Annotated in this window: 102 protein-coding genes, 1 tRNA gene and 2 pseudogenes (1 of these 105 only partly in view); 54 read left to right on the plus strand and 51 right to left on the minus strand. The window is 72.6% G+C overall.

The genetic code is table 11. From position 1 onward, the window contains the following. Positions 1-39 precede the first annotated feature (39 nt). On the minus strand, positions 40-771 hold the full coding sequence (locus Q7L65_RS03500; RefSeq protein ID WP_304718847.1) for a glycosyltransferase family 2 protein: 732 nt from the start codon (positions 769-771) through the stop codon (positions 40-42). A 79-nt stretch (positions 772-850) separates the two neighbouring features. Between Q7L65_RS03500 and Q7L65_RS03505 the strand changes: the two genes are divergently transcribed. Both Q7L65_RS03505 and Q7L65_RS03510 read left to right on the plus strand, forming a co-directional pair. After that, positions 851-1,063 (plus strand): biotin/lipoyl-binding carrier protein, encoded by a 213-nt coding sequence (locus tag Q7L65_RS03505; RefSeq protein WP_304718848.1) that lies wholly within the window; start codon positions 851-853, stop codon positions 1,061-1,063. A gap of 41 nt (positions 1,064-1,104) precedes the next feature. Next, positions 1,105-1,905 (plus strand): enoyl-CoA hydratase/isomerase family protein, encoded by an 801-nt coding sequence (locus Q7L65_RS03510; protein WP_304718849.1) that lies wholly within the window; start codon positions 1,105-1,107, stop codon positions 1,903-1,905. A 13-nt stretch (positions 1,906-1,918) separates the two neighbouring features. Here the strand turns inward: Q7L65_RS03510 and Q7L65_RS03515 are convergent, their stop codons facing one another. Further along, complete coding sequence (locus tag Q7L65_RS03515) at positions 1,919-2,524, minus strand: hypothetical protein (RefSeq protein ID WP_304718850.1); 606 nt, start codon at positions 2,522-2,524, stop codon at positions 1,919-1,921. 339 nt (positions 2,525-2,863) lie between these two features. On the opposite strand from Q7L65_RS03515, the gene Q7L65_RS03520 reads away from it, so the two are divergent. The 3 genes from Q7L65_RS03520 (at position 2,864) to Q7L65_RS03530 (ending at position 5,969) form a co-directional block, all read left to right on the plus strand. Beyond that, positions 2,864-4,351 carry an aminotransferase class I/II-fold pyridoxal phosphate-dependent enzyme gene (locus Q7L65_RS03520; protein WP_304718851.1) on the plus strand — a complete coding sequence of 496 codons (1,488 nt, stop codon included), beginning with the start codon at positions 2,864-2,866 and terminating at the stop codon, positions 4,349-4,351. 236 nt (positions 4,352-4,587) lie between these two features. Then, complete coding sequence (locus tag Q7L65_RS03525) at positions 4,588-5,397, plus strand: ABC transporter ATP-binding protein (RefSeq protein ID WP_304718852.1); 810 nt, start codon at positions 4,588-4,590, stop codon at positions 5,395-5,397. Then, positions 5,394-5,969: a TetR/AcrR family transcriptional regulator gene (locus tag Q7L65_RS03530; protein WP_304718853.1), complete on the plus strand. Its 576-nt coding sequence runs from the start codon at positions 5,394-5,396 to the stop codon at positions 5,967-5,969. Before Q7L65_RS03525 ends, Q7L65_RS03530 begins: the two co-directional genes overlap by 4 nt. Here Q7L65_RS03530 and Q7L65_RS03535 read toward each other — a convergent pair. Continuing rightward, on the minus strand, positions 5,860-7,569 hold the full coding sequence (locus Q7L65_RS03535) for a HAMP domain-containing sensor histidine kinase (protein WP_304718854.1): 1,710 nt from the start codon (positions 7,567-7,569) through the stop codon (positions 5,860-5,862). The two genes, Q7L65_RS03530 and Q7L65_RS03535, sit on opposite strands and share 110 nt — an antisense overlap. Next, positions 7,566-8,237, minus strand: coding sequence for a response regulator transcription factor (locus tag Q7L65_RS03540; protein ID WP_304718855.1), 672 nt, complete (start codon positions 8,235-8,237; stop codon positions 7,566-7,568). Before Q7L65_RS03540 ends, Q7L65_RS03535 begins: the two co-directional genes overlap by 4 nt. Positions 8,238-8,382: 145 nt before the next feature. Between Q7L65_RS03540 and Q7L65_RS03545 the strand changes: the two genes are divergently transcribed. Together Q7L65_RS03545 and Q7L65_RS03550 are read left to right on the plus strand one after the other, a co-directional pair. Beyond that, positions 8,383-9,147: a hypothetical protein gene (locus tag Q7L65_RS03545; RefSeq protein ID WP_304718856.1), complete on the plus strand. Its 765-nt coding sequence runs from the start codon at positions 8,383-8,385 to the stop codon at positions 9,145-9,147. A gap of 129 nt (positions 9,148-9,276) precedes the next feature. Then, positions 9,277-9,675 carry a PadR family transcriptional regulator gene (locus Q7L65_RS03550; RefSeq protein ID WP_304718857.1) on the plus strand — a complete coding sequence of 133 codons (399 nt, stop codon included), beginning with the start codon at positions 9,277-9,279 and terminating at the stop codon, positions 9,673-9,675. Here Q7L65_RS03550 and Q7L65_RS03555 read toward each other — a convergent pair. After that, positions 9,672-11,198, minus strand: coding sequence for a spermidine synthase (locus Q7L65_RS03555; protein WP_304718858.1), 1,527 nt, complete (start codon positions 11,196-11,198; stop codon positions 9,672-9,674). The genes Q7L65_RS03550 and Q7L65_RS03555 overlap by 4 nt on opposite strands. 57 nt (positions 11,199-11,255) lie before the next feature. Next, positions 11,256-11,438 (minus strand): rubredoxin, encoded by a 183-nt coding sequence (locus tag Q7L65_RS03560; protein WP_304718859.1) that lies wholly within the window; start codon positions 11,436-11,438, stop codon positions 11,256-11,258. A 38-nt stretch (positions 11,439-11,476) separates the two neighbouring features. Here Q7L65_RS03560 and Q7L65_RS03565 point away from each other — a divergent pair, with 38 nt between their 5' ends. From Q7L65_RS03565 to Q7L65_RS03575, 3 genes are all read left to right on the plus strand, one after another. Then, positions 11,477-12,136 (plus strand): NUDIX hydrolase, encoded by a 660-nt coding sequence (locus Q7L65_RS03565; RefSeq protein ID WP_304718860.1) that lies wholly within the window; start codon positions 11,477-11,479, stop codon positions 12,134-12,136. Further along, complete coding sequence (locus Q7L65_RS03570; RefSeq protein ID WP_304718861.1) at positions 12,137-13,171, plus strand: NAD-dependent epimerase/dehydratase family protein; 1,035 nt, start codon at positions 12,137-12,139, stop codon at positions 13,169-13,171. It begins immediately after the preceding gene. A gap of 78 nt (positions 13,172-13,249) precedes the next feature. Continuing rightward, positions 13,250-14,398: an aldo/keto reductase gene (locus Q7L65_RS03575; RefSeq protein ID WP_304718862.1), complete on the plus strand. Its 1,149-nt coding sequence runs from the start codon at positions 13,250-13,252 to the stop codon at positions 14,396-14,398. Between the two features lie 58 nt (positions 14,399-14,456). Here the strand turns inward: Q7L65_RS03575 and Q7L65_RS03580 are convergent, their stop codons facing one another. Genes Q7L65_RS03580 through Q7L65_RS03590 form a run of 3 tightly spaced genes read right to left on the minus strand, consistent with a single transcriptional unit; the run spans position 14,457 to position 18,063 of the window. Next, complete coding sequence (locus Q7L65_RS03580) at positions 14,457-15,305, minus strand: bifunctional 2-polyprenyl-6-hydroxyphenol methylase/3-demethylubiquinol 3-O-methyltransferase UbiG (protein ID WP_304718863.1); 849 nt, start codon at positions 15,303-15,305, stop codon at positions 14,457-14,459. 51 nt (positions 15,306-15,356) lie between these two features. Then, complete coding sequence (locus Q7L65_RS03585) at positions 15,357-17,300, minus strand: glycoside hydrolase family 15 protein (protein WP_304718864.1); 1,944 nt, start codon at positions 17,298-17,300, stop codon at positions 15,357-15,359. Positions 17,301-17,313: 13 nt separating this feature from the next. Beyond that, positions 17,314-18,063: a cytochrome c biogenesis CcdA family protein gene (locus Q7L65_RS03590; protein ID WP_304718865.1), complete on the minus strand. Its 750-nt coding sequence runs from the start codon at positions 18,061-18,063 to the stop codon at positions 17,314-17,316. Between the two features lie 144 nt (positions 18,064-18,207). Between Q7L65_RS03590 and Q7L65_RS03595 the strand changes: the two genes are divergently transcribed. The 4 genes from Q7L65_RS03595 to Q7L65_RS03610 all read left to right on the plus strand — a co-directional run bounded on the left by Q7L65_RS03595 (position 18,208) and on the right by Q7L65_RS03610 (position 23,796). Continuing rightward, positions 18,208-19,650 carry a gamma-aminobutyraldehyde dehydrogenase gene (locus Q7L65_RS03595; RefSeq protein ID WP_304718866.1) on the plus strand — a complete coding sequence of 481 codons (1,443 nt, stop codon included), beginning with the start codon at positions 18,208-18,210 and terminating at the stop codon, positions 19,648-19,650. A gap of 296 nt (positions 19,651-19,946) precedes the next feature. Then, positions 19,947-21,494, plus strand: a complete 1,548-nt coding sequence (locus Q7L65_RS03600; protein WP_304718867.1) for an RNA polymerase sigma factor — start codon at positions 19,947-19,949, stop codon at positions 21,492-21,494. A gap of 156 nt (positions 21,495-21,650) precedes the next feature. Then, on the plus strand, positions 21,651-22,646 hold the full coding sequence (locus Q7L65_RS03605; protein ID WP_304719135.1) for a Glu/Leu/Phe/Val dehydrogenase: 996 nt from the start codon (positions 21,651-21,653) through the stop codon (positions 22,644-22,646). A 169-nt stretch (positions 22,647-22,815) separates the two neighbouring features. Further along, positions 22,816-23,796, plus strand: a complete 981-nt coding sequence (locus Q7L65_RS03610) for a CdaR family transcriptional regulator (protein WP_304718868.1) — start codon at positions 22,816-22,818, stop codon at positions 23,794-23,796. 38 nt (positions 23,797-23,834) lie between these two features. Here Q7L65_RS03610 and Q7L65_RS03615 read toward each other — a convergent pair whose 3' ends face one another. The 3 genes from Q7L65_RS03615 to Q7L65_RS03625 all read right to left on the minus strand — a co-directional run bounded on the left by Q7L65_RS03615 (position 23,835) and on the right by Q7L65_RS03625 (position 26,834). Beyond that, positions 23,835-24,614 carry an SGNH/GDSL hydrolase family protein gene (locus tag Q7L65_RS03615; protein WP_304718869.1) on the minus strand — a complete coding sequence of 260 codons (780 nt, stop codon included), beginning with the start codon at positions 24,612-24,614 and terminating at the stop codon, positions 23,835-23,837. Between the two features lie 127 nt (positions 24,615-24,741). Next, positions 24,742-25,632 carry an MBL fold metallo-hydrolase gene (locus Q7L65_RS03620; RefSeq protein ID WP_304718870.1) on the minus strand — a complete coding sequence of 297 codons (891 nt, stop codon included), beginning with the start codon at positions 25,630-25,632 and terminating at the stop codon, positions 24,742-24,744. Next, positions 25,632-26,834, minus strand: a complete 1,203-nt coding sequence (locus tag Q7L65_RS03625; protein WP_304718871.1) for a sorbosone dehydrogenase family protein — start codon at positions 26,832-26,834, stop codon at positions 25,632-25,634. The genes Q7L65_RS03620 and Q7L65_RS03625 overlap by 1 nt, the downstream gene beginning before the upstream one ends. 219 nt (positions 26,835-27,053) lie before the next feature. On the opposite strand from Q7L65_RS03625, the gene Q7L65_RS03630 reads away from it, so the two are divergent. Further along, positions 27,054-28,400 (plus strand): globin-coupled sensor protein, encoded by a 1,347-nt coding sequence (locus Q7L65_RS03630; RefSeq protein WP_304718872.1) that lies wholly within the window; start codon positions 27,054-27,056, stop codon positions 28,398-28,400. 263 nt (positions 28,401-28,663) lie between these two features. Here the strand turns inward: Q7L65_RS03630 and Q7L65_RS03635 are convergent, their stop codons facing one another. Beyond that, positions 28,664-30,856: a class I tRNA ligase family protein gene (locus Q7L65_RS03635; protein ID WP_304718873.1), complete on the minus strand. Its 2,193-nt coding sequence runs from the start codon at positions 30,854-30,856 to the stop codon at positions 28,664-28,666. A 135-nt stretch (positions 30,857-30,991) separates the two neighbouring features. Next, positions 30,992-31,208 (minus strand) — tRNA-Leu (locus tag Q7L65_RS03640). Between the two features lie 258 nt (positions 31,209-31,466). Between Q7L65_RS03640 and Q7L65_RS03645 the strand changes: the two genes are divergently transcribed. From Q7L65_RS03645 to Q7L65_RS03660, 4 genes are all read left to right on the plus strand, one after another. Further along, the gene (locus Q7L65_RS03645; protein WP_304718874.1) at positions 31,467-32,564 is read left to right on the plus strand and encodes a zinc-binding dehydrogenase; all 1,098 of its coding nucleotides are present in this window, start codon (positions 31,467-31,469) and stop codon (positions 32,562-32,564) included. Beyond that, positions 32,561-33,502, plus strand: coding sequence for a dihydrodipicolinate synthase family protein (locus tag Q7L65_RS03650; RefSeq protein WP_304718875.1), 942 nt, complete (start codon positions 32,561-32,563; stop codon positions 33,500-33,502). The genes Q7L65_RS03645 and Q7L65_RS03650 overlap by 4 nt, the downstream gene beginning before the upstream one ends. Further along, positions 33,502-34,137 carry an HAD family hydrolase gene (locus Q7L65_RS03655; RefSeq protein WP_304718876.1) on the plus strand — a complete coding sequence of 212 codons (636 nt, stop codon included), beginning with the start codon at positions 33,502-33,504 and terminating at the stop codon, positions 34,135-34,137. The genes Q7L65_RS03650 and Q7L65_RS03655 overlap by 1 nt, the downstream gene beginning before the upstream one ends. A gap of 67 nt (positions 34,138-34,204) precedes the next feature. Beyond that, positions 34,205-34,447, plus strand: coding sequence for a DUF6411 family protein (locus tag Q7L65_RS03660; protein ID WP_304718877.1), 243 nt, complete (start codon positions 34,205-34,207; stop codon positions 34,445-34,447). Between the two features lie 54 nt (positions 34,448-34,501). On the opposite strand, the gene Q7L65_RS03665 is transcribed toward Q7L65_RS03660, so the two are convergent. Then, entirely contained in the window at positions 34,502-35,377 is an 876-nt protein-coding gene (locus tag Q7L65_RS03665; RefSeq protein ID WP_304718878.1) for an NAD(P)H-binding protein, read from the minus strand. Positions 35,378-35,438: 61 nt separating this feature from the next. On the opposite strand from Q7L65_RS03665, the gene Q7L65_RS03670 reads away from it, so the two are divergent. Both Q7L65_RS03670 and Q7L65_RS03675 read left to right on the plus strand, forming a co-directional pair. After that, complete coding sequence (locus Q7L65_RS03670) at positions 35,439-35,915, plus strand: helix-turn-helix domain-containing protein (RefSeq protein WP_304718879.1); 477 nt, start codon at positions 35,439-35,441, stop codon at positions 35,913-35,915. A 79-nt stretch (positions 35,916-35,994) separates the two neighbouring features. Continuing rightward, positions 35,995-36,987 carry a metal ABC transporter substrate-binding protein gene (locus tag Q7L65_RS03675; protein ID WP_304718880.1) on the plus strand — a complete coding sequence of 331 codons (993 nt, stop codon included), beginning with the start codon at positions 35,995-35,997 and terminating at the stop codon, positions 36,985-36,987. Between the two features lie 115 nt (positions 36,988-37,102). Here Q7L65_RS03675 and Q7L65_RS03680 read toward each other — a convergent pair whose 3' ends face one another. The 3 genes and pseudogenes from Q7L65_RS03680 to Q7L65_RS03690 all read right to left on the minus strand — a co-directional run. After that, complete coding sequence (locus tag Q7L65_RS03680; RefSeq protein WP_304718881.1) at positions 37,103-37,924, minus strand: tyrosine-protein phosphatase; 822 nt, start codon at positions 37,922-37,924, stop codon at positions 37,103-37,105. A gap of 67 nt (positions 37,925-37,991) precedes the next feature. Continuing rightward, complete coding sequence (locus Q7L65_RS03685) at positions 37,992-38,483, minus strand: DUF1269 domain-containing protein (protein ID WP_304718882.1); 492 nt, start codon at positions 38,481-38,483, stop codon at positions 37,992-37,994. Between the two features lie 102 nt (positions 38,484-38,585). Continuing rightward, a pseudogene (locus tag Q7L65_RS03690) lies at positions 38,586-38,833 on the minus strand (helix-turn-helix transcriptional regulator); the annotation flags it as partial. 148 nt (positions 38,834-38,981) lie between these two features. On the opposite strand from Q7L65_RS03690, the gene Q7L65_RS27665 reads away from it, so the two are divergent. Further along, positions 38,982-39,221: a LuxR C-terminal-related transcriptional regulator gene (locus Q7L65_RS27665; RefSeq protein ID WP_370552514.1), complete on the plus strand. Its 240-nt coding sequence runs from the start codon at positions 38,982-38,984 to the stop codon at positions 39,219-39,221. Between the two features lie 15 nt (positions 39,222-39,236). Further along, positions 39,237-40,073, plus strand: coding sequence for a hypothetical protein (locus Q7L65_RS03695; RefSeq protein WP_304718884.1), 837 nt, complete (start codon positions 39,237-39,239; stop codon positions 40,071-40,073). A gap of 86 nt (positions 40,074-40,159) precedes the next feature. On the opposite strand, the gene Q7L65_RS03700 is transcribed toward Q7L65_RS03695, so the two are convergent. Then, complete coding sequence (locus Q7L65_RS03700) at positions 40,160-40,849, minus strand: ferritin-like domain-containing protein (RefSeq protein ID WP_304718885.1); 690 nt, start codon at positions 40,847-40,849, stop codon at positions 40,160-40,162. A gap of 165 nt (positions 40,850-41,014) precedes the next feature. Between Q7L65_RS03700 and Q7L65_RS03705 the strand changes: the two genes are divergently transcribed. The 4 genes from Q7L65_RS03705 (at position 41,015) to Q7L65_RS03720 (ending at position 44,728) form a co-directional block, all read left to right on the plus strand. Further along, a complete protein-coding gene (locus Q7L65_RS03705) occupies positions 41,015-41,587 on the plus strand; it encodes a sigma-70 family RNA polymerase sigma factor (RefSeq protein ID WP_304718886.1) in 573 nt (190 codons plus the stop codon). After that, positions 41,587-42,345, plus strand: a complete 759-nt coding sequence (locus Q7L65_RS03710; protein ID WP_304718888.1) for an anti-sigma factor domain-containing protein — start codon at positions 41,587-41,589, stop codon at positions 42,343-42,345. The genes Q7L65_RS03705 and Q7L65_RS03710 overlap by 1 nt, the downstream gene beginning before the upstream one ends. 394 nt (positions 42,346-42,739) lie before the next feature. Further along, the gene (locus tag Q7L65_RS03715) at positions 42,740-43,189 is read left to right on the plus strand and encodes a tautomerase family protein (protein WP_304718889.1); all 450 of its coding nucleotides are present in this window, start codon (positions 42,740-42,742) and stop codon (positions 43,187-43,189) included. Between the two features lie 72 nt (positions 43,190-43,261). After that, entirely contained in the window at positions 43,262-44,728 is a 1,467-nt protein-coding gene (locus Q7L65_RS03720; protein ID WP_304718890.1) for an SDR family oxidoreductase, read from the plus strand. Here Q7L65_RS03720 and Q7L65_RS03725 read toward each other — a convergent pair. Continuing rightward, on the minus strand, positions 44,707-46,335 hold the full coding sequence (locus Q7L65_RS03725) for a histidine kinase (RefSeq protein WP_304718891.1): 1,629 nt from the start codon (positions 46,333-46,335) through the stop codon (positions 44,707-44,709). The two genes, Q7L65_RS03720 and Q7L65_RS03725, sit on opposite strands and share 22 nt — an antisense overlap. Positions 46,336-46,468: 133 nt before the next feature. On the opposite strand from Q7L65_RS03725, the gene Q7L65_RS03730 reads away from it, so the two are divergent. Next, the gene (locus Q7L65_RS03730; protein WP_304718892.1) at positions 46,469-47,206 is read left to right on the plus strand and encodes a response regulator transcription factor; all 738 of its coding nucleotides are present in this window, start codon (positions 46,469-46,471) and stop codon (positions 47,204-47,206) included. On the opposite strand, the gene Q7L65_RS03735 is transcribed toward Q7L65_RS03730, so the two are convergent. Then, positions 47,142-47,558, minus strand: a complete 417-nt coding sequence (locus tag Q7L65_RS03735) for a response regulator (RefSeq protein ID WP_304718893.1) — start codon at positions 47,556-47,558, stop codon at positions 47,142-47,144. The genes Q7L65_RS03730 and Q7L65_RS03735 overlap by 65 nt on opposite strands. Before the next feature lie 133 nt (positions 47,559-47,691). Here Q7L65_RS03735 and Q7L65_RS03740 point away from each other — a divergent pair, with 133 nt between their 5' ends. Beyond that, entirely contained in the window at positions 47,692-48,132 is a 441-nt protein-coding gene (locus Q7L65_RS03740) for a hypothetical protein (protein WP_304718894.1), read from the plus strand. Between the two features lie 50 nt (positions 48,133-48,182). On the opposite strand, the gene Q7L65_RS03745 is transcribed toward Q7L65_RS03740, so the two are convergent. After that, entirely contained in the window at positions 48,183-49,574 is a 1,392-nt protein-coding gene (locus Q7L65_RS03745; RefSeq protein WP_304718895.1) for an aspartate aminotransferase family protein, read from the minus strand. Positions 49,575-49,585: 11 nt separating this feature from the next. Then, the gene (locus Q7L65_RS03750; RefSeq protein ID WP_304718896.1) at positions 49,586-51,055 is read right to left on the minus strand and encodes an aminobutyraldehyde dehydrogenase; all 1,470 of its coding nucleotides are present in this window, start codon (positions 51,053-51,055) and stop codon (positions 49,586-49,588) included. Between the two features lie 127 nt (positions 51,056-51,182). Here Q7L65_RS03750 and Q7L65_RS03755 point away from each other — a divergent pair, with 127 nt between their 5' ends. The 4 genes from Q7L65_RS03755 (at position 51,183) to nhaA (ending at position 54,303) form a co-directional block, all read left to right on the plus strand. Beyond that, entirely contained in the window at positions 51,183-51,674 is a 492-nt protein-coding gene (locus Q7L65_RS03755; protein WP_304718897.1) for an Lrp/AsnC family transcriptional regulator, read from the plus strand. A gap of 13 nt (positions 51,675-51,687) precedes the next feature. Continuing rightward, on the plus strand, positions 51,688-51,990 hold the full coding sequence (locus Q7L65_RS03760; RefSeq protein ID WP_304718898.1) for a GNAT family N-acetyltransferase: 303 nt from the start codon (positions 51,688-51,690) through the stop codon (positions 51,988-51,990). Between the two features lie 64 nt (positions 51,991-52,054). Beyond that, on the plus strand, positions 52,055-52,330 hold the full coding sequence (locus Q7L65_RS03765) for a UBP-type zinc finger domain-containing protein (RefSeq protein WP_304718899.1): 276 nt from the start codon (positions 52,055-52,057) through the stop codon (positions 52,328-52,330). Between the two features lie 95 nt (positions 52,331-52,425). After that, on the plus strand, positions 52,426-54,303 hold the full coding sequence (gene nhaA, locus Q7L65_RS03770; protein WP_304718900.1) for a Na+/H+ antiporter NhaA: 1,878 nt from the start codon (positions 52,426-52,428) through the stop codon (positions 54,301-54,303). A gap of 112 nt (positions 54,304-54,415) precedes the next feature. On the opposite strand, the gene Q7L65_RS03775 is transcribed toward nhaA, so the two are convergent. Further along, positions 54,416-54,922, minus strand: coding sequence for a hypothetical protein (locus Q7L65_RS03775; RefSeq protein ID WP_304718901.1), 507 nt, complete (start codon positions 54,920-54,922; stop codon positions 54,416-54,418). A gap of 29 nt (positions 54,923-54,951) precedes the next feature. Further along, positions 54,952-56,736, minus strand: coding sequence for an FAD-dependent oxidoreductase (locus Q7L65_RS03780; protein ID WP_304718902.1), 1,785 nt, complete (start codon positions 56,734-56,736; stop codon positions 54,952-54,954). 67 nt (positions 56,737-56,803) lie between these two features. On the opposite strand from Q7L65_RS03780, the gene Q7L65_RS03785 reads away from it, so the two are divergent. Together Q7L65_RS03785 and Q7L65_RS03790 are read left to right on the plus strand one after the other, a co-directional pair. Then, positions 56,804-57,418: a cytochrome c gene (locus Q7L65_RS03785; protein WP_304718903.1), complete on the plus strand. Its 615-nt coding sequence runs from the start codon at positions 56,804-56,806 to the stop codon at positions 57,416-57,418. A 66-nt stretch (positions 57,419-57,484) separates the two neighbouring features. Continuing rightward, positions 57,485-58,066, plus strand: coding sequence for a helix-turn-helix domain-containing protein (locus Q7L65_RS03790; protein ID WP_304718904.1), 582 nt, complete (start codon positions 57,485-57,487; stop codon positions 58,064-58,066). Between the two features lie 48 nt (positions 58,067-58,114). Here Q7L65_RS03790 and Q7L65_RS03795 read toward each other — a convergent pair whose 3' ends face one another. The 4 genes from Q7L65_RS03795 to Q7L65_RS03810 form a co-directional block, all read right to left on the minus strand. Next, positions 58,115-58,393: an endonuclease domain-containing protein gene (locus tag Q7L65_RS03795; RefSeq protein ID WP_370552515.1), complete on the minus strand. Its 279-nt coding sequence runs from the start codon at positions 58,391-58,393 to the stop codon at positions 58,115-58,117. 150 nt (positions 58,394-58,543) lie between these two features. Then, positions 58,544-58,768: a type IV toxin-antitoxin system AbiEi family antitoxin domain-containing protein gene (locus Q7L65_RS03800; protein ID WP_304718905.1), complete on the minus strand. Its 225-nt coding sequence runs from the start codon at positions 58,766-58,768 to the stop codon at positions 58,544-58,546. A 42-nt stretch (positions 58,769-58,810) separates the two neighbouring features. After that, positions 58,811-61,006 (minus strand): 3-hydroxyacyl-CoA dehydrogenase NAD-binding domain-containing protein, encoded by a 2,196-nt coding sequence (locus Q7L65_RS03805; protein WP_304718906.1) that lies wholly within the window; start codon positions 61,004-61,006, stop codon positions 58,811-58,813. Continuing rightward, a complete protein-coding gene (locus Q7L65_RS03810) occupies positions 61,007-62,224 on the minus strand; it encodes an acetyl-CoA C-acetyltransferase (protein WP_304718907.1) in 1,218 nt (405 codons plus the stop codon). It lies immediately after the preceding gene. A gap of 221 nt (positions 62,225-62,445) precedes the next feature. Here Q7L65_RS03810 and Q7L65_RS03815 point away from each other — a divergent pair, with 221 nt between their 5' ends. Both Q7L65_RS03815 and Q7L65_RS03820 read left to right on the plus strand, forming a co-directional pair. Then, positions 62,446-63,456 (plus strand): M48 family metalloprotease, encoded by a 1,011-nt coding sequence (locus Q7L65_RS03815; RefSeq protein WP_304718908.1) that lies wholly within the window; start codon positions 62,446-62,448, stop codon positions 63,454-63,456. A 55-nt stretch (positions 63,457-63,511) separates the two neighbouring features. Continuing rightward, the gene (locus tag Q7L65_RS03820) at positions 63,512-63,916 is read left to right on the plus strand and encodes a BlaI/MecI/CopY family transcriptional regulator (protein WP_304718909.1); all 405 of its coding nucleotides are present in this window, start codon (positions 63,512-63,514) and stop codon (positions 63,914-63,916) included. A gap of 90 nt (positions 63,917-64,006) precedes the next feature. On the opposite strand, the gene Q7L65_RS03825 is transcribed toward Q7L65_RS03820, so the two are convergent. The 5 genes from Q7L65_RS03825 to Q7L65_RS03845 form a co-directional block, all read right to left on the minus strand. Then, the gene (locus Q7L65_RS03825) at positions 64,007-65,425 is read right to left on the minus strand and encodes a sensor histidine kinase (RefSeq protein ID WP_304718910.1); all 1,419 of its coding nucleotides are present in this window, start codon (positions 65,423-65,425) and stop codon (positions 64,007-64,009) included. 6 nt (positions 65,426-65,431) lie between these two features. Further along, the gene (locus Q7L65_RS03830) at positions 65,432-67,102 is read right to left on the minus strand and encodes an FAD-dependent oxidoreductase (protein ID WP_304718911.1); all 1,671 of its coding nucleotides are present in this window, start codon (positions 67,100-67,102) and stop codon (positions 65,432-65,434) included. A gap of 15 nt (positions 67,103-67,117) precedes the next feature. Then, positions 67,118-68,179, minus strand: a complete 1,062-nt coding sequence (locus tag Q7L65_RS03835) for a sigma-70 family RNA polymerase sigma factor (protein ID WP_304718912.1) — start codon at positions 68,177-68,179, stop codon at positions 67,118-67,120. Positions 68,180-68,285: 106 nt separating this feature from the next. Then, positions 68,286-69,431, minus strand: coding sequence for an FAD-dependent monooxygenase (locus tag Q7L65_RS03840; protein WP_304718913.1), 1,146 nt, complete (start codon positions 69,429-69,431; stop codon positions 68,286-68,288). Positions 69,432-69,507: 76 nt separating this feature from the next. After that, the gene (locus Q7L65_RS03845) at positions 69,508-71,889 is read right to left on the minus strand and encodes a hypothetical protein (protein WP_304718914.1); all 2,382 of its coding nucleotides are present in this window, start codon (positions 71,887-71,889) and stop codon (positions 69,508-69,510) included. A gap of 161 nt (positions 71,890-72,050) precedes the next feature. Between Q7L65_RS03845 and Q7L65_RS27670 the strand changes: the two are divergent. Then, a pseudogene (locus Q7L65_RS27670) lies at positions 72,051-72,161 on the plus strand (DUF899 domain-containing protein); the annotation flags it as partial. Between the two features lie 36 nt (positions 72,162-72,197). On the opposite strand, the gene Q7L65_RS03850 reads toward Q7L65_RS27670, so the two are convergent. The 5 genes from Q7L65_RS03850 to Q7L65_RS03870 form a co-directional block, all read right to left on the minus strand. After that, on the minus strand, positions 72,198-73,307 hold the full coding sequence (locus Q7L65_RS03850; RefSeq protein WP_304718915.1) for a hypothetical protein: 1,110 nt from the start codon (positions 73,305-73,307) through the stop codon (positions 72,198-72,200). Between the two features lie 35 nt (positions 73,308-73,342). Beyond that, positions 73,343-74,629 carry a HAMP domain-containing sensor histidine kinase gene (locus Q7L65_RS03855; RefSeq protein WP_304718916.1) on the minus strand — a complete coding sequence of 429 codons (1,287 nt, stop codon included), beginning with the start codon at positions 74,627-74,629 and terminating at the stop codon, positions 73,343-73,345. Then, the gene (locus Q7L65_RS03860) at positions 74,626-75,288 is read right to left on the minus strand and encodes a response regulator transcription factor (protein WP_304718917.1); all 663 of its coding nucleotides are present in this window, start codon (positions 75,286-75,288) and stop codon (positions 74,626-74,628) included. Before Q7L65_RS03860 ends, Q7L65_RS03855 begins: the two co-directional genes overlap by 4 nt. Before the next feature lie 29 nt (positions 75,289-75,317). Further along, entirely contained in the window at positions 75,318-76,976 is a 1,659-nt protein-coding gene (locus Q7L65_RS03865) for a glycoside hydrolase family 9 protein (RefSeq protein ID WP_304718918.1), read from the minus strand. Positions 76,977-77,098: 122 nt separating this feature from the next. Continuing rightward, a complete protein-coding gene (locus Q7L65_RS03870; protein ID WP_304718919.1) occupies positions 77,099-78,652 on the minus strand; it encodes a S8 family serine peptidase in 1,554 nt (517 codons plus the stop codon). Between the two features lie 119 nt (positions 78,653-78,771). On the opposite strand from Q7L65_RS03870, the gene Q7L65_RS03875 reads away from it, so the two are divergent. Together Q7L65_RS03875 and Q7L65_RS03880 are read left to right on the plus strand one after the other, a co-directional pair. Then, a complete protein-coding gene (locus Q7L65_RS03875; RefSeq protein ID WP_304718920.1) occupies positions 78,772-79,458 on the plus strand; it encodes a hypothetical protein in 687 nt (228 codons plus the stop codon). Between the two features lie 10 nt (positions 79,459-79,468). Further along, positions 79,469-80,032 (plus strand): HhH-GPD-type base excision DNA repair protein, encoded by a 564-nt coding sequence (locus Q7L65_RS03880; RefSeq protein ID WP_304718921.1) that lies wholly within the window; start codon positions 79,469-79,471, stop codon positions 80,030-80,032. 26 nt (positions 80,033-80,058) lie between these two features. Here the strand turns inward: Q7L65_RS03880 and Q7L65_RS03885 are convergent, their stop codons facing one another. The 3 genes from Q7L65_RS03885 to Q7L65_RS03895 all read right to left on the minus strand — a co-directional run bounded on the left by Q7L65_RS03885 (position 80,059) and on the right by Q7L65_RS03895 (position 82,892). Next, positions 80,059-80,664 carry a DUF4389 domain-containing protein gene (locus tag Q7L65_RS03885; RefSeq protein ID WP_304718922.1) on the minus strand — a complete coding sequence of 202 codons (606 nt, stop codon included), beginning with the start codon at positions 80,662-80,664 and terminating at the stop codon, positions 80,059-80,061. Between the two features lie 128 nt (positions 80,665-80,792). After that, complete coding sequence (locus Q7L65_RS03890) at positions 80,793-82,292, minus strand: flavin-containing monooxygenase (protein WP_370552516.1); 1,500 nt, start codon at positions 82,290-82,292, stop codon at positions 80,793-80,795. 87 nt (positions 82,293-82,379) lie between these two features. Beyond that, positions 82,380-82,892: a MarR family winged helix-turn-helix transcriptional regulator gene (locus Q7L65_RS03895; RefSeq protein ID WP_304718924.1), complete on the minus strand. Its 513-nt coding sequence runs from the start codon at positions 82,890-82,892 to the stop codon at positions 82,380-82,382. An 80-nt stretch (positions 82,893-82,972) separates the two neighbouring features. Here Q7L65_RS03895 and Q7L65_RS03900 point away from each other — a divergent pair, with 80 nt between their 5' ends. From Q7L65_RS03900 to Q7L65_RS03910, 3 genes are all read left to right on the plus strand, one after another. Beyond that, entirely contained in the window at positions 82,973-84,397 is a 1,425-nt protein-coding gene (locus Q7L65_RS03900) for an MFS transporter (protein WP_304718926.1), read from the plus strand. 112 nt (positions 84,398-84,509) lie between these two features. Next, complete coding sequence (locus Q7L65_RS03905) at positions 84,510-85,994, plus strand: beta-propeller fold lactonase family protein (RefSeq protein WP_304718927.1); 1,485 nt, start codon at positions 84,510-84,512, stop codon at positions 85,992-85,994. After that, positions 85,991-87,631 (plus strand): sulfatase-like hydrolase/transferase, encoded by a 1,641-nt coding sequence (locus Q7L65_RS03910; RefSeq protein ID WP_304718928.1) that lies wholly within the window; start codon positions 85,991-85,993, stop codon positions 87,629-87,631. Before Q7L65_RS03905 ends, Q7L65_RS03910 begins: the two co-directional genes overlap by 4 nt. Here the strand turns inward: Q7L65_RS03910 and Q7L65_RS03915 are convergent. Further along, positions 87,618-87,890 carry a hypothetical protein gene (locus Q7L65_RS03915; protein WP_304718929.1) on the minus strand — a complete coding sequence of 91 codons (273 nt, stop codon included), beginning with the start codon at positions 87,888-87,890 and terminating at the stop codon, positions 87,618-87,620. The genes Q7L65_RS03910 and Q7L65_RS03915 overlap by 14 nt on opposite strands. A gap of 207 nt (positions 87,891-88,097) precedes the next feature. Here Q7L65_RS03915 and Q7L65_RS03920 point away from each other — a divergent pair, with 207 nt between their 5' ends. Then, complete coding sequence (locus Q7L65_RS03920; RefSeq protein WP_304718930.1) at positions 88,098-88,934, plus strand: helix-turn-helix transcriptional regulator; 837 nt, start codon at positions 88,098-88,100, stop codon at positions 88,932-88,934. A 75-nt stretch (positions 88,935-89,009) separates the two neighbouring features. Then, positions 89,010-89,789, plus strand: a complete 780-nt coding sequence (locus Q7L65_RS03925) for an SDR family NAD(P)-dependent oxidoreductase (protein ID WP_304718931.1) — start codon at positions 89,010-89,012, stop codon at positions 89,787-89,789. On the opposite strand, the gene Q7L65_RS03930 is transcribed toward Q7L65_RS03925, so the two are convergent. After that, the gene (locus Q7L65_RS03930; protein ID WP_304718932.1) at positions 89,786-90,739 is read right to left on the minus strand and encodes an inorganic diphosphatase; all 954 of its coding nucleotides are present in this window, start codon (positions 90,737-90,739) and stop codon (positions 89,786-89,788) included. The genes Q7L65_RS03925 and Q7L65_RS03930 overlap by 4 nt on opposite strands. Before the next feature lie 88 nt (positions 90,740-90,827). Between Q7L65_RS03930 and Q7L65_RS03935 the strand changes: the two genes are divergently transcribed. From Q7L65_RS03935 to Q7L65_RS03945, 3 genes are all read left to right on the plus strand, one after another. After that, the gene (locus Q7L65_RS03935) at positions 90,828-92,402 is read left to right on the plus strand and encodes a class I adenylate-forming enzyme family protein (protein WP_304718934.1); all 1,575 of its coding nucleotides are present in this window, start codon (positions 90,828-90,830) and stop codon (positions 92,400-92,402) included. 127 nt (positions 92,403-92,529) lie between these two features. After that, a complete protein-coding gene (locus tag Q7L65_RS03940) occupies positions 92,530-94,452 on the plus strand; it encodes a potassium transporter Kup (protein WP_304718935.1) in 1,923 nt (640 codons plus the stop codon). Positions 94,453-94,591: 139 nt separating this feature from the next. Beyond that, on the plus strand, positions 94,592-96,274 hold the full coding sequence (locus Q7L65_RS03945) for an alpha-keto acid decarboxylase family protein (RefSeq protein WP_304718936.1): 1,683 nt from the start codon (positions 94,592-94,594) through the stop codon (positions 96,272-96,274). Between the two features lie 2 nt (positions 96,275-96,276). Here Q7L65_RS03945 and Q7L65_RS03950 read toward each other — a convergent pair whose 3' ends face one another. After that, entirely contained in the window at positions 96,277-97,302 is a 1,026-nt protein-coding gene (locus Q7L65_RS03950) for an NADPH:quinone reductase (protein WP_304718937.1), read from the minus strand. 108 nt (positions 97,303-97,410) lie between these two features. Here Q7L65_RS03950 and tkt point away from each other — a divergent pair, with 108 nt between their 5' ends. The 4 genes from tkt (at position 97,411) to Q7L65_RS03970 (ending at position 102,056) form a co-directional block, all read left to right on the plus strand. Then, positions 97,411-99,441, plus strand: a complete 2,031-nt coding sequence (gene tkt, locus Q7L65_RS03955) for a transketolase (protein ID WP_304718938.1) — start codon at positions 97,411-97,413, stop codon at positions 99,439-99,441. Between the two features lie 34 nt (positions 99,442-99,475). Beyond that, the gene (tal, locus tag Q7L65_RS03960; RefSeq protein WP_304718939.1) at positions 99,476-100,579 is read left to right on the plus strand and encodes a transaldolase; all 1,104 of its coding nucleotides are present in this window, start codon (positions 99,476-99,478) and stop codon (positions 100,577-100,579) included. 190 nt (positions 100,580-100,769) lie between these two features. Next, positions 100,770-101,057, plus strand: coding sequence for a hypothetical protein (locus tag Q7L65_RS03965; protein ID WP_304718941.1), 288 nt, complete (start codon positions 100,770-100,772; stop codon positions 101,055-101,057). A 117-nt stretch (positions 101,058-101,174) separates the two neighbouring features. Further along, positions 101,175-102,056, plus strand: a complete 882-nt coding sequence (locus Q7L65_RS03970; protein WP_370552517.1) for an aldo/keto reductase — start codon at positions 101,175-101,177, stop codon at positions 102,054-102,056. Positions 102,057-102,112: 56 nt separating this feature from the next. Here the strand turns inward: Q7L65_RS03970 and Q7L65_RS03975 are convergent, their stop codons facing one another. After that, entirely contained in the window at positions 102,113-103,072 is a 960-nt protein-coding gene (locus Q7L65_RS03975) for a cyclase family protein (protein ID WP_304718944.1), read from the minus strand. Continuing rightward, the gene (locus Q7L65_RS03980; protein WP_304718945.1) at positions 103,069-103,905 is read right to left on the minus strand and encodes an LLM class F420-dependent oxidoreductase; all 837 of its coding nucleotides are present in this window, start codon (positions 103,903-103,905) and stop codon (positions 103,069-103,071) included. Before Q7L65_RS03980 ends, Q7L65_RS03975 begins: the two co-directional genes overlap by 4 nt. Positions 103,906-104,026: 121 nt before the next feature. Between Q7L65_RS03980 and Q7L65_RS03985 the strand changes: the two genes are divergently transcribed. Beyond that, positions 104,027-104,857 carry an IclR family transcriptional regulator gene (locus Q7L65_RS03985; RefSeq protein ID WP_304718947.1) on the plus strand — a complete coding sequence of 277 codons (831 nt, stop codon included), beginning with the start codon at positions 104,027-104,029 and terminating at the stop codon, positions 104,855-104,857. A gap of 88 nt (positions 104,858-104,945) precedes the next feature. Then, entirely contained in the window at positions 104,946-105,860 is a 915-nt protein-coding gene (locus tag Q7L65_RS03990) for an alpha/beta hydrolase (protein ID WP_304718948.1), read from the plus strand. 45 nt (positions 105,861-105,905) lie between these two features. On the opposite strand, the gene Q7L65_RS03995 is transcribed toward Q7L65_RS03990, so the two are convergent. The 4 genes in view from Q7L65_RS03995 to Q7L65_RS04010 are tightly spaced (at most 2 nt apart) and all read right to left on the minus strand, a layout consistent with a single transcriptional unit that may run on beyond the window. Continuing rightward, a complete protein-coding gene (locus Q7L65_RS03995) occupies positions 105,906-107,672 on the minus strand; it encodes a hydantoinase B/oxoprolinase family protein (RefSeq protein ID WP_304718949.1) in 1,767 nt (588 codons plus the stop codon). Continuing rightward, complete coding sequence (locus Q7L65_RS04000; protein ID WP_304718950.1) at positions 107,672-109,786, minus strand: hydantoinase/oxoprolinase family protein; 2,115 nt, start codon at positions 109,784-109,786, stop codon at positions 107,672-107,674. The genes Q7L65_RS03995 and Q7L65_RS04000 overlap by 1 nt, the downstream gene beginning before the upstream one ends. Before the next feature lie 2 nt (positions 109,787-109,788). Continuing rightward, positions 109,789-110,766 (minus strand): alpha-ketoacid dehydrogenase subunit beta, encoded by a 978-nt coding sequence (locus Q7L65_RS04005; RefSeq protein WP_304718951.1) that lies wholly within the window; start codon positions 110,764-110,766, stop codon positions 109,789-109,791. Continuing rightward, positions 110,759-111,221: the final stretch of a thiamine pyrophosphate-dependent dehydrogenase E1 component subunit alpha gene (locus Q7L65_RS04010; RefSeq protein WP_304718952.1), read on the minus strand. 560 nt of this gene lie beyond the right edge of the window; the window shows 463 of its 1,023 coding nt (coding positions 561-1,023); its start codon lies off the right edge, out of view; it ends in the stop codon at positions 110,759-110,761. Before Q7L65_RS04010 ends, Q7L65_RS04005 begins: the two co-directional genes overlap by 8 nt.

Raw genomic sequence — 111,221 nt, forward strand, 5'->3', positions numbered from 1 at the left:
CCGGGTCGGACATCGACCCGAGAATGCGCCTGTCCAGGGCTACCGCCGCGCGACGTAGACCGCGAGGAAGTCCTTCAGCTGGCGGCCGCGGTGCAGGAATCCGCGCAGCGTCTTGCCGGTCGCGCGGTGCGTCAGCTGCAGCTCGACCTCGCGCACCCGGTAACCGGCGCGGACGGCGTCGACGGTCATGCCGATCTCCATCCCGAAGCGCGGCGCGAACGGGACGACGGCGGGCAGCATCTCGGCGCGCAGCGCGCGCTGGCCGGAGATCGGCGCGGTCGTCGCGAGGCCGCAGCGACGTCGGATCGCCCAGCGCGCGAAGCCGACCGCGAGCCCGAAGCCACCGCCGACGCGGCGCGCGAAGGCGGCGACGGCGAGGTCGGCGTCGCCGCGCGCGACCGTGTCGACGAGCTGCGCGAGCGCCGCCGCGCTGGTCGCGAGGTCGCCGTCGCACAGCAGCACGACGGGGGGATCCGGCTCGTCGGCGAGCGCCAGCAGGCGCTGGGCGCCGAGCGTCGCGGCGCCGCCCTTGCCGATGTTGCGCGGGGAGCGCACGACCTCGGCGCCGTGCGCGGCGGCGACCTCGGCCGTGCCGTCGGTGGAGCCGTCGTCGGCGACCACGACGCGCGCGCCCGGGAAGACCTCCTGCAGCGCCGCGAGCGTCGCGGGCAGCCGATCGGCCTCGTCGTGCGCGGCGATCAACACGACCGGCGCTCTCCCGCCGGGCGTCGGGGTGGGGTCAGGCGTGTGGGGGGAAGCTTCGTCGGTCATCGGGCGCGGCGGCTATTCTGGCGCTCCACGGAGCCGGCTGCGGCGCCGTTCCCCGTTGCGCATCTTCTAGGAGGTCCCCGTGGCTGACGTCGAGGCCCACATCACCGGCACGATCTGGAGAATCGAAGTCGAGGTCGGCGACACGATCGACGAGGGCGACACGGTCGTGATCCTCGAGTCGATGAAGATGGAGATGCCGGTCGAGGCCGAGGATCCCGGCACGGTCAAGGAGATCCGCTGCACCGAGGGCCAGGCGGTCTCCGAGGGCGACACGCTGGTCGTGCTCGAGTAGATGGACGACGCCACGCCCCGCGTCGCCGCCGCCGCGCACCGATGAGCGACCCGACCCCCGAAGGCGTCGCCGAGGGCGGCCGGCTGCTGCTCGCCGAGCCCGCGCCCGGCGTCGTGCAGCTGACGATCTCCAACCCCGCCAAGCGCGGCGCGCTCGACGAGCCGCTGCTCAACGCGCTCGTCGAGACGCTGACCGCGATCGACGCGCGCTGCGTGCTGCTGACCGGCGAGGGCAGGTCGTTCTGCGCCGGCTACGACATCGGCGCGCTGTCCTCCGACGGTTACGACGACAGCGACGGGCATCCGTTCCAGTCCGCGCTCGCGGCCGTCGCCGACTATCCGTATCCGGTCGTCGCGGCGCTCAACGGCTACGCGATCGGCGGCGGCCTGGAGCTGGCGATCACCTGCGACCTGCGGATCGCCGCCGCCGGCGTGCAGTTCGGAATGCCGCCCGCGAAGCTCGGCGTCGTCTACAACCACGGCGGGATCAACCGCTTCGTGACGGCGATCGGCGCCGCGCGCACGCGCGAGCTGTTCCTGACCGGGCGCCGCGTCGAGGCCGAGACGGCGGAGCGCTGGGGGCTCGTCAACGAGGTCGTGCCGGCGGACGAGCTGCCGACGGCGGCGCTCGCGCTGGCCGTCGAGATCGCCGCCAACGCACCGCTGTCGCTGCGCGGCAACAAGGCCGCGATCGCCGCCGTCTCGGCAGCGGCCGGCGCGCTCGACGACGCGACCGCCGCGGCGCTCGACCGCTCCCGCCGCGAGGCGTTCCTGTCCGACGACCTGCGCGAGGGCCTCGCCGCCTTCGCCGAGAAGCGCCCGCCCGTGTGGCGTGGGCGCTGAGACAGCCGCCGGCCTACGCGGCGGCGGCCGCGCTCGTCTGCTCGCCGTCGGCGACGGGCGCCGCGCTCACGGCGGCCGCACCGCTCGCCGTGGCGGCCAGTTCGCTCGCCGTGGCGGCCAGTTCGCGGGCCGTCGCGTCGTTCGCGGCCGCCGCGGTCGCCGCCTGCGTCTCCCCGCTCCCCGTGAGCGCCTGCACGACGCGCGCCGTCAGTGCGTCCGGAGGGCCGTACAGCTCGACGGCGGGGGCGTTGTGCGGGGCGATCGTCAGGCGCGTGCCGTCGTGGACCGGGCTCGCCGCCACCTCGACGTCGGCGCGCGGCCAGGCCGCGAGCGACCTCGTCGGGTACGGGACGGGCCCGCCGCCCGGCCGCGTGCGGGCGGACAGCAGGTGGACGGAGCCGTCGCTGACCGCGACGAGCACGGCCTCGGGCAGACGGACCTGGCGCGGGCGGCCGAGTGCGCGCTGCATCAGCCCGACCGGGCCGTCGGCGAGCGCGTGCCCGAACGCCTTCCAGCCGCGCGGGCGCATGAACTGCGCCGCTGCGACGACGTCCTGCACCTGCTCACCTGCTGCGCGGTCGTACCGCTGCGCCCATCCGTCGGCCTGCTGCGCGGTCATCCCAACCTCCCTGCCAGATCCCGGTGCGACGATCCTTCCAACAGGAACATGGCAGAACAAGGCCATCCGGCCACTGCTGGCGCGCCCACCGCTGGACATTTGTGCGAGCGGTTCCCGCGACGCAGTCATCGCTAACGCTCAGGTAGACCGTTGGGTCAGCACGCGAGAGGCCGCTCGGGGCGCTCGCTGAAACATCGATGCGAACAGCAGTTCGCTCGCCACGAGTGCTACGAACTTTCTCGCAGAATGCGGAAAAGATGTCGTCCGACGGTCGACATAACCTCCGGATTGCCGCCGTCATTCACTCCTAGGTAGACCAGGCTGCGGAGAGCCTGAGCGATGATCGAGATCGAGGCACGACTGGACGAGCTCGAGCAGCTCGGGCTCACGCGCCGCACCCGCCTGGTGAGCGGCCCGCAGGGGCCTCGCGTCGTGCTCGACGGCAAGCCGGTCCTGCTGCTGTGCTCGAGCAACTACCTCGGTCTCGCCGACCATCCCGCCGTGCGCGAGGCCGCCGCCGACGCGGCGATGCGCTGGGGCGTCGGCGCGGGCGGCTCACGGCTCGTCTCTGGCACGATGACGATCCATCGGCGGCTGGAGGAGCGCATCGCCGCCTTCCAGCGCCGGCAGGCGGCGCTGCTGTTCGGCTCCGGCTACCTCGCCTCCGTCGGCGTCGTCTCCGCGCTCGCCCGCCCCGGCGACGTCGTCTTCAGCGACGAGCACAACCACGCCGCGACCGTCGACGGCTGCCGCCTCTCGCGCGCCGACGTCTTCGTCTACGAGCACGGCGACGTCGAGCACCTCGAATGGGGCCTGCGCGAGGCGGAGGGCCGCGGCGCGCTGATCGTGACCGACGGCGTCTTCTCGCTCGGCGGCGACGTCGCGCCGCTGCCCGAACTGGTCGAACTGGCCGCGCGCTACGACGTGCGCCTCGTCGTCGACGAGGCCCACGGTCTCGGCACGCTCGGCCCCGGCGGCCGCGGCGCCGTCGCGGAGGCCGGCTGCGAGGACGGCGTCGACGTGATCGTCGGCTCGCTCGGCAAGGCGCTCGGCTCCTACGGCGCCTACGTCGCGTGCGACCAGCGGATGGCGCGCTACCTGACGGGCGCCGCCCGCTCGCTGATCCACTCGACCGCCCCCTCCCCGCCCGCCGTCGCGGGTGCGCTGGCGGCGCTCTCGCTACTGGAGGAGCAGCCGCGCCGCGTCGAGAAGCTGCAGTCCAACGCCGCGCTGCTGCGGGCCGAGCTGAGCGCCGCCGGCTTCGACGTCGCACGCGACCAGCGCACGCCGATCGTGCCGCTCGCGCTCGGCGCGCCCGAGACCGCCGTGCGCACCTGCGAGAAGGCGCTGGAGCGCGGTGTCTTCGCGCAGCCCCTGCTGCCGCCGACGGTTGCCGCCGGGACTTCCCAGTTGCGGCTCGCGGTGATGGCGTCGCACTCCAAGAGCGAGCTGAGAGACGCGGCCAGGGCACTGACGCAGGCCGCGACGGCCGCCGGAGCGCGCCCGCAGGAGCGGCGCGAAGCGATCCCTGCGCCGACCTCCGCGCGCGCTGCCGCCGTCGTGCTCGACCAGGACGCCCCCAGGGCGCGCCGCGCCGAGCTGTGGGACGACGGCGAGGGCGAGCTGTGGGTCGAGCGTCGCAAGGCCGCGCCGGCAGAGGTCTCCGCCGCCGGCGGCGGCGGACGGCCGTTCGACGCCGAGCTGGACGGTCCGCCGCGGCCGCGCGCCGCGCGCGACCAGTCGCGGGCCGATCAGGCGCGCGCCGGCCAGGCGCAGGGCATCTTCGACGTCGAGGCGCCCGGCACGCTCGTCGAGCACGCCGCGTAAGGCGCGCTCGCACGAACGCCCGGCGGAGGGACCGGGCGTTCGCGGGGGAGGAATCGCTTGCTTGCAGCTGTGCGGGGGAAGTTGGACGGAGCGGGCTCTGCCAGTGGCTTACGCCCACCCCGTGGCACGTATCCATTCATCCGTCCCTCAGTCGAACCTCATCGCTTCATAAGGAGGACCTAAGGGCGCTGTTACGCGGAGGTCTCCGCGTGTTACGTCGATGTATCATCGTCGCCATGACTCCTGCGCTCGACCTCACCGGCGTCTCGCTGTGGCGCTGGGACGCCGAGCAGCAGCGCGAACGACACCTGCTGCGCGACGTCGACTGGACCGTCCGCCCGGGCGAGCACTGGGCGCTGCTGGGCGCCAACGGCGCCGGCAAGACGACGCTGATGAACGTCGTCGCCGCCGTCCACCACCCGAGCGACGGCACCGCCGACGTGCTCGGCCACCGGCTCGGGCACGTCGACCTGCGCGTGCTGCGCGCGCGGATCGGCCTCGTCGAGGCGAGAACGAGCCGCGCCTTCCGCCAGCGCCTGACCGCGGAGCAGGTCGTGCTGACGGGCGCGACCGGCACGATCGCGCTGCGGCCGGCGAGCATCGACGACGCGACCCGCGCCCGCGCCGCGGGCCTGCTGAGCCGCTTCGGCTGCGATGAGCTGGCCGATCGCCCCTACGACAGCTGCAGCCAGGGCGAGCGCCAGCGCGTGCTGCTCGCGCGTGCGCTGATGCGCAGTCCGTCGCTGCTGCTGCTCGACGAGCCGGCGACCGGACTCGACCTGCCCGGGCGCGAGGCGCTGCTGAGCGCGGTCGCGACGATCGCACGCGAGGAGCCGGAGACGGCGACCGTGACGGTCACCCACCACGTCGAGGAGCTGCCCTCCTCCACCACGCACGCGCTGCTGCTGCGCGACGGCGCCGTCGTCGCGTCCGGCCCGGCGGTCGCGACGATGAACGGCGCGAACCTGTCCACCACGTTCGACACCCCGGTCCGCGTCGACCACGTCGACGGCCGCTGGATGGCGCGGGCGCAAGCGTCGTGGTGACCCTCACCGACGCCGAAGCGCTGCGCCGCGCGCGCGACGCGATCGAGCAGTGCGGCTGGGAGGCGGCGACGATGGAGCGGCTCGCCGCCGCGCTCGGCGTCTCGCGGATGACGCTGCATCGCCGCGGGGTGCGGCGCGAGCACGTGCTGCAGGCGCTCGGCGAGTTGCTGCAGGACGACTACCGCCGCGCCCTCTGGCCCGCGCTGACCGCGACCGGCAGTGGCAGCGAGCGACTGCGGCTGGCGCTGCTCGGCCTCTGCGAGGTGACCGAGGCCAACCTCGCGCTGCTGGCCGCGATCGACAGCGCCGAGCGCGACGAGATCTTCCATGAAGGTGGAGACGCCGTCCTCACCCACCCGGTCTTCACCGAGCCGCTGCAGGCGCTGCTGCGCGACGGGGTCGCCGACGGGTCGCTGACGCTGGCGCCGGACGAGCAGCTCGACGAGGTCGCGACGGTCCTCTTCAACCTGCTCTCGTGGACGTACCGCCATCTGCGCCTCGCGCACCGCTGGCCGCCGCAGCGGGCGACGGAGGCGGTGACGCGGCGGGTGCAGCGGAGCGTGGCGGCGTAGAGGCCGCGGCATCGGCGCCGGCCGCGGCGTTCTCGTGCGCGGCGGCGTCGCCGGATACGACGTCCTGCGCACCCTCGACCCCCTCCCCCGGCAGCGACAGCCGCAGCAGCGCGCCGCCGCCGGGCGCCGCCTCGGCGGTGACGCTGCCGCCGTGCAGCTCGGCGACCTGCCGCACGATCGCGAGGCCGAGGCCTGAGCCGGGCATGCCGCGCGCCCCCGGCGCCCGGTAGAAGCGCTCGAACACGTGCGGAAGGTCCTGTTCCGCGATGCCGGGGCCGCGGTCGCGCACGCTCAGCTCGCCGCCGGCGTCGAGCGTGACCGTCACCTCCGCCCACGGCGGGCTCCACTTCGCCGCGTTGTCGAGCAGGTTCGCGACCGCGCGGTCCAGCCGCGCCGGCACGCCGCGCACGACGCACGGCTGCAGTCTCGTCGCGAACAGCGGCGCGGCCGGGCGCCGGCGCGCACGCACGACCGCCTCGGCGACGAGCAGGTCGAGACGTACGTCCTCGACCGAGACCGAGGGCTCCTCCTCGCGTGCCAGCTCGACGAGATCGCCGACCAGTCCGCTCAGCTCGTCCAGCTGCTCGACGACGTCGCGCAGCAGGCGCTCGCGCTCGTCGGCCGGCAGCCCCGCCGGCAGCGTCAGCACCTCGATGTTCGTGCGCAGGCTCGTGAGCGGCGTGCGCAGCTCGTGCGAGGCGTCGGCGACGAGCTGGCGCTGACGCCCGACCGACACCTCCAGCGCCGCGAGCATCGCGTTGAACGAACGCGCGAGCCGCGCGATCTCGTCCTCGCTCCCGCCGGCGCCAGCGCTCCCACCGACCTCGATCCGCCGCGTCAGGTCGCCGGTCTCCCCGACGTGCTCGACGGCCGCCGTCAGCTGCCCGACGGGGCGCAGCGCGGTGCGGGCGACGAGCCGGCCGAGCGCGGCGGCCAGCGCGATCCCGCCGAGGCTGACGAGCACCAGCACGAGCGCGAGCCGGTCGAGCGTGCGGTCGACGTCGGTCAGCGGGCGTGCGACCTGCACGGCGAAGCCGGGTCGCAGCGGCGAGGTCAGGACGCGCACGCCGGTGTCGTTGATGCGCGCGTCGGAGAAGAACGCGTCGTGCTCGCCGGCCGCGACGGCGCGGGCAGAGCCGCCGACGGGCAGCGCCGGCGCGCCGCCCGGCGGCCAGACGCGGTTGCCGTCGGCGTCGATCAGCGCGACGTAGGTCGTCTGCAGGCCGAGCGCGTCGCGCGGGGTGGCGTAGCGACCCGCCAAGCCGAGTCTGCGCTCGCGGTCCTGCGGAGGCGGCGGGGCGCCGCCGGGCCGCGCCGCGACGACGGGCGGCGGCTGGATCTCGATCGCGGCGCCGCCACCTCCAGCCGCACCGTCGAGCCCCGCGCCGCCGCCGGCGACGGCTGGTCCGCTCAACCGATCGCCGCCGCCGTCGATCATCACCCGCAGTCTCAGCGGCGAGTCGGCGACCTGGCGCAGCTCGCCGTCGAGCTGGCCGCGCAGCTCGCCGCGCACGACGACGTAGACGATCCCGGATGCGAGCACGATCGCGACGGCGACGGCGGCCGCGGCGACGAGCGCGAGCCGGCGCCGCAGCGTCATCGCTCGCGCAGGACGTAGCCGACGCCGCGCACGGTGTGGATCAGGCGCGGTTCGCCGGCTGCCTCGGTCTTGCGCCGCAGGTAGCCGACGTAGACCTCCAGCGAGTTCGACGTCGAGCCGAAGTCGTAGCCCCAGACGTGCTCGAAGATGACGCTGCGCGGCAGCACCTGGCGGGGATGGCGCAGCAGCAGCTCCAGCAGCAGGAACTCGGTCCGCGTCAGCTCGATCTCGCGCCCGCCGCGCTCGACCTCGTGTGCGACCGGGTCCAGCGCGAGGTCGCCGAAGCGCAGCAGGTCGCGCTCGTCGGCGCCGGTGCGGCGCAGCAGCGCGCGCAGGCGCGCCATCAGCTCCTCCAGCGCGAACGGTTTGACGAGGTAGTCGTCGGCGCCCGCGTCGAGGCCGCTGACACGGTCGGCGACGCGGTCGCGCGCGGTCAGCATCAGCACCGGCGTGCGGTCGCCGGCGGCGCGCAGCCGGCGACAGACCTCCAGCCCGCCCAGCTCCGGCATCAGCACGTCGAGCACGACCGCGTCGTGCGCGACGCCGCTGAGCGCGTCGAGCGCCTGTGCCCCGTCGGCGGCGAGCGCGACGTCGTAGCCGTCCAGTCGCAGGGCGCGTTCGAGCGCGCTGCGAACCGCCGGCTCGTCATCGACCACCAGGATGCGCATGAGGGCACGATCCACCGCGAAGCTGAACGTCGAGTAAGAGCGACCTTGGAAAAGCCTGAGGACATGCCTCGAGCCGGCGCACGTGCGTCTAGGACGGTGGTCCAGTCCGCTCAAGGGCACCGGCCACGACGTCGATCCCCAGGGCATGCCCCGCCGCCTGCTGCTCCCCCTCCTCGCCGCGCTCGCGCTGCCGCTCGCTGCCGCCCCCTCCGCCTTCGCCGCCCCGGCCGCGAGCTCGACTCCGATCGCCCGCGCCGCCGTCGACGGTCCCGGCGCGGACTGCGCCGACGACGAGCTTGCCGTCGAGGAGGAGGACGGCACGATCACCTGCACCAGCGGCGACGACGAATCGGGCGGCGACTGGGTCGACGGCGACGACGGCGACGTCAGCGGGCTGTGCGACGACGACTGGTCCGACGACGACGGCGAGGAGTGGTCCGACGACGACCCCGCCGAGGCGTCGGCCGCCGACGACGACGGATGCGCCGACGAGGAGACGGTCGTCGGCGCGCCGCTGCTGAGAGCGCTGCGCGCGACGGTCGCCGGCCAGGGCCGCAGAGCGCACGTCACCGTCAGCTGGACGCTCAACACGCCCGGTGACGTCGCGCTGACGCTCGAGCGCACCGAGGCCGGCATCAGCAGCGGCAAGCGCTGCGTCCCGGTTGCGGCGAAGGCGAAGCAGGCGCGGGCGAAGCAGGCGCGCAGACACGGCAAGAGCTGCACCCGCTCGACCGCCGTGCGCGGCACGATCACGACCGCCGGCGAAGCGGGCGCGAACACGTTGGAGCTGCGCCGCTGGAAGGGCCGCCGCCTCGCCCCGGGGACGTATCGCCTGACGGCCGAGCCGATCGGCGACGACCCGGTCGAGACGACCACGACGTTCAGACTCGCGCCGCCCGCCAGAAGCTGAGCAGATGGCGCGCTTGCGCTCTGACTGGCTCGTCGTCTAGCGTTCCGGAGGCTGCGTGTTTCCAGGTGTGTCGTCGGGGCGCACCATCGGGGGGCAGGGGTCTTCGTGCGGTCGACGGTCGATGTTGCGGTGCTCGGTCTGCTGATCGAGCAGCCGAGCTACGGATATGAGCTGAGCAAGCGCTTCGAGGCGCGCTTCGGCGAGCGGCTGCACGTCAGCCGCTCGCACATCTACGCCGCGCTCAACAGCCTGCTCGGCGACGGCCTCATCGAGCCGCTGCCGTCCGACAGCTCCAGCCGCCAGCCGAAGATCCACTACCGCGTGACGTCAGCGGGCGCGCAGGCCTTCCGCAGCTGCATCGCCGAGCAGCTGCTCGACGGCGTGCAGCGCGCGCAGCTGCTCGGCCAGCTCGCCGCGATCGGCGTGCGCGAGCGCGCGGAGGTGCTGGAACTGGTCGACGGCCACGAGCACGCCCTGCAGGCGGCGCTGGGCGAGCTGGCTGCATCCCAGCGGTCGCGTGAGCGCTAACGCTCGCCGCTGGCCGCGACCTGCACGATCGAGGCGTCGATCAGCCATTCGACCGGCGCGACGTCGTCGGTGTAGACCCTGCCGCCGGGCAGCCGCGGGGCGATCCGGGCGGCGGTCTCGGCGGCGATCGGGCGCAGGTCCTGCGGCAGGCGCGGGATCGCGGCGCCGAGCGCGGCCGGCGAGATCTGCCCGTCGCCGGCCATCGCGATCGTGTTGACGCGCTGGCTGGGGTCGCGCACGACGGTCGAGAAGACGTCGGCCATCGTCGCCGTCAGGACCTCTTCGAGCGCGTGCGATCTCTCCGGGTGGCCGATGTTGACGAGCACGACGCCGCCGGGGTTGAGGTGGTCCTTCACGCTCTGGAAGAACTCGCGCGTGGCGAGGTGGAACGGCACGTACGGCTGGCGGTAGGCGTCGACGAAGATCGCGTCGTATCTGCGCGTCTGCGCGCGCAGCCACGGCCGGCCGTCGGCGGTGTGGAGGTGGACGTTGGGCGCGTCGCGCTTGTTGAGATCGAACAGCGTGCCGGCGATCTTGTTCAGCTGGCCGTCGATCTCGACGCCGTCGACGCGCGTGTCCGGGAAGTAGTGGCCGTACTGGCGCGCGACGGTCCCGGCCGCGTTGCCGAGGATCGCGACCGATCTCGGCGGCGTGCCCTCGTCCCCGCCGGCCCGCGCGGCGAACGGGAGCGTCAGGAACTCGTCCCAGTAGTTGCCCGTCGTCCACTGCCCGGGCGTGTAGATCGAGTGCACCGCCTGGCCCTCGTTCAGCTCCAGCCGCCGCTGCCCGTCGTCGCGCTCGATCACGACGGCGTACTGGTAGAGCGTCTCCTTCTCCCAGATCACTCTGCCGTCGGTGACCGCCTTCACGGTCCCGACCGGCAGCGCCAGCAGCACGGCGATCAGGATCGGCGCGGGCGCGAAGCGGCGGCCCAGCGAGACGGTCGCCACGAGCGCCAGCGCGAGCGCGAAGATCAGGAACGTGCGGCGCGTGCCGAGGAACGGGATCAGCAGCAGCGAGCTGAGGAACGTGCCGGCGAGCGAGCCGAGCGTCGAGACCGCGTAGAGGCGGCCGGTCACCTTTCCGGCCTCGTCGACCGTCCTGATCGCGAGCTTGACGACGAACGGGGAGATCATCCCCAGCAGCAGCATCGGCACCGCCAGCAGCACCAGCACGGCGACGAGCGAGCCGACGAAGGCGCCGGCGGAGACGGAGCTGAGCGCGTCGACCGAGACGCGCAGGAACGGCCGCGCGACGAACGGCAGCAGCGCGAAGACGGCGGCCGCCGCGAGGATGATCAGCGCCAGCCGTCTCAGCTGCGGGTCGCGGTCGGCCATCCGGCCGCCGAGCCAGTAGCCGACCGACAGGGCGACGAGCACGACGCCGATCGTGTTGGCCCAGATCAGCGTCGAGTCGCCGAACCACGGCGCCAGCAGGCGCGCGGCGGCGATCTCACCTCCGAGCGAGGCGGCACCACCGACGAAGGTGAGGGCGTAGAGGCGGCGCGCGGGCACGTCAGCCACAGCGTAGATGAGCCGGGGCGCGGGCCGACCCGCGCCCCTGGGCGCCGCCGCTTCTGCTCAGTCCTCGTACAGCACGAAGTCGCGCTTGCGCGCACCGCAGACGGGGCAGAACCACGTCTCCGGAATGTCCTCGAACGCCGTTCCGGCCGGGATGCCCCCGTCGGGATCGCCGTCCTCCGGATCGTAGATGAACCCGCAGGATTCACAGATCCATTTCTGAGAGGTCTGGGTAGTGCTCATGTGCGACACGGTATCGCGCAGTCGGTAGGGTGCGACGAATGGAGCCGCACCCCGGACTCGGACCAGGCGAAGAGGTCAACGCCGGACGCGCCACGCCGCCGCGCACCGCCGCCAGCGTGATCGTCGTGCGCGGTGGCGCAAACGCGCTCGAGCTGCTGCTCGTGCAGCGCAGCCACGAGGCCCGTTTCATGGCCGGCGTGTGGGTCTTCCCCGGCGGCGCGGTCGACGCCGCCGACGGGCCGATCGACCACCCGGACGACCTCCAGTACGCGCTGCGCAGCGCCGCGCTGCGCGAGGTCGCCGAGGAGGCCGGGATCCGGATCGACGGCGAGCTGACGCCGTTCTCGCGCTGGATCACCCCCGCGCACCTGATGACGCGCTTCGACACGTGGTTCTTCGTCACGCCCGCGCCGTACGGCGCCGAGGCGAGAGTCGACGGCTCGGAGTGCATCGACGCGAAGTGGATGTCGCCGACGGAGGCGCTCGCCGCGCACCAGGCCGGCCAGCTCCCGCTCGTCTTCCCGACGATCAAGCATCTCGAGCAGCTGCGCGCGTTCAGCACCGCGAACCAGCTGCTGGAGTACAGCTACGAGCTGATCATCGAGCCGGTCGAGCCGCGCGTCGTGATGGTCAGAGACGAGGCGCGCGTGCTGCTGCCCGGCGATCCCGGCTACGAGAGCGCCGGGCGCAGGGACTAGATGTCCGCAGCGCCCGCAACGCCGCCGGTGAAGGTCGCCGTCACGGGTCCCACGGGCGACGTCGGACGGGCGTTCGTGCGCGCGCTGGAGCGCAGCAGGGACGTCGCGAGCGTGAAGGCGCTCGGCCGGCGCGAGATCGATCCGGTCAGCGAGGGCTGGAGAAAGACGCGGTACCTGCGCGGCAGCGTGCTCGACAGAGACGCGGTCGCGGAACTGGTCGACGGCGCCGACGTCGTCGTGCACCTCGCCTTCGCGATCATGGGCGCGCCGGGCGAGGACGGCCGCGAGGTCAACCTGACCGGCTCGCGCAACGTCTTCGGCGCGGCCGTGCGCGCCGGCGCCAGACGGCTCGTCTACACCTCCTCCGTCGCCGCCTACGGCTTCCACGACGACAACCCGCCGCTGCTGACGGAGGACCTGCGCCCGCGCGGCACCGACGCGCACGCCTACTCGAAGGCGAAGGCGGAGGTCGAGCAGCTGCTGTCGGAGCTGACGATCGGCACGCACACCGACGTCTACCTGTTGCGCCCCTGCATCGTCGCCGGCCCCGACGCGCTGATGTTCATCGGCTCGATCCCCTACGTCCAGCTCGGCGACAAGATGCCGAGCGCGGTCTGGCGGCTGCTGGACGCGGTGCCGGTGCTGAAGCCGGTGATCCCCGACAACGGGATCTCGTTCCAGCTCGTGCACCACGACGACGTCGCCTCCGCCCTGCGCGCGGCGACGCTCGGCAGAGGCAGGCCGGGGATCTACAACCTCGCCGCGCCCGGCACGCTGACGATGCGCGACCTCGCCGAGGACCTCGGCTGGTACGCGATCCCGGTGCCGGAGCTGGCGGTCGACGTCGCGGCGGAGGTCGCGACGCGGCTGCCGTTCATCCCCGAGGACGCGCAATGGCTCAACGCGCTGCGCGTGCCGATGCTGATGGACACGGCGAAGGCGGAGCGCGAGCTGAGATGGCGCCCCAGATACGGCGTGCGCGAGACGCTGCGCGCGACGATCGCCGAGGCGCGCCTCAGCCAGATGCTGCGCTGAGCGGTCGTGCAGCCGCCTCGCCGCGCGCGGCGGCTGCGGCGCGCTCGCCCACGCGGCCGCTTCGCTAGCGTCTGACCCATGGCCCATCCCACGCAGACCGCCGTCGGCACCTGGAGCGGCGGGCGCTTCATGCACTTCGGCGAACCGGTCGACGACGAGCGGATGCTCGCGCTGCTGCGGCCGGATCCGATCTCGGCCGGCGCCGGGATCCACACCGTCCTGACCGCCGACGCCTACGGCAGCGGCGACGCCGACCGCCTGCTCGGCCGCGCGCTGCAGGGCCTCGCGCGCGAGGACTACGTGCTCGTCGGCGCGGTCGGCCACGACTTCTACGACGGCGAGCGCGAGGGCGCGAAGGGCTTCCCGCGCTTCACCGACGCGCGCCTGCGCGGCCCCGAGGAGTACGCCTCCTACCTGCGGCGCGCGACCGAGGCGTCGCTGGAGCGCTGCGGCGCCGACCGCTTCGACCTGCTGCTGCTGCACAACCCCGATCGCATCGGCTACACCAGCGAAGCGGTCTGGGACGGCATGGCCGCGCTGCGCGAGGCCGGCCTGACCGACCTGATCGGCGTCGCGCCCGGCCCCGCGAACGGCTTCACGCTCGACCTGATCGACTGCTTCGAGCGCTTCGGCGACCGCATCGACTGGGCGATGGTGATCCTCAACCCGCTCGAGCCGTGGCCCGGCGAGCTGGTGCTGCCGGCGGCGCTCAGACACGACGTGCGGCTGCTCACGCGCGTCGTCGACTACGGCGGCCTGTTCGGCGGCGACCTGCGCGACCCCGGCACGCTCGGCGAGCGCGACCATCGCAGGTTCCGCCCCGCCGGCTGGGTCGAGCGCGGGCTGGAGCGGATCGAGCGGATGCAGGCGATCGCCGACCGCCACCAGCTCACCCCGCTGCAGCTCGCCTGCCAGTGGAACCTCGCGCACGCGCCGGTTCAGTGCGTCGTGCCGACGCTCGTGCAGGAGGCGGGCGCGGACGCGAAGCCGGTCGAGCACAAGCGCGCCGAGCTGGCGGCGCTGCCGCCCGAACTGCGCCTCACGCCCGCCGAGGTCGAAGAGCTGCGCGCGATCGGCGACAACACCGGCTCGATGGCGCTGAAGGGCGCCGCCGTCGACCACGACGGCCCCGCCAAGCCCGATCGCTGGGCGATCGACGCGCCGCTCGACGCGCTCGCCGCGCGCTGGGCGATCGACCCCGCGCGCGACCTCGCCCAGTCGGCGTAGGAGCGACAACCGCGCCGTGCCGTCGCCGCGCGGGCGACGGCTGACGACGACGGGTCGCTCAGCTGCCGCTGGTGCCGGGCTTCTCCGCGACGAACACGAACATCGGCCACAGCGCCGACTTCGCGTTCGCGGCGACGCGGCCGAGCAGCTTCGGACGCCCGCTGTCGAGGCTGCGCCAGACGATCCGCGCCCCGTTCGCCTTCAGGCGGCGCTCGATCACCTGGGCGACCGGGAACGTGCCGACGTCGTAGCTGGGGAAGTTGCGCACTCTCGTGACGTAGTGCTCGCCGATTCCGGGCGGCAGCACGCTGATGCCGACCAGCTGGTAGTGCGGGTCGCGCGCGAACCACCACGGCGAGAAGCGGTTGGGGCCGTCGAGGTGGAGCCGGCCGCCCGGTCGCAGCACGCGCAGCAGCTCGCGAATCGTCTGCTCGTGGTCTCTGACGTGCTCGAGCACGTTGACGCAGACGACCGCGTCGAACGACGCGTCGGGGAACGGCAGCGTCTCGGCGAAGCCGTGCACGAACGTCGCCTCGACGCCCTGCTCGCGGGCGCGCACGCGCGCGCCCTCCATCAGCTTCTCCTCGACGTCGAGGCCGGTCACGCTCGTGGCGCCGGCCTGCGCGATCGCGATGCAGGTCGCGCCCCACTGGCAGCCGACGTCGAGCACGTCCTTGCCCTGCAGCGGGACGTGCCGCTCGATCTCGGCGACGCGCCTGCGGCCGATCTCCAGCTGCTCGCTCTCGAGCGCCGCCCAGCGCTCGAACTGCGGATCCTCGGGGGTGACGGCGACCTGCCAGAGCTCGAAGAACTGGGGCTCGGCCTGCTGCAGCGCGAGGCTGCGGCTCGCGCCCCCGCTTGACGTGTCGTCGGCGGCCGCGCGGCGGCGCCAGGTCCTCAGATGCATCGCCGGAACCTATCGCACGCGGTCCCCGCCCCCGGCGGCCGGCGGCGCCGCCTACTCCCGCTCCGCCTGCTCCCCCGCGATCACGTGCATCACCGCGTTGATCAGCGCGAGGTGGGTGAACGCCTGCGGGTAGTTGCCGAGGTGGCGGCCGCTGTGGGGGTCCAACTCCTCCGCGTAGAGGTACAGCTTCGACGCGTTCGCGAGCAGCTTCTCCAGCAGCGATCTGGCGTGGCGGTGGTCGCCGATCTCCTGCAGCGCGGCGACGAGCCAGAACGAGCAGATCAGGAACGTCCCCTCCTCGCCGGAGAGGCCGTCGTCGGTCTCGTCGGTGCGGTAGCGCAGCACGAAGCCGTGGTCGGTCAGGTCTCTGCGGACCGCCCGCACGGTCGCGCAGATGCGCTCGTCGTCGGGGTCGAGGAAGCGCACGAGCGGGATCAGCAGCGTCGAGGCGTCGAGCGCGTCGGTGTCGTAGTGCTGGCGGAAGATTCCGTCGCGCACGCCGCGCTCGAGGATGTCGGCCTTGATCTGGTCCGCTATCGCCTGCCACTCGGCCGCCAGTCTCGGCTCGCCGTGGATCTCCGCCAGCCGCGCCCCGCGATCCAGCGCGACCCAGCACATCAGCTTCGAGGAGACGTAGTGCTGCGGCGCGCCGCGTGCCTCCCAGATCCCCTGGTCGGGCTGGTCCCAGACGCGGATCGCGCACTCGACCTGGTCCTTCAGCACCGGCCACAGCCGCTGCGGCAGATGGCCGCCGATCTGCGTGTGCAGGTAGACGGAGTCGAGCACCGCGCCGTAGACGTCGTTCTGGCGCTGGTCGAAGGCGCCGTTGCCGATCCGCACCGGCGTGGCGCCGTCGTAGCCGGTCAGATGGTCGAGCGTCGACTCGGTCAGCTGCTTCTCGCCGCCGACGCCGTACATGATCTGCAGCGAGCCGTCCTCGTTGCGCGGCACGTCGGCGACGAACTGCATGAAGTCGTCGGCCTCCCAGTCGAGCCCGAGCGCGTGCAGCCCCCACAGCGTGAATGTCGCGTCGCGCATCCACGTGTAGCGGTAGTCCCAGTTGCGCTCGCCGCCCGGCGTCTCCGGCAGCGAGGTCGTCAGCGCCGCGACCATCGCGCCCGTCGGCGCATAGGTGAGTCCCTTCAGCACGAGCGCCGAGCGCTGCAGGTGCACGCGCCACGGGTGGTCGGGGAAGTGGCCGTCGTCGACCCAGTCGCGCCAGAAGTGCGACGTGTGCTCCAGCATCGCGGTCGCCTCCTCGGCCGACGCGGGGCCGTGCAGGTCTCTCGCCCACGACAGCGCGACGAACCGCTTCTCGCCCTCTCTGAGCGTGTGACGGGCGCGGGCGCGGTTGCCCTCGATCCCGATCCGCAGGTCGCTCATCAGCCGGATCGAGCCGGTGTGGTGGTGCGCATCGACGGCCATGTAGGTGCCGTCGACGTCGGTCCACTGCGCCGGCTCGCGCGCGTAGTCGAACATCGGCTCGCAGATCATCTCGATCTGGACCGCGCCCTGGATGCACTCGATCGTGCGCACGAGCACCTGCTCGGCGGCGTCGTCGGTCGGCGGGCGCGTGCGCGTCTCGTCGCCCTCGTTGTGCGCTCCCCAGGGACCGATCGCGAGCGCGTCGCGCACGATCACCCAGCCGGATTGCTGCATCCACGTCGTCTCGACGATGTTCGTGCCCGGCTCGTAGCGGCGCGCGCCCGGCACCGCGGTGCCGTACGGGCCGAGGCGGAAGGCGCCGGCGCCGCGGTCCAGCAGCGAGCCGAACACGCTCGGGGAGTCGAAGCAGGGCTGGCAGAGCCACTCGACCGTCCCGTCGGGCGCGATCAGCGCGCCCGTATTGCAGTCGGAGATGAAGGCGTAGTCGCCGATCGGTGGAAACGGCGACCTGGCCGGCTGCGCATGGTGCTTGCGCGACTTCGCGGCCGGCGCGGTCAGCGGGGCGGGCGCGTGCGTCTCTTCTTCGCCGGTGGCGGCGGTGTCGCTCATCTGGCTGCTCCTCTCAAACGGAATTCCAGAAGTCCAGCCCGAGGTTGTTCAGCAGGTTCTGCGCCTCGGCGTTGAGGCGGAAGAACTCGCCGGTCCAGATCAGGATCCCCATCGCGATCAGCACGACGCCGCCGCTGGCGATCACCGCGCCGTAGTGGCGCTTGACGAACGTGAACGCCGTCGTCATGCGACCGAAGGCGATCGACGTCAGCAGGAACGGGATCGCCAGCCCCGCCGAATAGAAGGCCAGCAGCAGCGCGCCGCGGCCGGCCGAGTCCGTCAGCGCCGCGGCGCTGAGGATCGCGCCGAGCGTCGGGCCGATGCACGGCGTCCAGGCGATCGCGAAGGCGGCGCCGGCGATCACGGGGCCGCCGCGGCCGGCGCGCGCCATCAGGCCGCCGACGTGGAACTCGCGGTTGAGTCTCGTCACGAACGGGGCCGCGACGAAGAACAGGCCCATCGCGATGATCGTGACCGCGGAGGCCTTCTCGAGCGTCTCGCGGTGATCCTGCAGCGTCGCGCCGACGGCGGTCGCGCCGAGCCCGAGCATGATGAAGATCGTCGAGAAGCTGAGCACGAACAGCAGGCTCGGGCCGAGCACGCGGAAGGTGCCGCTGCCCTCGGCGCGCGCCTGCTCCGGCGTGACGCCGGCCACCGCGGAGATGTAGCCGGGCACGAGCGGCAGCACGCACGGCGACAGGAACGACACGAGACCCGCCGCGAGGGCGAGTGGGATGCCGACGCCGGAAGCAGGATCCACCATCGCCGCCAAGGGTACTCGCGCGTGACGCCGGGGCGCCGGGCGCGGGGTGTACACGGCGGTGCAATCGGGCCCTGCGATTCGTGCTCTGGGGCCGTTTGACCGGTGGTACGTTGCGGCCAGCGTCCAGACGAGAGGAACTACACGATGGCCACTGCCGTGCGCACGCTTCGCAACTTCATCGACGGCCGGCACGTGGATCCGGCCGACGGCCAGACCGAGCCGGTCCTCAACCCGGCGACCGGCGAGCAGATCGCGACCGCGCCGCTGTCGGGCGCGGCGGACGTCGAGCGTGCCGTCGGCGCCGCGCGCGAGGCGTACGACGGCTGGGCGGACCAGACGCCGGGCGAACGCTCGCTCGCGCTGCTGAAGATCGCCGACTCGATCGAGGCCCACGCCGACGAGCTGGCCGAACTGGAGGCTGACAACGCCGGTCATCCGCTCGAGGCCGTCAAGTCCGACGAGATCCCGGTGCTGGTCGACAACCTGCGCTTCTTCGCGGGCGCGGCGCGGATGCTGGAGGGCAAGTCGGCCGGCGAGTACATGGCCGGCCACACGTCGATGGTCCGGCGCGAGCCGATCGGCGTCGTCGGTCAGATCGCGCCGTGGAACTACCCGATCATGATGGCCGGCTGGAAGATCGGCCCGGCGCTCGCGGCCGGCAACACGATCGTCCTGAAGCCGGCCGAGACGACCCCGGTCTCGACGCTGCGGCTGGCCGAGCTGGCGGCAGAGCACCTGCCGCCCGGCGTGCTGAACGTGATCACCGGCCACGGCGACCCGGCCGGCCAGACGCTCGTGACGCATCCCGAGGTCGACATGGTCTCGCTGACGGGCTCGGTCGAGACCGGCAAGTGGATCGCGAAGGCGGCCGCCGACACGCTCAAGCGCGTCCACCTCGAACTCGGCGGCAAGGCGCCGGTCGTCGTCTTCGACGACGCCGACGTCGAGGCCGCCTACGAGGCGATCGCGGGCGCCGGCTACTACAACGCCGGACAGGACTGCACCGCCGCCACGCGCGTGCTGGTCGGCGCGAAGGTCCACGACGACTTCGTCGCCGGGCTCTCCTCGGAGGCGAAGAACCTGGTCCTCGGCGACACGCGCGCGCCCGACACGACGCTCGGCCCGATCCAGTCGCAGCGCCAGCGCGAGCGCGTCGCCGGCTTCGTCGAGCGCACGCCGAGCCATGCCGAGGTGGTCACGGGCGGCCAGCAGCCCGATCGCCCCGGCTTCTTCTACGAGCCGACCGTGATCGCCGGCCTGCAGCAGGACGACGAGCTGATCCAGCGCGAGATCTTCGGCCCGGTCGTGACCGTCCAGCGCTTCACCGACGAGGACGAGGCGCTGAAGTGGGCCAACGGCACGCCGTACGGGCTCGCCTCGTCGGTCTGGACCCGCGACGTCGGCCGCGCACTGCGGATGTCGAAGGCGCTGAAGTTCGGCTGCGTCTGGATCAACACGCACATCCCGCTCGTGTCGGAGATGCCGCACGGCGGCTTCAAGCAGTCCGGCTACGGCAAGGACCTGAGCCTCTACGGCTTCGAGGACTACACGCAGATCAAGCACGTGATGGCGAACATCGAGAGCTGACGCGCAGACGCTCGCGAAACGCGACGCACCAGACATATCTGGTCAGCGCAAGAAGAAATTCGTCCGCGAGCTGTCACAAAATCCGCCCAGCGGCTAGTTAAAGATCGATGAGAGCGACGGGAAGCGTCTTGAAGATCGAGTACGTTTCCCACTACCAACCCGATCAGCGGGGCTTGTGAGCAACTTTGCGCCACGAGCCCCGTTGAACGGGTAGGAGCGAATCTGTGGAAGCCTCTTCGATTCCAGCCACGGCAGGCCGTACGCGTCAGCGCACACGTCCTTCCGTCGGCCCCCTGTTGCGCCTGCGCTCGGACGAGCAGCTCGTAAAGCTCTTCCGTCAGGGCAACGAGGACGCCTTCCGGGCGATCCACGACCGCTACCGTGCGCGGCTGTTCGCCTACACCCGGCAGATGCTGTCGGGCTCCAGGCAGGACGCCGAAGATGCGCTGCAGGACGTCTTCGTGCGCGCGTACGGAGCGCTGCGCGCCAACGACCGCGAGGTCTCGCTGCGCGCCTGGCTCTACCGCGTCGCGCACAACCGCTGCATCGACGAACTGCGCCGGCCCGCGCCGCCGCCGCCGGAGATGTTCGACCAGATCCGGCCGCCCGAGAGCGATCCGATCGCCGAGACCGAGCAGCGCGAGTCGCTGCGGCGGCTGGTCGAGGACGTCAGGCGGCTCCCGGAGCAACAGCGCTCCGCCCTGCTGATGCGCGAGATCGTCGGGATGTCGTACGCCGACCTCGCGGCGGCGCTCGACGTGACCGTGCCCGCCGTCAAGTCCCTGCTGGTGCGCGCCCGCATGGGCCTCGCCCAGGCGGCCGAGGCGCGCGACACGGCCTGCGTCGAGATCCGCGAGGAGCTCGTCGGCGCGCATGACCGCGGCGTGCGCGCCAGCGGCCTCGCGCGCCGCCATCTGCACGACTGCGCCGGCTGCCGCGCGTACAAGAGAGAGCTGAAGACGATGCGCGAGCGGTTCGCCGCGCTGACTCCGGCGCTCGGCCCCGTCGCCGTGCTGGCGAAGCTGCTGGGGATCGGCGGCGGCGGTGCCGCCGCCGGCTCGACCGCCGCCGCAGGCGGAGGTGCCGGCGCCGCCGCGGGCGGTGCGGCCGCCGTCGCAGGTGGTGCCGCCGCGGGCGGGACCGTCGTGACGGCCGGCCATGTCGCCGCCGTCGTCGCCGCGGCCGTCGTCGCGGGCGGTGGCGCCGTCGAGGTCAAGCGCACGCTCAGCCCGCCGTCCTCCAAGCCTGCCGCGATCGTCGTCAGAGTGCCGAGACCGAAGCAGGAGCCGCTGCTGGCGGCGGCCGCGTCGGTCCAGGCGCGCCCGGCGGCCGCCTCGGCGCCGTCGACCGCGGGCGCCTCCGCGACGGTCCGCGACTCCAGACCCGCCGGCGCGGCCGCGACCGCGAAGGCCGTCAAGCTGCGCGCCTCGCACGAGCCGAGCGGAACCGTCGTCTCGATCGTGCGTCCGTCGGTGCCGGCCGATGCGGTCGTCTCCAAGGGCAGCGGCAACGGCGGTGCCGCCGCCCCTTCCGACGAGCTGATCGCCGACGAGCCGACGACCGTCACGGATCCGGCGACGCCTGACGGGACCGCCACGACCGAGCCGACCACCGGCACCGGCACGAGCACGACGCCGACGACCACCGCGCCGACGACGGCGGCCCCGCCACCGGCCACCGGCACCGCCAGCGGCCCGACCGGCAGCACCCCGCCGGCTGGTGCAGGCAGCACGCCGGCAGCGCCGAGCACACCGGCCGCCGGCGCCCCGCAGCCGCCCGCGACGCCGTCGACGACCGGCGGCGCCGGCTCGACGCCGGCGAACACGCTGCCGCCCGGCGGCTGAGCCGGCGCCGTTGCGCGGTCCCGTCGGCACGCCGATCCGCGGCTGAGCGGGCGCGCCGACCCGTCCGGTAGGGTCGCCGCCATCGACCCGCTGCTGCCACCGCTGGACCACGAGGAGCTGTACGTCCGGCGCGGACCGCGCTCGGGCCTGCCGACGATCGTCGCCGTCCACTCGACGGTGCTCGGGCCGGCGCTCGGCGGCTGCCGCGTGTGGACCTACGACGATCCGACGCTCGCCGTCCGCGACGCGCTGCGGCTCGCGCGCGCGATGACCTACAAGGCCGCCTGCGCCGACCAGCCGCTCGGCGGCGGCAAGGGCGTGATCGCGCTGCCGCCCGGCACGCGGCTGACCGGCAGACGCCGCCGCGACGCGCTGCTGGACTTCGGCGAGACCGTCGACCAGCTCGACGGCCGCTACGTGACCGCCGAGGACGTCGGCATCGGCAGCCGCGACATGCCCATGATCGCGCAGGCGACGAGGCACGTCTGCGGCCTCGCGACCAGCCGCGGCGGCTCCGGCGACCCGAGCCCGTTCACCGCGCTCGGGGTCGAGGCCGCGATCAGAACGACCTGCGCGCAGGCGTTCGGGGACGCGTCGCTCAGAGGCCGCACGGTCGCCGTCGTCGGTCTCGGGCACGTCGGCTCGCGCGTCGCGCAGCGCTGCGCGAGAGCCGGCGCGAGACTCGTGCTGGCGGACGTCGACCCCGCCAAGCGCGTGCTCGCGGAGCGGCTCGGCGCGCGCTGGACGACGCCCGCGAGAGCGCTCACCGCGAACGTCGACGTGCTGTCGCTGTGCGCGCTCGGCGGCCAGCTCGACGAGGCGATCGTCCCGCGCCTGCGCTGCCGCGCGATCGCCGGCGCGGCCAACAACCAGCTGGCGACCGACGCCGTCGCCGCGCAGCTCGCCGCGCGCGAGATCGTGTGGGCGCCGGACTTCGTCGTCAACGCCGGCGGGATCGTCAACATCGCCGTCGAGTTCGAGCCGTCCGGCTACGACGCCGGGCTCGCGCGCAGACGCGTGCGCGCGATCGGCGACACACTCGCCGAGATCTTCGCCGCCGCCGACGCCGAGCGGACCACCCCGCTCGCCGCCGCCGTCGCGCTCGGTGAGCAGCGGCTGGCGGCCGCCGCGGCCGCCGCGCGCGCCTCCTGATCGCGCCGCTGGCGCGGGCCGCGCTCGCTCCAGCGCTGACGCACCCTTCGCGGCGCCCGTCCCCGATCCGGTACGGTCGTGGGCGGGGTTGGGGAAGGGGCGAGGAGACGTGGATCAGGGGCGGCCTGCCGCAGGCAGGAACAGCGCAGGGCTGAGCCAGACGGCGCGTGTGAGCGCGCCCCGGGATGTGCACGGGCCGGAGGTGGCCGCACGGCTGGAGCCGGCGGTCGAGACGCTGCACGCGCTCGGCGACGCGATCCTCGCCTGTCTCGAGCAGATCTCCGCGGCCTCGGCCGACGGCCTCGCGTTCGAGCAGGCCGCGCCCGGCTCCGACCACGACACGCGCCGGCGGCGGCTCGTCGCCGCGCTCGTGCGGATGCCGGCGCCCGCGCCGGAGGAGCTGCGCGCGATCGCGGCGGCAGCAGGATGGGATCGCTCCGTCGTGGCCTCGACGCCCGGCGACTTTGCGGGCGACTTTCCGCGCCCGAGCGCCTCGCCCGCGGACCGGCACGGCGACGCGCCGCTCGCGCGCCGTGACAGCGCCCCGCGCGTCGCCGTGATCGCGTTCGAACACGAGTCGGCCGAGCGGATCGCGGGCCGGCTGGCGGCCGGTGCGCTCGTCGCACGCGTGGACGGGGTCGGTTACGCGATCGTCCCCGACGCCGACGGTCCCGGCTGCGAGGCGGGGCTGCGCGCGCGGTTGCACGACGTCCACGCCGCGCTGGGCCCGGCGGTCGAGCTGGCGCAGGCGGCCGAGTCGGCCCGTTGGGCGCGGCTCGCGCTCGCGCTCGTCAGCGACCGCACACCAGCGCTCGTCGTCGCCGCCGACCATCGCGTCGACCTGCTGCTGCTGGGGGCGCCGGCGCTCGCGGCCGCGCTCGCCGACGAGGCGCTCGCGCCGCTGGCCGCCGTGCCCGCCGCGACGCGCGCGCGGCTGCTGCAGACGCTCGACGCGTGGCTGCGCCATCGCGGCGCGGCGACTGCGGCGGCGCAGGAACTGCACGTGCACGCCCAGACGGTCCGCTACCGCCTCGGGCGGCTGCGCAGCCTGCTGGGACCGCGGATGGACGGCGCGGAGGGCCGGCTCGAGCTCGAACTGGCCCTCCGTGCGCGTCGCCTCGGTGACGCGTCAGCAAGCGGCCGCGGCTGAGCGGCGTACGCGCGCCGCCACCGGCCTGGCCGACCGGCCTAACCGATCACGCTCCGCACCAGCGGCGTGTAGCCGCTGCTGTGGCCCGATCTGTTGGGATGGAACGACTCACCGATCGAGAAGATGTTGAGCCCGTTCAGCCACGCGCTGCCGGAGCAGATCGCATGCCCGGTCCACGACGAGATCGCGCTTCTGTACGAGAAGCCGTACGCCGCCGCGCGGCCGGCGATCGTCGTGTCGGCGAGGTCCGCGAGCGCGTTCAGCTGCGTGCGCTCGCTCGCGTCGATGCCGGTCGTGCCCGCGCAGCTGGACGTGCTGAACAGGCGCGGGTAGCCGAGCACCGCGACCGTCGCGCCCGGAGCCTGTCTCTGGATCGCGGCGTAGACGGTGTTGAGCTTGCCCGGCAGGGTGTTTCTGATGTAGTTGTTCGCCGTCGTGATCGCCGACGAGCAGCCTATGGTCACGCACGCCGTGACGACGCTCGTGAAGCCGGCGTCGTTGCCGCCGATCGTGATCGAGACGAGTCTCGTCGCGGCTGTGACGGACGAGATCTGGTTCGCCATCACGTCGTCGGTCGTCGCTCCGCTGCACGCGACGAAGACGAGGTCGGTGTTGGGCCGCTGCGTAGCCGCCAGATACGGGTACGCGTATCTGCCGCGCTCACAACCCGAGTCCAGCGTGTACGACGCCGTGCCGGTGCCCGACGAGTACGAGTCGCCGAGCGCGACGTAGCGGTCGGCTGCCGACGCCGTGCCGGCACCCCCGAAGACGACCGCGGCACACGCCAGCGGCGCCAGGCCCCGAAAGACCTTTCGCATGTGATTCTCCCCTCCTGCTGCGATTTCGGCCTGCCCGGGCCAGCCCTCGGAAGTGACGCTACTTCAGTGCCGGGGCCGCGTCTCTGCACCACTCGACAAAGTTGGAGCGGTCAACTGTGCGATTCGCTCAAGATTCCGGACCGAGCGCCTCGCGCCCGACGCCGCCGAGCGGGATCGGCCACGGCGGTCGCTCCACGCCGGCCGGCAGCCGGCCCTCGTCGGCGAGCTTGTCGAGGTGTGCGGCGAGCGTGACAGCGGCCGCTCCGCGCAACTGCGGCGGCGCATCCGCCCAGACGTCGTCGAGCAGCTCGTCGACCGTGCGCAGCCCGCGCACGAGCGCGTCGAGCACCATCCGCTCGCGCTCGAGCCGGTGCGCGACGTACTGCTGCAGCTTCGCGTCGGGTTCGGTCACGAGCGGCCCGTGGCCGGGCGCGAGCAGCGCGAGGTGCAGCTCCCGCAGCCGCTCCATCCCCGTCAGGTAGCCGGTGAGCGCACCGGGATCGGGGATCAGCAGCGAGCTGCCGCGGCCGAGCACGGCGTCACCGCTGAAGCCGATCTCGCCGAGCACGTAGGCGAGGTGATCCGGCGCGTGGCCGGCCGTCGCGACGACCGTCAGCGGCCCGGCCATGTCGCCGTCGCCCAGCAGCAGGTCGACAGCGCCGCGCGCCGCCGCGACCGGCGCCGGTCCGCAGCGCGCCAGCAGCGGCGCGACCGCCTCGGAGTGGTCGGGATGGTCGTGCGTGAGCGCGATCCCGCCGAGGCCGCCGCGTGCGGACAGCTCCCGCGCGAGCGCGTCGAGGTGCGTGTCGAGCGCGGGTCCGGGATCGATCACCCACGCCGGATCGCGTCCGACGATCCAGCTGTTCGTGCCCTCCAGCGTGAACGGACCGGGGTTGTCAGCGCGCACGAGCGCGACCTCGCGACGGGCGAGCAATCGCTGCGCGGCGGCGCGCTCGTCGCCGGCGCGGTCCGCACGTCCGCTCGCGGCCGCCTCTGGCTGCTCCGCGCCGCTCGCCATCAGCGCGGGTCGAGCCGGTAGACCGGCCCGCTCTGCGCGACGACGTAGACGCGACCAGCGAGATCTTCGCCGAACGACGTGACGCCCGGCACGTCGAGCCCGAGCGGGCGCGCGTCGGTCGCTCTGCCGACCTGCAGCCTGGCGCTTCTCAGCGGCGTCTGGCAGTAGTCGGCGTAGACGTAGCGGCCGTCGAGCGCGGGCAGCCGCGGGTCGCGCACGACATAGCCGCCGGTGACCGAGCAGCCGCCGTCGTCATGGTTGTACTCCAGCACCGGGAAGACGACGCCGCGCGGGCTCTGTCTCCGGTCGTTGCGGCTCGTGCCCTCCCACGCGCGCCAGCCGAAGTTGACGCCGGCGCCGGGACCGGGCGCTCTGCCGGCGGACACGAAGTCGACCTCCTCGATGCGGTCCTGGCCGACGTCGCCGATCGTCAGATCGCCCGTGCTGCGGTCGAACGAGAAGCGCCACGGGTTGCGCAGGCCCCACGACCAGATCTCCGGCCGCACGCCGGCGCGCCCGACGAAGGGATTGTCGGCCGGCACCGAGTACGGTCTGCCGCCGCTCGCGCGCGGATCGATCCGCAGCAGCTTCCCCAGCCACGTCCTGAGGTTCTGGCCGTTGCCGATCGGCCCATGGTGGTCGTAGCCGCCACCGCCGTCGCCGAAGCCGATGTAGAGCTTGTCGTCGGGGCCGAACAGCAGCAGCCCGCCGTTGTGGTTGGACTCCGGCTGGTCCTGGAACAGCACCTGGCGCGCGCTGCCGCGGTTCGCGCGATCCGGCGTCGCCCCTCTTCTGAACTCGACGACGCGCGTGTCGCCGTCGCGGTCGGTGTAGTCGACGTAGAAGCGACCGCTGCGCTGGTAGTCGGGCGCGAACGCGACCGACAGCAGACCCTGCTCGCCGCCGCTGCGGACGCGGTCGGTCAGATCGAGGAACGGCGCCTTCAGCGTTCTGCCGTTTCGGATCACGCGGATCCGCCCCTCCTGCTCGACGACGAACAGCCGGCTTCTGTCGCCCGGGGCCTGCGTCACGTAGACGGGGCCGTCGAAGCTGCCGATCCGCGTCAGTCTCACGCCTGAGCGCGCGGCCGGAGCGGCTTGCGCGGACGTCGTCTGCCCCCCGCCGTCCTCGCGGGCAGCGGTCGTCGTCTGGCTCGCCGGCGTGTCGCCGCAGGCGGTCAACAGGAAGCCAAGCGCGACCATGGCGAGGAGGCTCGTCAAGCGCGTGCGTCGGTGCACTCCTCCGAGGATGCCAGATCGCGCGGACCGGCCCGCCGAGGCGTGTCGTCGCCTGCGTTCGCGTACGGACCTCCGGGCGAGCGCGCGTCAAGGAGCCGCGTCCGCCGCCGACCACACGGGAGAGGCCACCGACGAGCCCGCGCACGCCTCCCACGCCGTCTGACCAGAAGGATCGCCGCCAAGATGTCCATCGCCCCGCTCGCCGCCCTCACAGCCGCGCCCGCCACCAGCGGCGCGCCGCTGGAGGTCGGCGACCCCCGCTGGAACGACCTCCTCGCCTTCTGCCTGCTCAACCGCACCGACCTGCGGCTGCTGGCCGACTCGCAGCCGCCGGCGGCGCTGATCGAAGGCCTGCCCGACTCGTTCTACGCGCACGTGCTGGCACAGCCCGAGCTGCGCGCGATCATCAAGCAGCACTCGAGCATCGAGCGGCTCGCGCAGACGCTGAAGCAGTACTTCCGCGGCCTCTGGTCGGGTGAGTACGGCGCCGCGCGCGTCCAGCAGATCGTCCGCATCGGCGTCGTGCACGACACGATCGACCTGCCGATCGGCGCCTTCATCGGCGCGGTCCTGCGGCTCGACGGCATCGCGATCCCGTGGCTGGTGCAGCGCCACGCCGACGACCCGCAGCAGCTCGTGCAGGCGCTGATGGCCTACCGCAAGCTCACGACCGCCGACGTCGCGGTCGTCACGCAGACGTTCATCGACGCGCGCGACCACACCGTCGCGCTGGTGCAGCAGTTGGAGCAGCAGACGCTGCACGTCTCCGAGCAGCAGCGCCAGGTGACGAGCGTCTCGCAGTCGCTCGCCGCCGCCGCGCAGCAGTCGCTCGCCTCCGCGACGCAGCTGAGCCTCACCTCGACCGGCATCGCGGAGCGCGCGAGCGGCGCGAACGAGCTGATGGCGCAGAGCGTCGAGCAGGCGCGCGGCGGGGCGCTCACGACGAGCGGCACCGACAGCGCCGTGACCGACATGCGCGAGGGTGTCGAGCAGATCTCCGAGCAGATCGCGGCGCTGACCGAGCAGACACGCGAGATCTCGACGCTCGTGACCGGCATCCGCGAGATCGCCGACCAGACGAACCTGCTCGCGCTCAACGCCGCGATCGAGGCCGCACGCGCCGGCGAGCACGGCCGCGGCTTCGCCGTCGTCGCCGAGGAGGTGCGCCGGCTCGCCGACCGCACCCGCTCCGCGCTGCAGGACATCACGCAGCTGAACGCCAACTCGCTCGCCGCGATCGAGTCGGTCAGCGGCGCCGTCGCGCAGACGGGCGACCAGGTCTCGGTCGTCGAGCGCCACGCCGGCCACGCGCGCGAGAGCTTCGACGCGATCAACGACGCGATCGGCTCGACCGCCGGCTCGCTCGGCGAGATCGTCGGCGGCGTCGAGGACGTCTCGCGCTCGGCCGACGAGCTGACCGGCGTCTCGCAACAGGTCGCGAGCATGGCCGAGCGGCTCGGTGCGCTCGGCGAGTCGCTCGGCAGCTCGCTCGACGATGCGCGCACGCTGATCGCCGACGCGAGACGGTGAGCGGCGAGCCGCGGCGCTGAGCACCGAACCGCGATGCCTGCGTCCCGCATGCGGGGCTGTCACGCGTTGACGGCAGGCGCCAAGCGGCGCGCCCGGCTCCCCCGAACCGGACGCGCCACTCCAGGCGCTGTGCGACGCGCGAGGCGGGCGGGTTGGCCCAAGCTGGCGCGTCGCATCGTGCAAGACGCTTTCGCGTCCAACGGTCGGGCGTCGTAACCAGGCGACGCCCGCCTCTCCCCCTCGCTGGGGCTAGGTCTGTGCTGCTAGGTCGTCTCCACCTGCTCGGGCCACGGGGCGAGCGCGACGAGGCCCTCCTGGCCGGTGGCCTCCCACAGCTCCTCCGCGACGTGCGGCGCCAGCGGCGCGAGGCACTGGATCGCGGTCAGCAGGGCGCCCTGCAGCGCCGCCGTGTCGCTCGCGGTCAGCTCCCCCTGCTGCTTCAGCACGCGCTGCTCGAAGTCTCTGATGCGCTCCACGAGCGTCATCACGTTGCGCGCGGCGCGGTGCGTCTCGAGGCCGTCGTAGTTCTCGGTGATCCGCTTCAGCGCGACCCCGCGCCAGCCCTCCAGCCGCGTGCGCAGCTTCGCCGCGCCCTCCTCGGGATCCGGCTCGGGCAGCTCGCCGGCGCCCTCGATCCGCGGCAGCGCGTAGGTCCAGAAGGCGACGAGCCAGCGGCGGCAGTACTGCAGCGCCTGATCGGTCCAGGTCAGCACGTTGGTCGGCGCGGCGGCGTACAGGACCGCGAGCCGCACGGTGTCGGCGCCGACACGGGCGAGCAGCTCGTCCGGGTCGACGACGTTGCCGAGGTGCTTGCTCATCTTGCGACCGTCGAGATGGACCATCTCGTGCATCAGCACGCGCTCGTGCGGCTCGCCCTGCTCGATGTGCGGCAGCACGCCGACGTCGCGCAGCACCTTCGCCGTCATCCGCTGGTCGAACATCGAACCGCCGCCGTCGGCGCCCCAGACGACCTGGTGCACCGGCAGCCAGCGTCTCAGCTCGTCGTGGTCGAACATCGTCTGCTCGCGGCCGTCGGCCGGGACGGAGAACGGCAGCCACTGCCACAGGCCGTCGACGTGGCAGTCGAGCGTGTCGGTCTCGCGCCGCGCGTCGCCGCCGCACTGCGGGCAGCTCGCCGCGACGAAGTCCTCGCGCTGCGCCAGCACGTTGCCCTCGCCGGTCGGGCGCAGGTCGTCGGGCAGCCGCACCGGCAGCTGATCCTCCGGCACCGCGACGGTCCCGCACGTGTCGCAGTGGACGAGCGGGATCGGCGCGCCCCACGCGCGCTGACGCGAGATCGGGAAGTCGCGCGCCTTGTAGCGGGCCGACTCCCGCACACGCGGCGGGCCGGGCGGCAGCTTCCAGGCGAACAGCGAGGAGGCCGCTCTCAGCCGCTTCGCGATCGCCGCGTCGGTGCGGTCGACCGACGGGATCCCGAGCACCGCGGTGCGGCCGAAGCGGGAGTCGACGGCCGGCGTCACGATCACCGGCAGCGGATCTCTGTAGCCGGCGATCCCGAGCGTGCGGCCGCTGTCGACGACCGGCACGTTGTCGGCGCCGCGCTCGTCGCGGGCGATGCCGCCGCTGCGGATCCGCGCGACCTGCCGGCGGACCTCGTCGTCGACGATCCACTCGTCGATGTCCGGGTGGCTGGGCGAGACGGCAACGAACTCAGCTCTCTCGATCGCGTCGACGTGCGGCGTGAAGACGGTCAGCTGCAGGCCGTCGAGCGTGGCGCCGTCGAGCTCGACGCCGTCGACGCGTCCGAGCATCGTTCTCTGGGCGCCGACCGCAGCCGGGTTCCAGCCCCCGAGCAGCTCCATCCCGCGCTCGTTCTCCTCGAGGTAGCGGCTGATGCCGAGATACCACTGGGAGCGCTCGACGAGCCGCGTCGGCTCGTGACATCGCCAGCAGGCACCGTCCTCGACCTGCAGGCTTGCGAGCACGGTCTTGCAGTTGTCGCACCAGTCGACCTGGCCCTCGGAGTGGTAGACGAGGCCCTCTCTCAGCAACAGCAGGAACAGCCACTGCGTCCACTTGTAGAGCTCGGGCTCGCTCGTGACCCACTCGCGCTCCCAGTCGAACGAGTAGCCCATCCGGTCGAACTGCTCGCGCATCCGCACGCGGCACTGCTGGACCCACTCGTCGGGCGTCAGCTGGTTCTTGATCGCGCCGATCTCCGTCGGCAGGCCGAAGGCGTCGAAGCCGATCGAGAACAGCACGCTGCGGCCGCGCGTGCGCAGGTAGCGCGCGTACGCGTCGCTTATCGAGTAGCTGCGGATGTGGCCCATGTGCGCGCTGCCCGAGGTGAACGGACAGGCGGCGAAGATGTAGGCCGGCTTCTCCCCCTCGCGCGGCAGCGGTGTCTGGAAGGCGCCCGCCTCGCGCCATGCCTCCTGCCACCGTGCTTCGATCGCTGCCGGCGTGTAGTCCGGCGTGACGCTCTGTGAGGCCATCGTCCCCCCAAGTTCGGCCTGGCTTGGCAGCTTCACCACCGCACGCCGAGCGGGCGTGGCATCCCGCTCCCGACGGTGAACGTTGAATCTTCGGATTCGTGAACTACATGACACAACTTTACGAACAACGTTGAATGCGCCCGACGGGATTCGAACCCGCATCTTCCAGGCCCTAAACCTGGAGCTCTTGAGCAAACTGTTCGACGATGTGCGCCCAGACAGGGGCCGCTTTCGCGGCTTCAGCCACCGAAACGGGGAAGATTTGGTCTCGATCCCTTCGGCTTGAAGGCTGGCGCCTGCCTCAGCGCACGGGTCTATTGAGTTTACCGTTGACCAGTTGAGCTACGGACGCTCGATCTGCTGCAACGTATGAGCCGCGCCGAGTCCCCCGGTCGGCTCGAAGCGAGTATAGGCACGCCGCTCGACCGAAGTCAATTAGCGCCTGTTTTCGCGCGGACAAGCGGACGTCGCTGCTTGCAAACAGCTCCGTCTTGCAACGCCCGGAGGGTGCCTGTAGGCTGGCTCGCAAGTCGTCCTCGAAGGGGGATCAGGCGGCTTGCCATCCATGGATGCACCTTAGTCATCCGGCCCTGCCGAGGTGAAATTAACCATGTCATCGTTCAGTTCCACGAGCGTCGACCCGATTGCCGAGCAGCGCCCCCACGCATCCGTTCGCGTGTTCGAACTGCACGGCCCTGGCGCGATCGCCGTCGCCCATCGTCCGCTGCCGGCTGCCGGCGCGCTCATGCGCGTCGAGACGACCGGGGTCTGCGGCACCGATCACCACATCTGGGCCGGCAAGATCGACGTGCCGCTGCCGCAACTGCTCGGACACGAGGTGATCGGCCGGCTGGAGCGGCTGCCGGCCGACCACGCGCTCGTCTGCAGCTCGCCGGATGCGCTGGCGGAGGGCGATCGCGTGCTGATCGCGCCCGGCGTGCCGTGCGGCGAGTGCGCCGGCTGCCTCGGCGACGGCCGCTGCCTCGACCGCCCCTGCTACGGCCTGACGATGACCGGCGACGGCCTGACCGGCGGCTTCTCGCCGTACATGCAGCTGCTGCCCGGCACGCGCGTCTTCCGCGTGCCGGAGGGGCTCGCGCCCGCGCGGGTCGTCTTCGCCGAGCCGATGGCGTGCGTGCTGAGCGCGCTGCGCAAGGCGTACGGCCCGCGCTACGTCCCGGCCGGACTCGGCGGACTGGTGCTCGGCTTCGGCGTGATCGGCCTCTGCTCCGCGGTCTCGATCCACGCCTCCGGCGGCGCCGTGACGGTCGTCGAGTACGACCCGACGCGGCGCGCGCTCGCCGCCCAGCTCGGCTTCGCGACGGCGGCGTCGGTCGAGGAGGCGGCGGAGCTGGCGCTCGCGCGCGGCGGCTTCCCGCTCGTCGTCGACGCGGCCGGCACCCCAGCCGCGTTCAAGAGCGGGCTGGAGCTGCTGGCGTGGAGCGGAACGCTCGTGGAGATCGGCAACTTCGCCGACCTCGGCGAGATCGCGATCAAGCCGAGCGACATCTGCCTGCGCGACCTGCGCGTGATCGGCAGCGGCGAGACCTTCTACGAGGACTTCGACCCGGCGATCGCGCTGGTCGCGTCCACGAGCGTCGAGCTGGCGCGGGCGATCACCGACGTCCACCGCTTCGACGCGCTCGCCGACCCGAGCGAGCTGTTCACCGTCCGTGCTGCAGGAAAGGCGATGGTCACGTTCACATGAGCTCCGCGTTCGGCAATGGAGACGGTCCCCACTCGCCCAGCCCCAGCCACTCGACACGTCCCATAGGCGCCCAGGTCCTGCTGCTGACCCCGTTCACCGACGACGGCGACGTTGACGAGCGCTCGCTCGCGTCGCTCGTCGACCACGTGATCGAGGGCGGGATCGACGGGATCGTCGGGCTCGGCACGACCGGCGAGTTCTTCACGCTGTCGATCGACGAGCAGGCGCAGCTGATGACGACGCTGGCGAAGGTCGTCGGCGGGCGCGTGCCGATCACCTACGGCGTCGGCAACAGCGCCACGAGCGTCTCGATCGCGCTCGCCAAGCATGCGCAGGCGCTCGGCGGCGAGGGCGTGATGCTGCAGCCGCCCTACTACTTCGACCACACCGCCGCCTCGACCGAGGCCCACTTCGTCGCCGTCGCGAACGCGATCGACCTGCCCGTGATGGCGTACGACGGCGGAGCGGGAATCGAGCTGAGCGTCGAGCGCGTGCGGCGCCTCAACGAGCTGGCGGCGAACATCCGCTACGTCAAGATGTCGATCGTCGACCCGGCGAAGGTCGCGGCGATGCGCGCGGGCGCACCGGCGGTCGAGGCGCTCGTCGGGGACGAGAACATGCTGCTGATGGGGCTGCGCCACGGCGCGATCGGCAGCACCGTCGGCTGGAGCAACGTCGACCCGAGCGCGATCTCGCGCGTGCACCGCGCGTTCGAGGCCGGTGACGTGGACGGCGCGCGGACGGTCCTGCTGCGCGAGGTCGTCCCAGCCGTCTCGCCGTGCATCACGGCGAAGAACGGCTGGATCCGCAGCTACAAGGAGATCCTCTTCGCGAAGGGCGTGATCGCCTCGCCGGCGACGCGCCTGCCGCTGACGCCGCTGGATCCGATCCGCAGAGAAGAGGTGCTGGCGGCGATGCGCGAGCTGGCGATCGTCTGATGACCGGCTGTCGTCTCGCTCTATTCGACTTGGACGGTGTCTTGGTCGACTCGCGCGACGCGATGCAAGAGGCGTGGGAGGCGGTGCAGCGCGACCTCGGCGTGACGGTCGGCTTCGCCGCCTACTTCCGCGAGATCGGCCGCCCGTTCGCCGACATCATGCAGCGGCTCGGGCTGGCGGACGAGGCGGAGCAGATCGAACGCGTCTACCGCGCGACCGCGCTGCGCACCGCGCCGCGCGTGCCGGCCTTCCCCGGCGTGGAGGCGGCGCTGGCGAAGCTCGCGGTCGCCGGCGTCAAGCTCGGCGTCGTGACGTCGAAGGCGCGGCCGCAGACCTACTGGACGCTGTCGCAGTTCGACGTCCCGTTCGAGACGGTCCAGACGCCCGAGTCCCAACACCCCGGCAAGCCGTCGCCGTGGCCGCTGCTGATCGCGGCCGACGAGGCGCGCACGGGGGTCGACGAGGCGATCTTCATAGGCGACATGGACGTCGACTGCGCCGCCGCCAGACACGCCGGCATGCGCTTCCTGCACGCCGCCTGGGGCTACGGCCCCCGCCCCGGCAACGCCGTCCAGTTGCAGACGCCCGACGAGATCAGCAGCCTCGTGCGGCTGGACATGCCGGCCGCGGCCTGAGTCCGCGCCCGGCGCGAGCGGGGCGGATCGCGCATGCCCCGTCCCACCCAGGGGTAGCTCCCACACCATGTTGATCGCCGGCATCATCGTCATCTGCATCGTCCTGCTGGTGCTCGCCTTCCTGCTGCCGCGACTGTCGCGGCATCCGCAGCGAGGTGTCGACGCGACCCTCGGCGCCGGTCAGAAGGGCGCCGCGGTCGCGCCGGGCAAGCTCGGCCACTGGCTGCAGAAGCCGTTCCAGACGTCGCGCAAGGCGACGAACAAGAGCGCGTCAGCCGGCCGACAGGGCCGCGGCAAGCTGCCGCTCTGAGCGCCTGACGGCAGCCGCTCGCGCTGCGAGCGCGCGAGCGGCTGTCGGTCGGGCTCAGCCGACCAGCGCCTCGCGGTGCTCCGTCAGGAACGCCGACACCGACGTCGGCGCTCGGCCGGTGAGCCGCTCGACGACGTCGGTCTGCGTCTCCAGCAGGCCCTCGCGGATCGCCGTGCCGAAGCCGGCGTAGACCGCAGCCATCTCCTGCGGCACGCCGCCCGCGACGAGGCCGGCGACGAACGCCTCGTCGTCCACCTGGACGACCTCGACCGCTCTGCCGCTGACCGCGCTGAGCGTCGCGGCGACGTCGTCTGCGTTCTGCAACTCGGGTCCCGTCACGTCGTAGGCCTGTCCCTCGTGGCCGTCGCTGACGAGTATCGCCCCGGCCGCCGCCGCGCAGTCGGCGCGCGTGACGTACGAGGTACGGCCGGCGCCCGCGTTGGTGACGAGCTGCCCGGTCGCGACGGCGTGCGCCCAGCCCTGCGCCTGGATGTCGACGTAGAGCGCGTTGCGCAGGAACGTCCACGCGAGACCGCTCGCTCTGAGCGCCTCCTCGGTCGCGAAGTGCTCGGCGGCGAGGATGCCGGTCGGGTGCTCGCTGCTCGGGTTCGGCACCGACGTGTAGGCGACGTGGCGCACGCCGGCGGCCTTCGCCGCGCCGACCGCGGCAGTCTGCTGGGCGGTCCGCCGCCCGACCGCGTCGGTCGAGATCAGCAGCAGCTTCTCGACGCCGGCGAAGGCGCTCGCGAGCGTCTCAGGCGCGTCGAAGTCGCCGCTGCGCACCTGCACCCCGCGGGCCGCGAAGTCGGCCAGTCTGGCGGGGTCGCGGGTGACGAGGACGAGCTGCTCGGGGGCGGTCGTCTTCAGCGCCTGCTCGGCGGCGCCGCGGCCGAGCGGGCCGCTCGCTCCAGCGATCGCGATCGTGGTCATCGACTCAAGCTCCTTGGTTACTGTTTGATACCGACCTCATCATCCGTCACCATGAGGAGTCATGCAAGACGGCACTGCGATGTCCGCCGGTGACACGGCGGTAACCGACCCGACCGCTCCGCCCCCGCTGACGGCCGCGCCCGGCACAGCGGCAAGCGTGTTCGAAACGCTCGACGGCACCTGCCCGGTGCGCGACGTGCTCGACCGCATCGGCGACAAGTGGTCGGTGCTCGCGATCACGCTGCTGGGCGACGGCCCGCTGCGCTTCATGGAGCTGAAGCGGGCGATCGGCCTCGTCTCGCAGCGGATGCTGACGCGCACGCTGCGCGGCCTCGAGCGCGACGGCCTCGTGACGCGAACGGTCTTCCCGACGGTGCCGCCACGCGTCGACTACGAGCTGACGGAGCTGGGACGGAGCCTCCACGCGACGCTGGCCGAGCTCGCCCGCTGGTCGTACGCCCATCGCGACGACGTCGCCGCGGCGCGCGCGGACTACGACGCACGTGAGGACGAGATCGCCGTCACCACAGGCGATTGAGGGACCGGATCTAACCCTCAGGTAAAGGGTTAGAAATGCTCAGACGAGAACAGTTCCCATCGCGCTGTAGGCTGTGACGGTGCCCCGTTCGCGATTTCGCCTCGTCGCGCTGACGGGCATCGTCGTCGCCGGCCTCGCGGGCTGCAGAAGCTCGACCGGCGACGACGCGCGCAGCGTGGGTCCTGACGGATCCGTCGACGTCGTCGCCACGACGACCGTGCTGGGCGACATCGCACGGGAAGTCGGCGGCGACGCCGTCAGCGTCAAGCAGCTGCTGCGCGCCAACAGCGATCCGCACGACTACGAGCCGCGACCGCACGACGTCGTCGCGGTCGCGAAGGCGCCGGTCGTGCTGGCGAGCGGGGACGGGCTCGACGGCTGGATCGACGGCGTCGTCGACGACTCCGGCAGCGATCCGACGGTCGTCGACGTCGCCGCGAGCCTGCCGGTCCAGCGCCACGACGAGGGCGACGGACACGATCGCGCCGAGGACGGCCACGACCGCGGCGGCACCGATCCGCACTGGTGGCACGACCCGACCAACGTCGAAGCCGCGACCGCGCTCGTGCGTGATGCGCTGACACGCGCCAACCCGGCCGGCAGAGCGGCCTACGCGCGCAACGCCGCCGCCTACGTCGCGAAGCTCAGAGCGCTCGACGCCGGCATCGGCAGATGCCTCGCCAGCGTGCCCGCGTCGCAGCGCAAGCTCGTCACCGACCACGACGCGCTCGGCTATTTCGCCGACCGCTACGGGATCGAGCTGGTCGGCGCGGTGATCCCGTCGCTGACGACGCAGGCGCAGCCGTCGGCAGGGGACGTCGCCGACCTCGCCGCGATCATCCGGCGTGAGGGCGTGAGAGCGGTCTTCCCCGAGTCGGGCAGCAACAGCAAGCTGCCGTCCGCGCTGGCCGACGAGACCGGCGTCAGCGCCGAGTACCAGCTCTACGGCGACACGCTCGGCCCCGAGGACTCCGACGCGGCGACGTACATCGGGATGGAAGCGCACAACGCCGAGGCGATCATGCGCGGCTTCACCGACGGCGCCCGCGGCTGCCCGCTGCCGGGGCTCTGAGAGCCTCTTTCAGAATGAGGCCGCCGACGCGGCCTCATTCTGAAAGAGGCTCTGAGACCGGCTGACGCACGACGAGCCAGGCGCAGGACCGCTCGCCCTCAGCCTGAGACAGGCTCTAACGCGCGACGAGCCGCTCGCGCAGGCGCGTCTGGAGCTTCTCGCCGAGGCCGAGCGCGTCGGCGAACCAGGCCTCGACGGTGCCGTGGCGGCGCTCCAGCTCGTCGAGGCCGGCGGCGAGGTAGGCCGGCTCGACGCCGAGGATCGGATGCAGCACGTCGGGGTCGCCGCCGCGCTCGACGAAGCGGTCCACGAGCGGCTGGAAGCCCCGCAGCGCGAGCCGGTCGCTCAGCATGAAGTCCTCCAGCACTGTGGTGTCGGGCACCTCGAGCAGCAGCAGGAGCGCGGCCGAAGCCCAGCCGGTGCGGTCCTTGCCGGCCGTGCAGTGGAACAGCAGCGGCAGCTCGTCGTCGCGCGAGTCGGCGATCGCGCGATACAGGCGGGCGTACGCCTCCTTCGCGCTCGGCAGCGTGACGAAGCCGCGGTAGGTGCGCTCGAACAGCTGCTGCACGATCCCCGAGCGGACCGCCTGCGCGACCCGCGGCGGGTTGCGGATCAGCTGCGGCAGCTGCGCCGGGGCGGCGCCGCGACTGTCGCCGAGCACGTCGGCGACGAGCTGGCGGGTGCCGCGCGGCACGCGATCGGGCCGCTCGTCGCGCTCGGCCCCGGTGCGCAGGTCGACGACCGTCCGCACGCCCAGCGCCGCGAACGCGGCGCGCGTCTCGCCGGCGATCCGGTCCAGCTGGCCGGAGCGGTAGAGCAGCCCCGTGCGCACGTGGCCGCCGTCGCGCGTCGGCAGCCCGCCGGCGTCGCGCAGGTTGGGCAGCGCGGCGAGCGGCGGGGCGGGGCGAGTGGTGGAGCGGTCGTCTGCGATCGGCACGGGCTGCCGAGATTATCGACGCGGCCGCTGCGGGCGGCGGCCCGCAGCGACTGGAAGGGGACTGCGCTCAGCGGTCCTCCTCGAACGCGTCGCGCAACTGCGCCTCCTGCTCGGACGACAGGTTCGTCTGGATCAGCTCCGCCCCGCTGCCTCTGAACGCGTCGAGCACGCGCTCGACGACCGCGCCTGAGGTCAGCACGAACAGCGCCGATCTCCCGGGTCTGATCTCCTCGCGGACTCTTTCGATGAAGTCCTTGTCGATCCCGACGTTCGCCATCGAGCCGCCGAGCGCGCCGGCGGCCGCGCCGACCGCGAGCCCGAGCAGCGGGACGAAGAAGATCAGGCCGAAGAGGAAGCCCCAGAACGCGCCGCCGAGCGCGCCGGCGCCGGTCATGTCGGCGAGGTGTCTCGTCTTCGGCTTCTTCTTGCCGACCTCCCACTCGACCGTGGCGGCGTCGTGGATCTGGATCAGCTCCTGCTTCGCAAGGTCTCTCAGCGTCGCGACGGCGTTGTCCGCGCCGGCCGCATCGGGGAATCTCCATACGCTCAGGGTCGCCATCGGGTCGGTCCTCCTCGGTCGTCGACAGTCGTCGCGCCGATCCTATGGCGCGACGGGTGAGCGGCCGTCACCCCGATCGGGTGATGCGAGCGCCGGCGCCCGTCAGCCGACTGTGATCGCCGTCGCCGTCGCGAGCGGCTCGCGCGGCGGGCTCAGCAGTCGCAGGTCGCGCGCGCGGCGTACGGCGGCGCGCCGGTCGCTCGCGTCGAGCTTGCGGTAGATGTGCTTCAGGTGCGTCTTGACCGTGTTGACGGAGACGTACAGCTCGCTCGCGATCTCGCGGTTGGACATCATCGTCGGCAGGCGCGCAGGACCGCCTCCTCGCGCTCGCTGAGCGGCTCCGGCAGGGCCAGCGGACGCATCCCGTCGCGCTTCCAGCAGCTCCAGCAGCTCACCCGCGAACGAGCGGCCGGCTGCCCGCGCACGCCCCCGCCCCTCTCACCGCCCTCGCCGTCCGGATCCCCTCGGCATGGCTCGCCGCGGCCGGCACGCCCGGCGATCCGGAGGCGGAGCTGGCCCGGTTGGAGACCGCGGCAGCCGCCGCGGAGGCGGAGCTGTTGCGCGTGCCCGGCTGGCTCGTGCTGGCGCGAGATCGCGTCGGAGCTGGGCGTCTCCGCCAACACCGTCAAGACCGACGTCAGCGCGATCTACCGCAAGTTCGGCGTCGGCACGCGCCCCGAGGCGATCGCCCGCGCCCGCGAACTGGGCCTGCTCGGCGGTGGTGCCTGGGAGCGTTGACGCGATACTGCTCGGGTGACCGGTCGCCAGTTCCTCGCCAGCCTGCTCGCCGTCGCGGCGGTCGTGCTGGGGCTCGTCGGGGTCGTCTCGCTGCACGTGCGCGACGAGGTCGTCGCGCGTCAGCCGTTCGCCGCGAACGCGCTGAAGGCGCTCGATCGCGCACCGGTCAGGCTCGCGGTCGAGCAGGAGATCACGACGCAGGTGCAGCGGCAGGTCCCCGACGGGATGATGTCGCGCGAGCAGATCGAGCGGATCGTCGACCGCGTGATCGACACGCGCGTCTTCCGGCGCTCGTTCCGGCGCGCCGCGGCGGAGTTCAACCGCGTGCTGTTCCACGCCGACGCGCGCAGCGGCGACAGCGCCCAACTGCGGCTCGGCGAGGTGATTCCGGCGTTCGACGCGATCGATCCGCAGCTCGGCGCCGTCCTCAGCGCGAGTGCCTCGCAGCGGCTGCTGACGCTGCAGGCCGACACGCTCGGCTCCGCGACCCACCGGATCGCCGACGGCGCCGACACGCTCGCGGGGATCGCGCCGCCGCTCGCGCTCGTCGCGCTGGTCGGCGCGCTGCTGCTCGCGACCGACCGCCGCAGCGTGCTGCGACTGCTGGGGATCGGCGCGCTGATCGCCGGCGTCCTGCTGCTGGGGCTGCTGTCGATCGGCCAGTCGCTCGGGCTCGACCGCGTCGAAGCCGGCGTGGGCGTCAGCGCCGCGCAGGCGCGCGACGCGGCGGCCGCGATCTGGGACGTCTACACCGACGGCCTGCGCCCGTGGGCGTTCGGCGCGATCGTCGGCGGCCTGCTCGTGACCGCGCTCACGCTCGTGCCGCTGGGGCGCGCGCGGCGCTCCGTCTGAGCGAGCGCGACCGCGAAACACCACGGGGAGGACGCATCCCTGCGCCCTCCCCGTGCGGCACTACCCCTGCAAGCTGCTGGCCTGGGTCAGCCGGTGATGAAGCCGGTGCCTCTGACGATCCCGAGGACCTTGCTCATCGAGTAGGCGACGTCGAACGGGCCGTTCGGCGTGACGCCGCTTCTGCCGGCGATGTTGCCGTTCAGCGCGGCGATCGCGCCCGCGTGACGGGCCTCGATCGTGAGGATCGAGACGGCCGCTCTGATGATCGGGACCTGCTTGATGTTCGTCGCCTGGCCGGAGTAGGCGGCGACGCCCGTCGTCTCCAACGCGAACGCGGTCGCGCGGAACTTCGCCTCGTTGGAGGTCGTGTCGCCGAAGTCGAACGTCGGCGATCTGACGGCGGACTTGCCGAGCACGCCCTTGAGCGCCTTCACGTGCGCGGCCTCGTCAGCGGCGACGAGCGTCGCGAACTTGCCGAGGTCGCCGGAGAACTTCGCCTTCAGCGCCTCCTTGTAGAAGGCCGCCTCGAGATACTCGAGCGTCAGCGCGTAGTTCAGGATCGCGGTGTCCTGCTTCTTCGACGGCTTGGCCGCGCCGGCGAGCGCGGGCATTCCGCCGAACAGGACGCCGCTGGCGATCAGCGTGCCGCCGGCGATGCCGGCCTTGCGGAACAGGTCTGCGCGCGTGTCGCCGGCGACCGCTGCCTCCTGCTCGCGCAGCGCGCCATCACGATCGAGCGTCTCGAGCGAGATCAGATCGGTCAGCTGTGGCTTCACGGTGGTGCTCCTTCCGAAGGTTTCCTACCGGGCTTCCCTTGCGCAGCGCTCGCAAAGGCGGATCACTGGACGTGCGAGAACGGACGAATTCGCCCGCGCGGTGATCCAAAGCGCGCCACGGCGCGAATACCGGTCGATGCGCCCCACGGCCCAGCACCCCGCCACGTGAAGCGTCAAAGCGTCGAACGCCTCGCCGACGAGGAGCTGATGACGCTCGTGCAGGATGGCGAGGCGCGCGCGCTGGAGGTCCTCTACGACCGCCACGGCGGCGCCGCCTACTCGCTGGCGTTCCGGATCATGGGCGATCGGCAGACGGCCGAGGACGTGACGCAGGAGGCGTTCGTGTCGATCTGGCGCGCGGGCGGCCGCTACGACCCGACGCGCGGCAGCGTCCGCTCATGGGTGCTGGCGATCCTGCGCAACCGCGCGATCGACGCGCTGCGCCGCACGGCCTCGCGCGCCCCGCGGCTGGACTACGACGACGACGCGGCGCTGGAGAGCCAGGAGAGCCCCGAGCGGACCGACGGCGAGGCGCTGCGGCGCGAGCGCGCCCGCGTCGTTCGCGGCGCGCTGCAGGAGCTGCCGCAGGATCAGTCGCAGGTGCTCGGGCTCGCCTACTTCGGCGGCTTCACGCACAGGGAGATCGCGGACCTCCTGGAGGTGCCGCTCGGCACCATCAAGGGACGGATGCGGCTGGGGCTGGAGAAGATGCGGACCAGCATGGACGAGGCGATCTGATGAACGTGGCAGACGACCACAGCCGCTGGGACGAAGACCTCGCCGCGTACGCGATCGGCGCGCTCGACTCCGACGACACCGTCGCGTTCGCGAGACACCTCGCGGGCTGCGACCGCTGCCGCGGCGAACTGCACCGGCTCGCGCCCGTCGTCGAACTGCTGCCGGCCTCGGTCGAGCAGCTCGAACCTCCGCCCGCGCTGCGCGGCCGCATCATGGCCGCGATCGCGCAGGAGCCGGCTGGTGCGGCGGCTGGGGTGGCGAGTACGCATGCGCCGGAGCCGGCCCCGGCGCCGGCGCCGCATCGCCGCCGCAGCACGCTGCGCGAGCGGATCCGCGGCTGGCACGTGCCGGCGCTGCCGGCGGTGCTGACCGGCGCGGCCGTCGCGGCCGCGTTCGCGGTCGGCTTCCTCGTGCGCGGCGGGGACTCGACCACGAGCCCGCAGCGCACGACCGTCCCGGTCGTCGCGGCCGTGGGCGGCGGCGACGTGCGCGGCCAGCTGATCTCCGAGGGCGGCGCCTGGCACCTCGACGTCTCGCGCCTGCCGCAGCCCAGAGCGGGCAACGTCTACCAGGCGTGGGTGATGCGCAGAGGCCGCGACGTCGAGCCGTCGACCGTCTTCGTGCTCGCCAGAGACGGCTCCTCGACGGTCGCGATCCCGCAGTCGCTGTCCAACGGCGACCAGGTGCTCGTGACGCAGGAGCCGTCCGGCGGCAGCGCGGCGCCGACGTCGAGACCGCTGCTCAGCGCAAGCGTCTGAGCGGGAGCGCCGCGGGCATCGCAGGCGACGGCCGCAACAGGCTTGGATGCCCGATCGGCGCGTGCGGTGACCCTTCTATGACGGATGTCACACAAGCGGCGTACGCGAACGCGCACCATGTGTCTACGCGATCGACTGAATCACCCGCCGGGCCCGCGAACCCGGCAAAAAGCTTCCTCACCGATCGCAGCACCACCACATAGACACATCTCTCCTCCCGGGAAAAGGCTCGCCATTGGCGGGCCTTTTCTCATTGGGATTGCGGCAGCGTAGCGAATGGTTCGCGGCCGTGCCGTGCGGTTCGTGACAGACGGCACGCGAAGCCGGCCGCCGGTGGCTGTGGCGGGCGTCTAATCTCGTGCCCGCACACCGAGCCGAACCGAGGAGAGCCCCGATGCCGTTGATCGACGTCACCTATCCGCAGGGCGCACTGACCGACGCGGCCCGCGACGCGCTCGTTGAGGCGCTGACCGTCGCCGTCATGAACGCCGAGGACCTGCCCGACGCGCCCTTCTTCCGCGGCGTCACGTGGGCCTGCGCGCACGAGCAGCCGAGCGGGACCTACTACGCCGGTGGCCAGCCGATCGACCGACCGCTGTTCCGCGTCGAGGCGCGCGTGCTGGCCGGCGCCGTCACGACCGAGCGCAAGCAGACGCTGGTCGAGGCCGCGACGCAGGCCGTGATCGAGCACAGCGAACTGGGCGCCGACGACGCCCCGCGCGTGATGGTCGTGCTCGACGAGGTCGCCGACGGCAACTGGGGCGCGGCCGGCGGGATCGTGAACGCCGAGGCGCTCGCCGGCGCGATCGCCGCCCACCGCGAGCAGGAGGCCGCCGCGAGCTGAGCGGCCGCATAGGGCGTTCAGGCAGCTCTGTCTGAGCGCCCTCGCCCGACTCGCGTACCCTAGAGCGCGAGCATGCAGCACGAAGACGACCAGCAGAGCCCCGCGGCGGGCATCGACCCGGCGCGGCTGGAGGCGGCGCTGGCGGTCCTGGCAGAGGTCGAGCGGCTTCCGCTCGAGCACCCCGACGCGCTGGCGGTCCAGCGCGCGACGGCGAGCATCTACAAGACCGTCAAGAAGACGCGCAAGCGCGAGCGCCGCGACGCGATCCTCGCGCACGACCGCGCGATCGTGCACGCGACCGCGACCGGCGCGCCCGGCCGCATCGACGACGAGACCGCCGGCCTGCCGCTCAAGACCGCCGCCCGCGGCGCGAGCGCCGGCACGCTGCTGGAGTCGATCGCCTGCTACGTCTGCAAGGAGCACTTCACCGAGGTCGACGCCTGGTACCACCAGCTCTGTCCCGACTGCGCGACGAGAAACCACCAGCGCCGCGACGCGCGCACCGACCTCACCGGCCGCCGCGCGCTGCTCACCGGCGGGCGCGCGAAGATCGGCATGTACATCGCGCTGCGACTGCTGCGCGACGGCGCCCACACGACGATCACGACGCGCTTCCCCAACGACGCGATCCGCCGCTTCAAGGCGATGGAGGACAGCGACGAGTGGATCCACCGGCTGAGAGTCGTCGGGATCGACCTGCGCGACCCGTCGCAGGTGATCGCGCTCGCCGACAGCGTCGCCGAGCAGGGCCCGCTCGACATCCTCATCAACAACGCCGCGCAGACGGTCCGCCGCTCGCCGGAGGCGTACGCGCCGCTGGTCGAGGCCGAGCGCGCGCCGCTGCCCGCGGGCGAGCTGCCAGAGCTGGTCACGTTCGGCCAGGTCACGAGCGCCCGCCCGACGTCGCTGCCGTCGGGGATCGAGTCCGGCCAGCACTGGGCCCCCACCCCCCACGCGCTGACCGCGCTGGCGCTGACGGCGAAGTCGGCCTCGATGGACCGCGTCGCGGTCGGCGAGGCGATCGACGCCGGCGGCCTCGTGCCCGACCTGCACGGCACCAACAGCTGGATACAGACGGTCGAGGAGGTCGATCCGACCGAGCTGCTGGAAGTGCAGCTGTGCAACATGACCGCGCCGTTCATCCTCGTCAGCCGCCTGCGGCGCGCGCTGGCGGCGTCGCCCGCGCGGCGCAAGTACGTCGTCAACGTGTCGGCGATGGAGGGCCAGTTCAGCCGCGGCTACAAGGGTCCGGGCCATCCGCACACGAACATGGCGAAGGCCGCGCTGAACATGATGACCCGCACCAGCGCGAACGAGATGCTGGAGCAGGACGGGATCCTGATGACCGCCGTCGACACCGGCTGGATCACCGACGAGCGCCCGCACCCGACGAAGATGCGGCTCGCCGACGAGGGCTTCCACGCGCCGCTGGACCTGGTCGACGGCGCCGCCCGCGTCTACGACCCGATCGTCCGCGGCGAGCTCGGCGAGGACCTGCACGGGATCTTCCTGAAGGACTACGCCAAGTCGCCCTGGTAGCGGCCCGGCCGCGCCGGCCACGGCGCGCTGCCGTGCACGAGCGTCCCGGTGCTCGGCGCGCTCGTCACCTCCAGCGACCCGCCGACCGCGAAGACGCGGTCGCGCATGTGCGTCAGACCGCTGCCCGCCGCCAGCTGCTCGGGCGTGACGCCGCCACCGTCGTCGGCGACGACGAAGTCGATCCGCCCCGCCACGCACTCCAGCCGCACCGCCACGCGCGCGCCGGCGCCGGCGTGCTTGCAGGCGTTCTGGATCGCCTCCAGGCAGCAATACCAGACGGCCGCCTCGACGTCGGGCGAGCTGCGGCAGACAGCCGTCCCGCAGTGCACCTGGACCGGCAGCAGCGACTCCTGCGCCTCCGCCTCCAGCGCCGCGGCGAGCCCGCGCGTCGCCAGCAGCGACGGGTAGATCCCGTGGGCGATCGCGCGCACGGCGTCGAGCGCGTCCTGCGCCTCCTCGCCGAGCGCGACCAGCTCGTCGCGCAGCTCCGGCGCGCCCGCGGCGCGCGCCTCGTCGGCTGCCAGCCCGAGCTTGATCCGCAGCGCGACGAGCCGGTTCTGCCCGCTGTCGTGCAGGTCGCGCTCGATCCGCCGGCGCTCCTGGGCGCCGGCCGCGAAGATCCGTGCGCGTGAGGCGCGCAGCTCGCGCGCGGTCGCCTGCAGCTCGCCCTCCAGCGCGATGTTGCGGCGCTCCAGCAGCGTGCTCTCGATCAGCCGCCCGCGCACCTGGCCGGCCAGCAGGGCCCATGGCACCAGCAGGCCCGAGACGACGCTCAGCCAGCCGACCGCGAGCGCCAACGGGTCGTCGCCGCCGCTGACCCGCAGCGCGCCCGACAGCGCGACCGACGCGGCGAACACGAACAGGCAGGCGTACGGGATCTCCAGCGCGGCGCGCTGCAGCCCGCGCTCGGCCAGCGCACGGCGCGCGAGCAGCACCGCGACGGTCAGGATCAGCGCGTTGGTCGCCAATGCGGCGACGTCGGCGAGCGTGGCGGCGAACGACTCGCCGAGCCCGAAGACGCCGTACGGGTTCGCCGGGCAGGTGCCGTCGCAGCGTGTCAGGATCCCGCCCAGCGGCAGGTCGCGCCCGCCCAGCAGCAGCACGATCCACATCAGCGCGATCGCCGCCACCGCGCCGCGGAACGCCAGCTCCGTCGAGCGCCGTTCGACGCGCCCGTGCGGGAACGCCAGCATCACGTAGACGAGCACCACCGCGAACGGCACCCACGCCAGCCGCCCGAGCGTGAACGCGGCCGGCGAGGTGAGCGCCATCGGCGTCGTCGCCGCGAACGCGAAGCCGCCGACGACGAGCAGCAGCCCGAGCCCGCTGGCCGGGCGCAGCCGCCACGTCTGCAGGCCGATCCCGACCCACGAGGCGATCGCGACCGCGCGCACCGCGGCGTTCGGCAGCGGGTCGGCGAAGACGCTGCTGCCGGCGCCCAGCAGCGCGGCGGCGAGCGCCGCGGCGGCGCCGGCGAGGGCCAGCGGCACGAGCAGCCGCGGGGTCGGCTGCGGCACGTGAAGGCTGCGCGCGGAGGTCGCCCGGCGCAACAGCCGCGGCCGCGGCAGCGCGGTCGCGTCGGATCGCTGATAGGGGGTCGTCGTCATGGCCTGGCCCGGCTGACGTTGCTTTCCTTCCCACCTTCCCACGCCGGGGGCGCGTCGCCAACCCCTTACACACCACTTTGAGACCGGAAAGGTGATTGACTGGCCGTCGAGCGCCCGCACGGACAGGAGGACGATGTCTGGCCGCATCGCACCGGAACGCGAGCAGATCGACGACGACGCGCCGATCCGCGTCGTGCTGGCGGACGACAGCTACCTCGTGCGCGAGGCGGTCGCGCGGATCCTCGCGGAGGAGCCGCACCTGCAGGTCGCGGCGGTCTGCGCCGACCGCGCGTCGCTGCTGGAGGCGGTCGAGCGCGAGCGCCCGGCGGTCGTCGTGACCGACATCCGGATGCCGCCCGACCACGCCGACGAGGGCATCCAGGTCGCCGACGAGCTGCGCCTCAGCCACCCCGAGATCGGCGTCGTCGTGCTGAGCCAGTACGCCGACCCGTCGTTCGGGCGCGCGCTGCTGGCGCAGGGCGCCGACGGCCGCGCCTACCTGTTGAAGGAGCGCGTCCACGATCGCCGCGAGCTGGTGACGGCGATCGACGCGGTCGCGCACGGCGGCGCGTTCATGGACGCGAAGGTGATCGAGGCGATCCTCGCGGGCGAGGCGCGCGCGCAGGACTCGCCGCTGGCGGAGCTGTCGCCGCGCGAGCTGGAGATCCTCGGGCAGATCGCGATGGGCAAGAGCAACGCGCGGATCGCCGCCGACCTCGTGCTGACCAAGCGCGCGATCGAGAAGCACATCAACGCGATCTTCCTGAAGCTCGGCCTCAGCTTCGCCGACGACGTCAGCCGCCGCGTCAAGGCGACGCTGATCTACCTCGCGGCGACGAATCAGGCCGGTGGCGCCGCCACAGCTCCATGAGCTTGGACGGCCGCAGATCCTGCTTCGCGAGCACCGCGGCCGCGCCGCAGGTCTCGGCGTCGGCCGGCAGCTGATCCGGCGCGCCGGAAGAGACGAGGATCACGACGGTGCGCGGCCGCCGCGCCAGCAGCCGGCGCGTCGCCTCGACGCCGTCGCCGCCGGGCATCCGCACGTCCATCAGCACCAACTGCGGCGTGACCCGCTCCAACGCCGCCAGCGCCTCGCTTGCCGACGCCGCCTCGGCGAGCGTGCGGAAGCCGCGCGTCGCCTGCACGACCGCGCGGGCCGCGCTGCGGAACGCCGCCTGATCGTCGACGGTCATCACGCCGACGTCGTGGTGCGTGCGGACCATCGCCCGATCATCTCCCGCGCGCGCGTGGTGCGCAGTGGTGCATGCCGGTGTCCGCGTGTGGTGAGCGCACCCTTGGCGCGACGGCGCGGGCGGTGGGACGGTTCTGACTCCGCTCCAGATCCGAGGAGGAACCATGGGAGTTCACGCGGCGGGCGGAGTTCCCGCCCCGAGCCGTTCAGACGCCGTCGTCTCCACGCACACCGGCACCGGCTGGGTCGTCTTCGCCGGGACGATGCTGCTGATGGTCGCGGCGCTCAACATCATCTACGGCATCGGCGCGATCAGCGATGCGAACTTCTTCATCAACGACACGCGCTACATCTTCGGCAGCCTCAGCACGTGGGGCTGGATCGTGACGCTGACGGGTGCTGTGCAGATGCTGGCGGCGTTCGGCATCTGGGCCCGCAACGGCTTCGCGACCTGGCTCGGGATCGGCTTCGCGGGACTGAACGCGATCGCGCAGCTGCTGATGCTGCCGGCCTACCCGTTCCTGTCGCTGGCGCTGTTCGCCGTCGACATCCTGATCATCTACGGCCTCGCGGTCCACGGCGGCCCGCAGGACGAGTTGGCCTGAGCCCTTCGCGGCGCGCCGGCCGCTGCCGGCGCGCCGATCAGGTCAGCCGATCAGTGCCCGACGAGTCTGCTCGCCTCGGTCAGCACCTCGCCGAGGATCGTCACGATCTCGTCGAACTGCTGCTGGCCGGCGACCAGCGGGGGCGATATCTGCACGGCCGGGTCGCCGCGGTCGTCCGCACGGCAGATGATGCCGGCGTCGTAGAGCCGCTCGGAGAGGAAGCCGCGCAGCAGTCTCTCCGACTCCTCCTCCGTGAAGGTCGCGTTCGTCTCGCTGTCCTTCACCAGCTCCAGCGCGTAGAAGTAGCCGGTGCCGCGCAGGTCGCCGACGATCGGCAGCTCCAGCAGCTGCGCGAGCGTCGCTCTGAACGCGTCCTCGGTCGCGCGGACCGTCTGCGGCAGCTGCTCGCGCTCCATGATCTCGAGGTTCTTCAGCGCGATCGCCGCCTGCACCGGGTGGCCGCCGAAGGTGACGCCGTGCATGAACGTCGCGTCGCCCTGCTGGAACGGCTCGGCGATGCGGTCCGACGCGATCACGGCGCCGATCGAGGCGTATGCGCTGGAGAGGCCCTTCGCGCAGGTGATGATGTCCGGTCTGATGTCGTAGCGCGCGGAGGCGAACCAGTCGCCGATGCGCCCGAAGCCGGTGATCACCTCGTCGGCGCACAGCAGGATCCCGTGCTCGTCGCAGAGCGCGCGCACGCCCGCGAAGTAGCCGGCCGGCGGCGTGAACGCGCCGCCGGAGTTCTGCACCGGCTCCATGATCACCATCGCGATCGTGTCCGGGCCCTCGGAGTGGATGCGGTGCTCGAGGTCGTCGAGCAGGAACTGCGTGAACTGCTCCTCGCTCTCGTCGGCGGGGCGGCGGAAGCGGTTCGTGTTGCGCACGTGCGCGACCTGCGGCACGAGCGGCTCGAACGGCTGGCGCAGGCCCGGCACGCCGGTGATCGAGAGCGCGCCCATCGAGGTGCCGTGGTAGGCGATGTCGCGGCCGATCGCCTTCCAGCGGCGCTCGCCGTTGGCGGTGTGGAACTGACGCGCAAGCTTCCACGCGCCCTCGACCGACTCGGCGCCGCCGCTGGTGAAGAAGACGCGGTTGAGGTCGCCCGGGGCGAGGTCGGCGATCCGCTTCGCCAGCTCGATCGCGCGCGGGTGCGCGTAGGACCAGTTCGTGTAGAACGGCAGCTCGCGCATCTGCGCGGCCGCGGCCTCGCCGATCTCGTCGCCGTAGGAGTAGCCGACCTGGACCGCGAAGAGGCCCGCGAGCGCGTCGAGGTATCTCTTGCCGCCTGAGTCCTCGAGGTAGCAGCCCTCGCCGCGCGCGATGATCGGGACGGGATGGTCGGCGCCGTACGCGCCCATGCGCGTGAAGTGCATCCAGAGGTGGTCGCGCGCCGCCTGTTGGAGGTCGATGCCGGTGGGGTCGTTCGCTGTCGCTGTCATGAGCTTCCGTTTCAGAGTCCGATCCGCACGGCGACGTGCTTGATCTGGGTGTAGTCCTCGAGCGAGTAGGTCGACATGTCCTTGCCGTAGCCGGACTCCTTGAAGCCGCCGTGCGGCATCTCGCTCGTGATCGGGGTGAGGTGGTCGTTGACCCACACGCAGCCGAACTGCAGCTGTCGCGCGGCGTCCATCGCGCGGCCGACGCTTTCGGTGAAGACGGAGGCGGCGAGGCCGTAGCGCGAGTCGTTCGCGTACGCGAGCGCCTGCTCGTAGTCGTCGACGCGCTGGATCGTGACGACCGGGCCGAAGACCTCGTCCTGCACGATCTCGCTGTCCTGCGCCACGTCCGCGACGAGCGTCGGCGCGACGAACGAGCCGCCGGCCGGGCCGATCGCGTCGCCGCCGCCGCCCGTGACGATCCGCGCGCCGGCGGCGGTCGCGCGCTCGAGGAAGCCGAACGCGCGCTGCTGCTGCTTGGCGGAGATGACGGGGCCCATCTCGATCCGGTCGCCCTCGGCGGGATCGCCGACCTTCAGCGACTCGATCGCCGGGACGAGCCGTTCCAGCAGGCGGTCGTAGACGCCTCTCGTCGCGATGATGCGGGTGCCGGCGGTGCAGTCCTGGCCGGAGTTCCAGTAGCCGGCGACGCGGATCGCCGCGACCGTCTGCTCGAGGTCGGCGTCGTCGAGCACGACGATCGGCGCCTTGCCGCCCAGCTCCAGGTGCAGGCGCGTGAGGTTGTCGGCGGCGGCGCGCGCGATCGTCTTGCCGGTGCGCACGTCGCCGGTCAGCGAGACGAGCCCGAAGGCGCGGTTCTCGACCAGCTTGGCGCCGACGTTGGGGCCGTCGCCGGTGACGACGCCGAGCGCGCCGTCGGGCAGCGCGCCGGAGGCGTGCGCCAGCTCGGCGAAGCGCAGCAGCGACAGCGGCGTCCCCTCCGCGGGCTTGAGGATCTGCACGTTGCCGGCCGCCAGCGCCGGGCCCATCTTCCACGCCGCCATGTTGAGCGGGTAGTTCCACGGCGCGATGCCGGCGACGATGCCGATCGGCTCACGCCGCACCATCGACGTGTAGCCCTTGATGTACTCGCCCGCGGACTTGCCTTCGAGCGTGCGCGCGGCGCCGGCGAAGAAGCGCAGCAGGTCGGCGGAGGCGGTCACCTCGTCCTTCGCCATCGGCAGCGGCTTGCCGGTGTTGGCCGACTCGAGCTGCGCCAGCTCGTCAGTCGCAGCGTCCATCGTGTCGGCCAGCTTCAGCAACGCGGTCGCGCGCTCGCCGGGGGTCGTCGCGTTCCACTCGCGCCTGGCGGCGAGCGCGGCCTCGACGGCGCGCTGCACGTCGGCGCCGTCGCCCTCGGGGACGGTCGCGATCGTCGCGCCCGTCGCGGGGTTGACGATCTCGCGCGTGGCGCCGCCGACGGCGTCGAGCAGCTTGCCGCCGACAAGGTTGCGGAACGGGGTGCTGGGAGTCGTCTGAGCCACGGCGGCCTTCCTCCAGGCGGTTGCGCTTTGCGTACCTATACCCACCTTACACTGCGATAACCGCACTGTGTATGCGTTTTTACTGCGGATGTCGCTAATGCCTGCGGACGTCAGTAGGATCGAGCCGATGAACGACCGCAGACGCGGGGCGATCGCCGGCAGCGCGGTCCTCGACGACCTCGACCGCGCGATCGTCGAGGCGCTGCAGGCCGACGGGCGCGCCTCCTTCCGTGAGATCGCGCGCTCGCTCGCGGTCGCCGAGGGTACCGTGCGCAACCGCTACGACCGCCTCTCCGACGCCGGCGTGCTCGACGTCGTCGGCGTCACCAACCCGCTCGCGCTCGGCTTCGACGCGATGGCGATGGTCGGCGTCACGACGAGCGGCCGCTCGCAGTCGGTCGCCGACGCGCTCGCCGAACTGCCCGAGGTCAGCTACGTCGTCGTCGTCGCCGGCCAGTTCGACGTGCTCGTCGAGTTGGTCTGCCGCGACCACGCCCACCTGCTCGACACGACCGAGCGCCTCGGCACGCTCGACGGCGTCGTCGCGACCAACACGTTCGTCTACCTGAAGCTGGCGAAGCAGAGCTTCCAGCACGGGCGCCTGCGCGGGCGGGAGTGACACACTTCCACCCATGAGCGACGAGCTGACGAAGAACCTCGCGCGCAACCGCTACGAGCTGCACGGCGACGACGGCGACCTGCTCGGGTTCGTCGAGTACCTGCCGGCGGGCGAGAGCACGATCATCGCGCACACCGAGGTGGCGGTCGAGCACGAGGGCGAAGGGGTCGGCGGGCGGCTCGTGCGCGGCACGTTCGCCGCGATCGAGGCCGACGGCAAGACCGTGATCCCGCTGTGCCCGTTCGCCGCCGCCTATGTGCGCAGACATCCCGACCTCGTCGCGCTGGTGGCACCGAGCATGCGCTCCCAGTTCTGAGCCAGGCTCAGGCGTCGGGTAGAACTACAGGACCGTCCGCCGACCTTCTTCGAGGAGCCCCGCCATGGCCGAATGCAGCCACCTGGACCAGATCGAGTTCCTCGAGCTGCCCGACACGATCGAAGGCTGCAAGGACTGCCTCGCGGTCGGCGGCACGTGGGTCCACCTGCGGATGTGCCACACCTGCGGCGAGATCCGCTGCTGCGACTCGTCCCCCGGCAGACACGCGACCAAGCACGCCGCGGCCGCCGGCCACCCGCTGCTGCGCTCCGCCGAGCCGGGCGAGGTCTGGTCGTGGTGCACGATCGACGAGATCGGCTTCACGCTGCGGGCCGGCTGAGCGCCGCGGCGCCCGGCGCGCGGCGGGACGCACGGCTCTGGCGACGCCGCCTGACCCGCCGCCGCGTCGCTTCCCTGACCGACTAGGCTCCACGCGTGGCGACCACGACCGCTCCACCCGCCGCCGCGGGCGACCAGACGACGCCGAAGAAGCGTCAGCTGCTCGGACAGCTCGGCGGGCCGCTGCGCCATTTCATCACGACGGAGGCCGGCAGCGCGGGGCTGCTGCTGATCGCGACGATCGTCGCGCTCGTGTGGGCGAACTCGCCGCTGTCGGACTCCTACGAGTCGCTCTGGCACACGAGCCTGGCGATCTCGCTCGGCAGCTGGGACCTCGACCTCGACCTGCGCCACTGGCTCGACGAGGGCCTGATGGCGCTGTTCTTCTTCGTGATCGGCATGGAGGTGCGACGCGAGTGGTCGATCGGCGAGCTGCGCGACCGCAGCCGCGTGACGATCCCGGTGATCGCCGGCATCGGCGGCATGATCGTGCCGGCGCTGCTGTTCCTGCTGATCGCCCCCGGCGGCGAGGCCGGCGGCGGCTGGGGGATCGTGATCGCGACCGACACCGCGTTCCTGCTCGGCGCGATGGCGATCGTCGGCCCGGCCTGCCCGACCCAGCTGCGCGTCTTCCTCTTGACGCTCTCGATCGTCGACGACATCGTCGCGATCTCGGTGATCGGGATCGTCTACTCCGACTCGATCGACCTCGTCGCGCTGGCGGTCGCCGCCGGCTGCCTCGTCGGGATCGCGCTGCTGTCGGAGCTGCGCGTCTGGCGCGGTTCGGCGTACGCGGTACTCGGGCTCGGCCTGTGGCTGGCGACGCTGATCTCCGGCGTGCACCCCACGCTCGCCGGCATGGCCGCAGGCCTGCTGATCACCGCCTACACGCCGTCGCGCGAGCGCGTCGAGGAGGCGGCGTCGAGAGCGCGCGCCTTCCGCCAGTCGCCGCTGGCGAGCGTCGCGCGTGACACCGGCCGCAGCGTCGCGCGCTCGATCTCGCCGAACGAGCGGCTGCAGGAGCTGCTGCACCCGTGGACCGGGTTCGTGATCGTGCCGCTGTTCGCGCTCGCCAACGCCGGCGTCGACCTGCGCGGCGGGGCGCTCTCCGACGCGCTCTCCTCGCCGCTCACGTGGGCGGTCGTCGTCGGCCTCGTCGGCGGCAAGATGCTCGGCATCTCGGCCGGCGCGCTCGGCGCGATAGCCGCGCGGCTGGGCAAGCTGCCGCAGGGCGTCGGCAAGGGCCAGGTCGTCGGCGGCGCGGCGCTGTCGGGGATCGGCTTCACCGTCTCGCTGCTGATCGCGGGCCTCGCCTTCGACTCGCCGCAGCTGCAGGACGAGGCGAAGATCGGCGTGCTGCTGGCGGCCGTGCTCGCGGTCGCGGTCGGCTGGATCGCGTTCAAGGCCGCGGCGGTCCTGCGCGGCGAGGTCAGCGCCGGGCTGCCGACGATCCTCGACCCGCCGCTGGACGTCACGCGCGACCACGTCCGCGGCCCGCTCGACGCGCCGCTGACGCTGGTCGAGTTCGCCGACTTCGAGTGCCCCTTCTGCGGCCGCGCGACCGGGATGGTGCGCGAGCTGCGCAGACGCTTCGGCGACGACCTGCGCTACGTGATCCGTCACCTGCCGCTCATCGACGTGCACCCGCACGCCGAGCTGGCCGCCCAGGCGATGGAGGAGGCGGGCGCGCAGGGCAGATTCTGGGAGCTGCACGACAAGCTGTTCGACCACCAGAACGAGCTCGAGTTCGAGGACCTGCTCGGCTACGCCGGCAAGATCGGGATCGACGTCGAGGAGATGGCGCGCGCGCTCAGCGACGGCCGCCACCTCGGACGCGTGCAGGAGGACGTCATCAGCGCCGAGCTGAGCGGCGCCCGCGGCACGCCGACCTTCTTCGTCGGCGACAGACGACACGTCGGCGCATACGACGCCGACACGCTCGCCGCCGAGATCGAGGCGTGCCGGGGGAGCTAGGGGCGGCGGGTCGGGCCGCGGGAACGATGCCGCGGCCCCGTGCCAGGTCCGCGGCGCGCCGCGGACACGATGCCGCGGCTCGGGTCATCGGGGCGTGGCGCGCCGACGGCCGTCAGGCCGCGTCGAGCAGCCGCACCGACAGCGCGTCGGCCGCGGCTGACCGTTCAGGCAGTCTCCAGCCGGGCACGTCGGGCAGTGCCGCGCCGCGCGCGACGACGCCCGCGAGGCGCTCGGGCAGCAGCTGCCCGAGCGCGAGCGCCAGCGCTCCGCCCTGACCCTCGCCGACCAGCAGCGGCGGCGCGCCCCACTGTTCGTGCGCGCCGATCACGAGCTGCTCGAGCGCGTAGAGCGCATCGCCGAACGTCGCCGGCTCGACCTCGCCATCAAGGCCCGTCACGTACCAGCGGCGCCCGACGTGCGCGCGCCCGAGGTAGAGGAAGCGCAGCGGCTCGGGCGTGATGCGGCGGTTGCCCGGCGCCTGCTCGCACGCGAGCGCGTCGAGCTGCTGCGCGACGGACTCGGTGCCCGCGAGCACGATCGTCGTCCCGCTCGCGGGCTCGCCGTCCGGCTCCTGCAGCCGGTAGACGAGCCCCGCACGGTCGAGCAACGCGACGGACATGCCCGATCCGATCGCTTCGTGCACGCGGTTCAGACCGCCTTCTCCGGCTCGCCGATCGCGTTCTCGCCGGCCGTGAAGCCGTACGTGATCGCCGGGCCGAGCGTGCCGCCGGCCGACCAGTAGGCCTGGCCGGCGATCGACGCGACGCAGTTGCCGGCGCCGTAGAGGCCCGGGATCGGGCGTCCGCTGACGTGCAGCACGCGCCCCGACGGGTCGACGACCGGTCCGCCGTTGGTGTCGAGCGTGCCGCCGCCGATCAGGATGCAGTGGTACGGGCCCGACGAGGCGAACGGGTACATCGTCGGGTTCTTCGTGTTGCCTGTGCGGCGCACGCCGCCCCACGAGACCTGGATCGGCGTCGAGCCGCGGCCGAAGTCGTCGTCTCTGCCGGCCCGCGCGAAGCCGTTGAAGCGATCGATCGTCTGCTGCAGGTTCGCCGTGAAGCCGTCCGACAGCCGCACGTCCGGGCCGATCGCGCCGTTGATCGAGACGCTGCCGCGCAGTCTCGCCAGGCGCCGCTCGACGTTCTGCGCCAGCTCCGGGATCGTCGCGCCGGAGATCACGTACGGAGCGGTCGTGCCCGGTCTCGGGAACGGCGCGCCGTACGCCTGGTACGGATCGTTGGCGACGGTGTCGTCGTAGATCATGAACTGGACGAGGTTGGGGTACTCCGCCCGCACCGTGTCCCACACGAAGTGGCTCTGCGTGTGCTCGTTGTACGGCGTCTTCTCCGACGAGACGCGGTCGCCGAAGCGGTTGACCATGATCATCGCGTCGCCCGGCGGGATCCAGAGGTCGTCGACGACGCTCGAGTTCGCCAGCGCCTGCTCCAGCACGTGCTGGACGAAAAAGCCGTTGCGCATGTTGCCCAGCCGCGCGCCGAGCTGCGTCGCCATGTCGATGAAGTCGCCGGTGTTGGTCGGCACCGCGCAGCCGCCGAAGATCGGGCCCTTCAGGTAGTTCATGACCTTGCTGCGGTCCTGCGTGAAGCCGCCCGTGCCGAAGACGACGGCGCGGCGCGCGCGGTACATGCGGTCGCCGTCGGGCGTCTGCGCCTGCACGCCGACGACCTCGCCCTTGGCGTTGGTCGCGATCTGCACGACGTGCTGGCCGGTGAGGACTCTCACGCCCTTTCTGCGCGCGTAGGTCGCCAGGCCGGTCATGAGGCTGCCGCCACCGCCGCCCTCGGAACCGATCGGGTTGAGCGTGCGGCCGTACGGCGCCTTGTTCTCGGGCAGCTCGGCGTGGTACTCGGGGTGCGTCCAGTCGATCCCGCCGGTCGCGATCTGGGTCGGGAGCAGCGCCGCGATCTGCGATCTCAGCACGCCCATCCGCTCGATCCGCTCGACGACCTCGGGTGCGCGGTCGTAGTACGCCTCCAGCGAGGCGTGGCTGAACCTGTCGAGCCCGGAGAGCGGCGCCTCGGGGTCGTAGACCGTCGGGTACGCGAGCCGCGCCATCAGTCTGACGGCCTCGGTCTTGGGGTCGTTGACGCCCTTGCCGCGCAACAGGTGGTTGTTGGGGATCCAGTAGGCGCCGCCGGAGCGGGCGGTCGTGCCGCCGATCGCGGGGGCCTTCTCCAGCACCATCACTCTGGTGCCGGCCTGCGCTGCGCCCACGGCGGCGGCGAACGCCGCGCCACCGCCGCCGACGACGATCACGTCGGCCTCCGCGTCGAACGAGCGCCCCGCGGCGCGTGCGACGCGCGGCATGCTCGCCAGCGCCGCACCGCCGGTGACGGCACCTGCCGCGGCCAGCAGCGAGCGCCGCGAAACCCTCGAGCCCTGCTGCGCAGCGTTCACGTCGTCGGCCATCTCTCTCTCCCAGCTACACAAATTTGCCTGCTCCTCGGGAGCGACTATCGCATATTTTGCACGCCTCATGTACGGTCTTTTCGGCGCCAAGCCGCGCACCCCGTTCGACTGGAGAGAGAACGCCATGCCGTCCCGTGCCCTCAAGCTGATCGCCGTCCTCTGCGCCTGTCTTGGCATGTCCGCAGGCCTCGCCGCCTGCGGTGGCGACGACGAGAAGACCGGCACGATCTCGCTGACCGAGCTGCCCGGAAACCCGCAGAACGGGTCGACCCCCGGGAGACCGTCGGGCGGCGCGATGGGCGGCGGCACGGCCGATTCCGCTGGCGGCGACGAGGCGGCCGGCGGCTCCGACGACGCGAGCGGCGGCGGCGACGCGGCTGCCGGTGACGATGCGAGCGCGGGTGACGACGCCAGCGGCGGTGACGACGCCGCGAGCGGCGGCGGCGATGCCGCCGAGGGCAAGGCGATCTTCACGCAGAGCTGCGCCGGCTGCCACACGCTCGCCGACGCCGGTGCCAGCGGCTCCGTCGGCCCGAACCTCGACGACCTCGCGCCGGACGAGGCGACGGTCGCCGCGAAGGTCAGAGCGGGCGGCGGCGGGATGCCCTCGTTCGACGGCACGCTCGCGCCCGAGCAGATCCAGGCGGTCGCCGCGTACGTCTCCGGAGCCGCGGGATCCTGAGGCATCCCGGCGCGTGCGTCGACCCCGGCGGATAGCCTGTCGGCCAGCGGGAATGGTCCCGCGACGATGACGAGCGACCTGACCGACCCACCCCTCGGCCCGCGCCTGCGGGAACTGCGCCAGCGACGCGGCCTGTCGATCAAGGCCGCCTCCGAGCAGGCGGGACTGTCCGCGTCGTTCCTGTCGCTCGTCGAGCGCGGCCAGTCCGACCTGGCGATGAACCGCCTGATGCGGCTGCTGCAGATCTACGGCGCCTCGCTGACGGATCTCGTCGAGCCCGCCGCACCGCCGTCGGACGTCGTGCGCCGCGGCGAGGAACTGCGCGTCCACTCGCCCGGCGAGCACATAGACGCATACCTGCTCGTGACCGACAACGACCGCCCGCTCGTGCCGATGGTGTGGGTCTACGCGCCGGGCGCCGCGATGAGCGAGCCGACGGCCCTCCCGACCGACCACTTCAGCCACGTGATCGCCGGCTCGGTCACGATCGAGACCGACGAGGAGACCGTCAGGCTCAACGCTGGCGACACGATCTACGTCCGCGCCGCCCGCCGCTTCCGGATCGTCAACGACGGCACCGAACCCGCGCGCGTACTCGGCTGCGGCGCCCTCGGCGCCGTCAGCACGCTGCCGGGGCTGACGGGCTGAGGAGCATCGGCGCGGCCCGTTCGCGCCCCCCTTCGAGTGGGTCGCGCCTCAGGAAGACGCCGCCCGCTCCAGCATCCGTGAGATCTGCCCGGCCACGGCGGCCGGTCGGTCGACGGTGTCGTGGTGGGTGAAGCGCAGCAGGGTGACGCCGCGCTCGGCCAGCGAGTTCGCCTTCTCGCGGTCTCTCTGGAAGGCACGGCGGGTGCCGTGGTCCTGCCAGCCGTCCAGTTCCACCGCGAGTCGGGCCGACGGCCACCAGGCGTCGACCTCTCTGCCGTGGACGATCGCGTTGGTCTGCGGTCGCGGCAGCTCGTGGTGGCGGACCAGGCTGCTGGGACCGTGCCGGCGAGGTCGACGAGGGTCCGGGAGAGGGTCGTGACGGGGAGGCCGTCGATGGTGGTGAGGTCTTCTTGGGGGAGGGCGGCGCGGTGGAGGCGCAGGCCATCGATCGGAGCGCGTTTGGTGGAAACCGTCACGTCAGTCCTGCGGACGCAGCCGGCGGTGCCCGACCGCGTAGACGCCGCGGTGGAGTCTCACGAGTGAGCCGCGCTGCAGGCGGTCTCGCACCATCGTCGGAGAGAACCCGATGGCCCCGAGCTGTCGCCGGTTCACCACACCGTGCTGGCAATCTGCCAGATCCGCGAGCCGCCGCTCCGGAGGAGCGGTCGCGACGACATGGGCCCAGCCTCGCAGTCCCGCCACGAACGGCGCTACGCGCGTTCGTGACGGACTGCGGAGGAATGGCTACGCCGTGGCCGGGACGCTGTCGGAGAACGTTTCGCCCCGCTCCGCCGCCTCGACCAGGGAGGCCGGGGGGTCGAAGCGGTCGCCGTAGGTGGCGGCCAGTTCGCGGGCTCGGGCGACGAAGCCGGGGAGGCCGCCTTCGTAGCCGTTGACGTACTGCAGGACGCCGCCGGACCAGGCGGGGAAGCCGATGCCGAAGATCGAGCCGATGTTGGCGTCGGCGACCGACTCGATCACGCCCTCGTCACGGCACTTGACCGTCTCGAGCGCCTCGATGAACATCATCCGCTCCTCGAGGTCTCTGAGCGAGATCTTCGAGGGGTCGGCGACCGGCGGGAACGCTTCGCGCAGGCCCTTCCAAAGGCCCGTGCGTCTGCCGTCGGCGTACTCGTAGAAGCCCTTGCCCTCGAGCTTGCCGGGGCGGTCGAACTCGTCGAGCATGCGGTCGATCACGGTCTCGGACGGGTGGTCGTCCCAGCCCGATCCGCCCGCCTCGTTCGCCGCCTTCGCGGCGTTGCGGATCTTGCGCATCAGCTTCAGGTTCAGCTCGTCCGACAACTGCAGCACCGGCGCCGGGTAGCCCGCCTGCGAGGAGGCCTGCTCGATCGTCGGGGCGGGGACGCCCTCGACCAGCATCGAGATGCCCTCGTTGATGAACGTGCCGATCACGCGCGAGGTGAAGAAGCCGCGCGAGTCGTTGACGACGATCGGCGTCTTCTTGATCTGCTTGGCGACGTCCAAGGCGCGGTAGAGCGTCTCGTCCGAGGTTGCCTCGCCCTTGATGATCTCCAGCAGCGGCATCTTGTCGACAGGCGAGAAGAAGTGCAGGCCGATGAAGTCGGCCGGTCGCGAGACGCCCTCGGCCAGTTGCGTGATCGGCAGCGTCGAGGTGTTGGAGCCCAGCAGCGCGCCCTCGGCGAGATGCGGCTCGATCTCGGCGAACACGCTCGCCTTCACGGCCGGGTCCTCGAAGACGGCCTCGATCACGAGGTCCGCACCGGCCGCCGCGGCGGGATCGGTCGTCGGGGTGATCAGCGCCAGCAGCGCGTCGGCCTTCTCCTGCGTCGAGCGCCCGCGCGAGACGGCCTTCTCGAGCAGTCTCTTGGAGTAGTCCTTGCCACGCTCCGCCGCCGCCTGGTCGACGTCCTTCAGGACGACCTCGATGCCCGCCTTCGCGCACACGTACGCGATCGCGGCGCCCATCATGCCTGCACCGAGCACGACCGCCTTCTTCGCGCGGTAGCGCTCGATCTCGGCCGGCCGGCCGCGGTCGCCGTTGACCTGCTGCAGGTCGAAGAAGAACGCCTGGATCATGTTCTTGGAGACCTGACCGGTCGCGAGGGCGACGAAGTAGCGGCCCTCGATCTCCAGCGCGCTGTCGAAGTCGACCTGCGCACCCTCGACCGCGACCGCCATGATCGCCTTCGGAGCCGGGTAGTTGGCGCCCTTCAGCTGCTTCTTCAGGTTCGCCGGGAACGCGGGCAGGTTCATCGCAAGCGACGGCGTCGACGGCGTGCCGCCCGGGATCTTGTACTTCTTGTCCGCATCCCACGGCTGCTGCGCCTCAGGGTTCGCGGCGATCCACTTCTTCGCGGCTCCGATCAGCTCGTCTCTCGACGCGACCAGCTCGTCGACGATCCCGATCTCCAGCGCCTTCGCCGGGCGCACTCTTCTGCCCTGCAGCAGCAGCGTCATCATCGCGTTGACGATCCCGAGCATGCGGACCGTGCGCACGACGCCGCCGGCGCCCGGCAGCAGGCCGAGCGAGACCTCCGGGAAGCCGAGCTGGATCTTGGAGTCGTCGACGATCACGCGGTGGTGGGTCGCCAGCGCGATCTCCAGGCCGCCGCCCAGCGCGGTGCCGTTGATCGCCGCGACGACCGGCTTGCCGAGCGTCTCCAGGCGGCGCAGCTGGCTCTTCGCCTCGCGCAGGTAGACGGAGAACTCCTCCGCCTGGTCCGGCGTGACCGCTCTGAGGTTGTTGAGGTCGCCACCGGCGAAGAAGGTCGACTTGCCGGAGGTGACGATCACGCCCGTGATCGACTCCTTCTCGGCCTCGAGCCTGTCGACCGCGGCCGCCATCGAGCGGCCGTACGCCTCGTTCATCGTGTTGGCGCCCTGATTCGGGTCGTCGAGCGTCAGGACGACGACGCCGTCGGCGTCCTGCTGCCAGCGGATCGTGCTGTCGTCTGCCATCTAGATCGCCTCCACGACGGTCGCGATGCCCATGCCGCCGCCGACGCAGAGCGTCGCGAGGCCGTATCTGCCGCCCGTGCGGTGCAGCTCGTCGATGAGCGTGCCGAGGATCATGCCGCCGGTCGCGCCGAGCGGATGGCCCATCGCGATCGAGCCGCCGTTGACGTTGACCTTCTCCATGTCGAGGTCCATGTCGCGCACGAACCGCAGCACGACCGCGGCGAACGCCTCGTTGATCTCGATCAGGTCGAGCTGGTCGGCCGTGATGCCGGCCTTCGACAGCGCCTTCTTCGACGCCGGCGCCGGGCCGGTCAGCATGATCGTCGGGTCGGCGCCGGAGACGGCCGTCGCGAGGATCCGGGCGCGCGGCGTGAGGCCGAGGTCGGCGCCGGTCTGCGCGTTGCCGATCGCCAGCAGCGAGGCGCCGTCGACGATGCCGGAGCTGTTGCCGGGCGTGTGGACGTGGTCGATCTTCTCGACCCAGTGGTACTTCTGCAGCGCGACGGCGTCGAAGCCGCCCATGTCGCCCATCACGGCGAACGACGGCTTCAGCTTGCCGAGCGCGTCGGTCGTCGTGCCGGGGCGGATGAACTCGTCGTGGTCGAGCACGACGTGGTCGTTGATGTCGAGCACCGGGACGACCGAGTCGTTGAAGCGGCCGGCGGCCTGCGCGGCGGCGGCGCGCTCCTGCGAGCGCACGGCGTAGGCGTCGACGTCGTCGCGGCTGAACTCCTCGACGGTCGCGATCAGGTCGGCGGAGATGCCCTGCGGGACGAACGAGGTGTCGTACGCGGTCTCGGGATCCATCGCCCAGGCGCCGCCGTCGGTGCCCATCGGGATCCGCGACATCGACTCGACGCCGCCGGCGAAGACGAGGTCCTCCCAGCCCGAGGCGACCTTCTGCGCTGCGATGTTGACGGCCTCCAGGCCGGACGCGCAGAAGCGGTTCAGCTGCACGCCGGCGACCGTGTCCGGCAAGCCGGCCTTGATCGCGGCCGTCTTGGCGATGTCCGCGCCCTGGTCGCCGACCGGGGTGACGCAGCCGAGCACGACGTCGTCGACCCGGTTGGGATCGAGCGAGACGTTGCGCGACAGCAGCTCGTGCATCAGGCCGACGACGAGGTCGACCGGCTTGGTCGTGTGCAACGAACCGTTGCTCTTGCCCTTTCCGCGTGGTGTGCGGATGGCGTCGAAGACCAGTGCTTCGGTGCTTGGCATTTCTCCTACCTCGGTTGGGCTCGTGTGAGGCGCCTGGCGGCCCGGACGGACACGCTGATTGGCTAGTCAACCAATATCGTGCCACGAGCGGCGCACTGCGTGTCGAACTCATACCGCAGGAGCCTGTCCGGGACACCCGGTCGCGATGCCGCGCGCCACGTCCGCTGACCCTTCACAGCTGCGTCACCGCCCTTGCGGGACGGGGGATTAGCCTTCGCGGGGTGCACGATCGTCCGACCGCACTGCGCCTGCACGCGCTGCTCGTCCTCTTGGGCGTCGTCGCGACACTGGCGGCGGTCGCCGCGGTGCTCGCGGCGATGCTGCTGGGCGAGGACGCCGCGCACGCGATCGACCACCATCACGAGCCGCTGCTCGTCCACCTGCTGCTCGAATGGCCGCTCGTGACGGCGCTCGCGCTGCTCGTCGGAGTCGTCTCGGTGAGGACGCTCGGCGTGCTGCTGGCGCACGCGCGCGCAAGGGTGCGGCTGCGGCCGCTGCTCGCCGCCGCCCAGCCGCGGATCGTCGGTGGCATCGCCGTCGCGGTCCTCGACGACGCACGTCCAGCGGCCTTCTGCGCGGGCCTGCTGCACCCGCGGGTGTACGTGACGAGCGGGGCGCTGGCGGCGTTCGGGACGGACGGGGACGCCGGCGACGCGGGCGTGGGCGGCGCGCGCTGCGAAGGCGGCGGGCGCGGCTGTCCCGAGCCCCTGCACGCCCTGCTCGCCCACGAGGCCGCGCACGCGCGGCGGCGGGATCCGCTGCGGCGGCTGGGCGGGGAGGTCGTCGCGCGCGGGCTGTTCTTCCTGCCGGTGCTGCGGCCGTTGAGCGCCCGGCAGGCGGCGGTCGCGGAGTTGCGCGCGGACGCGGCGGCGGTCGCCGCGTGCGACGGCGACGTGAGGCCGCTGGCGAACGCGCTGCTGACGTTCGAGCAGGCCCAGCGCAGCCCGCTGCGGATCGATCCCGAGCGCGTCGACTCGCTCGCCGGCGTCCAGCGTCCCTGGCGCCAGCCGTCGCGGGCGCTGGCGGTCGCGCTCGGCACGCTCGCGCTCGTGCTCGCCTGCCCGGTGCTGGCGGTCGAGCACATGACCGGCCGCGCGCTGCACCTGTTCCCGTTCGGCGTCGAGGTCTGCCTCGCCTCCGTGCTCGCGCTCCCCTGCGCGCTGGCCGCGCTGCTGGTGTTCGCGCTGATGGCACGCACGCCGCGCCGGATGGCCCCGGTGCCGTCGATATGAGCCGCAGCGCCGCCGCTCGCGCCGTCCACCCGCCCGCCCCGGTACCGTCCATCAGATGAGCGCAGCCGACGAGCAGCAGCCGCCCGCCGTCGTCGGGTTCGAGCGCGAGGTGCTGGAGCAGGTCTGGGCCTGCGGCGGGGACACGTCGGTGCGCGAGGTGCTCGATGCGCTCAACGGACGCGACGACAAGCAGCGCGCGTACACGACGCTGATGACCGTGCTCGTGCGACTGCACGCGAAGGGGCTGCTGGTGCGCCGGCGCGACGGTCGCAGCGACCGCTACAGCGCCGCCCTCACGCGCGAGCAGTATCACGCGATCCGCGCCCGCGCAGAGGTCGACGCGCTCGTCGGCGAGTACGGCGACGCCGCGCTCGTCCACTTCGCCCGCCAGGTCGGCGAGCTGGACCCCGAGCGCCGCGCGCGCCTGGAGCGGCTCGCCGGGCGCCGCGACGACGCCTGACCGCTCGCGGCGGACCCGGTCAGCCGGGTGCGGCAACCACGCCTGAGTTCGTGGAGCAGACGACGGTCGGCCGCGAGCGCGAGCGCCGCCCTACTTCTTCTTGTGCTCGATCGGCAGCCAGACCTGGAACACGGTTCTGCCGGGCTCCGAGTCGACCTTGAGGCTGCCGCCGTGGCGGTCGACGACGATGCGACGGGCGACGTCGAGGCCGAGGCCCGTGCCGCTGCCGACCTCCTTCGTCGTGAAGAACGGGTCGAAGATGCGTCTGGCGATGTCGGCCGGGATGCCGGGACCGTCGTCGGCGATCGCGACGACGATGCAGTCGCCCTCGCGGCGCGTCGTGATCGTGATCTCGCCGGTCTCCCCCAGCGCGCCGATCGCGTTGTCGATCAGGTTGGTCCAGACCTGGTTCAGCTCCGAGCCGTGCATCATCAGTCTCGGCAGCGTCTTGTCGTAGTCGCGCACGACGTTGATCGAGGTGTGCTTGACCTTGTGCTTGAGCACCATCAGCGTCGTGTCGAGGCCCTCGTGCACGTCCGCCTGGACGACCTCGCCGCGATCCATGAAGGCGTACGACTTGATCGCCCTCACGAGCTCGCTCATGCGGTCGGTCGACTCGGCCAGCTCCTCCGCCAGCGTGTGCGCCTGCAGCGACGCCGCGATCCAGCTGATCACCTCGTTGACGACGTCGCCGGCGACCGCGGCGGTGCGCGTCAGCCACTCCTCGTCGGCGCAGGCGGTCGCGAGCGGGCCGGCGACCCTCCACGCCTCTCTGACGCCGATCGCCTCCAGCCGGTCCAGCAACTCGTCCTCGGCGTCGGCCGCCTCGACCGCGCTGAGCGGCTCGCATTCGCGCGCTCTCTTCTGCAGCTCCTCCTTGAGCCCGACGACGAGCTTCGCGTCCTCGCGCTCGACGCCCGCCTCGACGAGCTTGCCGACGAACGTCTCGAACGTCTCCAGCGTCTCGGCGAGGTCCGAGGCGGCCCGCTTGGCCGCCGCCGCCGGGTTGTTCAGCTCGTGCGCCAGGCCGGCCGCCATCGTGCCGAGCGAGGCCAGCCGCTCGGCGTTGGACTCGCGCTGCGTGATGCGGCTGATGACCGGCCGCATCGTTCTCATCAGCCGCTCGAAGACCGGCCGCGACTGCAACACCAGCTCGACGAAGTCGTCGCGGGCGATCGTCGCCATCCGCACCTCGCCCTGCGCCTGCATGCGGACGCGGTGCCAGCCGCCGGTCAACGACGGGATCGCGCCTATCCAGGTCGGCGCGACGTTCATCCCCTCCGGTTCGGCGTGGCCGTCGTGGACGAGGAAGATCGCGATTCTGCCCGCGAGGATCAGGTGCAGCCCCGACGCCTCCTCACCGGCCTCGGCGACTATCTCGCCGGCCGGGATCGTGCAGCCGCGCGCCCTCGCCGCCCAGCGCGCGAGCTGCTCGTCGTCGATCCCGTCGAACAGGTCGACCGGGCGCAGATCGGCGGCGGTGACGGGGATCGTGATCTCGCTCCCCATCTCCGGTCACGCCTCCGCGAGGTACTCGTGCACGAGCGAGACGGACATCGAGCCCTCGCCGACGGCGCTCGCGACGCGCTTGATCGAGCGGGCGCGCACGTCGCCGGCGACGAACACGCCCGGGACGCTCGTCTCCAGCAGGTACGGGTCGCGCTCCAGCCGCCAGCCGTTCGCTCTCGCGTCGAGGCCGGCGAGGATGAAGCCGCGCGGGTCGCGCGCGACGACCTCGGACAGCCAGTCGGTGCGCGGCGCGGCGCCGATGAAGACGAAGCAGGCATCGACGTCCTCGACGGTCTCGCTGCCGTCGGCGGCGCGCAGCGTCAGCCGTGCGAGGTGACCGTCGTCGCCTTCGGCGGAGACCGCCTGCGTGCCGGTCCGCAGCTCGACGTTCGGCAGCGCTCTCAGCTGCTCGATCAGGTAGTGCGACATCGACGACTCCAGCGACGCGCCGCGCACCAGCATCGAGACCTTCTTCGCGTAGCCGGAGAAGTAGACCGCCGCCTGGCCGGCCGAGTTGGCGCCGCCGATGATCACGACGTGCTGGTCTCTGCACGAGCGCGCCTCGGTCAGCGCGGCGCCGTAGTAGATGCCGGCGCCGGTCAGCTCGGAGAAGCCGGGCGCGTCGAGCTGGCGGTAGGAGACGCCGGAGGCGATCAGCACCGTCGTCGCGCTCAGCTCGCCGCCGCCGGTCAGCTCGACGAAGCGGCCGGAGCCCTCGACGCGCAGCGCGGCGGCGTCCTGCATCGTCAGCAGCTCGGCGCCGAGACGGCGCGCCTGGTCGGCGGCGCGGCGCGCGAGGTCGGAGCCCGACAGGCCTGCGGGGAAGCCGAGGTAGTTCTCGATCCGGCTCGACATGCCGGCCTGGCCGCCGGGCGCCTCGCGCTCGACCAGCGCCGTGCGCAGGCCCTCGGAGGCGCCGTAGACCGCGGCCGCGAGCCCGGCGGGGCCGCCGCCGACGATCACGAGGTCGTAGTGGTCGGAGGCGGGCACGCCGACGATCCCGAGCCGCTCCGCCAGCTCCAGCACCGACGGGCGCTCCAGCAGCGTGCCGTCCTCCAGCAGCGTCACGGGCAGGCGGTCCTGCGGCACGCCGGCGATCTCCAGCAGCTGCTTGGCCTCGTCGTCGCGCTCGACGTCGATCCAGCGGGCGGGGACGCGGTTGCGCGCGAGGAAGTCGCGCAGGTCGTGCGACTCCTTCGAGAAGCGGTGGCCGATCACGCGCACGCCGCCGGCGTCGAGCGCGGCGCCGGACTCCCACGTCGTCAGCAGGTCCTCCAGCACGGGGAAGAACTGCTCCTCCGGCGGGTCCCACGGCTTCATCAGGTAGTAGTCGAGCGCGACCTCGTTGATCGCCGCGATCGCCGCCTCGGTGTCGGCGTAGGCGGTCAGCAGCACGCGCTTGGCGTCGGGGACCAGCTCGCGCGCCTGCGTGAGGTACTCGGTCCCCTCCATGCCGGGCATTCGCTGGTCGGCGACCAGCAGCGCGACCTGGTCGCCGCGCGTGCGCAGCTGGGCGAGGACCTCGAGCGCCTCGCTGCCGCTGGAGGTGCGCATGATGCGGAAGCGCTCGCCGAAGCCGCGACGCAGGTCACGCGCGACGGCAGCGAGCACGGCGGGCTCGTCGTCGACCGCGAGAATGACCGGCCGGCGCTCGGATGCGGGAGTGTCAGCGGCCATGTACGGCTGAAGGTACTACGCCGGCAGCTCCGCCGGCAGCCCGAAGCGGGCGAAGACGGCCGGCGTGACGAAGCCGCAGATCTCCTCGATGCGACCGTCGCGCAGCGTCAGCACCTGCAGCACCGTCGGCAGGTGCGCGCCGCGCTGGGGGTGCCAGCTGTAGGTCGCGAACGCCGGCTGGCCGTTGGCCCGCGTCGACAGCACGCGCACGCGGCGTCTGCCGACGGCGTCGTAGGCGCGCCCGTTGAAAGCCCACTCCTCCAGAAACGTACGCACGCCCTCGCCTCGGTACCAGGTCGGCATCGGCGGCATCGTCAGCGTCGCGTCGGCCGTCAGCATCGCCACGACCGCCTCGACGTCGCCGCGCTCCCACGCCTCGACGTAGCCCTCCACCAACGCCCGCAGCTGCTCGTCGCCGAGCGAGCGCAGCGTCGCCTGCTGACTGCGCTGCGGCAGGTGGTCGTCGATCGTCTTGCGCGCCCGCTGCAGCGCGCTGTTGACGGCCGGGACGCTCGTGTCGATCGCGGTCGCGACCTCCGCCGCGGAGAAGCCCAGCACCTCGCGCAGGATCAGCACCGCGCGCTGGCGCGCCGGCAGGTGCTGCAGCGCGGCGACGAACGCCAGCTCGACGCCCTCGCGCTGCTCGTAGCGCGCGGCCGGCGCCGCGAAGCCGTCGGTCAGCCCGACGGCCTCGTCCGGGTACGGCTCGATCCAGACCGACTCCAGCAGCGGCTCGCCGGGGCCGAGGCGCGCGTCGGCGGGCGGGCCGTAGTCGATCGGCACGACGCGCTTGGGCCGCCGCGAAACGAGGTCGAGGCAGGTGTTCGTCGCGATCCTGTAGAGCCACGAGCGCAGCGAGCTGCGGCCCTCGAAGCGCGGCAGCGCGCGCCACGCACGCAGCAGCGCGTCCTGGAGCGCGTCCTCGGCGTCGTGGACGGAGCCGAGCATGCGGTAGCAGTGCGCGTGCAGCTCGCCGCGGTAGCGCTCGACCAGGCGGCCGAAGGCGTTCTCGTCGCCGCCGCGCGCGGCGCTCAGCAGCTCGTGCTCGCGGACGCGAAGCGACGTCGAAGTGCTCATGACGCGGGCCTCCCCGCGTCGCGTCCGTTGCACGAAATGCTCATCGCCGGCACGCTACCCGGCGCGGCGCCGGCTGTCTTCTCCAAACGTCCGGCCTTGCGCGCGGCTATCTGCCAGACGCCATCTCCAACGCGATCTGCTCCAGCTGCGGCTCAGGCACGTGCGCGAGGAACTCGTCGCGCATCCACAGCGCGATGGTGCTCTGCAGCTGAGACATGTGCCCCATCCGTCTGCCGTGCTTGACGACCGCCTCGGCGCTCTTCTTGCGCTCCAGCTCGAACTGCGCGAAGGCTGACTCGTAGGGCTGCTCGGTCAGCAGTCTGCCGAGGCAGGTCGCGTCCTCGATCGCCATGCAGGCGCCCATCGCGGCGAACGGCGTCGTTGCGTGCGCGGCGTCGCCGATCAGCACGACGCGGCCGTCGATCCATGACTTCAGCGGCGCCATGTCCCATGCCTCCGTCCGCACGATCGCGGATTGCGGCGTGCGCTCGACCGCGTCCTGCAGCAGCTCGTACCAGCCCACGATGTGCGCGAGGATCTCGCCCTTGGTGACGCTCGTGCCGCCCGCCGGCGCCTTCTGCAGCGCGTACCAGCGCGCGTTGCCGCCGCCGACGTCGGCGACGCCGCCCTTGGAGCCCTTCTCCCAGATCTCGACGTGGTGGCGCTCGGGCAGCAGCTCGTGCGTGAAGGGGATCACCGCGCTCCAGCCGCTGAAGCCGGAGTAGCGCAGCTCGCGATGCGACCCGCAGACGGGGTCGCGCAGGACCGAGTGGGTGCCGTCGGCGGCGATCACGACGTCGCCGCTCGCGCGGCCGCCGTCGGCCAGCAGCAGGGTCGCGGAGTCGTCGTCCTGCTCGAAGCCGACGACCTCCGAGCCCATCCGCACCTTGTCGGCGCCGAGCGTCTCGATCAGCGCCTGCTGCAGGCCCTGGCGCTGGATGTCGTAGGTCGGCGCGCCGAGTCTGCGCGAGACCTCGCCGACCGGGAGCGACTCGATCAGCCTGCCGTGGCGCGAGCGGATGTCGGTCCGCTCGATCGGCGAGCCGAGCTGCGCGAGCCGGTCGCCGTCGACGCCGAGGTCGAGCAGGTGCCTGATCGCGTACGACCAGATCGTGAAGCCGCTCGCGCGCGTCTGCAGGTGGTCGTACTTCTCGTGCACCTCGACCTCGACGCCCGCGTTCGCGAGCGCGATCGCCGCCGTCAAGCCGCCGACGCCGCCACCCGCGACGACCACCTTCTGCACCTGCGCCATGTCTGACCCGACCTCCGTTGGATTTACGCCTCGGCCCTGTTATCGGCGCGAAACGCGAACGGTCAAGTCGTGCCGGTCAGCGCGGCAACGCAAGCGGCCAGCTGAGCATGCTGGCGGGCGTGCCGGGGCCGCTGATGCGCGCGACCGCGCGGACGCTGAGGCCGGGCAGTCTCGGCAGCCGGCCGCGGATCGCGCGCGGGGTCACGAGCGTCAGGTCGCTGGCGCCGCCGCTTCTGCGCGTCACCGTCGCGCTCCCGAGCGAGACGTAACGGCCGTTCGGCAGCCCGGTTCTGCGGCCGCCGGCGACGCTGCGGCCGGGCGCTCTCAACGCTCTCGCGCTCGTCTGCGGCACCCACAACGCTGTTCTCGTGCTGCACGCGCTGGCGCACGCGACGGTCGCGGGCAGGCCCTTGGCGGCGAGCGCGGCCAGCGCGCCGGCGCGCACCAGCGTGACCGGCCGGCTGACCGCCGTCGGCTTCGAGTTCTTCGGACGCAGCGTGAAGCCGATCCGCACGCCGACCGATCTCGTCGCGCTCAGCGCCGACGCGGATCCGGCGCGCAGTCTCAGCGCGAGCGCGCCGCTGCCGGCGCGCGTGCGCACGAGCTTCGCGCCGCCGACGACGAGGTAGCTCGACGCCTTCCCGGCGGGCCGCGCCGGATCGCTCTTGGAGAGGCCGCGGCCGGCGATGCCGGCTCTGGCCGCCGTCGTGCGCGGCATGTACAGGCGCGCGTCGATGCGGCAGGAGTCGGCGCAGGCGACCGTCAGCGGCACCCCGCTGCTGAACGCCGCGCCCAGCTCGCCGGTGCGCGGCAGCAGCGCGCTGGCGAGCGAGACGACGCGCCAGCTCACGAGCGTCGGTCTCGTCTGCACGTTGCCGGCCGGGTCGGCGGCGCGCACGCGCACCGAGTGCGATCCCAGTCTCATGTGGGCCAGTCTCAGCGGCGCCGCGCACGGTCTGTAGGCGGCCCGATCGACCGAGCAGGTGAAGGTCGAGCCGGCCTCCGAGGCGGTGAACGACAGCGTCGCGAGACGCGAGCCGGTCTGCGCCGGCGGGGCGCCCGTGATCGTCGAGGTCGGCGGGACGGTGTCGACCGAGAAGACGACGTCCTGGCTGATCCCGGAAGAGCTGGGGTTGCCCTGCTGCGAGGCGCGCGCGGTGTAGGCGCCGTCGGGCAGCGCGGCGGATCTGAGCGACCAGGCGCCCGCCGCCAGCGGGGTGCTGATCGTCTGCGCCGGCGTGCTGCTGACGGTCCCGGATACGCCCGGGAAGATCTGCAACATCACGGTCGGGGCGGCGCGGCCGCCGAACGCGGCGGTGCCGCTGAACGTCGGCGTGGCGGTGTTGAGCGCGGCGCTCTGCGCCGGCGTCGTGATCGCGACGACCGGCGGGACCGGCGCGGCGGGCGGGATCACGGGGCCGCGAGCGGCGATCACGTTGTACGCCGAACGGGGTCGGTTGATGCCGTCGTAGTCGAGCGGCTGGCCGTCGAACGGGCTCGGCGAGACGAGGCCGCGATCCTGCTGCGCGCATCTGCTCGGCGTCGCGCACTGGTTCGAGTAGTTGTAGTAGTAGATCTGGTCGATCCGCGGATCGAGCGTGGCGAGCCCGAGCAGGAACTGCGTCGCCTGCGCCTGCGAGTCGTCGCCCCAGACTATGCCGCCGGGATCGCGGAAGCGGGCGCCGATCTCGTCGATCCAGATGCGCGAATTCGCCCACGGGCCCTGGAACTTGCTGAGGTAGTAGCGCGAGATCCGCGCGCTGTCGGGGCCGCCGGCCTGGAAGGCGTTGATGTCGCTGTGGGCGTGGAAGGCCCACACGGCCGGGAACACGCCGCCGGCCGCAAGCGCCGTCTGGTACGCGTCGACGTAGGCGTCGTCACCCGCGATCCCGGCGAAGTCGCCCGCGACGAGGGTGCAGCCGCTGGGGCAGATCGACTGCGCGATCAGGAAGTACTGCGCCGCCAGCGCCGGGTCGGCGCCGAGCGGATAGGTCGTCCCGTCGGGGTTGTTCGGCTCGTTCCACGGCGCGATCGTGGTGACGTCGGGGTAGGCGTTGCGGAACTTCGCGAAGCCGTCGGCGAACTGCTCCGGCGTCGGGGCGATCGCGGAGCCGTCGGGGTTGCGTATGTCTGCGCTGGCGGCGAACGCGATCAGCAGCGTGACGCCCTTCGCGGCCGCGCCGGCGCGGAACGCCTCGAAGTCCTCGCGCCGTCTGGTGCCGGCCGGACCTCTCGTGTCGACGACGTCCCACGGCAGCACGATCCGCGCGCGCTTGAGGCCGAGCCCGTCCCAGTACGGCTCGCTCAGCGTCGTCGCGTTGGAGTCGGAGATGCCGAGCTCCACCGCACGGGCAGGTGTCGCGGCGCCCAGCAGGGCCGTCAGCAGACCGGCGACGAGCGCCGCTGCGAGCAGCGCCCCCCGCAGGGCGCGTGCGTTCGCGTAGTTCGAGTACCCCACGACCAACCAGAACACCGCCGGCGTGCCGAGGTTGCGCTGTGCTTGTGACGATCTTGTGACACTGCCCCGAGTTGCGGCGTTTCGGGCCGGCGAACGGTCGCGCAGCGGCGGGCAAGCGGTCACGCCGACGCGGCGAGCTCCCCGGGTGCCCAGCAGGTCGGACCGCGTTCGGCCGGCAGGAGAGATGGCAGGACGCCCCCGCCGGCACGCCGCAGACGGCGCCGTACGAGTGGTGGCGGCTGCACGACGAGTACGACGCGCACGACGCGTAGGCGGCGTTCCAGCGCTCCGCCGACGGAGCGCGCCGTTCAGCGCCACCAGTGGTGCGCGGCCGGAGCGATCACCGGACCGCGGGCGGCGATCACGTCGTAGGCGGCACGCCGGCGGTTCGCGTCGTCGTAGTCGGGCGGCTCGCCGTCGAAGGGGGTCGGCGAGACGAGCCCGCGATCCTGCACGGCGCATCTGCTCGGCTGCGCGCACTGGTTGGAGTAGTTGAAGTAGTAGATCGCCTCGATGCGCGGGTCGAGCGTCGCGAGGCCGAGCACGAACTGCGTCGCGCGCGCCTGTGACTCGTCGCCCCACACGACGCCGTGCGCGTCGCGGTAGCGCGCGCCGATCTCGTCGATCCAGATCCGCGCGCCGGCCCAGCGGCCCTGCAACTTGGAGAGGTAGTAGCGCGTCACGCGCGCGTCGGCGGAACCGTGCTCCTGGAACGCGTTCGCGTCGCCGTGCGCGTGAAACGCCCACACGTCAGGCGCCGCGCCGGCCCGCGCGAGCCGGCGCTGGTAGGCGTCGACGTAACGGTCGTCTCCGACGATCCCGGCGAAGCTGCCGGCGACGAGGGTGACCCGGCTGGCGGCGCCCGCGTCGGCGGCGTCAGCGCGGCCGGCGTTCGCGTTGCCGCCGCCGCAGAGTTCGTGCGCCCGCAGCCAGTAGTCGGCCGCGAGCTGCGGGTCGCCGCCGAGCGCGTAGTGGCGTCCGTCGCGGTTGTTCGGCTCGTTCCACGGCGCGATCGTGCGGATGTCCGGGTAGCGCTCGCGGAAGGCCGCGAACGCCGCCGCGAACTCGTCCGCGCTCGGCGCCAGCGGCGCCCGCGTGCCGGGTGCGCGCACGTCGGCGCTCGGCGCCAGCACGACCAGCAGCTCGACGCCCTTCGCGGCCGCGTTCGCCCGGTAGGCCTCGAAGTTCGCGCGCCGTCTGATCCCTGCCGCGCCGCTCGTCGTCGCGACGTCGTACGGCACGACGACCCGCGCGCGCCCGATCCCGAGCCCGTCCCAGTAGGGCTCGGTGACCGTCGGCGCGTCCGAGTCCGAGATCCCCAGCTCGAGCTGCCGGTTGTTCGACGAGGTCGCGATACGCAGTGTCTTACCAGCTCGCGCCAGGCTGCTCGACCGGCGACGCCGACGCGCTGGTGTCACGCGCGAGGTCCTCACTGTCGTAGGCGCCGTGGCCGTCAGGAGCGGGCCGGCGTTGCGCGCAGCGGCAGCGTCAGCACGAAGCGCGCTCCCGGGCGGCCCTCCTGCGGCGGGGCCAGCTCCAGCGTGCCGTCGTGGGCCTCGGCGACGAGGCGGGCGATCGGGAGGCCGAGGCCGGAGCCGCCGGCTGCGGCGGTCGCGCGGTGGAAGCGGTCGAAGACGGCGGCCTGCTGGGCGGGCGGGACGCCGGGGCCGCGGTCGGCGACGGCGATCCGCGCGAGGTCGCCGTCGCGTTCCAGCGACAGCTCGATCTCGCCGCCGACCGCGCCGTAGCGGATCGCGTTCTCGACGAGGTTCGCGATCGAGCGGGCGAGCAGGCGCTCGTCGCCCTCCACGACCGCCTCGGCGTCCACGCGCGTTCTCAGCTCGGCGCCGGCCGCCGACGCCTGCTCGCGGTAGTCGTCGGCGACCTGCTCCAGCAGCAGGTCGAGCCGCAGCGGCTCGCGCTCGACGCGTCCGCGGCGCGCGTCGAGGCGTGCCAGCTCGAGCATGTCGGCGATCGTGCCCGAGGCGCGCTCGGCCGCCTGCTCGATCGAGCGCAGCGCGCCCGCCGCTGGCGCCGACTCGCCCTCCTCGCGCAGCGCCTGCTCGGCGCGCGCGCGGATCACCGCGACCGGCGTGCGCAGCTCGTGCGCGGCATCGGCGAGGAACGCCTCCTCGCGCTTGGCCACCGCGACCGCCGGCGCCAGCGCGCGCCCGACCAGCAGCCAGCCGGCCGCCGCCGTCAGCAGCCACAGCAGCAGTGCCACGCCGCCGATCGTCAGCGCCGCCGAGCGCACGCCCGCCTCCGACAACGGCTCGAACGCGACGATCGTCGCGAGCATCCCGTCGTCGCCGTAGATCGGGCTCGTCGCCAGCCGGGCATCCTCGCCCGCCGCGATGTCGTCGTAGACGTGGAGGTCCTGCTGGCGCTGCGCGATCGCCAGCGCGCGCCGGGCCGCGGGCGCGTCGAGGCTGTCGCGCGGGCCGGCGATCACGCGCCCGTCGAGCGCGACCACGACGACCGGCGCGCCGGGCCGCCGCTGCGGCCCGAAGTAGCCGACCGGCTGGCGGTCGACGACCAGTCTGCTCGGGTTGCCCTGCGGATAGGCGTAGCCGTCGGCCGCGAGCGCGGTCTGCTCCACGCGCGCGTCGAGCCGCTCGTGCCGCCGCTGCCCCTCGGCGAGCACCGCGACCGTCGCGAAGACCGCGAGCACGACGAAGGTCAGGACGGCGAAGGCGGCCGTGAGGCGCCACCGCAGGCGGCCCAGCTGCTGTCCGCTCACGCCTCGTCCACCAGCCGGTAGCCCGCGCCGCGCACGGTCTCGATCGTCGCGGCGCCGAGCTTGCGGCGCAGGGCGCCGACGTGGACGTCGACGACGTTCGACTCCGGCTCGTAGGCGTGGTCCCAGCAGTGCTCCAGCACGTCGTAGCGATCGACGACCTCGCCGGCGCGGTCGGCCAGGAACGACAGCAGCGCGAACTCCTTCGCGGTCAGCGGGACGATCACGCCGTCCCTGCGCACGCGGCGGCGCGCCGGCTCGATCCGCAGGCCGCCGACGTCGATCACGGTCTGGCGCCGGACCGGCCCGCGCCGCAGCAGCGAGCGCAGGCGCGCGACCAGCACCTCGGTCGCGAACGGCTTCGCGAGGTAGTCGTCGGCGCCCCCCTCCAGGCCCGCGACGACCGACTCGACGTCGTCCATCGCGGTCAGCATCAGGATCGGCGTCTCGACGCCGGCCGCGCGCCACTCGCGGCACAGCTCCAGACCTTCGCCGTCGGGCAGCCTGCGATCGAGCACGATCGCGTCGTAGGGGTGGACGTCGGCATGGAAGCGGGCCTCCGCGACGGTCGCGGCGACGTCCACGCCGAACGACTCGGCGCGCAGCCGCTGCATGACCGCGGCGGCCAGTTCGGCCTCATCCTCGACGACGAGGACTCGCATCGCGCCAGAATACTGCGGCGTCAAGCGACTCACCGCCCCGCCAGCGCCGCCAGCAGCAGCACCGCGCTGGCCGCGTAGTCGATCGCCGGCTCCGACGTGACGTAGTCGTCGACCCGGTCCTCGTAGGTCGCGCCCGCCGTGTCGAACGGGCTGCGCCGGGGAGCGCCGAGATCCTGCGCGAGGATGTCGGCGAGCGGCGCCGGGCCGCCGACGACCGCCCCGCGCGGGCGGCCGGGACCGGCGAGCGAGGACCAGTGGTGGGGATGGCGCGGCGCCTTCGGCCCGTAGCCGGTGACGAAGCTGGCGCCCCACGGATTGCGGCCCAGCAGCCAGTCGCGCGCTGCGGCGCCGCCCGCGAGGCCGCCGGGCAGGCCGATCGCGCCGCCGGCGAACGCGGCGAGCGCGCCTGCGCCGCTGCTCTCGCCGGTCTGCCCCCACGTGAAGTCGCCGGGCGTGCGGAACGCGCCGCGGCGGGCGCGCGCCAGCGCCGCTCTCCCCTGCGCGCCGAGCGCCGCGCACGCCGTCGCACGTGCGGCACGATCGGCGGCGCCGGGTGCCCCGAGCGCGCCGCACAGGTCCGCGGCGGCGAAGCCCGCCATCGCGTTCCAGCCGAGCCGGCCGTCGGGCGTGATCGCGCCGAGGTAGCGGAGCGCGTCGTCGAGGTACCGTCGCTCGCCGGTGACGCGGTAGAGCGCCGCCGCCCCGGCCGCGAGTGCGTCCTGCGCGGTGTCGCCGCTGTAGAAGTCGCCGCTCGGAGCGCCGAGCTTCGGCGCGACCCCGCCGGCCGCGACGCCCGCGGCGTACCAGTCGCGGGCGGCGTCGAGGAGGGCCGGAGCGGACGCCGCCTGCGACGCGGGAGCTGCCCCCGCACGCTCCGCCGCCAGCGCCAGCGCCGCCGCGGCCTTGCCGCCGAGGTCGCCGCCGATGTTCGCGTAGGCGACGCGGGTCGCGATGCCGACCTTGCCGGAGGCATCGTCGCCGGCGGGGTCGCGGAAGCCGAGCTCGTGGTCGCGCTCGTCGCCGACCTGGGCGATGAACAGGTCCGGCGCCGGGTGGGCCTTCAGCAGCCAGCGGACGCCGACGTCGGCGGCTGCGGTGAGCGCGGGTGCGTCGGCCCGGTCCAGGCGCGCCGCGACCTGCAGCGCCGCCGCGGCGTAGGCGGTGGTGTGGGTGAACTTGAGCATGTCGCCCGCGTCCATCCAGCCGCCGGTGAGGTCGAACGCCTCGCCCGCATGCGGGCCCGTCGCGACGACCGCGTCGCGCAGATGCGCGGGACCGTGGGCGGGCGATGGCTCGCGGCCGTCGGCGTTGGCGGCGAAGAAGCCGAGGATCGCGCGGATCGGTGCCGACACGGCGTTCGTCCGCACGATCCACGGACGTGAGGTCAGGTCGCCGAAGCGGACGCGATATGCGCCGGGCGCCCGCACGCGCGAAAGATCCGCACGCGCCGCATGACGCCATGGCGCGGCGCTCCCGCCCGCGCCCGCGAGCCGCCCGCGCAGCACCGCACGCCCGCTGCTGTCGACCACGCGGAAGGCACGCCCGCGCAGGTCGCCCCCGCTCCCGACGATCGCGACCTTCGCGTCGCCGGGAGCGCTCGGCCCACCGACACGGATCGCGTCCGGCGGCGTCGCGGACGCGGACGATGCACCGCACGCTGCCGCTCCCAGCGCGAGCAGCACGGCCACGACCGGCGACCCGTCGTGTGCGCCCCTCCGCAGCCGGACGCCCAGCCGCGCGCCGAGCGCGCCCGTTCGCGCACGACTGATCCGCGCGCGGCCTCCCGCGCGCGAATCGTCCTGTCGCCAACTCATCGTCTGATCTCGTACGCGAACGTGCGCGGCTTGCTGCTGTTGCCGGCGGCGTCGGTCGCGACCAGCACGCCGCGATAGCTGCCGCGCGCGAGCGGGCGGCGTCTGCCGGCGGCGAGCGGCAATCTGAGCGTGCGCGCGGAGCCGGCCGGGACGCCGGACTGGCTCACGCTCGTGACGCGCTCCCAGCGCGTGCAGCGCGGCGCGCGACGCAGTCTCGGGCTCGGACGGCGGCAGGCGCCTCTGGAGCGGCGGCCCGGCTGAGCGCGCTCGATCCGCACCGTCAGCGTCGCGCGCTCGGACGGCGTCACCTTCAGGCTCAGGCCTCTGCGCACCACCTTCAGCTGCGGCGGCGTCGTGTCGCGGGTCGATCTCGGCGGGATCGTCGGCGGCGTTCTCGGCGTCGGCGCAGGCGTCACGGGCGCGGGAACTCTCGCCGGCGGCGTCGCCGGGGCGATCCCGCGGCGCTGCTGGAACAGCGACACGGCGGCGGCCGCGTCGGCGATCCCGCCGCTGACCGATCTGCCCTGCCACGCCGCCGCCGGCCGCGCGCTGTCGACGATCGCGCTGCGCACGTCCGCGGGGGTGGCGCTGGGGTCGATCCCGAACAGGATCGTCGCGATGCCGGCCGCGGTCGGCGCGGCCCAGCTGGTCGCGCAGCCGGTCGGGCCCTGGGAGACGGGGCCGCCGAGCGTGAAGCCGTTGCGGGTCGTGAAATTGTTCTGCGTCGGCACCGCGACGTCGACCGATCTCGCCCCGAAGGCGCCGCAGTCGAGCCCGTCGGTCGGCGAGGAGGTCGAGACGCAGATGACGTTGCCCACGCCGAGGTTGCACGGCTGCGGATCCTGCGGGTCGGCGTCCTCGGCGCCGCCGTTGCCGGACGGGATCGTCACGAACAGGACGTTCGGGTGGTCGACGATCGCCGTGCGCAGCGGCGAGTCGGCGTCGAGCGGGCCGGACAGCCAGCTGAAGCTGACGACGCGCACGCCGAGCCCGGCCGCCCAGTCGATCGCCGCCCCCTGGATGTGCTCGAAGCAGAGGTCGCCGTCCCAGCAGGTGCGCGCGGCGAGGAAGCGGGCGTTGGGCGCGACGCCGGCGCCGCCCTGGCCGTTGTTCCAGGCGGCGCCGAGCACGCCGGCCACAGCGGTGCCGTGGCCGCTCTGGCCGTCGGGGTCGGCCGGGTCTCTGTCCGGTCTGGTGCTTCTACCCGGGTTCGCGCCGCCGATGAAGTCCCAGCCGATCGAGCCGGCCGGCACGTCGCGGGTCGTGTCGTTGTCAGGATCGGCGACCTGGCTGTCGACCGGCGTTCTCCACAGGCGCGGGGCGATGTCGGGGTTGTTCCACTCCAGCCCGGTGTCGGCGACCATCACGGGCACGTCGGCGAGCGGTCTCGCGATCAGGTCGAGCGCCTCGCCGACGTGCATGAGCTGCAGCGGCTGCTGGGCCGCGGCCTGTGGATCGGTCGGCGCCGCCGCGGAGGCGAACGACGGGAGGGCGGCGGCCGCGGCGCAGGCGGCGAGCAGGCCCGTGGTGAGAAGACGTCGTCTGGTCATGGCTGCGCAGCCTGCCGATCGGTCGATGAAGAACACATGAAGCACCACTTCATGGAAGCTTCAGCCTATCCGTGGGAGGCTGGCCGTTGTCAACCCCGACGACCGTCTTGGAGGTCCCGATGTCATCGTCCGTGCACCGCCGGCACACGCTCCCCGTCGCCCTCGTGATCGCGCTCGCGCTGCCGAGCGCGGGCGTGATGAGCGCCGCCGCGCTCGCCGCGCCCGGCCATGGCGGCAACGGCCCGACCGCCTCCGCCGCGGCGAAGAGAACCGCGAGAAAGAGAAGAGCGAGAAGAGTCTCCGGCACGCGCGGCCCCCGCGGACCGAAGGGCTCGCCCGGCTCCAACGGCGCCAGAGGCGCGCCGGGAGCCGCGGGCGCGCCGGGCGCGACCGGCCCCGCCGGCCCGGCTGGCCCCGCCGGTCCCTCCGACGCCTTCGAGGCGCACAACGACGGCACGGTCAACGGCCCCGACAGCGAAGACGTCACGGTCGTGACCTTGCCGCAGCTCCCCGCCGGGGCCTACGTGATCTCGGGCAAGGCGACGGTCACGCGCGGCGCCCCGAGAGGCTCCTTCTCCGCCTCCTGCACGCTCGCGGCTGCCACCGCCAGCGACACCTCGCTGACGATCGCCCCCGACAGCACCGGCCTCGGCGCGACCGTCAACACGATGCTGGCGGTCAGCTTCGACGCGCCGCACGACGCGACGATGACGTGCACGCTGCTCGGCGCGTCGTGGCGCGCGCAGAACGCGAGAATCGTCGCGATCAAGGTCGGCAGCCTCAGATCGGTGGCGGTGGCGGGCTAACATCAGGAGCGTGCCCGACCGCCTCTGGTTCACCGCGTCCGATCCCGCCAACGCGCTGATCGCGACCGACCCGATGGCCCTGCTGATCGGCTTCGTGCTCGATCAGCAGGTGTCGGTCCAGAAGGCGTTCGCCGGGCCGCTGGCGTTGCAGGAGCGGCTCGGCTCGCTCGACGTCGAGGCGCTCGCGACCGCCGACCTGGAGCCGCTGTTCCGCGAGAAGCCGGCGATTCACCGCTACCCGGGCGCGATGGCGAGACGGGTGCAGGAACTGGCCGTTCACGTGCGCGACGAGTACGACGGCGAGGCGGCGCGCGTCTGGAGCGACGCGGCCGACGCGACCGAACTGCGCGCGAACCTGCTGGCGCTGCCCGGCTTCGGCACGATGAAGGTCACGTCGCTCGGCGCGGTGCTCGCCAAGCACTACGACCTCGCCGCCGCGCAGGAACTGGTGCCGTGGCACCCGACGCTCGGCGACGTCGACTCGGCGCAGGCGCTGACCGACTACCAGACCGCCAAGAAGCAGCACAAAGCGGAGTGGGCGCGCGCCCGCGCGACTGCGGCGCGGCCCGGCTGAGCGAGCCGCACCGCGCGCGCGACCGGCTACGCCGGCGAGACCGACGAGGAGTAGCCCGGCTCGCTGTCCTCGGGCGTCAGCGGCGGGTAGGTCTCGGTCACGAGCAGGTGGTACGCGCCGGCACGCGCCTGGTAGGCGACCACGAGCTTGACGACGTCGAAGAGGCCCTTCGGCTGGCGGCCGGTGACGACGATCACGACCCACGACAGCACGCCGATCGCGCGCGCCAGGATCTCCATCAGGTAGAGCAGGATGAAGACCGGGATCATCAGGATCACGCGGAAGAACGTCTTGACGCGGCTGTAGTGCTCCAGCGGCGGGGCGATCCGCAGGTGGACCGGGTAGTCCGGGTCCTCGTCGCCGCCGAACGACGGATATCTGTCCGTCATCAGGTGCTGGAACGCGTTGACGCGCGCGTTGTAGCGCAGCGCCTTGCCGACGAAGTCGTAGAGGCCCTGTGGATAACGGCCGGTGAAGACGATCGCGAACCACGCGATCACGGCGCAGACGACGGCGCCGAGTCCCCAGAAGATGCTGACGATCAGCCACGGGATCGAGATGATCAGACGGAAGAAGCTCGTCAGTCGACTGCGCTGCTCGACGAACTCTGCATCGAAGGTGACGGGATACATGCAGCACCTCCCGGTGCGGTCAAAAGGGGTCCCGCGCGCGGCGGCTTCCGGCGCGCGCGGCGTCGCCCTGAGAATCGGCAGCTGCGTGCCGTAGTTGAGCCCCGTCGGCCCAATACCCCCCAAACGGGTCAGGCAGCGGACACGGGCTGCGGCGGCGCTGCGGGGGCCGGGGCGGCGCGCGCGAACTCGATCGCGTCGTCCTCGACCGATCCGTACTTCAGCATCACGACGTCGCGCGGGTAGTTCTGATGCAGCCGCCACGGCGTCGCCGGACCCTGCCGCGGCAGGTCGTCGATCGAGCGCAGCACGTAGCCGGATCTGAGGTCGATGAACGGCTCCGTCGGCAGCGCGGCGTCAGGGAGGCGCGGGGTGACGGTCGCGTAGCCACCCGCGTCCATGTGGTTGATCAACCGGCAGACGTACTCGGCGACGAGGTCGCCCTTCAGCGTCCACGAGGCGTTCGTGTAGCCGATCGTCAGCGCCAGGTTCGGCACGCCGCTGAACATCATGCCCTTGTACGCGACCGTCCGCGAGAGGTCGACCGGGCGCCCGTCGACGACGATCTCCATGCCGCCGAGCACGAGCAGGTTGAGACCGGTCGCGGTGACGATCACGTCCGCCTCCAGCTCGGCGCCGGAGGCGAGTCTGATGCCGTGCTCGGTGAACGTCTCGATCCGGTCGGTGACGACCGAGGCGTCGCCGCTGCGGATCGCCTTGAAGAGGTCGCCGTCGGGGACGAGGCAGAGGCGCTGGTCCCACGGGTCGTACGTCGGCGCGAAGTGCGTGTCGACGTCGTACCCCTCCGGCAGCTGACGCGCGACGCCCTTGCGGATCAGCGCCTTGATCAGGCGCGGCGTGCGCCGGCTGAGCTGGAACAGCAGCGAGCTGACGAGCACGTTCTTCCAGCGCACGATCGGGTACGCGACCTTGGCCGGCAGCCGCTTGCGCAGCACGTCGGCGAGCGGATCGCGCGCCGGCAGCGACAGCACGTAGCTGGGCGAGCGCTGCAGCATCGTCACGTGCGCGGCCTGCGGGGCCATCGCCGGGATCAGCGTCACGGCGGTCGCGCCGCTGCCGATCACGACGACGCGCTTGCCGCTGTAGTCGAGCTGCTCGGGCCAGTGCTGCGGGTGGACGATCTCGCCCTGGAACCGCTCCGTGCCGGGGAACTGCGGCGTGTAGCCCTCGTCGTAGCGGTAGTAGCCGGTGCAGCCGAAGAGGAAGCTGCAGGTGAGGTGGACCGTCTCGCCGCTGTCGGTGCGCAGCGCCTCGACGGTCCAGCGCGACTGCACCGAGGACCATTCGGCCCGCACGACGCGGTGGTGGTAGCGGATCCGCTGCTCGACGCCGTGCTCCTGCGCGGTGTCGCGGATGTATCTGAGGATCGACGGGCCGTCCGCGATCGCCTTCGCCTCGCGCCACGGTCTGAACGCGTAGCCGAGCGTGAACATGTCCGAATCGGACCGGATCCCGGGGTAGCGGAACAGGTCCCACGTTCCGCCGCTGGAGCTGCGCGCCTCCAGGATCGCGTACGACTTGCCCGGCGAGTCGGCCAGCAGGTGGCAGGCGGCGCCGATGCCCGACAGGCCGGCACCGACGATCAGCACGTCGACGTGTTCGTGCGGCATGCGATCCATCTTGCCCAACGTACGGGCGGTGCGCGCCGGTACCCGCGAGTACCGGGCGCGTAGACGCTCAGCGCCCGAGCCGCCGCCTCAGGCCGGCGCGACCGGCTGGTCGAGTCCCATCCCGCGCGTCATCAGCTCCTGCAGCTGCCGCAGCTCGGCGGCGTCAAGGCCGCTGAACAGCTCCGCGACGGTCGCGTCGGCGACTCTGTGCGCCTCCGCGAGCGTGTCGGTGCCGGCGGCGGTCAGCGTCACGCGCGTGCGGCGACGGTCGGAGGGGTCGCGCGTGCGCTCGACGAGACCACGCTGCTCCAGCGAGTCGACGGCGGAGACGACGATCGCCGGGACCTTGCCGAGCAGTCTCGCCAGCTCCTGCTGCGAGCCCGGCCCGTCGGTCTCGAGGATCGACAGGATCGAGTACTCGCGTGCGTCGATCCCGACGACCGAGAGGCGCTCGTCGCCGCTGTCGGCGATCGCGGTGCCGGCCCACGACAGCAGCAGCGCGGCACTGCCGGCCGCGCAGCGCGGGATCGGCGCGCCGCCGAGGCAGCCGTGCCCGCGCTCGCCCTCGGTGCGGCCCTGCATGTCAGCTGAATCGTTCACCTCTTGAATGATACACCGCGCGGTGCTACCTTCGGCGACCTAATCGTTCAGCCACTAAACGCTTTAGGAAGTGTTCGCACATGCGACGAAACCGTTGGACCGTTCTTGCAGTACTGGCGCTGGCGCAGTTCATGGTCGTGCTCGACGTGACGATCGTGAACGTCGCATTGCCCGACATCCAGGGTGATCTCGGCTTCTCCGCCGAGGGGCTGCAGTGGGTCATCAGCGCCTACACGCTCACGTTCGGCGGCTTCCTGCTGCTCGGCGGTCGAGCCGCCGACCTGCTCGGGCGGCGCGCCGTCTTCATCGCCGGGCTCGCGCTGTTCACCGCCAGCTCGCTCGTCGCCGGCCTCGCGCCGTCGCCCGGCACGCTGATCGCCGCACGCGCGGTGCAGGGCCTCGGCGGCGCGCTGCTGTCGCCTGCCGCGCTCTCGATCCTCACGGTCACGTTCGCGCACGGCCGCGACCGCAACATCGCGCTCGGCCTGTGGGGCGCGCTCGCCGGCCTCGGCGGCACGCTCGGCGTGATCGCCGGCGGCGTGCTGGTCGACGCGCTCGGCTGGGAGGCCGTCTTCTTCGTCAACGTCCCGATCGGGATCGCGCTCGTGGTCGCGACGCCGCTGATCGTGCGCGAGAGCCGCGCCGAGATCACCGGCCCGCGCACGTTCGACAGCGCCGGCGCCGTGCTCGGCACCGCCGGCCTGCTCGCGCTCGTCTACGGCGTGATCCGCGCCGAACCGCTCGGCTTCGGCTCGGCCGAGGTGCTCGGCCTGCTCGGCGGCGCGGTCGTGCTGCTGGGCGCGTTCTTGATGGTCGAGGCCCGCTCGCAGGCGCCGCTGGTGCCGCTGCGGCTGTTCCGCTCCGCCGGCCTGCGGACCGCCTCCGGCGCACTTGCGCTCAACGGCGCCGCCTTCCTCGCGATGTTCTTCCTGACCGCGATCTTCCTGCAGCAGGTGCGCGGCGATTCGGCGCTCGAGGCCGGGCTGCACTTCCTGCCGATGGGGATCGCGGCGATCGTCGGCGCGGCCGTCGCCTCCAACGTCGTGACGCGGCTGGGCACGCGCCCGGTCCACATCGGCGGCGCGCTGTTCAGCGCCGCCGGCCTCTACCTGCTCTCGCGCGCGGGCGCCGACGACAGCTTCGCCGGCGGCCTGCTGCCCGGCCTGCTGCTGTTCGGCTTCGGCATCACCGGCGTCGGCGTCTCCAACCAGATCGCCGCGATCGCCGACGTCAGACACCACGAGGCGGGCGCGGCGTCCGGGCTCGTGACGGCGGCGTTCCAGGTCGGCGGCGCGCTCGGCCTCGCGATCGTCACGACGCTGGCGACCTCGCGCAGCGGCGACGCGCTCGCGGCCGGCGCGACGCAGTCCGACGCGCTCGTCGAGGGCTTCCACCGCGGTCTCCTGATCGCGGCGGTGATGGCGCTGCTGAACGTCGGCATCGCGCTCGTCTCGCCGCGCCTGGCGCCCGACGCCGAGCAGATCGCGGAGGCGCAGGCGGCGTAGCCCTCGACCTTTCTGGACGATGATTCTCCAGCAGTCCGAGGATGGGCGTAAGCTCGGCGCCGCAGTCCGTGAGCGGGTTGATCGACACGCTCGCAGGCAAGCGTCACGGCTGATGCGAATCCCCTCCCCCATCTCCCGCCGCGCGCCTCGCGCGCTCCTGGCCACGTTCGCGTTCGCCGGCGCCGTTGCGACGCCGGCCGTCGCGCTCGCCGCGCCGAGACCGCAGCCGAGCCGGTCGCCGATCAGCGTGACCGGCTCGCTCGTGCAGCTGGACGGTGCGAGCGGCTGCGTCGTCGACCGCTCCGCGAGACCCAGAGCCCGCAGAGGCTGCGCGCCGGTGCGGGCGCTGAGCGGGCCCGGCCCGTTCCTCGGCTCCAACGCGATCGCGGTCAGCCCCGACGGGCGCAACGTCTACGTCGCCGCTTCCGACAGCGACGCGATCGCGATCTTCACGCGCAACGCGCGCACCGGCCGCCTGACGCAGCGCTCCGGCAGCGCGGGCTGCATCGCTGCGAGAGGCGCCTCCGGCTGCACGAGCGCCCGCGGCCTCGACGGTCCCAACTCGCTCGCCGTCAGCGCCGACGGCAGGAACGTCTACGCGACCTCGCTGAAGAGCGACGCCGTCGTGGCCCTGCGCCGCAACGGATCGACCGGCGCGCTGAGCCAACTGCCCGGCGTCGCCGGCTGCATCGCCGGCAGAGTGCCGGTCGCCGACTGCGCCACGGGCCGCGGGATCGCCGGCCCGGACGTCGTCACCGTCAGCCCCGACGGCAAGAACGTCTACGTCGGCTCGTTCACCGGCAACGCGCTGGCGGTCTTCGCGCGCGACGCCTCCGCGGGCGCGCTGACGCAGCCGGCCGACGCGAGCGGCTGCCTCGTCAACGCCGCCACCGACGGCTGCACCACCGTGCTCGCCTTGGGCGCGCCCGAGGGCATGGCGATCAGCGGCGACGGCGACAACGTCTACGTCGCGACCGCGCTCAGCAACGCCCTGCTGGTGCTCACGCGCAACGCCTCCACGGGAGCGCTGACGCAGGCGGCCGACGGCACGGGCTGCATCGTCAACGCGGCGCTCGCCGGCTGCACCACGGGCCTCTGGCTCGGCGGCGCCAACGCCGTCGCGGTCAGCCCCGACGACGGCGACGTCTACGTCACCTCGCTGACGAGCAACAGCCTCACCTCCTTCACGCGCGCGGCGGGCAGCGGCACGCTGACGCAGCAGAGCGGCACCTCCGCCTGTGTCATCTACGTGCTCGCCGTCGGCTGCTCGCTCGGGCGGGCGCTGAGCGAGCCCGAGGGCCTCGCCGTCGCGCCCGACGGCGCGACTGTCTACGCGGCCGCGTTCGGCTCCGGCGCGCTCGACGTCTTCGACCGCGCCGCCGGCAGCGGCGCGCTGATGCAGAAGCCGCGCCGCACCGGCTGCATGACGAGCGGCCCGATCCCCGACTGCACGCCAGCGCGCGCGCTGCGGGGCGTCAGCTCGATCGCCCTCAGCCCGGACGGCGAGCACGTCTACGCCGCGGCGTTCAGAAGCGACGCGGTCGCCGTCTTCAAGCGCGTCACCAAAGCGATGACACGAGCGCGAGGTACGAGATGAGAAGCAACGCGACAGACGGGCCTCCACGCGACATCCCCGACGGCGACGGCCGCGACGGCCTCACCCGCGGGGACCTGCTCAAGGGCGCCGCGGCAGCCGCGCCCGCGCTGCTGCTCGCCAGCCAGGCCGCGGCCGCTGCCAGACGCGAGCAGCCGGCGCACGCCGGCGCCGGCCGCAGCGCCGCGGGCATGAACGTGCTCGTCTTCCTGACCGATCAGCAGCGCGCGGTCCAGCACTTCCCGCCGGGCTGGTCCAGACGCAACCTGCCCGGCCTCACGCGCCTGCAGAGACACGGCCTGACGTTCGAGAACGCGTTCACGAACGCGTGCATGTGCTCGCCCGCGCGCTCGACGCTGATGTCGGGCTACTTCCCCGCGCAGCACGGCGTCAAGTACACGCTCGAGACGAACATGCCCTCGCCGCAGTACCCGCAGGTGGAGCTGTCGACCGGCCTCAGAAACCCGGCGAGCGTCGTCGCGGCAGCCGGCTACACGCCCGTCTACAAGGGCAAGTTCCACTGCAACAAGCCGGCCGGCGCCGACTGGGTGCCCGAGGACGTCAACAAGTACGGCTTCACGCGCTGGGATCCGCCGGACGCCGGCGCCAACCAGTCGGCGCCCGAGGCCGGCGGCGGCAGCTACGACAACGACGGCCGCTTTATGAACGACCAGGGCACGCCCGACGCGGGCACCGAGGGCGCGGTCCAGTACCTGTCGTCAGCCGCCGCGCAGAGCCAGCCGTTCTTCATGGTCGTCTCGCTCGTGAACCCGCACGACGTCCTCTTCTATCCGAGAACGTACGACAGCAGCGGCTACGACGACTCGTGGCTGCAGGGTGAGATCGAGCCGCCCGTGACGGCGAACGAGGACCTTTCGACGAAGCCGACCGTGCAGGCGCAGTTCCTCAGACTGTTCAACGCCTCCGGCCCGATCCCGACGCCGCAGATGAAGCGCAACTACCTGAACTTCTACGGCAACCTGATGAAGTCCTCGGACGCGTACCTGGTCGAGCTGCTCGACACGCTCGAGAAGAACAGACTGCTCGACAACACGCTCGTGATCGCCACCGCGGACCACGGCGAGATGGGCACCGCCCACGGCGGGATGCGGCAGAAGAACTTCAACGCGTACGAGGAGTCGACGCACGTCCCGCTCGTCTACTCCAACCCGAGGCTGTTCAAGAAGCCGCGCAGAACCGACGCGCTCGTCTCGCACGTCGACTTCCTGCCGACGCTCGCGAGCCTCGTCGGCGCGCCGTCGAGCGCGCGCGCCGACTGGCAGGGCGTCGACTACTCCGACCTGATCCTCCAGCAGGCCGCGAAGCCGGTGCAGGACTACACCGTCTTCACGTACGACGACTACCAATCGGGCCAGCCGAGAGGCCCGTACCCGAGACCGCCGAACCACATCGTCAGCATCCGCGAGCAGCGCTGGAAGATCGCGCGCTACTGGGACGCCGACGGCAACGAGCCGGACCAGTGGGAGCTGTACGACCTGCAGAACGACCCCTTCGAGCGCGTCAACCTCGCGTTCAGAGGGCACAGACGCACGCCGATGCAGGACCGCCAGTACCGGCGGATGCGGGCGAAGCTCGCGCGCGTCGAGAAGACGCGGTTGCAGCCGCTCAGCGCTGCGTGAAGCCGGCGATCAGCTGGGCCGCTTCGAGCGGCACGTCGAGCTGGGGGCAGTGGCCGATGCCGTCCAGCTCGGCCGGGATGTGCTCGTGGTTGGTCGCGATGAACTCGGTCGCGCGGCGCCGGCCCTCGGGTGAGGCGACGATCGCGTCGACGTGCGGGATCGCGGCCGCGAGCAGCTCCTGCATCGTGATGAAGTGGCCGAGCGTCCGCTGGAACGACTCGTCGCCGACCGCCCAGCCGCCGGCCGGCGCGAGCGCCACGACCGCCGTGGTGCGCGGGTGTGAACGCGAATTCCACGGGCGTGAAGGCTAGTGCCGCGCGGGCGCGCGCACGCCGGGCCCGCGCGCGGCGACGCGGGGCCAGCCGATGCCTGCCGCCGCTCCCCGGATCGCCGATCCCCGGATCGCGCGCCAGCCGGGGATCGGCGATCCCTGGCTGCGGTGCAGAGGCGCGCCCATAATGGACCGATGGACAGAGCGCAGCTTGCGGACTTCCTGCGGCGCCGACGCGAGGCGCTGCAGCCCTCCGACGTGGGACTCGTGAGCGGGCCGCGACGGCGCACCAGCGGGCTTCGGCGCGAGGAGGTCGCGGCGCTGGCGAGCATGTCGACCGACTACTACAGCCGGCTGGAGCAGCAGCGCGGGCCGCAGCCGTCGGAGCAGATGCTCGCCTCGATCGCGCGCGGGCTGCGGCTGGAGATCGACGAGCGCGACCACCTCTTCCGCCTCGCCGGCCACACCGCGCCGTCGCACGCGGTGCGGACCGAGCACGTCAGCCCGGCGCTGCTGCGCGTGCTCGACCGCCTCGACACCCCCGCGCAGGTCGTCACCGACCTCGCCGAGACGCTCGTGCAGAACCAGCTCGCGACCGCGCTGCTGGGTGACCAGACGCGCTTCACCGGCCCCTCGCGCAGCCTCTTCTACCGCTGGTTCGCGGGTCCGGACGAGCGCCGCTTCTATCCGCAGGAGGACCACGCCCGCCACAGCCGCGCGTACGTCGCGTCGTTGCGCAGGGCACTCGCGCGCGAGCCCGGTGACGGACGCGTGGACGAGCTGGTGCAGCGGCTGCAGCGCGAGAGCGAGGAGTTCGCCGCGTTGTGGCCCCAGCACGAGGTCGCGGTCAGAGTCCCCGAGCGCAAGCGGATCATCCACGCCGAGGTCGGCACGATCGCGCTGCAGTGCCAGGTCCTGATCGCCGAGAACGAGGCGCAGTCGCTGCTCGTCTACACCGCCACGCCGGGCAGCGACGACTACGAGCGCCTGCGCCTGCTGTCGGTGATCGGCGACCAGCAGTTCGCGGGCTGAGGCAGGGGCGGATCGCCGATCCGTGGATGGACGCTCCCCTTTCAGGCCGGCCGTCCACGCGGCACCGTGGAGCGCATGACCTCCCCCACGGACACCACCACCCGCAAGATCGCGATCGTCACCGGCGCCAACCGCGGCCTCGGCCGCAGCACCGCCCTGCACCTCGCCGCCGACGGCGTCGCGGTGATCGCCACCTACCGCAGCAACGCCGACGAGGCCGACGCCGTCGTCGCGCAGATCGTCGCCGACGGCGGCGACGCGGTCGCGCTGCAGCTCGACGTCGCCGTCGTCGCCTCCTTCGCGCAGTTCGCCGCCGACGTGCGTGCGCTCCTGCAGCAGCGCTGGCAGCGCGACAGCTTCGACTTCCTCGTCAACAACGCCGGCTTCGCCGTGATGGGGCCGTTCGAGCAGCTGCGCGAGGCCGACTTCGACGCGCTCGTCGACGTCCACTTCAAGGGCGTCGTGTTCCTCACGCAGGCGCTGCTGCCGCTGCTTGCCGACGGCGGCAGCATCGTCAACACGTCGACCGGGCTGACGCGCTTCACCGCCCCCGACATCGCGGCGTACGCGGCGATGAAGGGCGCGATCGAGGTCCTCACCCGCCACCTCGCGCAGGACCTCGGCGCGCGCGGGATCACCGTCAACACGGTCGCGCCGGGCCCGATCGGGACCGACTTCGGCGGCGGCGCGATGCGCGACGACGAGCAGGTCCGCAGCGTGCTCGCCGGCCACGCCGCGCTCGGCCGCGTCGGCGAGCCCGACGACGTCGGCGGAGCGATCGCGGCGCTGCTGTCGAGCGGCAACCGCTGGGTCACCGGCCAGCGGATCGAGGTCTCGGGCGGCACGCACCTCTAGGCAGGCAGCCCGCCGCCCGGCCCGTCGAACGACAGCCCGGTCTCCTCACGGCGGCGGTCGAAGCGCTCGTGCGCGGCCTCGATCGAGGCGAGCGCGTCCTCGCGCGAGCGCCAGCCGCCGACCTCGACCGTCTTGCCCTCGAGGTCCTTGTAGATCGCGAAAAACTGGGCTATCTCGTTGCGCAGCAGCTCCGGCAGCTCGTCGAGGTGGTCGTAGCCGCCCCAGTTGGTGTCGTGCAGCGGGACGCAGATGACCTTGTCGTCGATCCCCTGGTCGTCGCGCATCTTGAAGAGACCGACGGGCTTGACGGGGATCAGGCAGCCCGGGAAGGTCGGCTCCGACAGGCAGACGAGCACGTCGAGCGGGTCGCCGTCCTCGCCGAGCGTGTTGGGGAAGTAGCCGTCGTCGGCCGGGTAGGCGGCGGCCGTCATCAGCAGCCGGTCGAACGTGAAGCCGCCGAGGACCGGGTCGTACTCGTACTTGTTGCGCGTCCCCTTGGGGATCTCGATCACCGCGATCAGCCGCGGGTCGGCGGCGAGCGCGTCGGCGTGGACGGCGGCGCCGCGCGCGACGACCTCGACGCGGTGGCCGTCGGGATCGACGACCGTCGCGCCGTACGTCGCGGAACCGCGCTCGTCGCGCAGCTGCGGCGCCGCGTGGTCGCTGCCGCCGGCTCGCAGCGCGGCGGCATGGAAGGCGTCGACCTCGGCGCGCCCGCGCGCCGCGAAGCCGACCTGCAGCGACGCGGCCGGAGCGGCGTGGACGGCGAGCCGGAACGCGACCGTGCCGGCGAGCCCGAAGACGATCTCCTCGACCTCGACGTCCGCCGCGGCCGGTTCCAGCTCGGCGAGTCCGAGCGGCGCGAGCGCCCGCGCGTAGAAGGCGCGGCTGCGGGCGAGGTCGCTGACGCCGAAGCGCAGCTGTTCGATCACGACGGGGCGGGCTGACACTTCGCGAGATCCTCCTGCTGGGCGGCGAGCGGCCCGAGCGTAGCCGCATCCGTCTCACGGCGCATCCCCGGTTTCGTAGAGTGTCGCGATGCTGATCGAGGGTCGCCCGCTCCCCCCGCCGTCCGTCGCCCCGCACGACCTGCTGCGCGCGGGTCTCGCGGCGGGGCCCGACCGGCTCGCCGCGATCTCCGCCGTGCGCCATCTGACGTGGCGCGCGCTGGACGACGAGAGCAGCGCGCTCGCGGCGCGCTACCGCCAGCTCGGACTGGCGCCCGGCGACCGGCTCGCGTCGCTGATGCCCAACCGCATCGACCTGCTCGTCCACTATCTCGCCTGCTTCAAGGCCCGCGTCGTCGCGACGCCGCTCAACTACCGCTACACCGCCCGCGAGATCGACCACGCGCTGGAGGTCAGCGGCGCTGGCGCGCTGCTCGTCCACGCCGAGCGCGCCGAGGACCTCGCGGCCAGCCGGCTCGCCGCGACGCTCCCGCAGGGAACGATCGCCTACGGCGGCGAGCTGCCCGGTGCGCGCCACGGCTTCGAGGCGCTGCTCGACGCCCCGCCGCTCGCGCTCGACGGCGCGCCGCCGGCGCCGGACGACGCGGCCGTGATCTTCTTCACCTCCGGCAGCACCGGCCCGGCGAAGGGCGTCACGCACACGCACGAGACGCTGCGCTGGATGTTCGCCAGCTGCGCCGCGGGGCTGGAGCTGAGCGCCGACGACGTCGCCCTGCCCGCCTCCTCGATGTCGCACGTCGGCTCGTTCCTGTGGTCGTTCGCGGCGCTGTCGGTCGGCGCGCAGGTGATCGTCGCGCGCAGCTACGACGCGTACGAGGTGCTGCCGCTGCTGCGCGCGCACCGGCCGACGTTCATGGCGATGGTCCCCGCGGCGCTGGCGGCGTTCGTGCGCGACCACGACGTCAGCGCCGGCGACCTCGCGTCGCTGCGACTGTGCCGCACCGGCTCGGACATGGTCTCGGCCGAGCTGCTGAGCGAGTTCGCCCAGCTCGCGGGCATCCCGCTCGACGAGGGCTACGGCATGACCGAGGTCGGCCTCGCGACCGTCAACCCGCCGTCCGGCGTGATCAAGCAGGGCTCGATCGGACGCCCGATCGACGGCTTCTGCATCTCGATCCGCGACGATTCGGACGGGCTGCTGGGGACGGGCGCCGTCGGCCGCGTGTGGATCAGGACGCGCAGCCGCATGGCCGGCTACTGGGAGGATCCCGCGGCGACCGCGGAGGTGCTGCGCGACGGCTGGATCGACTCCGGCGACCTCGCGCACGCCGACGACGACGGCTACCTGTGGTTCTTCGGGCGCAAGAAGCAGATCATCGTCCACGACGGCTCCAACATCAGCCCGCGCGAGGTCGAGGGCGCGCTGATGGAGCACCCGGCCGTCGCGCTCGTCGGCGTCGTCGGCATCCACGACGTCGTGCACGGCGAGAACGTGCGCGCGTACGTGACGCTGCGGCCGCAGACGGCGCGCCCCGCCGCCGACGAGCTGATCCTCTTCTGCCGCGAGCGCGTCGGCTACAAGGCGCCCGAGGAGGTCGTCTTCCTCGGCGAGATGCCGCTCAACCCGACCGGCAAGATCGACCGCGTCGGGCTGAAGCGGATGGCGGAGGAGCACGTGCACGAGGCGGGCGCCGGCGCGCGCTGAGCGCCGACGCGGCACCGCGACCCCTCGTCGGCGACGACCGGCGCCCGAGGCGCTGACGCCCCGGCGAAGCGCCCGGAATGCCGCGACGCGGCGCCCGCTGGGACGCACCCCGTAAGGTGTCGCGCCGGTGTCCGACCCGCGCGCACAGGAACGCCATGGCCATGCCGCTCCGTTCGCGCTCGCGCTCGGGGCGCTCGGGGTCGTCTTCGGCGACATCGGCACGAGCCCGTTGTATGCGCTGACCGCCGTCTTCGCGGCCGACGACGGCGCCGTCAAGCCGACGGAGGGGGACGTCTACGGGATCATCTCGCTCGTCGTCTGGTCGATCACGCTGATCGTCTCGATCAAGTTCGTGACGTTCATCATGCGCGCCGACAACGACGGCGAGGGCGGGATCATGGCGCTCGTCGCGCTCGTGCGGCGCGCGCGGCTGAGACGGCCGTGGGTCAAGGCCGCGCTCGTGATAGCCGGGCTCTTCGGCGTCGCGCTGTTCTACGGCGACGGGATGATCACGCCCGCGATCTCCGTCCTGTCCGCCGTCGAGGGGATCGAGGTCGCCGCACCCGGGCTGGAGCAGTTCGTGCTGCCGTTCACGCTCGTGGTGCTGACCGGCCTGTTCCTGATCCAGCGCTTCGGCACCGAGGTGATCGGCCGCCTCTTCGGCCCCGTGATGGTCGTCTGGTTCACGGTCCTCGCCGCCGCGGGCATCGGCCGGCTGATCCACCACCCCGCGATCCTGCGCGCGCTCTCGCCGCACTACGCGCTGGAGTTCTTCGTCGACCACCCGGGGATCGCGTTCATCTCGCTCGGCTCCGTCGTGCTGGCGGTGACCGGCGCGGAGGCGCTGTACGCCGACATGGGCCACTTCGGCGCCAAGCCGATCCGGCGCGCGTGGTTCCTCGTCGTCTTCCCCGCCCTGACGCTCAACTACATGGGCCAGGGGTCGCTGATCGTCGCGCAGCCGGACGCGATCTCCAACCCGTTCTACCTGCTGTTCCCGCACTGGGCACGGATCCCGATGATCGCGCTCGCGACCGTCGCGACGCTGATCGCCTCGCAGGCGGTGATCTCGGGCGCGTTCTCGGTCACGCGCCAGGCGGTCCAGCTCGGCTTCCTGCCGCGGCTGACGATCCGTCACACGTCCGAGGGCGAGATCGGCCAGGTCTACGTGCCGGCCGTCAACTGGGGCCTGTTCGTCGCCGTCTTCGCGCTCGTCGTCGGCTTCGGCTCCTCCGCGAAGCTCGCGACCGCGTACGGGATCGCCGTCACCGGCACGCTGCTGATCGACTCCGTGCTGTTCCTCGTCGTGCTGCGCGTGCTGTGGCGCCGGCCGCTGTGGATGGTCGTCGCGGGCGTCCTCGGCTTCGTCACCGTCGACCTGCTGTTCCTCGCCGCGAACGTGACGAAGATCGCGCACGGCGGTTGGTTCCCGCTGCTGGTCGGCGCGATCGTCTTCCTGCTGCTGACGACGTGGGATCGCGGCCGCGAAGAGGTCACCGCCGCGCGCGTGAAGGCGGAGGGGCCGCTGCTGGAGTTCATCGCGCGGATGCGCAACCGCAGCCCGTTCATCAAGCAGCTGCCCGGTGTGGCGATCTACCTCAACCCGAGCAGAACGACGACCCCGCTGGCGCTGCGCGTGACGGTCGACCGCATCCACGCGATCCACGAGAAGATCGTGATCGTCACCGTCGTCACGACGACCACGCCGCACGTCCCCGAGAGCGAGCGGATCAGCTTCAACACGCTCGGCGACGACAGAGACGACTTCAGCCACATCACGCTGAGGTTCGGCTTCCAGGACAGCCCGGACGTGCCGCGCGCGCTGCTGCGGGCGCGCTCGACAGGCGCGGGCCTCGAGGTCGACTTCAACCCCTACCACGCGACCTGGTTCCTCTCCTCGATCACGATCGTCCCGGACCGCTCCCCCGGCATGGCGCGCTGGCGCAAGGCGCTCTTCGTCGGCATGGCGCGCAACGCCGCCAGCCCCGCCGACTACTTCCGCCTGCCGGCCGAGCGCGTCGTGACGATGGGGGCGCAGATCACCTTCTGATGCGGCCGCTCGGCGACAGCTTCGAACGTCGCCTGGTCGACCGCTTCGGCCCCGGCGCACGCCGCTGGCGCGCGGGCCTTCCGCAGCTGCGCTCGCGCGCGACGAGGCGCACACGCTGGCCCCGTGGCATCCTCTCGCCATGCCCAGCGCCTACACCGTCGCCGACTACCTGCTCGACCGGCTCGCGGAGCTGAACGTCGACACGATCTTCGGGGTTCCCGGCGACTTCACGCTCGGGCTGCTCGACCATGTCGAGGCGCATCCGGCGATCGAGTGGGCCGGGACGGCGAACGAGCTGGGCGCCGGCTACGCGGCCGACGGATATGCGCGTGTGCGGCGGCTCGGGGTCGTCTGCACGACGTTCGGCGTCGGCGAGCTGAGCGCGATCAACGCGATCGCGGGCGCATATGCGGAGCACGTGCCGCTGCTGCAACTGGTCGGCTCGCCCGCGACGAACGTGCAGGCCGCCGGGCGCCCGACCCACCACACGCTCGGCGACGGCGACTTCGGGCACACCCTGCGGATGCACGCGGAGATCACCGTCGCGCAGGCGTTGCTGAGCATGCCGGCCGCGACCGCCGAGATCGACCGCGTGCTCGGTGCGATTCTGCGAGAGGGACGGCCCGGCTATCTGTCGTTGCCGACCGACGTCGCCGAGGCGCCGGCCGAGCCGCCCGCGCAACCGCTCGACCACGGCACGCGCGAATCGGATCCCCGCCGGCTCGCAGCATTCCGCCAGGCGGTCGAGCTGCAGCTCGCGGGCGCGGCGGCGCCGCTGGTGCTCGCCGACGTGCTCGTCAACCGCGCGAACGCCGAGCGCGAGCTGCACGCCCTGATCGACGCGGGCGGGCTCCGTTACTCCTCGCTGCTGTGGGGCCGGCGCGTGATCGACGAGCAGGGCGACGGCTTCGTCGGCACCTACATCGGTGCCGCCAGCGAGCCGGAGGTGCTCGCCGCGGTCGAGGGCGCCGAGCGGATCGTCACCGCGGGCGTCTACTTCACCGACCTGATCAGCGGCTTCTTCAGCCAGCACCTCGACGAGCGCCGCCGCATCGACCTGCTCCCGCACGCCGCCCTCGTCGCCGGGGTCGTGCACGAGGGCGTCGAGATGCGCGACGCACTGAACGCGATCAGGGAGGTGGTCACCCGGGATGGCACGGGTCTCGTGAGACCGGCTTCCGTCAGACCCCTGCCACCCCGCGCGGCCCCCACCCCCACCGACGCCCCGCTCACCCAGGCGGTCCTGTGGGACACCGTCGCGGTCGCGCTGCGGTCGGACGACGTCGTGCTCGCCGACCAGGGCACCGCCTTCTACGGGATCGGCAACCATCCGCTCCCGCGTGGCGCGCTCTTCATCGGGCAGCCGCTGTGGGCGTCGATCGGCTACACGCTGCCGGCGGTCTACGGCGCCGCGCTGGCCGACCGCAACCGGCGACCGGTGCTGCTGATCGGCGACGGCGCCGCGCAGATGACGATCGCGGAGCTGGGCTCGATCGTCCGCTCGCGCGTGCCCGCGCTGATCGTCGTCGTCGACAACGCCGGCTACACGGTCGAGCGCGCGATCCACGGTCCGAACGCGCGCTACAACGAGATCGCGCCGTGGCGGTGGAGCGCGCTGCCCGCCGTCCTCGGAGCGGCCGACGCCGACCACACCGCCTTCCGCGTCACGAGCGGCCGCGAGCTGGCCGACGCGCTCGCGCACGCCGCCGCGCAGCCGCAGCGGCTGACGTTCGTGCAGGCCGTCCTCGACCCGCACGACGTCCCGCCGCTGCTGCGCAAGGTGGCCGAAGCGGCGGCGCAGGCGAATCAGCGCCGCGACTGACCCTACCCCTCGCTGACGTCGATCAGCACCTTCCCGACGACCGCGCCCTCGACCGCCGCGTGCGCATCGGCGGTGCGCTCGAGCGGGAAGCGCGGGAGCGGGAGGCCGGCCTCCTCTCCGACCGGCAGCGCCCCGTCGCGCAGCGCCGCGGTGATGTCCTCGGCGGCGGCCGCGAGCGCCGCGGGGCCGACCGTGTAGAGGAGCAGGAACTGGTAGCGGATGTTGGCGACGATCCCCGGCAGGATCGGGACCGTGATCTCGTCGCCGCCGTCGTTGGCGTAGATCGCGATCGTGCCGTGGTTGGCGAGCACGGCGTTGTCCAGGCCGACGTTCGCGGTGGGCGAGACCTCCACGATCAGGTCGACCCCGTCGGGAGCGATCGCGCGGATCTGCTGCGCGGCGTCGTCCGCGCGGTAGCTGACCGCGTGGTGGGCGCCGGCGGCGAGCGCCAGCGCCGCCTTCGAAGGCCCGCTGATCGTCGTGATCACCGTCGCGCCGGCCCAGCGCGCGAGCTGGATCGCGGCGTGGCCGACCGCGCCGGCGCCGCCCGCGACCAGCACCGTCTTGCCCGCGAGCGCGCCCGGGCTCAGGCGCGTCGGCCCGCCCTCGCCGACCGTCAGCGCGCGGTGCGCCGTCATCGCCGGCACGCCGAGGCTGGCGCCGACGTCGAAGCCGATGCCGTCCGGCAGCGCGACGACGCGCTCGGCCGGCAGCACCGTCAGCTCCTGCGCGGTCCCGCCGCCCGGGTGCTGATAGCCCGCCAGGAAGATCCACACGCGATCGCCGGGCGCGACATGCGTGACGCCGTCGCCGACCGCGTCCACGACACCCGCGCCGTCGACGTTCGGGACGTTCTCCGCATATGGCAGCGACCCTCTGTTCCCGCGCCGCGACTTCCAGTCGGTCGGGTTCACCGCCGAGACGACGATCCGCACGCGGACCTCACCAGCGGCCGGCGCGGCCGCCTCGCGCTCGACGAGGGTGAGGACCGACGGGTCGCCGGTCTCGGTGTAGACGATCGCTTTCATGCGCATCACTCGCTTCGCTGGATTCACGTTCGGTTCGGTTCATGACGAACTATAGGCGCGTCCACGCGGCCCAGCTCGGGTTGAGCAGAGCTCGCAACGGGCAGCCGAATGAACATGACCGACGACCACGACGTCACGCGCCGCTCGATCGACACGATCCGCGCGCTCGCGATGGACAGCGTGCAGAAGGCGAACGCGGGCCACCCCGGCACGGCGATGGCGCTCGCCCCGCTGGCGTACACGATCTTCACCCGATTCCTGCACGCCAATCCGGCCGACCCCGCGTGGCCGGACCGCGACCGCTTCGTGCTCTCCTCCGGCCACGCGTGCGTCCTGCAGTACTCGCTGTTGCATCTCACAGGCTATGACCTGAAACTGGACGATCTGAAACAGTTCCGCCAGTGGGGCTCGCGCACGCCCGGCCACCCGGAGCGCCTCCACACGCCGGGGATCGAGGTGACGACCGGCCCGCTCGGCCAGGGCGTCGGCAACGCGGTCGGCCTCGCGCTCGCGGAACGCTTCCTCGCCGAGCGCTACAACCGGCCCGGCGGCCACCACCCGGTCGACCACCACGTCTACGCGATCTGCTCCGACGGCGACCTGATGGAGGGGATCTCGCAGGAGGCGGCGGGGATCGCCGGACAGTTCGGCCTCGGCAAGATCGTGCTCTGCTACGACGACAACCGCATCACGATCGACGGCACGACCGAGATCTCGTTCAACGGCGAGGACCATCTCAAGCGGTTCGAGGCGCTCGGCTGGCACACGTTATCGGTCGACGACTCCGAGGACCTCGACGAGATCGCTGCCGCGCTCGCGGCCGGCCGCGACGAGACCGAGCGCCCCACCTTCATCAAGGTCCGCTCGCACATCGCCTACCCGGCACCGAACGCGGTCGACACGGCCAAGAGCCACGGCGCGGCGCTCGGCGAGGACGAGGTCCGCGCGACGAAGGAGGTGATGGGCTTCGACCCCGACGCGCACTTCGCCGTCGCCGACGACGTCTACGAGCACATGGACCTGCGCGAGCAGGGCGCCGCCGCGCAGACGGCATGGCAGCAGACGTTCGACGCCTGGGGCGGCGAGCACCCCGACCTGAAGGCCGAATGGGAGCGCGCCTGGGCCGGCGAGCTGGAGGACGGCTGGCGCGAGGCGCTGCCCGTCTTCGAGGCCGGCGAGAAGCTCGCCTCGCGCGCCTCCGGCAACAAGGTGATGCAGGCGTTCGCGCCGTACGCGCCGACGATGCTCGGCGGCGCGGCCGACCTCGTCGAGTCGACCCGCACGACGTTCGTCGGCGGCGGCCAGTTCTCGCGCGTGCACGCGGGCCGCAACGTCCCGTTCGGGATCCGCGAGCACGGCATGGGCGCGATCGTCAACGGCGCCGCGGCGCACGGCGGGATCGTCAGCCCGTACGGCTCGACCTTCTTCATCTTCTCCGACTACATGCGCGGCAGCATCCGCCTCTCGGCGCTGTCGAAGCTGCCGGTCGTGTGGGTCTTCACGCACGACTCCGTCGGCCTCGGCGAGGACGGCCCGACGCACCAGCCGGTCGAGCACTTCGCGGCGCTGCGCGCGATCCCGGACCTGTGGGTGATCCGCCCCGGCGACGCGAACGAGACGACGGTCGCGTGGCGCGTCGCGCTGGAGCGCCAGGACGGCCCGGTCGCGCTCGCGCTGTCGCGCCAGAACATCGAGACGCTCGACCGCACCGAGGTCGCCGCGGCCGACGGACTGGAGCGCGGCGCGTACGTGCTGTGGGATTCGGACGCCGGCGGCGGCGCTCCCGAGCTGATCCTGATCGCGACCGGCGCGGAGCTGCCAGCGACGCTGGAGGCCGGCAGAGCGATCGCGGCCGGCGGCACGCGCGTGCGCGTCGTCTCGATGCCCTGCTGGGAGCTGTTCGAGGCGCAGACGCAGGCGTACCGCGACGAGGTGCTGCCGCGTGAGACGGGCGCGCGCCTGTCCGTCGAGCCGGGCGTCACGCTCGGCTGGGCGAAGTGGGTCGGCGACCGCGGCGACTCGCTCGGCGTCGACCGCTTCGGCGCCTCCGCCCCCGGCACGCGCGTGCTGGAGGAGCTCGGCTTCACGCCCGAGGCGATCGCCGACCGCGCCACCGCGCTGCTGCAGCGCGCCACCTGAGCCGCCAGCCAGCACTTTCGAAAGGGATCCGCACATGACCTCGTCCCCACTGCACCGCCTTTCGGCACTCGGCCAGAGCGTCTGGATCGACGCGCTCTCGCGCGACTCGATCCACGGCGGCCAGCTCGCCGCGCTGATCGACCACGACGCCGTCGTCGGCGCGACCTCGAACCCGTCGATCTTCCAGAAGGCGTTCGCCGAGGGCGACGCCTACGACCAGCAGCTGCGCGAGCTGGGCGACGCGACCGACGTGAACGCGGCGTTCTGGGCGCTCGCGACGCGCGACATCCAGGACGCCTGCGACCTCTTGCGGCCGGTCTGGGACGGCGGCGGCGGGCGCGACGGCTACGTCTCGCTGGAGGTCGATCCCGGCCTCGCCTACGACACGCTCGCGACCGCGCAGCAGGCGCGCCGCATCCACGACGACGTCGACCGCCCCAACCTGATGGTCAAGATCCCGGCGACGAAGCCGGGCCTGGCCGCGATCGAGGACTCGACCGCGGCAGGCATCTCGATCAACGTCACGTTGATCTTCTCGCTGCGACGCTACGAGGAGGTCGTCGAGTCCTACCTGCGCGGGCTCGAGCGGCTCGTCGCCGAGGGCGGCGACCCGGCCGGAATCGCGTCGGTCGCGAGCTTCTTCGTCTCGCGGATCGACACCGAGGCCGACCGCCGGCTCGACGAGATCGGCGGCCCCGAGCGGCTGAAGGGCAGACTCGCGATCGCCAACGCGCGGCTCGCCTACCAGCACTACAAGCGCGCCTTCACGGGCGAGCGCTGGGAGTACCTGACGAACAAGGGCGCCACGCCGCAGCGCGTGCTGTGGGCCTCGACGTCGGTCAAGAACCCCGCCTACCGCGACACGATGTACGTCGAGGAGCTGGCCGGCCCCGACACGGTGGACACGATGCCGCTGGAGACCGTGCGCGCGTTCCAGGACCACGGCAGACCGACCCCGCGGCTGGAGCTGGAGCTGGACGGCGCCCGCCGCGTGATCGACGAGCTGGAGGCGGCCGGCGTCAGCTACGACGAGGTCACCGACACGCTCGAGCGCGAGGGCGTCGAGAAGTTCGCGACCGCCTTCGACGAGCTGCTGGAGGGGTTGCGCGAGAAGCGCGAGGCGACGGCCGGCGCGTGACCGTCGCGGTCAGCGAATCGCGTTTCGGCTGATTGACGAACTGCTTCAGCGTCAATCGACTTGACAACGGGTCCATGGATCTGCCAGAAATATCTGTGCTCGGGGCCTCGCAGCGTGCCTGACTCCGCGCCGTCGTCACGACCGCGCGCGGAGAACCTCGTCCATCATCAAGTCAGAGAGAGTCGCTTTCATGAGGAATCGATGGAAGGCGCTGCTGGCCGGCGCGTTCGCGACGATGGCGTTCGCGATGCCCGCTGCCGCACAGGCCGCCGAGATCGGACAAGTCTGCAACACGCTGGAGGGCTACTGGGTCCTATCCCAGCCGGCCGACGGCTACGCCTGGTACCTACTCGGCACCGGCGCAGGGTTCCGCATCGAGGGCTTCGCCGGCCCGGACTACTACAGAGGCCACGGCAACGGCCAGCCGACCGGATACTTCTGGCGCAACAACATCAACCAGGCGACCTGCCACTGGTGATGTGATCGATTGCGCGGGTCCGGTGCTTGCGCCGGACCCGCCGCATCGCTCAATTGATGAACGACCTCGCGCGGTTGAGATCGCGGGCGCTGGTGCAGACTCCCTGCCATGAGCGACATCCGCACCTCCTTCCTCGGCGACAAGCCGATCGGACGCATCGGCTTCGGCGCGATGCAGCTCGCCGGGCCCGGCGTGTTCGGCCCGCCGCGCGATCCCGACGCCGCGCGCGCCGTCCTGCGCCGCGCGATCGAACTGGGCGTCGACCACATCGACACCTCGCAGTACTACGGTCCCGACGTCGTCAACGACCTGATCCGCGAGACGCTGCACCCGTACCCGCAGCAGCTGAAGCTCGTCACGAAGGTCGGCGCGCGGCGCGACGACAGAGGCGGTTGGCTGCCCGCGCTGGAGCCGCACGAGCTGCGCCAGGGCGTCGAGGACAACCTGCGCGCGCTGCGCGTCGAGCGGATGGACCTCGTCAACCTGCGCGTCTTCGGCGACGGCGGCGCCCCGGGCGTCCCCCTGCCCGAGCAGCTCGGCGCGCTGCAGGACCTGCGCGACGAGGGCAAGCTCGACCTGATCGGCGTCTCGAACGTCTCGCTCGAGGGCGCGCGGCGCGCGCTGGAGCTGGTCGAGCTGGGCGAGATCCAGAACGGGTACAGCATCCTCGACCGCAGCGCCGAGCCGCTGCTCGACCTCTGCCGCGAGCACGCCGTCGCGTTCGTGCCGTTCTTCCCGCTCGGCTCAGCGTTCTCGGGCGGCCCGAGCAAGCTCGCCGCGGACCCCGCGATCGCCGCCGTCGCCGCCAAGCACGGCGCGACGCCGTCGCAGATCGCGCTCGCGTGGCTGCTGGCCCGCTACGACCGCATCCTGCTGATCCCGGGCACGACCTCGGTCGCGCACCTGGAGGAGAACCTCGCCGCGGGCGACGTCGTGCTGGACGACGACGACCTCGCCGCGCTCGCCGACGTGCAGGAAGCCGGCGACCCGCTGCACTGAGGGCGGTGGGCGACGCGGGCGATCGCCGGCCGGCCGCCCGCCCGTCGCTTGCCCGCTCACGTCAGCGGCAGCGCAACCGGCCGCAGCGGCAGGCCGGTGCTGCCGCGCAGCTTGAGCGGGAACGCGAGCAGCGCGAAGCGGTGCACCCTGGCGGCGGCGAGCTGCTCCAGCCAGAGGTTCTCGAACACGGTCACGCCCGCGGTCGCCAGCAGATACGCGTGGACCGGCAGGAACTCGCCCGGCGTGCGCGGCGGCATCGTCTCGCCGCCGCAGTCGACGCCGACGCACATCGCGCCGACCTCCTCGGCGAGGTAGCGCCCCGCCTCCAGCCCGATCCCGGGCGGGTTGCGCATGAAGCCCTCGGCGTCCGGCCAGCGCGCCATCCGGCCGGTGCGCACGAACACGACGTCGCCGCGCTGCGGCTCGACGCCCGCGCGGGCGGCGGCCGCGCGCAGATCCGCCGGGCCGATGTCGTAGGAGTCCGGCAGGGAGCCGGCGCCGTGCAGCCCGGCGACGTCGAGCAGGACGCCGCGCGCGACGATCGGCGGCAGCGCGCCGCCCTCGCGCCACGCGCGGCTGCCGAGGTCGTCCGCCTGTCTGCGGCCGTTCCAGAAGAGCCCGTCGTAGCCGATGTGGAGCAGGCTGCAGACGTGGGTGCCGACGTGCGTGTACATCGTGATCGCCGAGCCCGCGTAGGCATTGCGCTCGAACTGCTCCCGCTGCGGCCCCGGCGGGGCGTCGGCGACCTCGCCCGACGGCGTGTGCGTCATCCAGATGTCGTACTTCGGATCGCCCGCCTGCAGCCATGACGGCATGCCGGGGAAGTGGTCGACGGCGAGGTCGAACGGGCGCGCCGCGTCGGCGCCCGCGAGCGCGGCCGCCTGCGAGGCGGGCGTCATCCAGTTGAGCCGGCCGATCACGTCGTCCGGCCCCCACGGGCTGCGCGAGACGCGGCGCCCGTCGCGCTCCTGCAGCGCCGGGTAGACGAGCGGCTCGTCCGCGCCCAGCAGGCTCATGCGGCCAACCCCAGCTCCTGCGCCAGCTCACGGATCCGGCGGCGCGCGCCGTCGGGATCGCGCGCCGGCAGCCAGAAGACGCAGCGATGCGCACCGGCGGCCTCATAGCTTGCGACGTCCTCGGGTCTGGCGCTGTAGACCGTGATCGGGACCGGATCGCGTCCGGCGGCGCGGGCGCGCTCCTGCAGCTCGACCATCCGCTCGAGCAGACCGTCGGAGGGCTCGGGCAGCCACTCGTCCCCGTACGCGAGCACGCGCTCGAGCACCGTCGGGCCGGTTCCGCCGACGAGGATCGGCGGGTGCGGGCGCTGCAGCGGCTTGGGCCACGCCATGATCCGCTCGAACGCGACGAAGCGGCCGTCGTAGCTCGCCTCGTCCTCGCGCCAGATCGCCTGCATCGCCTCGATCCGCTCGCGCAGCAGCGCGGTGCGCGTGCGCGGGTCGGTGCCGTGGTTGCGCATCTCCTCGCGATTCCAGCCCAGTCCGACGCCGAACAGGAAGCGACCGCCCGACAGCAGGTCGAGCGTCGCGACCTCCTTCGCCGTCGTGATCGGGTCGCGCTGGACGACGAGGCAGATGCCGGTGCCGATCAGCAGCCGCTCGGTCGCAGCCGCCGCGGCCATCAGCGCGACGAACGGATCGAGCGTGCGCGCGTACTCGCTCGCCAGCTCGCCGCCCTCGGGCTTGAAGTGCGATCTGCGGTCGACCGGCATGTGCGTGTGCTCGGGAAAGAAGAGCGACTCGAAGCCGAGCTCCTCGGCGAGCGCCGCGAGCTCTGCCGGTGGCAGACCGTCATCGGTCGGGAACATCGAAACGCCGAACGTCATCGCCATCTTGTTCACTATACGCGCTAGTGCACGTATAGTGAAGAAAGGGGCCGCGCGAACGTCGCGCGGACACGGCTTGCAACTGGACACGGCCTCGCGCGAGGTCGTAGGGTGCGAAGGCGAGACGATGGCGAGAACCAAGAGTCACAGCAGCAACGGCGAGATCGCCGACGAGAGCAGGGGCAAGGATGGCGTCAACGGCATCCAGTCGGTCTCGCGGGCGCTCGGGATCCTCGAGCTGTTCGGCGCCCAGCGGCCGGCGCTGACGGCCAGCGAGATCGCCAACCTGTCGGGCCTCAACCGGGCCACCGCGTACCGCTTCTGCCAGACGCTGCTGTCGCTCGGCTACCTCGAGGAGACACGCCCGCGAACCTTCCGTCCGGGGCTCAAGGCGGTCAGCCTCGCGCAGGCCGCACTGGCGGCGCACGAGCTGCCGGACCTCGCGCGCCCCTACCTCAGCGAGCTGCGCGACGCGACCGGCGAGACCGTCAACATGGCGCTCCTCGACGGTGCGCAGATCGTCTACGTCTCGCGGCTGCTGAACGACAGCCTCTTGGCGCTGCGCCTGTTCGTCGGCAGCCGCCTGCCGAGCACGTCGAGCTCGATGGGGCGCGCGATGCTCGCCTACCTGCCCGACGACGAGGTCGAGCGGATCCTCGACTCCGGCGCCGTCGAGGCGGTCACGCCGAAGACGATCACCGACCGCCGCCGGCTGATGGCCGAGCTGCGCCGCACGCGCAACCGCGGCTATGCGCTCAACGACGAGGAGATCGTGCTGGGCGTGCGCGGGATAGCGGCGCCGGTCTTCGGCGTCTCCGGACGCCCGATCGCGGGGATCAACGTCTCCGTCGCGCACGAGCTCGCGCCCGGCGAGGAGAAGCGCCTCTCGACGCAGGTGATCGAGGCGGCGGACGCGATCAGCGCGCTCGCCAAGCAGCTCGCGGTCGACGTCGGCTGACCTGGCCAAGCGGCTCCTGCGTCCCTATAGTGTTCACGATGCGTGCCGATGCACGCATCATGTGCACGCTGACAGGAGGCCGACCCCGGTGACGACATCCGCCCGCCCACTCTCGCTGACGATCCCGAGCCATGGCGAGAGCCTCGATGCGCTCCTCTACCTGCCCGCGGGCGAGGGCCCGCACCCGGCGGTCGTGCTCGCCGGCGGCTGGTGCTACGTGAAGGAGGTCGCGATGCCGCTGTTCGGCGAGGTGCTCGCCGACAACGGGATCGCCGCGCTGCTGGTCGACTACCGCGGCTTCGGCGGCAGCACAGGCGAACCGCGCCGACACATCGACCCGTGGGCGCAACTGGAGGACTACCGCAACGCGATCTCCTACCTCGAGACGCGCGCGGACGTCGACGCCGAACGGCTGGGCGCGTGGGGGATCTCCTACAGCGGAGGCCACGCGCTGATCCTCGGTGCGACCGATCCGCGCGTGAAGGCGATCTGCTCCGTCGTGCCGGTGATCGACGGCTGGGACAACCTGCGCACGAGCCACGGCACGGTCAGCCTGCGGGCGCTCAACGCCGCGCTCGCCGCGGCGCGCACGAGACTGTACGAGACGGGCGAGCACACCTACATCGACCACCAGCCGGTCGAGCTGGGCGCCGTCGGCACGTTCCCGTTCCCGCGCTCGCGCGACACCTTCGCGCGGCTGAAGGCCGGACCCGCGCCCGGCTACGTCGGCGACGCGACGGCCGCTTCGACCGAGCTGCTGCTCGCCTACAGCGTGCGTCCGTTCCTCTCGCGGCTGCTCGCGACGCCGACGCTGATGTGCCTCGCCGAGGGCGACGACCACACGCACTGGGACTTCGCCGCCGAGGCGTTCGACGCGATTCCCGGCGAGCGCAAGAAGCTGCACATCGTCCCCCACTCCAACCACCTCAGCCTCTACGACGACGACGACACCCGCCGCTCAGTCGCCGAGATCGCGGCCGACTGGTTCGAGACCCACCTGTAGGACCCGCGCGCGGGTGGCCGCAGTCCGGGCCACCCGCGCGCGCCTTCAGACCCCCGCCCGAAGCTCCGCGGTCGCCGCTTCGTCGACCGTCGACTCGTCTCCCGTCAGCGCGACGCCGTACACGTCTCGCGCGCGCGCAGCGGTGATCCAGCCCTCGACCACGTCCGCGCGCACCCGTTGCGGCGGACGCGCGGCGGGCGGGCCGTAGCCTCCGCCGCCGGCCGTGATCGAGACGATCCGCTCGCCGTCGGCCAGCTCGACGAAGCCCATCGCCGGCAGCGGCTCGCGCGTCTGAAAGCCCGACTCGGGTCGCAGCCGGTAGTGCTCGGTCGGCCCGCCGGCGAGCCCGCCGCGCGCACCCAGCGCGGGATGCTCGGCCCCGTCGGATCCGTAGGCGACCACGAGCGAGGTGTCGACCGGGCCGTACTCGACGTACGCCGACGGCGCACCGCGAAACGTCCCCGCGCCCTCCGTGTCCGGCAGCAGCCGTTGCTCGAAGACGCGCAGCGGATGGGTCATCTCGGCGATCTCGACGCTGTCGCGACGCAGCATGCCGCCGCAGCCGACATGGAAGATCGTCAGCCAGCCGTCGGTCGACGGCGCGCCTGCGCCACCGGTGACGGCGAGGAAGATCTGGTTGACGAACGCGACGCCGTCGCGGCGCGGGTCGTTGCCGGAGACGACGGCGGAGGCGGCCGGGATGACCGGCCCGGCCTCCGCCAGGCCGACCTGCTCGGAGACCTCCGCCATCCCGCGCTGGACCGCGTTGGCGACGCGGTCGGCGAGGTTGGTCGTCGCCGCGGAACAGCTGTGCGGATGGACCGGCTCGCCGACGGCGCAGTTGCGCCGCAGCGCGACCTCGACGCGGCGGAAGCTGCCGGCGTTCGGCGGCACGCCCGCGCCGATGCTGTTGAAGACGCCGACCATCGCCGCGGTGCGCGCGGTCGAGGTCGTCAGGTTGAGCCCGTTCGGGAGGCAGTCGACGTTGTCGCGCAGGTCGACGCGCACGGCGCGCGCGCCCGGATCGACGTCGACGTGCGCGGTGACCGCGATCCCGTCCGGCGCGCCCGGCACCGGATCGTGATGGGTGACCGCGCTGAAGCGCCCCGGCTCCAGCGCCGCGATCGCGTCGCCCATCCGCGCCTCGCTGTAGTCCAGCCAGCGCCCGACGAACGCCGCCAGCGTCTCCCAGCCCAGCTCGGCCCCCAGCTCCAGCAGCCGCCGCTCGCCGATCCGCACCGCGCCCAGCAGCGCGAGGTAGTCGCCCCACCACTGCTCCGGCACGCGGATCCGCAGTCTGCACATCCGCAGGATGTCGTCGTTGTCGGCGTAGTCGCTCTGCACGCGCACGGCGTCGAACAGCAGCGCGCCCTCGTTGTAGACGTCGGTCGCGGCCGCCATGTAGGTCGTCGGCTGCGAGTTGCCGCAGTCGGCCTGGTGGGCCTTCGCGAGGACCGAGAAGCGGTGCACGCCGTCGTCGTCGATCACCGGCACCAGCAGCGCGTGGTCGGCCGGGTGCGAGTTGCCGTTGTACGGGTTGTTGTGCAGGAAGGCGTCGCCGCGACGCAGGTCCGGATGCGTCTGCTTGATCGCGCGCGAGATCAGGTCCGGTCCGCTCATCATGTGGATCGGCAGGCTCTCGGCCCCCATCACCAGCTCGTGCTCCGCGCTGATCACGCAGCAGGAGAAGTCGTGCGCGCTGTTGAGCACGCCCGAGCGGCTGGAGCGGAAGATCGTGTTCATCATGCTCGCCACGACCGCGTTGAAGCGGTTGCTGAGGACGGCCATCTGGACCCCGTCGATCGCGCTCATCAGCCCATCCCGTTCGAGTTCGCGTTGGCCGGCAGCGCGAGCGACGCGGCCGCGTCCCTGCCCGGCCGGATGTGCAGCGTCCCGCTCGGGCGACGGCGGAAGCTCGCGCCGTCGTCGATCACGACCGTCGTCGTCGCCGTCTCGACGATCGCCGGGCCGCTCAGCACGGCGTCGAGCGGGATCGCCTCCAGCCGCCAGACCTGCGCGTCGACCGGACCGCTCTCGGGCAGGTGGATGCGCCGCTCGCCGGGCGCCTGCTCGACGTGCGCGGCCTGCACGGCGGCCGGCTCGGCGAGGCGGCAGCGGGCACGCGCGTGCCAGCTGGTGAACTCGATCGCCGAGCGCTCGTCGGCGACGGCGAAGACCTCGCGATGGACCGCGTGGAAGCCGTCGCGCAGCCGTTGCAGCGCCTCCCCGCCGTGCACGCGCGAGCCGGCGAGCGGGATCTCCAGCTCCCACACCTGGTGCGGATAGCGCGCCTCGACGGAGAACTCGATCGTGCTGCTGACCGCGCCCGCGCCGGGGCCGTCGATGAACGCCTGCGCCTGTGCCTCCAGCCGCCGCAGGACGTCGTCGACGCCGGCCTCGTCGAAGCCGGCGTCGGTCGCCGCGAACGGGATCTCGAAGCTGCGCGAGAGGTCGGAGATGAGCGCGCCCGCCGCGCTGATCGCCGGCCCGAGCGCCGGCACGATCACCTCGGCGCAGCCGAGCCGCCGCGCGATCGCGACGGTGTTGAAGCCCGCCGCCCCGCCGCCGCCGACGAGCACCGCGCGCGCCGGGTCGATCCCCTCGTGGATCGTGATCTCCTCGATCGCGCTGACCATCCGCTCGGTCGCCAGCCGCACGATCGCCGCGGCGGCGGCCTCCACGTCGAGGCCGAGCGGTTGCGCGACGTGCTGCTCGACGGCGGCGCGCGCGGCGTCGAGGTCGAGCCGCGAACGGCCGCCGAGGAAGTAGTCGGGATCGAGCAGTCCGAGCACGAGGCAGGCGTCGGTCGTCGTCGGGCGCGTGCCGCCGCGGCCGTAGCAGGCGGGGCCGGGATCGGCGTAGGCCGACTCGGGGCCGACGTGCAGCATGCCGCCGGCGTCGACCGAGGCGATGCTGCCGCCGCCGGCCCCGACGCTGCGCACGTCGACCGACGGGAAGCCGGTCATGTGGCCGAAGTACGGGCGCCCGATCCACGTCTCGCGCGACCACGGGATCCGCCCGCGGCGCACGACGCTGACGTCGTAGCTGGTGCCGCCGGTGTCGGCGACGATCGCCATCTCGGCGTCGGCGTCGAGCGCGGCGAAGTGACGGCCGGCGACCGGCGCCATCGACGGACCGGAGTTGAGCGAGTGGATCGGCGCCGCGGCGACGTCGGCGGCGTCGAGCGCGCCGCCGGAGGAGGTCACGATCAGCAGGCGCCCGTCGAAGCCGGCCTCCTGCATCCGCCGCGCGAGCCCGCCGATGTACTGCGTCATGACCGGCTTCAGCGACGCGTCGATCGCGGTCGCCGAGGCGCGGCGGTACTCACGGATGCACGGGTTGAGGCGGTGCGACAGCGTCACGGGCACGTCCGGCAGCTGCTCTGCCAGCAGCTGCTCGACGCGCAGCTCGTGCGCCGGGTTGGCGATCGACCACAACAGGCAGACGGCGATCGCCTCGACCTCCGCCGCGCGCAGCCGCGCCGCCAGCGCGACGACCGCGGCCTCGTCGAGCGCTGTCACGACCTCGCCCGCGGCCCCGATCCGCTCCGGCACCTCGAACGTCAGCGACCGCGGCACGTAGGGGTCGGGATACGGCTGGCTGAAGTCGAAGATGTCGCTGCGCCCGCCCTCGCGCAGCAGCAGGATGTCGGGATGCCCGGCCGTCGTCAGGAAGGCGGTGCGAGCGGTGTTGCCGGTCAGCACCGCGTTGAGGCCGCGCGTCGTGCCATGGATCAGCGTGCTGCCCGCGTCCAGCAGCTGCGCGCGCGTGACGCCGCGCGCGTCGGCGGCGACCGCGAACACGTCGAGGATCCCCTGGACCGGATCCGACGGGACGGTCGAGCTCTTGTGGACGCTCAGGCGCCCGTCGTCATCCTCGATCACGAGGTCGGTGAAGGTGCCGCCGGTGTCGACCGCGAAGCGCATCGTCAGCGTCCCGCCGCGTCGCGCAGGAAGTCGACGATCCTGTCGGGCGTCGGCACGACCTCGTCCTCCAGCCGCGTCCCGTACGGGATCGGGCTGCGCAGCGAGCCGAGCCGCGCGATCGGCGCGTCGAGCTGGTCGAACTGCTTGTCGGCGGCCCACGCCGCGACCTCCGCGCCCCAGCCGCAGAACTCGACCGGCTCGTGCACGATCGCCAGCCGCGAGGTCTTCTGCAGCGAGGTCGCGATCGTGTCGGTGTCCAGCGGCCAGATGTAGCGCAGGTCGACGACCTCGCAGTCGATCCCCTCGCCGGCGAGCTGCTCGGCCGCGTGCAGGCAGGCACCGGTCATGCGCCCCGCGGAGACGACGGTCATGTCGGCGCCCGCGCGCCGCACGCGCGCGCCGAAGCCGCGCGGTCCGCCCTGCTCGTCGACCTCGGCGCTCTCGCGGAAGTAGAGGTTCTTGTTCTCGAGGAAGATCACGGGATCGTCGAGCCGGACCGCGTCGCGCATCATCCAGTAGGCGTCGTCGGCGCTGCTGGGCAGCGCGACGACGAGGCCGGGGACGTGCGCGAACAGCGTCTCGAGGCTCTGCGAGTGCTGCGGGCCGTGGTTGGTGCCGCCGCCGCCCGGCATGCGGATCACGAGCGGCACGCTGAACTGCCCGTCGCTCATGAAGCGCACCTTCGCGCCGAGGTTGACGATCTGGTCGAGCGCGAGGAAGACGAAGTCGGAGAACATGATCTCGACGATCGGCCGCATCCCCTCGACGGCGGCGCCGATCGACCAGCCGACGAGCGCGTTCTCGGAGATCGGCGAGTCCATCACGCGATGCTCGCCGTGCTTCTCCTGCAGGCCGCGCGTGACGGTGAAGACGCCGCCGAGCGGCCCGATCTCCTCCCCCATCACGACGACGTTCTCGTCAGCGGTCATCTCGGCGTCGATCGCGGCGCGGATCGCCTCGGCGAACTTCAGCTCAGGCACGGGCGGCAAGCTCCGGAGTCGTGTACAGGTTGCGGGTCGCGTCCGACGTCGACGCAAGCGGGTCGGCCTCGGCCTGCGCGGAGGCGGCGGCCACCTCGGCGGCGACGTCGCGGTCGATCGCGTCGAGCCGCTCCCCCGCCTCCGGTCCCAGCCGGCCGCGCAGCTTCGCGAGCGGATCGTGCGCGTCCATCCACTCCTGGCCGGCCGTTCTGGAGCGGTAGAGGTAGTCGGCGTCGGAGATGCTGTGCGGGCGCACGCGGAAGACGCCGCATTCCAGGAACGCCGGCTGGCCGGTGCGGACGTGCTCGACGAGCCCGCGCGCGACCTCGGCGACGGCGAACACGTCGGTTCCGTCGACGTACTCCGAGCGGACCCCGCTCGCCGCGACCATCGACGCGATCCGACCGGGGTCGCCCCACAGGCGATCGGCCGGCATCGAGTGCGCGAGGCCGTTG

The sequence above is a fragment of the Conexibacter sp. CPCC 206217 genome (assembly GCF_030646165.1).
In the GTDB taxonomy this organism is placed as follows: Bacteria; Actinomycetota; Thermoleophilia; order Solirubrobacterales; family Solirubrobacteraceae; genus Conexibacter.

Excerpts from the sequence above, each read along its gene's own strand:
- Q7L65_RS03720 (WP_304718890.1), top strand. The coding sequence starts at position 43,262 with ATGCAGCACGAAGACGACCAGCAGAGCCCCGCGGCGGGCATCGACCCG.
- Q7L65_RS03910 (WP_304718928.1), top strand. The coding sequence starts at position 85,991 with ATGAGAAGCAACGCGACAGACGGGCCTCCACGCGACATCCCCGACGGC.
- Q7L65_RS03870 (WP_304718919.1), bottom strand. The coding sequence starts at position 78,652 with ATGACCAGACGACGTCTTCTCACCACGGGCCTGCTCGCCGCCTGCGCC.
- Q7L65_RS03615 (WP_304718869.1), bottom strand. The coding sequence starts at position 24,614 with ATGCGAAAGGTCTTTCGGGGCCTGGCGCCGCTGGCGTGTGCCGCGGTC.
- Q7L65_RS03735 (WP_304718893.1), bottom strand. The coding sequence starts at position 47,558 with ATGGTCCGCACGCACCACGACGTCGGCGTGATGACCGTCGACGATCAG.
- Q7L65_RS03905 (WP_304718927.1), top strand. The coding sequence starts at position 84,510 with ATGCGAATCCCCTCCCCCATCTCCCGCCGCGCGCCTCGCGCGCTCCTG.
- Q7L65_RS03755 (WP_304718897.1), top strand. The coding sequence starts at position 51,183 with ATGAACGACCGCAGACGCGGGGCGATCGCCGGCAGCGCGGTCCTCGAC.
- Q7L65_RS03545 (WP_304718856.1), top strand. The coding sequence starts at position 8,383 with ATGCCCCGCCGCCTGCTGCTCCCCCTCCTCGCCGCGCTCGCGCTGCCG.
- Q7L65_RS03590 (WP_304718865.1), bottom strand. The coding sequence starts at position 18,063 with ATGGTGGATCCTGCTTCCGGCGTCGGCATCCCACTCGCCCTCGCGGCG.
- Q7L65_RS03765 (WP_304718899.1), top strand. The coding sequence starts at position 52,055 with ATGGCCGAATGCAGCCACCTGGACCAGATCGAGTTCCTCGAGCTGCCC.
- Q7L65_RS03890 (WP_370552516.1), bottom strand. The coding sequence starts at position 82,292 with ATGCCGCACGAACACGTCGACGTGCTGATCGTCGGTGCCGGCCTGTCG.
- Q7L65_RS03510 (WP_304718849.1), top strand. The coding sequence starts at position 1,105 with ATGAGCGACCCGACCCCCGAAGGCGTCGCCGAGGGCGGCCGGCTGCTG.
- Q7L65_RS03920 (WP_304718930.1), top strand. The coding sequence starts at position 88,098 with ATGGACAGAGCGCAGCTTGCGGACTTCCTGCGGCGCCGACGCGAGGCG.
- Q7L65_RS03900 (WP_304718926.1), top strand. The coding sequence starts at position 82,973 with ATGCGACGAAACCGTTGGACCGTTCTTGCAGTACTGGCGCTGGCGCAG.
- Q7L65_RS03885 (WP_304718922.1), bottom strand. The coding sequence starts at position 80,664 with ATGTATCCCGTCACCTTCGATGCAGAGTTCGTCGAGCAGCGCAGTCGA.
- Q7L65_RS03580 (WP_304718863.1), bottom strand. The coding sequence starts at position 15,305 with ATGCATCTGAGGACCTGGCGCCGCCGCGCGGCCGCCGACGACACGTCA.
- Q7L65_RS03725 (WP_304718891.1), bottom strand. The coding sequence starts at position 46,335 with ATGACGACGACCCCCTATCAGCGATCCGACGCGACCGCGCTGCCGCGG.
- Q7L65_RS03635 (WP_304718873.1), bottom strand. The coding sequence starts at position 30,856 with ATGGCCTCACAGAGCGTCACGCCGGACTACACGCCGGCAGCGATCGAA.
- Q7L65_RS03945 (WP_304718936.1), top strand. The coding sequence starts at position 94,592 with ATGCCCAGCGCCTACACCGTCGCCGACTACCTGCTCGACCGGCTCGCG.
- Q7L65_RS03565 (WP_304718860.1), top strand. The coding sequence starts at position 11,477 with ATGGAGCCGCACCCCGGACTCGGACCAGGCGAAGAGGTCAACGCCGGA.
- Q7L65_RS03595 (WP_304718866.1), top strand. The coding sequence starts at position 18,208 with ATGGCCACTGCCGTGCGCACGCTTCGCAACTTCATCGACGGCCGGCAC.
- Q7L65_RS03645 (WP_304718874.1), top strand. The coding sequence starts at position 31,467 with ATGTCATCGTTCAGTTCCACGAGCGTCGACCCGATTGCCGAGCAGCGC.
- Q7L65_RS04000 (WP_304718950.1), bottom strand. The coding sequence starts at position 109,786 with ATGCGCTTCGCGGTCGACACCGGCGGCACCTTCACCGACCTCGTGATC.
- Q7L65_RS03835 (WP_304718912.1), bottom strand. The coding sequence starts at position 68,179 with ATGAGCACTTCGACGTCGCTTCGCGTCCGCGAGCACGAGCTGCTGAGC.
- Q7L65_RS03995 (WP_304718949.1), bottom strand. The coding sequence starts at position 107,672 with ATGAGCGCGATCGACGGGGTCCAGATGGCCGTCCTCAGCAACCGCTTC.
- Q7L65_RS03810 (WP_304718907.1), bottom strand. The coding sequence starts at position 62,224 with ATGCCAAGCACCGAAGCACTGGTCTTCGACGCCATCCGCACACCACGC.
- Q7L65_RS03740 (WP_304718894.1), top strand. The coding sequence starts at position 47,692 with ATGGGAGTTCACGCGGCGGGCGGAGTTCCCGCCCCGAGCCGTTCAGAC.
- Q7L65_RS03975 (WP_304718944.1), bottom strand. The coding sequence starts at position 103,072 with ATGAGCCTGCTGGGCGCGGACGAGCCGCTCGTCTACCCGGCGCTGCAG.
- Q7L65_RS03520 (WP_304718851.1), top strand. The coding sequence starts at position 2,864 with ATGATCGAGATCGAGGCACGACTGGACGAGCTCGAGCAGCTCGGGCTC.
- Q7L65_RS03535 (WP_304718854.1), bottom strand. The coding sequence starts at position 7,569 with ATGACGCTGCGGCGCCGGCTCGCGCTCGTCGCCGCGGCCGCCGTCGCC.
- Q7L65_RS03560 (WP_304718859.1), bottom strand. The coding sequence starts at position 11,438 with ATGAGCACTACCCAGACCTCTCAGAAATGGATCTGTGAATCCTGCGGG.
- Q7L65_RS03570 (WP_304718861.1), top strand. The coding sequence starts at position 12,137 with ATGTCCGCAGCGCCCGCAACGCCGCCGGTGAAGGTCGCCGTCACGGGT.
- Q7L65_RS03935 (WP_304718934.1), top strand. The coding sequence starts at position 90,828 with ATGCTGATCGAGGGTCGCCCGCTCCCCCCGCCGTCCGTCGCCCCGCAC.
- Q7L65_RS03575 (WP_304718862.1), top strand. The coding sequence starts at position 13,250 with ATGGCCCATCCCACGCAGACCGCCGTCGGCACCTGGAGCGGCGGGCGC.
- Q7L65_RS03760 (WP_304718898.1), top strand. The coding sequence starts at position 51,688 with ATGAGCGACGAGCTGACGAAGAACCTCGCGCGCAACCGCTACGAGCTG.
- Q7L65_RS03665 (WP_304718878.1), bottom strand. The coding sequence starts at position 35,377 with ATGACCACGATCGCGATCGCTGGAGCGAGCGGCCCGCTCGGCCGCGGC.
- Q7L65_RS03670 (WP_304718879.1), top strand. The coding sequence starts at position 35,439 with ATGCAAGACGGCACTGCGATGTCCGCCGGTGACACGGCGGTAACCGAC.
- Q7L65_RS03525 (WP_304718852.1), top strand. The coding sequence starts at position 4,588 with ATGACTCCTGCGCTCGACCTCACCGGCGTCTCGCTGTGGCGCTGGGAC.
- Q7L65_RS03820 (WP_304718909.1), top strand. The coding sequence starts at position 63,512 with ATGAGCGCAGCCGACGAGCAGCAGCCGCCCGCCGTCGTCGGGTTCGAG.
- Q7L65_RS03685 (WP_304718882.1), bottom strand. The coding sequence starts at position 38,483 with ATGGCGACCCTGAGCGTATGGAGATTCCCCGATGCGGCCGGCGCGGAC.
- Q7L65_RS03790 (WP_304718904.1), top strand. The coding sequence starts at position 57,485 with ATGACGAGCGACCTGACCGACCCACCCCTCGGCCCGCGCCTGCGGGAA.
- Q7L65_RS03585 (WP_304718864.1), bottom strand. The coding sequence starts at position 17,300 with ATGAGCGACACCGCCGCCACCGGCGAAGAAGAGACGCACGCGCCCGCC.
- Q7L65_RS03860 (WP_304718917.1), bottom strand. The coding sequence starts at position 75,288 with ATGCGAGTCCTCGTCGTCGAGGATGAGGCCGAACTGGCCGCCGCGGTC.
- Q7L65_RS03875 (WP_304718920.1), top strand. The coding sequence starts at position 78,772 with ATGTCATCGTCCGTGCACCGCCGGCACACGCTCCCCGTCGCCCTCGTG.
- Q7L65_RS03650 (WP_304718875.1), top strand. The coding sequence starts at position 32,561 with ATGAGCTCCGCGTTCGGCAATGGAGACGGTCCCCACTCGCCCAGCCCC.
- tkt (WP_304718938.1), top strand. The coding sequence starts at position 97,411 with ATGAACATGACCGACGACCACGACGTCACGCGCCGCTCGATCGACACG.
- Q7L65_RS03840 (WP_304718913.1), bottom strand. The coding sequence starts at position 69,431 with ATGGCGCAGGTGCAGAAGGTGGTCGTCGCGGGTGGCGGCGTCGGCGGC.
- Q7L65_RS03745 (WP_304718895.1), bottom strand. The coding sequence starts at position 49,574 with ATGACAGCGACAGCGAACGACCCCACCGGCATCGACCTCCAACAGGCG.
- Q7L65_RS03965 (WP_304718941.1), top strand. The coding sequence starts at position 100,770 with ATGAGGAATCGATGGAAGGCGCTGCTGGCCGGCGCGTTCGCGACGATG.
- Q7L65_RS03730 (WP_304718892.1), top strand. The coding sequence starts at position 46,469 with ATGTCTGGCCGCATCGCACCGGAACGCGAGCAGATCGACGACGACGCG.
- Q7L65_RS03540 (WP_304718855.1), bottom strand. The coding sequence starts at position 8,237 with ATGCGCATCCTGGTGGTCGATGACGAGCCGGCGGTTCGCAGCGCGCTC.
- Q7L65_RS03780 (WP_304718902.1), bottom strand. The coding sequence starts at position 56,736 with ATGGCCGACGACGTGAACGCTGCGCAGCAGGGCTCGAGGGTTTCGCGG.
- Q7L65_RS03830 (WP_304718911.1), bottom strand. The coding sequence starts at position 67,102 with ATGGCCGCTGACACTCCCGCATCCGAGCGCCGGCCGGTCATTCTCGCG.
- Q7L65_RS03985 (WP_304718947.1), top strand. The coding sequence starts at position 104,027 with ATGGCGAGAACCAAGAGTCACAGCAGCAACGGCGAGATCGCCGACGAG.
- Q7L65_RS03980 (WP_304718945.1), bottom strand. The coding sequence starts at position 103,905 with ATGGCGATGACGTTCGGCGTTTCGATGTTCCCGACCGATGACGGTCTG.
- Q7L65_RS03775 (WP_304718901.1), bottom strand. The coding sequence starts at position 54,922 with ATGTCCGTCGCGTTGCTCGACCGTGCGGGGCTCGTCTACCGGCTGCAG.
- Q7L65_RS03620 (WP_304718870.1), bottom strand. The coding sequence starts at position 25,632 with ATGGCGAGCGGCGCGGAGCAGCCAGAGGCGGCCGCGAGCGGACGTGCG.
- Q7L65_RS03515 (WP_304718850.1), bottom strand. The coding sequence starts at position 2,524 with ATGACCGCGCAGCAGGCCGACGGATGGGCGCAGCGGTACGACCGCGCA.
- tal (WP_304718939.1), top strand. The coding sequence starts at position 99,476 with ATGACCTCGTCCCCACTGCACCGCCTTTCGGCACTCGGCCAGAGCGTC.
- Q7L65_RS03500 (WP_304718847.1), bottom strand. The coding sequence starts at position 771 with ATGACCGACGAAGCTTCCCCCCACACGCCTGACCCCACCCCGACGCCC.
- Q7L65_RS03950 (WP_304718937.1), bottom strand. The coding sequence starts at position 97,302 with ATGAAAGCGATCGTCTACACCGAGACCGGCGACCCGTCGGTCCTCACC.
- Q7L65_RS03710 (WP_304718888.1), top strand. The coding sequence starts at position 41,587 with ATGAACGTGGCAGACGACCACAGCCGCTGGGACGAAGACCTCGCCGCG.
- Q7L65_RS03630 (WP_304718872.1), top strand. The coding sequence starts at position 27,054 with ATGTCCATCGCCCCGCTCGCCGCCCTCACAGCCGCGCCCGCCACCAGC.
- Q7L65_RS03825 (WP_304718910.1), bottom strand. The coding sequence starts at position 65,425 with ATGGGGAGCGAGATCACGATCCCCGTCACCGCCGCCGATCTGCGCCCG.
- Q7L65_RS03805 (WP_304718906.1), bottom strand. The coding sequence starts at position 61,006 with ATGGCAGACGACAGCACGATCCGCTGGCAGCAGGACGCCGACGGCGTC.
- Q7L65_RS03715 (WP_304718889.1), top strand. The coding sequence starts at position 42,740 with ATGCCGTTGATCGACGTCACCTATCCGCAGGGCGCACTGACCGACGCG.
- Q7L65_RS03785 (WP_304718903.1), top strand. The coding sequence starts at position 56,804 with ATGTACGGTCTTTTCGGCGCCAAGCCGCGCACCCCGTTCGACTGGAGA.
- Q7L65_RS03925 (WP_304718931.1), top strand. The coding sequence starts at position 89,010 with ATGACCTCCCCCACGGACACCACCACCCGCAAGATCGCGATCGTCACC.
- Q7L65_RS03660 (WP_304718877.1), top strand. The coding sequence starts at position 34,205 with ATGTTGATCGCCGGCATCATCGTCATCTGCATCGTCCTGCTGGTGCTC.
- Q7L65_RS03655 (WP_304718876.1), top strand. The coding sequence starts at position 33,502 with ATGACCGGCTGTCGTCTCGCTCTATTCGACTTGGACGGTGTCTTGGTC.
- Q7L65_RS03625 (WP_304718871.1), bottom strand. The coding sequence starts at position 26,834 with ATGGTCGCGCTTGGCTTCCTGTTGACCGCCTGCGGCGACACGCCGGCG.